Annotated in this window: 95 protein-coding genes, 2 tRNA genes and 1 pseudogene (2 of these 98 cut by a window edge); 55 read left to right on the top strand and 43 right to left on the bottom strand. The window is 42.1% G+C overall.

Features of this window, described 5'->3' with window-relative positions:
• Positions 1-99 carry the 3' portion of a DUF3332 domain-containing protein gene (locus HMPREF1532_RS16215; protein WP_005931878.1) on the top strand. 456 nt of this gene lie to the left of the window's left edge, so the window shows 99 of its 555 coding nt (coding positions 457-555); its start codon lies beyond the left edge, outside the window; it ends in the stop codon at positions 97-99.
• Between the two features lie 79 nt (positions 100-178).
• Positions 179-628, top strand: coding sequence for a nuclear transport factor 2 family protein (locus HMPREF1532_RS16220; protein ID WP_005931880.1), 450 nt, complete (start codon positions 179-181; stop codon positions 626-628).
• Here the strand turns inward: HMPREF1532_RS16220 and tamL are convergent.
• The 3 genes from tamL to HMPREF1532_RS16235 all read right to left on the bottom strand — a co-directional run bounded on the left by tamL (position 582) and on the right by HMPREF1532_RS16235 (position 4,717).
• The gene (gene tamL / locus HMPREF1532_RS16225) at positions 582-2,894 is read right to left on the bottom strand and encodes a translocation and assembly module lipoprotein TamL (protein WP_005931882.1); all 2,313 of its coding nucleotides are present in this window, start codon (positions 2,892-2,894) and stop codon (positions 582-584) included. The two genes, HMPREF1532_RS16220 and tamL, sit on opposite strands and share 47 nt — an antisense overlap.
• Before the next feature lie 153 nt (positions 2,895-3,047).
• Positions 3,048-4,340 (bottom strand): M56 family metallopeptidase, encoded by a 1,293-nt coding sequence (locus HMPREF1532_RS16230; protein WP_005931884.1) that lies wholly within the window; start codon positions 4,338-4,340, stop codon positions 3,048-3,050.
• A gap of 14 nt (positions 4,341-4,354) precedes the next feature.
• The gene (locus HMPREF1532_RS16235; RefSeq protein WP_005931886.1) at positions 4,355-4,717 is read right to left on the bottom strand and encodes a BlaI/MecI/CopY family transcriptional regulator; all 363 of its coding nucleotides are present in this window, start codon (positions 4,715-4,717) and stop codon (positions 4,355-4,357) included.
• 185 nt (positions 4,718-4,902) lie between these two features.
• On the opposite strand from HMPREF1532_RS16235, the gene HMPREF1532_RS16240 reads away from it, so the two are divergent.
• Entirely contained in the window at positions 4,903-5,673 is a 771-nt protein-coding gene (locus HMPREF1532_RS16240) for a TrmH family RNA methyltransferase (RefSeq protein ID WP_005931890.1), read from the top strand.
• On the opposite strand, the gene HMPREF1532_RS21025 is transcribed toward HMPREF1532_RS16240, so the two are convergent.
• From HMPREF1532_RS21025 to ileS, 5 genes are all read right to left on the bottom strand, one after another.
• Positions 5,618-5,869: a hypothetical protein gene (locus HMPREF1532_RS21025; RefSeq protein ID WP_005931893.1), complete on the bottom strand. Its 252-nt coding sequence runs from the start codon at positions 5,867-5,869 to the stop codon at positions 5,618-5,620. The two genes, HMPREF1532_RS16240 and HMPREF1532_RS21025, sit on opposite strands and share 56 nt — an antisense overlap.
• Complete coding sequence (locus HMPREF1532_RS16245) at positions 5,866-6,933, bottom strand: DUF4296 domain-containing protein (protein WP_005931896.1); 1,068 nt, start codon at positions 6,931-6,933, stop codon at positions 5,866-5,868. The genes HMPREF1532_RS21025 and HMPREF1532_RS16245 overlap by 4 nt, the downstream gene beginning before the upstream one ends.
• The gene (locus tag HMPREF1532_RS16250; RefSeq protein ID WP_005931899.1) at positions 6,930-7,574 is read right to left on the bottom strand and encodes a lipoprotein signal peptidase; all 645 of its coding nucleotides are present in this window, start codon (positions 7,572-7,574) and stop codon (positions 6,930-6,932) included. The genes HMPREF1532_RS16245 and HMPREF1532_RS16250 overlap by 4 nt, the downstream gene beginning before the upstream one ends.
• A 113-nt stretch (positions 7,575-7,687) precedes the next feature.
• Positions 7,688-8,068, bottom strand: coding sequence for a TraR/DksA family transcriptional regulator (locus HMPREF1532_RS16255; RefSeq protein WP_005931903.1), 381 nt, complete (start codon positions 8,066-8,068; stop codon positions 7,688-7,690).
• 33 nt (positions 8,069-8,101) lie between these two features.
• The gene (ileS, locus tag HMPREF1532_RS16260; RefSeq protein WP_005931905.1) at positions 8,102-11,527 is read right to left on the bottom strand and encodes an isoleucine--tRNA ligase; all 3,426 of its coding nucleotides are present in this window, start codon (positions 11,525-11,527) and stop codon (positions 8,102-8,104) included.
• A gap of 223 nt (positions 11,528-11,750) precedes the next feature.
• Here ileS and HMPREF1532_RS16265 point away from each other — a divergent pair, with 223 nt between their 5' ends.
• The gene (locus tag HMPREF1532_RS16265) at positions 11,751-12,800 is read left to right on the top strand and encodes a DUF2776 domain-containing protein (RefSeq protein WP_005931909.1); all 1,050 of its coding nucleotides are present in this window, start codon (positions 11,751-11,753) and stop codon (positions 12,798-12,800) included.
• Between the two features lie 89 nt (positions 12,801-12,889).
• Here HMPREF1532_RS16265 and HMPREF1532_RS16270 read toward each other — a convergent pair whose 3' ends face one another.
• The 9 genes from HMPREF1532_RS16270 to HMPREF1532_RS16310 all read right to left on the bottom strand — a co-directional run bounded on the left by HMPREF1532_RS16270 (position 12,890) and on the right by HMPREF1532_RS16310 (position 23,131).
• Positions 12,890-13,972: a linear amide C-N hydrolase gene (locus HMPREF1532_RS16270; protein ID WP_005931912.1), complete on the bottom strand. Its 1,083-nt coding sequence runs from the start codon at positions 13,970-13,972 to the stop codon at positions 12,890-12,892.
• Between the two features lie 165 nt (positions 13,973-14,137).
• Positions 14,138-14,383: an RNA recognition motif domain-containing protein gene (locus HMPREF1532_RS16275; protein ID WP_005931915.1), complete on the bottom strand. Its 246-nt coding sequence runs from the start codon at positions 14,381-14,383 to the stop codon at positions 14,138-14,140.
• 215 nt (positions 14,384-14,598) lie between these two features.
• Positions 14,599-15,231: a peroxiredoxin gene (locus HMPREF1532_RS16280; RefSeq protein ID WP_005931918.1), complete on the bottom strand. Its 633-nt coding sequence runs from the start codon at positions 15,229-15,231 to the stop codon at positions 14,599-14,601.
• 110 nt (positions 15,232-15,341) lie between these two features.
• Positions 15,342-16,874: a carbon-nitrogen hydrolase family protein gene (locus HMPREF1532_RS16285; RefSeq protein WP_005931921.1), complete on the bottom strand. Its 1,533-nt coding sequence runs from the start codon at positions 16,872-16,874 to the stop codon at positions 15,342-15,344.
• Positions 16,875-17,092: 218 nt separating this feature from the next.
• On the bottom strand, positions 17,093-18,547 hold the full coding sequence (gene xylE / locus HMPREF1532_RS16290; protein ID WP_005931924.1) for a D-xylose transporter XylE: 1,455 nt from the start codon (positions 18,545-18,547) through the stop codon (positions 17,093-17,095).
• Positions 18,548-18,749: 202 nt separating this feature from the next.
• Positions 18,750-20,066, bottom strand: coding sequence for a xylose isomerase (xylA, locus tag HMPREF1532_RS16295; RefSeq protein WP_005931926.1), 1,317 nt, complete (start codon positions 20,064-20,066; stop codon positions 18,750-18,752).
• A gap of 79 nt (positions 20,067-20,145) precedes the next feature.
• Positions 20,146-21,636 (bottom strand): xylulokinase, encoded by a 1,491-nt coding sequence (locus tag HMPREF1532_RS16300; RefSeq protein WP_005931929.1) that lies wholly within the window; start codon positions 21,634-21,636, stop codon positions 20,146-20,148.
• Between the two features lie 64 nt (positions 21,637-21,700).
• The gene (locus HMPREF1532_RS16305) at positions 21,701-22,432 is read right to left on the bottom strand and encodes an NUDIX hydrolase (protein ID WP_005931931.1); all 732 of its coding nucleotides are present in this window, start codon (positions 22,430-22,432) and stop codon (positions 21,701-21,703) included.
• Positions 22,433-22,885: 453 nt separating this feature from the next.
• A complete protein-coding gene (locus HMPREF1532_RS16310; RefSeq protein WP_005931932.1) occupies positions 22,886-23,131 on the bottom strand; it encodes a hypothetical protein in 246 nt (81 codons plus the stop codon).
• Positions 23,132-23,634: 503 nt separating this feature from the next.
• On the opposite strand from HMPREF1532_RS16310, the gene HMPREF1532_RS16315 reads away from it, so the two are divergent.
• From HMPREF1532_RS16315 to HMPREF1532_RS16325, 3 genes are all read left to right on the top strand, one after another.
• On the top strand, positions 23,635-24,198 hold the full coding sequence (locus tag HMPREF1532_RS16315; RefSeq protein ID WP_005931934.1) for a Crp/Fnr family transcriptional regulator: 564 nt from the start codon (positions 23,635-23,637) through the stop codon (positions 24,196-24,198).
• Positions 24,199-24,276: 78 nt separating this feature from the next.
• Entirely contained in the window at positions 24,277-25,317 is a 1,041-nt protein-coding gene (locus HMPREF1532_RS16320) for an acyltransferase family protein (protein WP_005931936.1), read from the top strand.
• A 1,370-nt stretch (positions 25,318-26,687) separates the two neighbouring features.
• On the top strand, positions 26,688-27,131 hold the full coding sequence (locus HMPREF1532_RS16325) for a hypothetical protein (protein WP_005931938.1): 444 nt from the start codon (positions 26,688-26,690) through the stop codon (positions 27,129-27,131).
• A 17-nt stretch (positions 27,132-27,148) separates the two neighbouring features.
• On the opposite strand, the gene HMPREF1532_RS16330 is transcribed toward HMPREF1532_RS16325, so the two are convergent.
• Complete coding sequence (locus tag HMPREF1532_RS16330) at positions 27,149-27,514, bottom strand: winged helix-turn-helix transcriptional regulator (RefSeq protein WP_025819053.1); 366 nt, start codon at positions 27,512-27,514, stop codon at positions 27,149-27,151.
• A 259-nt stretch (positions 27,515-27,773) separates the two neighbouring features.
• Here HMPREF1532_RS16330 and HMPREF1532_RS16335 point away from each other — a divergent pair, with 259 nt between their 5' ends.
• The gene (locus tag HMPREF1532_RS16335) at positions 27,774-28,646 is read left to right on the top strand and encodes an arginase family protein (RefSeq protein WP_025819052.1); all 873 of its coding nucleotides are present in this window, start codon (positions 27,774-27,776) and stop codon (positions 28,644-28,646) included.
• A 100-nt stretch (positions 28,647-28,746) separates the two neighbouring features.
• Here HMPREF1532_RS16335 and HMPREF1532_RS16340 read toward each other — a convergent pair whose 3' ends face one another.
• From HMPREF1532_RS16340 to HMPREF1532_RS16345, 3 genes and pseudogenes are all read right to left on the bottom strand, one after another.
• Positions 28,747-29,346, bottom strand: coding sequence for a DUF1062 domain-containing protein (locus tag HMPREF1532_RS16340; RefSeq protein WP_005931944.1), 600 nt, complete (start codon positions 29,344-29,346; stop codon positions 28,747-28,749).
• 200 nt (positions 29,347-29,546) lie between these two features.
• Positions 29,547-29,712: pseudogene (locus HMPREF1532_RS21970) on the bottom strand (GNAT family N-acetyltransferase); the annotation flags it as partial.
• A gap of 166 nt (positions 29,713-29,878) precedes the next feature.
• Positions 29,879-30,718: an RteC domain-containing protein gene (locus HMPREF1532_RS16345; protein ID WP_005931947.1), complete on the bottom strand. Its 840-nt coding sequence runs from the start codon at positions 30,716-30,718 to the stop codon at positions 29,879-29,881.
• 573 nt (positions 30,719-31,291) lie between these two features.
• Here HMPREF1532_RS16345 and thiD point away from each other — a divergent pair.
• The 5 genes from thiD (at position 31,292) to HMPREF1532_RS16370 (ending at position 37,387) form a co-directional block, all read left to right on the top strand.
• Positions 31,292-32,125, top strand: a complete 834-nt coding sequence (gene thiD, locus HMPREF1532_RS16350) for a bifunctional hydroxymethylpyrimidine kinase/phosphomethylpyrimidine kinase (protein WP_005931950.1) — start codon at positions 31,292-31,294, stop codon at positions 32,123-32,125.
• Positions 32,126-32,227: 102 nt separating this feature from the next.
• Entirely contained in the window at positions 32,228-33,115 is an 888-nt protein-coding gene (gene fabD / locus HMPREF1532_RS16355; RefSeq protein WP_005931953.1) for an ACP S-malonyltransferase, read from the top strand.
• Between the two features lie 271 nt (positions 33,116-33,386).
• Positions 33,387-33,845, top strand: a complete 459-nt coding sequence (locus HMPREF1532_RS16360; RefSeq protein WP_005931956.1) for a cold-shock protein — start codon at positions 33,387-33,389, stop codon at positions 33,843-33,845.
• A 363-nt stretch (positions 33,846-34,208) separates the two neighbouring features.
• Positions 34,209-36,923, top strand: coding sequence for an ATP-dependent DNA helicase (locus HMPREF1532_RS16365; protein WP_005931960.1), 2,715 nt, complete (start codon positions 34,209-34,211; stop codon positions 36,921-36,923).
• Positions 36,924-37,204: 281 nt separating this feature from the next.
• Complete coding sequence (locus tag HMPREF1532_RS16370) at positions 37,205-37,387, top strand: zinc ribbon domain-containing protein (RefSeq protein WP_224203064.1); 183 nt, start codon at positions 37,205-37,207, stop codon at positions 37,385-37,387.
• Here the strand turns inward: HMPREF1532_RS16370 and HMPREF1532_RS16375 are convergent.
• Positions 37,364-37,936: a phosphatase PAP2 family protein gene (locus HMPREF1532_RS16375; RefSeq protein ID WP_172680677.1), complete on the bottom strand. Its 573-nt coding sequence runs from the start codon at positions 37,934-37,936 to the stop codon at positions 37,364-37,366. The genes HMPREF1532_RS16370 and HMPREF1532_RS16375 overlap by 24 nt on opposite strands.
• 233 nt (positions 37,937-38,169) lie before the next feature.
• On the bottom strand, positions 38,170-39,672 hold the full coding sequence (locus tag HMPREF1532_RS16380; protein WP_005931967.1) for a glutamine synthetase family protein: 1,503 nt from the start codon (positions 39,670-39,672) through the stop codon (positions 38,170-38,172).
• Between the two features lie 247 nt (positions 39,673-39,919).
• Here HMPREF1532_RS16380 and HMPREF1532_RS16385 point away from each other — a divergent pair, with 247 nt between their 5' ends.
• From HMPREF1532_RS16385 to HMPREF1532_RS16465, 17 genes are all read left to right on the top strand, one after another.
• Positions 39,920-40,639: a DUF169 domain-containing protein gene (locus HMPREF1532_RS16385; protein ID WP_005931970.1), complete on the top strand. Its 720-nt coding sequence runs from the start codon at positions 39,920-39,922 to the stop codon at positions 40,637-40,639.
• A gap of 183 nt (positions 40,640-40,822) precedes the next feature.
• Positions 40,823-42,019 (top strand): MFS transporter, encoded by a 1,197-nt coding sequence (locus HMPREF1532_RS16390; protein WP_005931972.1) that lies wholly within the window; start codon positions 40,823-40,825, stop codon positions 42,017-42,019.
• Positions 42,020-42,030: 11 nt separating this feature from the next.
• Positions 42,031-42,693: a SanA/YdcF family protein gene (locus HMPREF1532_RS16395; protein ID WP_005931975.1), complete on the top strand. Its 663-nt coding sequence runs from the start codon at positions 42,031-42,033 to the stop codon at positions 42,691-42,693.
• Positions 42,694-42,868: 175 nt separating this feature from the next.
• Entirely contained in the window at positions 42,869-44,401 is a 1,533-nt protein-coding gene (locus HMPREF1532_RS16400; RefSeq protein WP_005931978.1) for a sensor histidine kinase, read from the top strand.
• Between the two features lie 183 nt (positions 44,402-44,584).
• Positions 44,585-45,001, top strand: coding sequence for a DUF3788 family protein (locus HMPREF1532_RS16405; RefSeq protein ID WP_025819051.1), 417 nt, complete (start codon positions 44,585-44,587; stop codon positions 44,999-45,001).
• 278 nt (positions 45,002-45,279) lie between these two features.
• Positions 45,280-45,789, top strand: coding sequence for a hypothetical protein (locus HMPREF1532_RS16410; protein ID WP_005931984.1), 510 nt, complete (start codon positions 45,280-45,282; stop codon positions 45,787-45,789).
• A 5-nt stretch (positions 45,790-45,794) separates the two neighbouring features.
• Positions 45,795-46,190 carry a phosphoribosyltransferase gene (locus HMPREF1532_RS16415; RefSeq protein ID WP_005931986.1) on the top strand — a complete coding sequence of 132 codons (396 nt, stop codon included), beginning with the start codon at positions 45,795-45,797 and terminating at the stop codon, positions 46,188-46,190.
• Positions 46,191-46,269: 79 nt separating this feature from the next.
• Positions 46,270-47,199: a DUF362 domain-containing protein gene (locus tag HMPREF1532_RS16420; RefSeq protein WP_005931989.1), complete on the top strand. Its 930-nt coding sequence runs from the start codon at positions 46,270-46,272 to the stop codon at positions 47,197-47,199.
• Positions 47,200-47,203: 4 nt separating this feature from the next.
• A complete protein-coding gene (locus tag HMPREF1532_RS16425; protein WP_005931992.1) occupies positions 47,204-48,721 on the top strand; it encodes a 4Fe-4S dicluster domain-containing protein in 1,518 nt (505 codons plus the stop codon).
• A 162-nt stretch (positions 48,722-48,883) separates the two neighbouring features.
• Positions 48,884-49,702 carry a patatin-like phospholipase family protein gene (locus HMPREF1532_RS16430; RefSeq protein ID WP_025819050.1) on the top strand — a complete coding sequence of 273 codons (819 nt, stop codon included), beginning with the start codon at positions 48,884-48,886 and terminating at the stop codon, positions 49,700-49,702.
• Entirely contained in the window at positions 49,684-50,742 is a 1,059-nt protein-coding gene (locus tag HMPREF1532_RS16435; protein ID WP_005931998.1) for a Gfo/Idh/MocA family oxidoreductase, read from the top strand. The genes HMPREF1532_RS16430 and HMPREF1532_RS16435 overlap by 19 nt, the downstream gene beginning before the upstream one ends.
• A 13-nt stretch (positions 50,743-50,755) precedes the next feature.
• Positions 50,756-52,453 (top strand): alpha-amylase family protein, encoded by a 1,698-nt coding sequence (locus HMPREF1532_RS16440; RefSeq protein ID WP_005932002.1) that lies wholly within the window; start codon positions 50,756-50,758, stop codon positions 52,451-52,453.
• Positions 52,454-52,520: 67 nt separating this feature from the next.
• On the top strand, positions 52,521-53,507 hold the full coding sequence (locus tag HMPREF1532_RS16445; RefSeq protein ID WP_005932004.1) for an aminodeoxychorismate synthase component I: 987 nt from the start codon (positions 52,521-52,523) through the stop codon (positions 53,505-53,507).
• A complete protein-coding gene (locus HMPREF1532_RS16450; protein WP_005932006.1) occupies positions 53,491-54,084 on the top strand; it encodes an aminotransferase class IV family protein in 594 nt (197 codons plus the stop codon). Before HMPREF1532_RS16445 ends, HMPREF1532_RS16450 begins: the two co-directional genes overlap by 17 nt.
• Before the next feature lie 285 nt (positions 54,085-54,369).
• A complete protein-coding gene (locus tag HMPREF1532_RS16455; RefSeq protein WP_025819049.1) occupies positions 54,370-55,035 on the top strand; it encodes a DUF2461 domain-containing protein in 666 nt (221 codons plus the stop codon).
• Positions 55,036-55,072: 37 nt separating this feature from the next.
• Positions 55,073-55,519: a NanQ anomerase/TabA/YiaL family protein gene (locus HMPREF1532_RS16460; RefSeq protein ID WP_005932010.1), complete on the top strand. Its 447-nt coding sequence runs from the start codon at positions 55,073-55,075 to the stop codon at positions 55,517-55,519.
• A 15-nt stretch (positions 55,520-55,534) separates the two neighbouring features.
• Positions 55,535-57,547 (top strand): alpha amylase C-terminal domain-containing protein, encoded by a 2,013-nt coding sequence (locus tag HMPREF1532_RS16465; RefSeq protein WP_005932012.1) that lies wholly within the window; start codon positions 55,535-55,537, stop codon positions 57,545-57,547.
• Between the two features lie 146 nt (positions 57,548-57,693).
• Here the strand turns inward: HMPREF1532_RS16465 and HMPREF1532_RS16470 are convergent, their stop codons facing one another.
• A complete protein-coding gene (locus HMPREF1532_RS16470; protein WP_005932016.1) occupies positions 57,694-58,428 on the bottom strand; it encodes a hypothetical protein in 735 nt (244 codons plus the stop codon).
• A 1,153-nt stretch (positions 58,429-59,581) separates the two neighbouring features.
• Here HMPREF1532_RS16470 and HMPREF1532_RS16475 point away from each other — a divergent pair.
• From HMPREF1532_RS16475 to HMPREF1532_RS16505, 7 genes are all read left to right on the top strand, one after another.
• A complete protein-coding gene (locus HMPREF1532_RS16475) occupies positions 59,582-60,154 on the top strand; it encodes a DUF3575 domain-containing protein (protein WP_005932020.1) in 573 nt (190 codons plus the stop codon).
• Between the two features lie 6 nt (positions 60,155-60,160).
• A complete protein-coding gene (locus tag HMPREF1532_RS16480) occupies positions 60,161-61,687 on the top strand; it encodes a DUF3868 domain-containing protein (RefSeq protein WP_025819048.1) in 1,527 nt (508 codons plus the stop codon).
• A 91-nt stretch (positions 61,688-61,778) separates the two neighbouring features.
• Positions 61,779-63,470 carry an Mfa1 family fimbria major subunit gene (locus tag HMPREF1532_RS16485; protein WP_005932026.1) on the top strand — a complete coding sequence of 564 codons (1,692 nt, stop codon included), beginning with the start codon at positions 61,779-61,781 and terminating at the stop codon, positions 63,468-63,470.
• 317 nt (positions 63,471-63,787) lie between these two features.
• Positions 63,788-64,771, top strand: a complete 984-nt coding sequence (locus HMPREF1532_RS16490) for a FimB/Mfa2 family fimbrial subunit (RefSeq protein ID WP_005932031.1) — start codon at positions 63,788-63,790, stop codon at positions 64,769-64,771.
• Between the two features lie 12 nt (positions 64,772-64,783).
• Positions 64,784-65,827 carry a hypothetical protein gene (locus tag HMPREF1532_RS16495; protein ID WP_005932034.1) on the top strand — a complete coding sequence of 348 codons (1,044 nt, stop codon included), beginning with the start codon at positions 64,784-64,786 and terminating at the stop codon, positions 65,825-65,827.
• Positions 65,828-65,875: 48 nt separating this feature from the next.
• On the top strand, positions 65,876-67,516 hold the full coding sequence (locus tag HMPREF1532_RS16500) for a fimbrillin family protein (protein ID WP_005932037.1): 1,641 nt from the start codon (positions 65,876-65,878) through the stop codon (positions 67,514-67,516).
• Between the two features lie 35 nt (positions 67,517-67,551).
• A complete protein-coding gene (locus HMPREF1532_RS16505; RefSeq protein ID WP_005932040.1) occupies positions 67,552-70,779 on the top strand; it encodes a hypothetical protein in 3,228 nt (1,075 codons plus the stop codon).
• Between the two features lie 139 nt (positions 70,780-70,918).
• Here HMPREF1532_RS16505 and HMPREF1532_RS16510 read toward each other — a convergent pair.
• The 4 genes from HMPREF1532_RS16510 to HMPREF1532_RS16525 form a co-directional block, all read right to left on the bottom strand.
• A tRNA-Arg gene (locus tag HMPREF1532_RS16510) sits at positions 70,919-70,992 on the bottom strand.
• A gap of 89 nt (positions 70,993-71,081) precedes the next feature.
• Entirely contained in the window at positions 71,082-72,539 is a 1,458-nt protein-coding gene (locus HMPREF1532_RS16515; RefSeq protein ID WP_025819046.1) for an AbgT family transporter, read from the bottom strand.
• Positions 72,529-73,257, bottom strand: coding sequence for a DUF5932 domain-containing protein (locus HMPREF1532_RS16520; RefSeq protein ID WP_025819045.1), 729 nt, complete (start codon positions 73,255-73,257; stop codon positions 72,529-72,531). Before HMPREF1532_RS16520 ends, HMPREF1532_RS16515 begins: the two co-directional genes overlap by 11 nt.
• 66 nt (positions 73,258-73,323) lie before the next feature.
• Positions 73,324-77,646, bottom strand: coding sequence for a DUF5113 domain-containing protein (locus HMPREF1532_RS16525; RefSeq protein WP_005932048.1), 4,323 nt, complete (start codon positions 77,644-77,646; stop codon positions 73,324-73,326).
• A 285-nt stretch (positions 77,647-77,931) separates the two neighbouring features.
• Between HMPREF1532_RS16525 and HMPREF1532_RS16530 the strand changes: the two genes are divergently transcribed.
• Positions 77,932-78,870 carry a ribose-phosphate pyrophosphokinase gene (locus HMPREF1532_RS16530; protein WP_005932052.1) on the top strand — a complete coding sequence of 313 codons (939 nt, stop codon included), beginning with the start codon at positions 77,932-77,934 and terminating at the stop codon, positions 78,868-78,870.
• 277 nt (positions 78,871-79,147) lie between these two features.
• Here HMPREF1532_RS16530 and HMPREF1532_RS16535 read toward each other — a convergent pair whose 3' ends face one another.
• From HMPREF1532_RS16535 to HMPREF1532_RS16555, 5 genes are all read right to left on the bottom strand, one after another.
• Positions 79,148-80,299 carry an MORN repeat-containing protein gene (locus HMPREF1532_RS16535; RefSeq protein WP_005932053.1) on the bottom strand — a complete coding sequence of 384 codons (1,152 nt, stop codon included), beginning with the start codon at positions 80,297-80,299 and terminating at the stop codon, positions 79,148-79,150.
• A gap of 88 nt (positions 80,300-80,387) precedes the next feature.
• A complete protein-coding gene (locus tag HMPREF1532_RS16540) occupies positions 80,388-81,671 on the bottom strand; it encodes a M16 family metallopeptidase (RefSeq protein ID WP_025819044.1) in 1,284 nt (427 codons plus the stop codon).
• A gap of 15 nt (positions 81,672-81,686) precedes the next feature.
• Positions 81,687-82,439 carry a 3-deoxy-manno-octulosonate cytidylyltransferase gene (kdsB, locus tag HMPREF1532_RS16545; RefSeq protein WP_005932055.1) on the bottom strand — a complete coding sequence of 251 codons (753 nt, stop codon included), beginning with the start codon at positions 82,437-82,439 and terminating at the stop codon, positions 81,687-81,689.
• Between the two features lie 232 nt (positions 82,440-82,671).
• Positions 82,672-83,133: a 2-amino-4-hydroxy-6-hydroxymethyldihydropteridine diphosphokinase gene (locus tag HMPREF1532_RS16550; RefSeq protein ID WP_005932057.1), complete on the bottom strand. Its 462-nt coding sequence runs from the start codon at positions 83,131-83,133 to the stop codon at positions 82,672-82,674.
• On the bottom strand, positions 83,090-85,426 hold the full coding sequence (locus HMPREF1532_RS16555; protein ID WP_005932059.1) for a transglycosylase domain-containing protein: 2,337 nt from the start codon (positions 85,424-85,426) through the stop codon (positions 83,090-83,092). Before HMPREF1532_RS16555 ends, HMPREF1532_RS16550 begins: the two co-directional genes overlap by 44 nt.
• A 559-nt stretch (positions 85,427-85,985) precedes the next feature.
• On the opposite strand from HMPREF1532_RS16555, the gene HMPREF1532_RS16565 reads away from it, so the two are divergent.
• From HMPREF1532_RS16565 to glyA, 6 genes are all read left to right on the top strand, one after another.
• Positions 85,986-86,180 carry a hypothetical protein gene (locus HMPREF1532_RS16565; protein WP_025819040.1) on the top strand — a complete coding sequence of 65 codons (195 nt, stop codon included), beginning with the start codon at positions 85,986-85,988 and terminating at the stop codon, positions 86,178-86,180.
• 88 nt (positions 86,181-86,268) lie between these two features.
• On the top strand, positions 86,269-87,207 hold the full coding sequence (gene pyrB, locus HMPREF1532_RS16570) for an aspartate carbamoyltransferase (protein ID WP_025819039.1): 939 nt from the start codon (positions 86,269-86,271) through the stop codon (positions 87,205-87,207).
• A 96-nt stretch (positions 87,208-87,303) separates the two neighbouring features.
• Positions 87,304-87,765, top strand: coding sequence for an aspartate carbamoyltransferase regulatory subunit (pyrI, locus tag HMPREF1532_RS16575; protein WP_005932063.1), 462 nt, complete (start codon positions 87,304-87,306; stop codon positions 87,763-87,765).
• Positions 87,766-87,918: 153 nt separating this feature from the next.
• Positions 87,919-88,485, top strand: a complete 567-nt coding sequence (locus tag HMPREF1532_RS16580; RefSeq protein WP_005932065.1) for a flavin reductase family protein — start codon at positions 87,919-87,921, stop codon at positions 88,483-88,485.
• Between the two features lie 119 nt (positions 88,486-88,604).
• Positions 88,605-89,369, top strand: a complete 765-nt coding sequence (locus HMPREF1532_RS16585) for a porin family protein (protein WP_187373838.1) — start codon at positions 88,605-88,607, stop codon at positions 89,367-89,369.
• 105 nt (positions 89,370-89,474) lie between these two features.
• Positions 89,475-90,755: a serine hydroxymethyltransferase gene (gene glyA / locus HMPREF1532_RS16590; RefSeq protein WP_005932069.1), complete on the top strand. Its 1,281-nt coding sequence runs from the start codon at positions 89,475-89,477 to the stop codon at positions 90,753-90,755.
• Positions 90,756-90,880: 125 nt separating this feature from the next.
• Here the strand turns inward: glyA and HMPREF1532_RS16595 are convergent, their stop codons facing one another.
• Positions 90,881-92,548 (bottom strand): formate--tetrahydrofolate ligase, encoded by a 1,668-nt coding sequence (locus HMPREF1532_RS16595; protein ID WP_005932071.1) that lies wholly within the window; start codon positions 92,546-92,548, stop codon positions 90,881-90,883.
• Between the two features lie 186 nt (positions 92,549-92,734).
• Between HMPREF1532_RS16595 and HMPREF1532_RS16600 the strand changes: the two genes are divergently transcribed.
• Complete coding sequence (locus HMPREF1532_RS16600; protein WP_005932072.1) at positions 92,735-93,262, top strand: hypothetical protein; 528 nt, start codon at positions 92,735-92,737, stop codon at positions 93,260-93,262.
• Between the two features lie 12 nt (positions 93,263-93,274).
• The gene (gene rfbD / locus HMPREF1532_RS16605; protein WP_005932073.1) at positions 93,275-94,162 is read left to right on the top strand and encodes a dTDP-4-dehydrorhamnose reductase; all 888 of its coding nucleotides are present in this window, start codon (positions 93,275-93,277) and stop codon (positions 94,160-94,162) included.
• A 15-nt stretch (positions 94,163-94,177) separates the two neighbouring features.
• Here rfbD and HMPREF1532_RS16610 read toward each other — a convergent pair whose 3' ends face one another.
• Together HMPREF1532_RS16610 and HMPREF1532_RS16615 are read right to left on the bottom strand one after the other, a co-directional pair.
• Positions 94,178-94,789 carry a TetR/AcrR family transcriptional regulator gene (locus HMPREF1532_RS16610; RefSeq protein WP_005932074.1) on the bottom strand — a complete coding sequence of 204 codons (612 nt, stop codon included), beginning with the start codon at positions 94,787-94,789 and terminating at the stop codon, positions 94,178-94,180.
• Positions 94,790-94,794: 5 nt separating this feature from the next.
• The gene (locus tag HMPREF1532_RS16615) at positions 94,795-98,994 is read right to left on the bottom strand and encodes an acyl-CoA dehydratase activase (RefSeq protein WP_005932075.1); all 4,200 of its coding nucleotides are present in this window, start codon (positions 98,992-98,994) and stop codon (positions 94,795-94,797) included.
• A gap of 255 nt (positions 98,995-99,249) precedes the next feature.
• On the opposite strand from HMPREF1532_RS16615, the gene HMPREF1532_RS16620 reads away from it, so the two are divergent.
• On the top strand, positions 99,250-99,792 hold the full coding sequence (locus tag HMPREF1532_RS16620; protein WP_005932076.1) for a flavodoxin family protein: 543 nt from the start codon (positions 99,250-99,252) through the stop codon (positions 99,790-99,792).
• 362 nt (positions 99,793-100,154) lie between these two features.
• On the opposite strand, the gene HMPREF1532_RS16625 is transcribed toward HMPREF1532_RS16620, so the two are convergent.
• Positions 100,155-101,069, bottom strand: coding sequence for a helix-turn-helix domain-containing protein (locus HMPREF1532_RS16625; RefSeq protein WP_005932077.1), 915 nt, complete (start codon positions 101,067-101,069; stop codon positions 100,155-100,157).
• A gap of 546 nt (positions 101,070-101,615) precedes the next feature.
• On the opposite strand from HMPREF1532_RS16625, the gene HMPREF1532_RS16630 reads away from it, so the two are divergent.
• Entirely contained in the window at positions 101,616-103,508 is a 1,893-nt protein-coding gene (locus HMPREF1532_RS16630) for a TonB-dependent receptor plug domain-containing protein (RefSeq protein WP_005932078.1), read from the top strand.
• 330 nt (positions 103,509-103,838) lie between these two features.
• Here HMPREF1532_RS16630 and HMPREF1532_RS16635 read toward each other — a convergent pair.
• Positions 103,839-103,912 (bottom strand) — tRNA-Asp (locus tag HMPREF1532_RS16635).
• 193 nt (positions 103,913-104,105) lie between these two features.
• On the opposite strand from HMPREF1532_RS16635, the gene HMPREF1532_RS16640 reads away from it, so the two are divergent.
• A complete protein-coding gene (locus tag HMPREF1532_RS16640) occupies positions 104,106-105,422 on the top strand; it encodes an aminotransferase class I/II-fold pyridoxal phosphate-dependent enzyme (RefSeq protein ID WP_005932080.1) in 1,317 nt (438 codons plus the stop codon).
• Positions 105,423-105,493: 71 nt separating this feature from the next.
• Entirely contained in the window at positions 105,494-106,087 is a 594-nt protein-coding gene (locus HMPREF1532_RS16645; protein ID WP_005932082.1) for a YqgE/AlgH family protein, read from the top strand.
• A gap of 26 nt (positions 106,088-106,113) precedes the next feature.
• On the opposite strand, the gene HMPREF1532_RS16650 is transcribed toward HMPREF1532_RS16645, so the two are convergent.
• Genes HMPREF1532_RS16650 through recR form a run of 4 tightly spaced genes read right to left on the bottom strand, consistent with a single transcriptional unit; the run spans position 106,114 to position 108,957 of the window.
• Positions 106,114-106,665, bottom strand: coding sequence for a GNAT family N-acetyltransferase (locus tag HMPREF1532_RS16650; protein WP_005932084.1), 552 nt, complete (start codon positions 106,663-106,665; stop codon positions 106,114-106,116).
• Between the two features lie 9 nt (positions 106,666-106,674).
• A complete protein-coding gene (locus HMPREF1532_RS16655; protein WP_005932086.1) occupies positions 106,675-107,868 on the bottom strand; it encodes a glycosyltransferase family 2 protein in 1,194 nt (397 codons plus the stop codon).
• The gene (locus HMPREF1532_RS16660; protein ID WP_005932088.1) at positions 107,865-108,317 is read right to left on the bottom strand and encodes a hypothetical protein; all 453 of its coding nucleotides are present in this window, start codon (positions 108,315-108,317) and stop codon (positions 107,865-107,867) included. The genes HMPREF1532_RS16655 and HMPREF1532_RS16660 overlap by 4 nt, the downstream gene beginning before the upstream one ends.
• 22 nt (positions 108,318-108,339) lie before the next feature.
• The gene (gene recR, locus HMPREF1532_RS16665; RefSeq protein ID WP_025819037.1) at positions 108,340-108,957 is read right to left on the bottom strand and encodes a recombination mediator RecR; all 618 of its coding nucleotides are present in this window, start codon (positions 108,955-108,957) and stop codon (positions 108,340-108,342) included.
• A 98-nt stretch (positions 108,958-109,055) separates the two neighbouring features.
• On the opposite strand from recR, the gene HMPREF1532_RS16670 reads away from it, so the two are divergent.
• From HMPREF1532_RS16670 to HMPREF1532_RS16680, 3 genes are read left to right on the top strand one after another with little or no spacing between them, the layout of a single operon-like run.
• The gene (locus HMPREF1532_RS16670) at positions 109,056-110,531 is read left to right on the top strand and encodes a sodium:solute symporter (RefSeq protein ID WP_005932092.1); all 1,476 of its coding nucleotides are present in this window, start codon (positions 109,056-109,058) and stop codon (positions 110,529-110,531) included.
• A complete protein-coding gene (gene yihA / locus HMPREF1532_RS16675) occupies positions 110,512-111,117 on the top strand; it encodes a ribosome biogenesis GTP-binding protein YihA/YsxC (RefSeq protein WP_005932094.1) in 606 nt (201 codons plus the stop codon). The genes HMPREF1532_RS16670 and yihA overlap by 20 nt, the downstream gene beginning before the upstream one ends.
• A gap of 14 nt (positions 111,118-111,131) precedes the next feature.
• Positions 111,132-111,728, top strand: coding sequence for a DUF4923 family protein (locus HMPREF1532_RS16680; RefSeq protein WP_005932096.1), 597 nt, complete (start codon positions 111,132-111,134; stop codon positions 111,726-111,728).
• Positions 111,729-111,951: 223 nt separating this feature from the next.
• Here HMPREF1532_RS16680 and HMPREF1532_RS16685 read toward each other — a convergent pair whose 3' ends face one another.
• Positions 111,952-113,085, bottom strand: coding sequence for an aldose epimerase family protein (locus tag HMPREF1532_RS16685; protein WP_025819036.1), 1,134 nt, complete (start codon positions 113,083-113,085; stop codon positions 111,952-111,954).
• A 105-nt stretch (positions 113,086-113,190) separates the two neighbouring features.
• Between HMPREF1532_RS16685 and HMPREF1532_RS16690 the strand changes: the two genes are divergently transcribed.
• Positions 113,191-113,583, top strand: a complete 393-nt coding sequence (locus HMPREF1532_RS16690) for a DUF1573 domain-containing protein (protein ID WP_025819035.1) — start codon at positions 113,191-113,193, stop codon at positions 113,581-113,583.
• A gap of 114 nt (positions 113,584-113,697) precedes the next feature.
• On the top strand, positions 113,698-115,343 hold the 5' portion of the coding sequence (locus HMPREF1532_RS16695; RefSeq protein ID WP_005932105.1) for an OPT family oligopeptide transporter. Its footprint extends 343 nt past the window's final position; 1,646 of the gene's 1,989 nt are visible here — the first part of the coding sequence; the start codon lies at positions 113,698-113,700; its stop codon lies off the right edge, out of view.

Genomic DNA, 115,343 nt, shown 5'->3' on the forward strand with positions numbered 1-115,343 from the left:
TTGCCTAACGGTGAAACGATGACTGTTACTCTGGATGCTCAAGGTACCCTTGCTGCACGTCAGATGACAATGAACGGCCTGCTGTTTGCTGCTCGTTAATCTATGTCATAAAGAAACATCCAAAGATGAAACATCCTTTTATACAAGTATGTTTCATCTTTTTTATTTATTATGGATTATGAAAAAAATACGTCTCTTTTACCTTTCTGTTCTTATAAGTTTGACTGCTTGTCAAGATACTCCTCCCCCCCATGAAGCTACCGTAAACGCTGTTTCATTCTGCGAAGCCGTCTATGATCTCGATTATATGGCTGCTAAAGATATGGCGACTGCCGCTTCCTTTCCGTATATCAGTTTTATTGCCACCAATACCACACAACAACACGTTGATAAAGTAAAGGCGAGAGGGCCGGTTGCAGTTAGTGTTGTCGATACACAGGTGAATAAAGAAAAAGGGGATGCCACTGTTGTCTGCTCCGTAAAAAACAGCTTGAGCATCAATTTCTTTAACGGTGCATCTGTTATTGTACCGGAAAAGCAGGATACTCTCCATTTGATAAAGGAAAGTGAACGGTGGCTGGTTAAAATGGATAACCCACTGCGAAATGGAATGCAAAGTCCCGACTGAATTTGGGATGAATGATGGGCCAATGGTCCTTTTGGGTTTCATACGCCGGATTGATTGCTTTCATACCTCCGTCGAAACGTAATACAAAGAAATCAAGATCCAGACGCAGGCCTATTCCGTAGGCTACGGCAATCTGCTTGTAGAACTCATTAAACTTAAAGACACCTCCGGGCTGGTTGGCATAGTCGCGAATGGTCCAGATATTACCGGCATCTACAAAGACTGCTCCTTGAAACTTCCAGAACAGTTTACTCCGGTATTCAATACTGGCATCCAGCTTGATATCTCCCGATTGATTCAGGAAGTTTCCATCTCCGGGGAATGAACCGGGCCCTAAATCGCGTACAGACCATCCGCGAACGCTGTTGGCACCTCCCGAGAAATATTGCTTCTCAAAAGGAATCGTTTTTGCATTGCCATACGGAACAGCTATACCGAATCCTGCATGAAATGCCAATGAATTACGATGGTCTATCCGGATATTCTTCGCAAAATCAAAATCTCCCTTCAGATATTGTGCATATGGAATGCCCAAAATGGCATATTCATTATCATCATTCTTCCGTATACCGGTTGCTTTCGAAAAAGCGTATAAAATATTTCCTGCCGATTCTATATTGGCACGGATAGAATATGAATTGGAGCTGATAGTATTGTTGACCAATGAATTTCCCGCGCTATTGAAATTATAACTATATCCCATACGGGCGATGAGACGATTCTTATAATTGTACTCAAAAATATGATTTTGTCCTTTGTTGATATAGTCTTCACGGAATTTATTCGAGATCCAAGGCAGGTAAAGATATCCGATGTCTATCAGGTCGATGCGGTGCTGTGCCCGTTGGCGCTGTGTCCATTTATAGCTCCAGGAAGCAGATGCAACGGTGCGTGAGAATTCCGGACGCAACTGATAACTGTATTGTAAACCGAATTCAGTCGTTGCCTTTATTTTACGCTTGAAGTCGGAATTCAGAAAAGGAAATAAGAAACTGGGGAAATTAATACTGGTCTCTACTCCGTATTCCGTATAATTATTGTTACGATAATCTCCTTGCAGACCGGTGATGGCTTCGTATGCACCACGGAATTTCATCATGAATGTTTCCGAGCCATGAAACAGATTCCGGTGTTGGAAAGATACCGAAGCGGCTGCTCCCAAGTCACCCGCCGAGTTGGTGCCTTCCAGCTCAAAGGATATCGACTTGTGTTTGCTCTTGGTAAGCATCACATAGCAATTCAGCATTGTGCTGTCTCCCGCCATTGTTTCAAAAAAACGGATATTGGTATACTTGAGTGCCGGCAGGCGGCCGAAATTAGAATACGTACGTTGCACGTTACGTTCGTTAAATAAATCCCCGGAAAAGAATTGCAGATTGTCAGCCAGTATTTTAGGGCGTAAGTAAAGTTTGTCTTTATAATAGATCGGGTAATTATTATAATGTATCGAGTCATTGATCTCGATACTGCTCAATGCGGAAGATTGAAGTACATCATAATCCGTAATGAAGTTTATTTTATTGATGTGATATTGATTGTGTGGTTTCGGAGTGTCATCCGCATGTGTCGTGTAGGGTTGCAAATGCAAGGTAAGGTCTACAAGATAAGTATTACGTACCGTATCCGCCGTATATGAAATGTAATCCTTGTTGAACTTGTAATATCCGTTTCTCAGCAGGTTGTCTGTAATCCGTTGTCTTTCCGCATCCAATATATTCACATCAAACAACATGCCTTCCTTCAATAAAGTATTGGCAGAGTCTTTCCGCATGTATTCGCCGACCTTTGCATCTTGAATGTCGTAGTTGAGTGAACGGACAGTATACGGTTTTCCGGTGGTCACTTCATAGTAAAGCTTTAGTTTCTTTTTCTTTGTTTTGGTCACTCGCTTTACGGAAGCTCCCATATAGCCTAAATTCTGGACAGCTTTGGTTATCTCTTCTTCTGAACGCCTTGCTTCATTTTCATTATAAATAACAGGAGCATCGCCTATTTTCCGGAGAAATTTATTGTACCATTTACTTGAATCGCGACCGGAAAGATCATATACATACAACTGCATTTTGATCAGGCTGAACCATTTGGCATTGGGATTCTGCCTTACGTACATTCGCAGGCCGGAGGGTTTTACTTCTTTGTTATCAGTGGATATCTTTACTTCGTCCAGCAGATAGGAACCTTCCGGTACAAATTTTGTAGCGGAACACGAAGCCAGCAGCACCAAGATAGCAAAAGACAGTAACGTGTAAAGATATCCTCTCCTCATAGGGTTTTATATAGTTGCCTCAAATAGTCTACAAATATAAACGAATTTTTCTGTATGGGGAAATAATAAATGCTAATTCGCCCTTGCGGAGTTGTTTACAACCTCACAAGGGCGAACTATTGGTAATTTCAATGTTTTATCTCTGTCTGCCGCTTATTTCAGGCGGAACATGATGGGTACGGTATACTTCACACGTACTGTCTTGCCGTCCTGCATTCCCGGTTTCCATTTCGGCATTGTGTTGATTACACGTATGGCTTCCTGGTCCAATAAAGGATCGACTGCACGGACTACTTTGGCATCTTCGATGCTGCCGTCTGTATTAACAACGAATTGTACGACAACACGTCCTTGCATACCTGCATTTTCTGCTTCTTTCGGGTATTCGATGTTTTTTGCCAGATAGCTCATCAATGCCTTAACTCCTCCTGGAAACTCCGGCATTACTTCTACCATATCCAAAACTTCATCTTGAGTGTCGATTGTATCCGATTTCACTTCTGTCGGTACAAATTTCACATCCACTTTTTCTTCTTCCTTCGTTGCTTCCTCGGCAGTATTCGTACAGTTACTGAATAAAACTAATAAAGCGGCTACGGGGATAAACATCAGGTACTTGCTTTTCATGATGTTACGGGTTCTTTTTCTGTTTAACATTTTAATTCGGTTCTTTAAGGGTAATACACTAAAGTTATTATATAAATTTGCTGCAGCCAGTTGAGTATGTTCCAGTCCCAAAAGATGATATTGATAAGTCTTCTTGTCATATCCGTTTGCTATCACCTTTCTGTCTGCCAGATATTCGTGATTGATGCGCATTTCGCTTCGGATAAGCCAGGCGAACGGATTGATCCAGCAAATGATAATGGCAATCTGTGCCAATAAGATATCTGCCGAGTGGAGTTCACGCACATGTGTCTGTTCATGTACCAATATTTCTTTTATCTCTTTCACACTGTGCCTGTCCGGATGGATGTAAATCCATTTGAAGAAAGAATAAGGTTCTTGTTTTGCATCCGCCAGACATACGCGAATACCGTCTATTTCCGTTTTCTTACTGCGATGAAGTGTGATGCTGGTTTTCCAGATTTCCATCAATGTGCGTGTCAATAAGAATATTACTCCCGTTAGGTAAGTACCCGCAAGAAGCATCATAGCCCACGAATAGACGGTAGGTTCGGTTGTTACATTGCTGAAGACCGTTATTTCCGGCAATACCTTTTTATATAAAGTACTTACGACTTGTCCCGTGACACTGCCACTATCCGTTATTATCCAGTTGGAAAAATTGAGCAATGGATAAGTGAATGCGGTGATGTAAATCAATATCAGCATCAGCCTGCGTAAACCAAAAAATGTATCTTTACTAAACAGCAGTTTATAAAAGAGGTATAATACGGCTAATGCCACATTTACTTTGATAAAGTATAAAATGAAAAGTGTCATATTGCTGGCTTTATTTAGGATTCTTCATCTTCGATTATGTCAATAAGATCTTCCAGTTCTTTTTTACTGATTTTACGGTCCCGTACGAAGAATGAAACCATTTCCTTGTATGAACCTGTGAAGTAATTGCTGACCACTCCGCTCAGGAAGTATCTTTTGTAATCACTTTCTTTAATAACGGGGTGATACTGGATCGAATTACCGAGTTTGAAAGGAGACAGATATTCTTTCTTCTCCAGATTACGTACTACCGAAGCCACACTGGTATATGGTGGTTTAGGTGTGGGCATCTGATTTAATACATCTCTGATGAAACTGGGGCCTAACTTCCAAAAGTAAAGCATTACTTCTTCTTCCTGTTGTGTAAGTCTTTCCATTGTTTTTTATTTACTATTGATAATCAATCTACTATTTTTAAACAAATCTACGAAATTTAAATAGATAGTATATATTTATCGTTATAAATATTGTTAATCATAAGAAAATAGTTATAGAAAAAGAAGTAAGAGTAAGAGGAATATTGCGAATATCTTTATAGCTTTGCCGTAAATAAGGAATGCATATGTTATCATTAAGCAAAAATAAGATCAAGTATATCCGTTCATTGGAACAGAAAAAGATTCGCAAGGAAGAGAAAGTTTTCTTGGCCGAGGGTCCTAAGCTGGTCGGTGATTTGTTAGGTTGCTTCTCTTGCCGTTTTTTGGCAGCTACCTCTTCCTGGCTGCGAGAGCATCCGTCGGTTGTGGCAAACGAGGTGGTAGAGGTCAGCCAGGACGATTTATCGCGTGCCAGCCTTTTGAAAACGCCGCAGCAAGTACTTGCCATATTTGAACAGCCCGAATACTCTATAGATAGAACTGTTTTTCAAAATTCCCTTTGTCTTGCTTTGGACGATGTTCAAGATCCGGGTAACTTAGGAACAATTATCCGTTTGGCCGATTGGTTTGGGATAGAGCATATATTCTGTTCGCCCAATACGGTGGATGTATACAATCCTAAGACCGTACAGGCTACTATGGGCGGGATAGCCCGTGTTAAAGTGTCTTATACTCCCCTGCCCGATCTGATTCGTTCACTTGCTGATCTTCCTGTTTATGGTACTTTTCTGGATGGAGAAAACATATATGAACAGCAATTATCCCGTAACGGACTGATTGTAATGGGAAACGAGGGAAATGGAATCAGCAAAGAAATAGAAACATTGATTAACCGGAAATTGTACATTCCTAACTATCCGCAAGAGCGTGAAACGTCCGAGTCACTTAATGTAGCGATTGCTACGGCAATCGTCTGCGCTGAGTTCCGGCGACAGGCTGCATCGTTTGGAAATTGAAAGGGGATAGAAGATAGGCACGAAGTTTTCCTTTTTCCGGAACTAATTCTATAACACCGGGCATCCACTCTACTGATTCTATTTCTTCTGTGAGGGGGAAGAAATTTACGACATATTCTTCTTCCACCTCTATTACGTGTTGTTTCAGAAATCCGGTATCCGGTACATATAAATAATGGGAAGCGAAACGTTTCATTGTTGTACTTGCTTCTGCAGGCGGCGGCGTTGGTTCATTTGCCGATCCTGCTTTAATTCTAACTTTTCTGTCTGTATATGTTTCTTTTCTACTTTGAGCTGCTCCGGTTTTACCTCCTCCCGTTGCTGATTACTACGACGGCGATTCATTTCCTCCGGACTAAGTCTCTGTGGATGTTGCAAATTTGTCTTTACTGCATCTGTGTTCTCTTCGGGAGCTTTTTCTTTTTCCTCTTTGGTGGTATCCGGTTTAGGAGTATCGCTGTTTTGCAATGAATCATTCAATGCTTTCAGGGTGTCGTTAGAGTGATAGCGCATCAATGTTATTTGATCGAGCACTAAAGTCTGAGGAGTTTTTTCTCTTGGGTAATATATGAACCCTTTCACCTCTTTGATAGCTCCTAAGGTATCCGATTGTAAACAGATACTTTGTATACCGGAATTTACTACTTTTTGAGTTCCACTGATAATACTGTCGTTTTCAAATAGGATTTGCATGGCCATCAAAGCGGCTAAAGTCGTGTCCGGTCCATTTTCAAGGAACTGATAACGCACTTTCCATATCAATGTGTCACGTTCTTTGAAATTACTGTCCGAAGGCAATACAAAGGTCAGTTTGTCGTCTGTAGGCATCCCCGTCAGTCGTTTCATACGCTGCCATGCCCATACGTCGATACTGTCTCCGGGAGCAGATGTCATCGGTTTTTTATCACGTATGGCAATCAACTGGTTTATTGCGTTTTGCTGTGTTTTCAGTCTTTTGCTTACTTTCTCATATATTTTAGCTAAAACTTCCATATTACGTGTATACCATACCATTGATGAATCGAAAACTGCTTTAGTCGTACCGTATTTATTGAATACGGCATCCGTATACAGCACTTTCTTGTAATTTTCATTATATGGCAAGTTGTCTCCCATTGCTTTGGCAATGTGATAATCATACAACAGATTTTCCATTGTTGATTCCGGAAGAACCTCACTGGGTCTTTTCACCTTACAACCTGTTGCAAATATTATCAGCAAGCATAGGATACACCATTGAAACCGGAAGTCTTTTTTCATTTTCTGTCTTCGTCTTTTTTTTCGTGTGAGTGGTAAGACTCGTTCAGATATTTGCTATAAAAAAGAAGCAGCGCAATGATACCACAACTGATGGCGGCATCGGCAAAGTTGAATATAGGGCTGAAGAATATGAAGTGCTCCCCACCTACAAACGGCATCCAAGTGGGCCAGGTGGTGTCGATTATCGGGAAATAGAACATGTCTACCACTTTACCATAAAACCAAGTGGAATATCCTCCTCCTTCGGGCATAAAGCTGGCAATTTGCGAATGGGTGCTTTCATTAAAGATTACCCCATAGAATACACTGTCGATAATGTTCCCTAATGCTCCGGTCAGAATTAATGAAACACAAATGATATAACCGGTTTTGAATCCTTTTTTTACTATTTTATAAAGATACCAGCCAATTAAAGCGACTGCAACAATACGGAAGGTGGTGAGGAATAGTTTCCCGAAGATTTCCATACCGAATGCCATGCCATTGTTTTCAGTGAAATAGATATAAAACCAATCGGTGATGCGGATGCTTTCGTGCCAATACATGTGGGTTTTAATCCAGATTTTGATAATCTGATCTATAATCAGCACTGAAAAGATGACGAGCAGGGCTATCTGTCCTTTCGTAAGTAGTTTTTTCATTTTTGTTGAGTACAAGTTATATAAGTAACGGGCTATAAGTCACAAGCTACAAGTACCCTATCGTTTTATTATATACGGCGACTTGTAGCTTGTAGCTCCTGACTCGTTGCTAATTATTTCTTTCCACTGTTTTTAGCTTCAATGCTCAGTGTAGCATGAGGCACAGCGCGGAGACGTTCTGCCGGAATTAGTTTACCCGTTTCACGGCAAATGCCGTAGGTCTTGTTTTCAATACGGACAAGTGCTGCCTGTAAACCTTGGATAAACTTCAACTGGCGTTGTGCCAAACGAGTTGTTTCTTCTTTTGATAATGTATTGGCTCCTTCTTCCAATACTTTATATGTGGGCGATGTATCGTCTGTATCGTTGCCATCAAGGCCCATAAGACTCATTTTCAACTGGTCATAGTCACGTTGCGCCAACTCCAGTTTCTCCATAATAATGGCACGGAATTCTTCAAGTTCCGCATCTGAATATCTTGTCTTTTCTGCCATAATCTTGTTTTTTTAAAGTTATTAGTATTAGAGTTATTCTTTCACTACATTGACAAGCAAAGAGAAGTCGTCGAAATTCAACTCCGTACCCTCTTTTACTTCGTCTGCCAAATCAAGGGATGTTCCCAAAACTTGGTTACAAATATAGTCTTTATATTCGTTTACTGCATCATCCGTTTGCAGATTTTTAGATATTGTTATTCTTATCTTATCGGTTATCTCAAAACCGTTTGACTTACGAATATTCTGTATACGGTTCACCAGTTCACGGGCAATGCCCTCACGACGAAGTTCTTCGGTTACGGTAACTTCCAAGGCAACAGTCAGTTTTCCTTCATTGGCAACCAACCATCCCGGAATGTCTTCACTGAAGATTTCTACATCCGACGCTTCGATGATGGCTTCCGCTCCATCCAGATTCAGCGTATATTTGCCGTTCTTTTCCAGTTCGGCGATGGCTTCCTGTGACATTTCCGCTACGGCTGCTGCTACGGCTTTCATCTGTTTTCCAAACTTAGGGCCGAGTTTTTTGAAGTCACATTTCACTTTCTTTATCAGTACACCGGCAGCACCGTCTACGAATTTGACATCTTTTACGTTTACTTCGTTCATGATCAATGCTTTCACGGCTTCTATGTGAGCTTTTTGTTCTTCATCTACTACCGGAATCATGATACATTGTAACGGTTGGCGTACTTTGATATTCACTTTCCGACGTAGTGCCAATACCATGGAGGTTACGTCTTGTGCCATTTGCATACGGGCTTCCAACGCCTTGTCTATCATTTCCTCTTTGTATTCGGGGAATTTGGCAAGATGAATGGAAACAACCGTGTCGCGCCCGGTTGCAGAGATCAGATCGCCATACAAACGGTCGGCATAGAACGGTGCGATAGGCGCCATCAGTTTGGCGACGGTTTCCAGACAGGTATATAATGTCTGATAAGCCGACAGCTTGTCTTGCGTAAACTCGCCGCCCCAGAAACGTTTGCGGTTCAGGCGGACATACCAGTTAGACAAATTGTCGTTTACAAAGTCGGAAATCAGGCGTCCTGCTTTTGTTGGCTCATATTCGTTGTAGCAAGTATCCACTTCTTTGATCAGCGTATTCAATACCGAAAGAATCCAACGGTCGATTTCCGGACGTGACTCCATCGGAACGTCTGCTTCTTTATATTCGAATCCGTCTACATTGGCATACAATGCAAAGAATGAATACGTGTTATACAATGTACCGAAGAACTTACGGCGCACCTCTTCAATGCCATCCATATCGAACTTCAGATTATCCCATGGAGAAGAATTCGTAATCATATACCAACGCAATGGGTCGGAACCATATTTCTCGATCGTAGAGAACGGATCGACGGCATTGCCCAAACGTTTGGACATTTTATTACCGTTCTTATCCAATACCAGACCGTTGGAAATAACAGCCTTATAAGATACACTGTCGAATACCATTGTCGCAATGGCGTGCAGAGTGAAGAACCACCCGCGTGTCTGATCCACTCCTTCCGCAATGAAATCGGCAGGATATACCTGATGGCTGTCCAGCAATTCTTTGTTTTCGAACGGATAATGAATTTGTGCATACGGCATTGCACCGGAGTCAAACCATACATCGATAAGGTCCGTCTCGCGTTTCATCGGCTTTCCGTCTTTTGACACGAGGATGATGTCGTCTACATAAGGACGGTGCAGGTCGATCTTATCGTAATTTTCATCTGTATAAAGCCCAGGTATGAATCCTTTGTCTTTATAAGGGTTCGATTTCATGAATCCGGCAGCTACCGACTTTTCTATTTCGTTATATAATTCTTCAACAGATTCGATACATATTTCATCACTGTTGTCTTCTGTACGCCAGATCGGAAGTGGAGTCCCCCAATAACGGGAACGACTCAAATTCCAGTCATTCAGATTCTCCAGCCATTTGCCAAAACGTCCGGTACCGGTTGATTCGGGTTTCCAGTTGATCGTTTTGTTCAGTTCTATCATACGCTCTTTGCAAGCGGTAGAACGAATAAACCAGCTATCCAACGGATAGTAAAGTACCGGTTTGTCTGTACGCCAGCAATGCGGATAATTGTGTACATGCTTCTCAATCTTAAATGCCAGATTATTGGCTTTCATCATCATGCAGATACTTATATCCAGAGTTTCGTCCTGATCAGTCAGATTCGGATCGTATGCGTTCTTCACGAAGCGTCCTGCATATTCTTTGTATAATTCTACGTTAACACGCTCTTTTACAAATGTTTCATCCAGTTCGTCTAAAGTATAGAATTTACCGGTAAGGTCCACCATCGGACGGAGTTCACCTTTCTTATTGATCAACTGCAAGGGAGGAACTCCGGCAGCTTTGGCTACTTGAGCATCGTCTGCACCGAATGTCGGGGCGATATGTACGATACCTGTACCGTCTTCAGTCGTTACGTAATCACCCGAGATGACACGGAATGCACCTTCACCCGGATTCACCCATGGGATAAGTTGTTCATATTCCATTCCTACGAGGTCGGGTCCTTTGTATTCGGCAATCACTTTGAATGGAACCAGTTTGTCTCCCTGCTTATAATCTTCCAGTTTCAGATCAGCAGCTTTGGGATTGAAATGGGTATTCAGTAACGCCTTTGCCAATACTACCGTGATGGGTTGCCCTGTATAGGCGTTGTAAGATTGTACGGCTACATAATCGATTTTCGGACCTACACACAATGCTGTGTTTGATGGTAAAGTCCATGGAGTGGTAGTCCATGCAAGGAAGTATGGAGTTCCCCATTCGGTCATTTCCGGCTTCGGGTTTTTCATTTTGAATTGTGCTACTACGGTCGTATCTTTTACGTCACGATAGCAACCCGGTTGGTTCAGCTCGTGCGAACTCAAGCCTGTTCCGGCAGCCGGAGAATAAGGTTGGATAGTATATCCTTTATATAGGAATCCTTTCTTATGCATTTGTTTCAGTAGCCACCACAATGTTTCGATGTAGCGATTATCGTATGTGATATACGGGTGTTTCATATCCACCCAATACCCCATTTGGTGAGTAAGGTCCTCCCACTCTTTCGTGAATTTCATCACGTCCTTGCGGCAGGCAGCATTGTATTCCGCTACAGAAATCTTTTTGCCGATATCCTCTTTGGTGATACCCATTGCTTTTTCCACACCTAACTCTACAGGCAGTCCGTGTGTATCCCATCCGGCTTTACGCTTTACCTGATAGCCTTTCATCGTTTTGTAGCGGCAGAAAATATCTTTTATAGAGCGAGCCATCACGTGGTGAATGCCCGGCATACCATTAGCTGATGGAGGACCTTCGTAGAAAACAAACGAAGGGCAGCCTTCACGTTCTGTCATACTCTTGGCGAAAACCTGGTTTTCGTCCCATTTTTTCAATACGTCCTTGTTTACCTGTGAAAGGTCGAACTGTGAATACTCGGCGAACTTCTTGCTCATGACTATATCTCGATTTTTACTATTTACAATTAAGACTGGAGGTACCCTCCTTATTTTAAGGGTGCAAATGTACAAAAACATTCGTTTTCATACAAGAAAAGGCTTTTTAATTTCAATCGGTAGAAAGGTGTCTCTTGTGAAAAGACCCAAAAAGGAAGAATAATTCAAAAACAAATAACGTTAAACCTTGTTTTACAGGGAAATTTAAAAACTATATAAGGATATGAATTATGGTATAAGTGTACTATTCAGAGCCATTCCGTTGATAATGGCTCTGTTCTGTTTCGGATACGGAACATTTATTTATGTATTGGGAGACGACCCTAACCGCTTGGTGGCAGGTCCTGTTGTATTCTCATTAGGTATGATTTGTATTGCACTTTTTGCAACGGCGGCCACTATCATACGCCAGATTATTCATACGTATGGACGAAACTCCAAATATGCTTTGCCAATTATCGGTTATCTGGCTGCTGTGGTTACCATTATTTCCGGTATAGTTATTTTTTCTTCAGCAAATAGCCCCTCCTCTTTCGTTGCCGGACATGTGGTGGCCGGAGTGGGATTAATCACTGTTTGTGTGGCAACTGCCGCTACTTCTTCTACCCGCTTTTCTTTAATTCCTGCCAACGCGAAAGATACCGGACATGATGTTCCGCAAAATGCATTTACTGCCGGACAAGAGCGGGTATTGAAAGGCATAGCGGTTATCGCGTCTGCTGCTGCCTGGATATGGGCATTTGTTTTATTGGGACAAAGTGAAATGCATGTTGCTTATTTTGTTGCCGGGCATGTAATGATAGGACTGGCGTGCATTTGTACCAGTCTTATTGCGTTGGTTGCCACCATTGCCCGCCAAGTACGAAATGTATATTCGGCAACGGAACGTAACAGATGGCCTAAACTGGTATTATTGATGGGGACGGTTTCTCTTGTTTGGGGAGTATTCGTTGTTTTTGCGGATTCCAGTTCAACGAATGGAGTTATCGGTTTCATTATGGTCGGCTTAGGCTTAGTCTGTTATAGTATTTCAAGTAAGGTCATTCTGCTGGCAAAAATATGGAGACATGAATTCAAGTTATCCAATCGTATTCCTATCATTCCCATACTGACTGCATTAACCTGTTTGTTCTTAGCCGCTTTTGCATTTGAACTCGGTACAATTCATGAAGACTATTTTATACCTGCGCGTGTGTTAACCGGTCTGGGAGCCATCTGTTTCACTCTGTTTTCAATAGTCAGTATCCTGGAGAGCGGAACATCGTCTAAATAATGTTGTAGTACAAAAAGAAAGGTACGGATGATCGCAAACAACTGAATTGTATTTGCGATCATCCGTGCTGTTACAAACAACTGAAATATTTATTTTATTTTTATTGTTTCTACAGGTTGTTGTTTTACGATGTCCATTGGCTTTGCCTGATAATGGACTTTGGTAAAATCGATTGTATTGAGATCGATACTACGGATTGCGCTATTATACATTGTGCGAAAATAGATTATCCGGTTTGTCATATCTGTGGCTGAAGTCCATTGCGTTGCGCTGGGTATGTCACAGGGAACTTCTCCCGGTTTAAACTCTATTCCTATGGGAATGTCGAAATTATTCAGAATTTGAAAACACTGGAGAACTGTTTTCAGAGGAGTGTCTTGTTGTGGAGCCGAAGTTTGATAGAAAGCGGCACGCACAAAACGTGACGGAGGAGTAACATCACCGGGAATACCTAAAAAGCCGCTTCCTGCACCAAAAGAGGATAATTCAATGTTTCCTAAATGTTGTACGGGAGCTGTACCCGGGAACAGGTTGACATAATTATTAAGATTGGTAAGTTGCCATTCGAAACCGGGAGAGTTTGTAAGTACACCTAACTTGTTCTCGTAAAACTCGGGAACTCTGTTAATGATTTCAAGTACTAATTGATGGCCTGAAGTATCGGTAAATCGCCAATGAACGGTTGATGCACGTGGGTCGATGTTGATAATGCGAACCTTTTTAACGGCTTCTTTTACTTCATCCACCGTCTTGCATTTTCCCAATATCCAGGAAACGAGTTGCAGGTCGGATATGCTTTTCTCTTTTTCTGTAAAATCGTAATCCTGATATTTGCCATAATTGGGAAAATAAAATAATCCGGCAGAAAGCCCCGCTTCATTTAGTCCTTCGGCAACAAAATCTTTTTGTTCGACAGCAAATCCTACGTATCCATAGCGGGATGTGAAAGTCATACCATTCATTCCGTCGGGAGTATATGACTGCTCGGTATGTCCTCGGGGTACGATGACGTACTGGCTGTTCAGATTACTTCCGCCCCATTCGATGGTACGGGCTACAATGGTGGTTTCCCCTTTGCTTTTTAGAGTTATGCCTGTACAGGCCTTTGTTGGAAGAGAATAAATGAATTGGCCGGCAATGGCCACTAATACAATTGATAGCTTTGTTTTCATGTTTACCTTTTTTTAAATAAACAAATGGGAAAAATATATGTTCGGTTGGATTTATAACTTTTAGTGGAAGACTGGAGAGGGAAAATTAAAGCAGATTCTAAAAAACAGCGAGGGGATGTATTTTCACAAATACATCCCCTCGGCAATTAATTTTATATAAATGGATTAGTTGCGAGGCAAAGCTTCTTTTACTACCATTGCGCGGCCTTCATATTCGGCACCATTCAGTTCTGAAATAACGTTCTTAGCTTCAGCGTCGTTCGGCATTTCAACAAATGCGAATCCTTTAGATTTACGAGTGTCGCGGTCGATAATCAGTTTTACTGAATCTACTGTTCCATACTCTTCCATTACTTGTCTCAGATCAGCTTCCTTAACACGATAGCTAAGGTTTCCAATGTACATGTTCATAAAATACAAAAAATAAAAATTGATAAATAAAATTAGAAACAAGAGAAGTTTGAAATTAGATCTGAAATTCGACTGATTAGGTAGAAAGAAAGAGTAAAATAAAACAATCCTTTGTTTTCGGTTACAAATAACGTTATAATATTTGGATTCTCAACTATAAAAGAGCATTTATTTTTCAATAAACGCCCTTTTTCTTACAATTTCTTTTTTATTGGTCAATGCTTGCTTAAATAATCGGCTACTCCGTCTTCGGTGGCTTTCATGGCATCTTTACCTTTTGACCAGTTGGCCGGGCAAACTTCACCATATTCTTCGAAGTGCTGTAAAGCGTCTACCATACGTAAAACTTCATCCACATTACGTCCTAACGGGAGGTCGTTGATGACGCAATGACGTATGACACCTTCTTTGTCGATGAGAAATAATCCACGGAAGGCAACCGGAGCTCCGTCGCATATCCAATTACCGTTTTCATCGGGAGCATAGCTTCCTGCCAATACTCCGTAGCTTTCGGAAATCGATTTGGAGAAATCAGATACGATAGGATATTTCACACCTTGAATGCCACCTTCATTTTTGGGCATTTGTAACCATGAGAAGTGCGAATATTCAGAGTCTACCGAGCAACCGACCAAAGCTACATTACGTTTTTCAAATTCAGCAAGTTTCTCTTGAAAGGCATGCAATTCTGTAGGACATACGAAAGTAAAGTCCATCGGATAAAAGAAAAATACTACATATTTTTTTCCTTTATACCGGTCCAATGAGAAATTCTGAACGATTTCATGCCCATTGATTACAGCCGTGGCATTAAATTTCGGCGCTTGTTTTCCAATTAATGATCTCATAATGATCTATTTTTAGATGTTATTTAATGATTTGTATTGAAAAACAAAGCATCGTCAATCTTTGTTCATCGGTCAAAGATTAACGATGCATAATATTTTCGTAATAGCTGTTATTTCTTGAACCGCACTTCGTACAAATCACTTCTCCGATCTTTCAAATTGCGTACACTGCCGTATGTATGCAATTCATTCAGTAAGTCGAGATCTACATCCGATACAAGAATCATTTCGGTGTTGGGAGTTGCTTCGGCCCTTTTGCCATCTGTCGGGAAAGCAAAGTCGCAAGGAGTGAAGACTCCTGATTGTGCATATTGGATATCCATGTTGTGGACCCTCGGCAGATTGCCCACACTACCGGCAATAACCACGAAGCATTCGTTTTCTATGGCACGGGCCTGTGCACAAACCCGGACGCGTGAATAGGCATTCTGTGTATCGGTAAGGAAAGGGACGAATAATATTTGCATTCCTTGATCTGCCATCAAGCGGGATAACTCCGGAAATTCAACATCATAACAGATTAATACGCCTATTTTAGCGCAATCCGTATCGAATGTCTGCAATATTTTGCCACCACTCAATCCCCAACTTTTCATTTCATCGGGAGTTACATGCAACTTTTCATACATCTCGTAGCTACCATCGCGGCGGCAGAGATATCCTACATTATAGAGTAAGCCGTCTTCTTTGATTATCGGCATACTACCGGTGATGATGTTAATGTTGTAACTGATTGCCAGTTTGATAAACCGTTCTCGTATTTCCTGAGTATATTCAGCCAATCCACGGATGGCTTGTGATTCTCCTTTGTCATTAAATCTTGCCATTAACGGTGCATTAAAATACTCCGGAAACAATACAAAGTCACTTTTGTAGTCGGATACGGAATCTACAAAAAATTCCACTTGCTCGAATAGGTCGTCCAAACTGTTGTAACTACGCATCTGCCATTGTACAAGCCCGACGCGAACGGTTGTTTTAGGTGATATATACTCTTGTGTAGGAGCTTGATAATAGATATTATCCCATTGTAGAAGGCAGGCAAAGTGTTTGGATTCCTCATCGTTTGGCAGGTAATTTTTCATGACTTTTCGTACGTGGAAGTCATTGGATAACTGAAATGTAAGTACAGGATCGTATATTTCTTTTTGCCGCACCTTATCAATGTATTCTTTCGGCCGTATTTTGTCGGCATATTTGTGATAGTTCGGAATACGTCCGCCGAACATGATGGCCTTCAGATTCAGTGTTTCGCATAGTTCCTTGCGGTATTCGTACATACGGCGTGCCAGTCGCAGTCCCCGGTAATCGGGGTGGATAAACACTTCAATGCCATAAAGGATATTACCATCGGGATTGTGCGTGTCGAAAGTTTCCTTTCCGGTCACTTGTGCATAGGTATGGTCGTTTTTCACTTTATCATAGTCAAGGATGATCGAAAGTGCACAGCCCACTATTTTTTCGTCAACCACTGTCACAATCTGGCCTTCCGGGAAAATTTTGATAAGTTTTTCAATTTGTTTATGTGTCCAGAATACATCACTTCCGTCAGAATATACACGTTTGAATGACTGGGAGAGTTGGGTATAATCTTCTATTTGCAGATTTCGAATTTGTACTTTATTAATTTTAAGAGACTCCATAATAATAAGATTATTTTAAAAAGATGTTGCAAAGGTAAAGTTTATCTATATAAGTTGTTTTAAAAGGATAGGGCTTTTAATTTTTTATGTTGTGTTTGCATATTGTTTATAAACGAAGCAGTCGCCTATCACTGTCAAAAAATACTTTGAACAGAGATAAGCGACCGTTTCATTTATATATTCCTATTTTAGCCGGCCTATGACGGCGTAAAGGATCTTTATTTCCTTTTTTTCCAGAGTTTACTCATGTCTTCCAGTGTTTTACCTTTCGTTTCCGGTACCCAACGCCATACAAAGATGGCAGCAATTACACAGATAACTCCGTAAAGGCTGTATGCGAACATCGGACTGAAATCGTAGAGCGCAGGGAAAGTAGAAGATATAATGTAATTGAATATCCACTGGAATGCTACGGCAATGGCAACCGCTTTGCCGCGAATCGTATTAGGGAATATTTCTGCAATAAGTACCCAGCAGATTGGTCCCCATGACATCATAAAGAATGCAGCATAAACAATTACCGACAATACGGGGAAGATGCCTTTAATGGCCATGCTGTCGCACAAAGCTACTGCAAAGGCACCGAAAGCCATACCGATAGAACCGACGATTAATAACGGTTTACGTCCGAATTTGTCAACTGTAAAGATGGCAACCAATGTAAAGACGATATTTACTATACCCATGATCACTGTCTGCATCATACCACCACCCTCAGCACCGGCATTTTCAAAGATACGCGGAGCATAATAAAGTACGGCATTGATACCAATAGCCTGCTGGAACACAGAGAGTAAGATACCGATTACAATAACCGCCACACCGTAAGTAAACAGTTTCTCTGTTTTTTCCTGGGAAGTAGCTTTGATTTCTGCCAGAATCTCTTTTGCTTTTGCTGCACCGTTTACTTTCTCTAATATAGAGTAGGCTTTTTGATCCTGATCGATCATCACCAGATAGCGGGGAGTCTTAGGAACAAAGAACAGCAGTAAACCGAACATGGCAGCCGGGAAAGCTTCGGAACCGAACATATAGCGCCAACCTTCATATACCGACCACATATCTGATGCGCCATTGACGGAGAGAACACCCGTGACGGCATCTTTGTCGATAATCGGATTCTGATGGTCGCCCAAAATCATGTAGTTCACAAAGTATACTACCAACATACCGAAGATAATGGCAAACTGGTTACACGAAACCAGCGTTCCGCGAATGTTGGAGGGTGCAATCTCTGCAATATACATCGGACAAACAGCCGAAGCAAGCCCTACTCCGATACCTCCGAGCACGCGATACAGATTGAATGCAATGAGCAGATTCATATCGGCTTTTCCATATTCGAAAAACAGGAATTCCGGATAATAAGAACCTAATGCGGAAAGAAAGAAAAGTACGGCAGCCAGTCGCAATGAATTGCGACGTCCCAAACGGGAAGCAAAGATGCCGGAAAGCGCGCCACCAAGAACGCAGCCTATCAGAGCACTTGAAGAAGTGATGCCGTGCATAACCTTGTCATACTGGAAATCGGTTGCCGTGAGGAAGAAGGCTTCGAGCCCTTTCTCTGCACCGGAGATTACTGCGGTGTCGTACCCGAACAGCAATCCACCCAGAATGGCTACTGATGTTATGGAATATAGGTAGAGTTTACTACCGTTGTCTGTATTTGTCATGATAATAAGATTATAATTTTAGTAGTCAAGCAGTAAGTAGATAAGTAGTAAGTAGTCGAGTAGTAAGTAGTTAAGTAGTAAGTAGATAAATGATCAAAGTAATCAAAAGAATAAAACGAAAATTTTACAGTTACAAATCTATCCTACTTAACTACTTACTACTTGACTACTTAACTACTAAAATCACTTACTACTAAAATCACTAACAATACATATTTACAATTGCTTCATACAATTCTTGTTTGCCACTGGTCTGTTTCGGTTCGCCGTTTGCTTTTGCATAAGCAACCAAGTCTTCTAAAGACAATTTGCCTTCTTCGAAATCCTTACCTTTACCGCCATCGAATGAAGCGTAGCGGTCGGCCAGCATCTTTTTGTATGGAGATTCGTTCAGCAGATTGGCTGCACTTTCAAGAGCACGGGCCATTGCATCCATACCGGCGATGTGGGCAATGAAGATGTCTTCCAGATCGGTAGAGTTGCGGCGGGTTTTGGCATCGAAGTTTGTACCGCCGTTACCCAATCCGTCGTTGCGGATAATCTGCATCATAGCCTGTGTCAGTTCATAGTTGTCGATGGGGAACTGGTCTGTATCCCAGCCATTCTGATAGTCACCACGATTGGCGTCGATAGAGCCCAGCATGCCGTTGTCTACAGCTACAGCTAATTCATGTTCGAAAGTATGGCCTGCCAATGTGGCGTGGTTTACTTCGATGTTCACTTTGAAATCTTTGTCCAGTCCGTGAGCTTTCAGGAAGCCGATAACGGTTTCTGTATCTGCATCATACTGGTGTTTGGTCGGTTCCATCGGTTTCGGTTCGATAAGGAATGTACCTTTGAAGCCACGGGCACGAGCATAATCGCGGGCGATAGTCAGCATTTGTGCCAAGTGTTCTTTTTCGCGTTTCTGATCTGTATTCAGCAATGACATATATCCTTCGCGTCCTCCCCAGAACACGTAGTTAGAACCACCTAATTCGATGGTTGCGTCGATTGCATTTTTTATTTGAACAGCAGCGCGTGCCACTACATCGAAATCGGGATTGGTTGCAGCACCGTTCATATAACGTGCATGACCGAATACGTTGGCTGTACCCCACAACAGTTTGATTCCTGTTTCTGCCTGTTTTTGTTTAGCGTAAGCAACGATTTCTTTCAGATTGGCTTCGTATTCTTCAATCGTATCGGCTTCTGTCACCAAGTCTACATCGTGGAAGCAGTAATATTCGATGCCCATTTTCTGCATGAATTCGAAACCGGCATCCATTTTGTTTTTTGCAGCCTGCACGGGGTTGTTGTCGCCATTCCAGGGGAATTGTTTAGTACCGCCTCCAAACTGATCGCCGCCTTCTGCACAGAGAGTGTGCCACCATGCCATAGCGAACTTCAGCCAGTCTTTCATCTTTTTACCATTGATCACCTTCTCAGCATCGTAGTAACGGAATGCCATCGGGTTCTTACTATCTTTACCTTCAAATTTAATCTTTCCTATTCCGGGAAAATACTCTTTTGTTGCCATAATTTAAATAATTGATTTATGTGGTGAGCTTGCTCTGACAAGTAACTCACACACGGGGTTTATACTTTGTTTCTTTAGATTATTTGTTCATTGATTGTTCAAGGCAGAATTTCCAACGTTCATAGGCGTCGGCATATTCCTGTTGTCTGGCGGCATCCGGTTCGATGACTTCCAGTTTCTCCAAAGTGGCAAATGCTTCATTGTTGTTTTTGTAGATACCTGCTCCGATACCTGCTCCTTTGGCAGCACCGACAGAACCGTCTGTGTCGTACAACTCGATAGTAGCTCCTGTCACTCCTGCCAGTGTGGTGCGGAAGATAGGGCTTAAAAACATGTTTGCTTGTCCGGCATGAATCTTTTGTACGGGGATTCCCATTTTTTCCATGATGTCGATGCCGTATTTAAAGGAGAATACGATTCCTTCTTGTGCCGCACGAATGATATGGTGTTTGCCGTGGGTATTAAAATCCAATCCGCGGATGCTACAACCGATTTCTTTATTGCACAACATACGTTCCGCGCCGTTACCAAAGGGCAGAATGCTAAGTCCGGCACTTCCGACGGGCGCTGTTGCTGCGAGCACGTTCATGTCATTGTAAGAGATACCTTCGGGGGCGACATTGCGTTTTACCCATGAATTCAGAATGCCGGTTCCGTTGATGCAGAGCAGTACTCCCAGGCGGGTTTGTTCGGTGCTATGGTTGACATGAGCAAAGGTATTGACGCGTGATTGCGGGTCATAGTTCACTTCACCGTTTACACCATATACTACTCCCGAAGTTCCGGCGGTCGATGCGATTTCTCCCGGATTGAACACATTCAGTGAGAGTGCATTGTTGGGTTGGTCACCTGCGCGGTAAGTGATAGGTGTACCTTCCTTCAATCCTAATTCTTTTGCCGCAGCGGCATTTACGCGTCCTTGCTCTGCGAAAGTCGGTTTGATGTCGGCAATCAGTGATTCATCGAAACCATAATATTTCATTAGAAAATCAGCAATCCGGTTGTTTTTGAAATCCCAGAATATGCCTTCCGAAAGCCCTTCTACGGTCGTGCAGATGTCTCCGCTCAGTTTCATGGCGATGTAATCGCCCGGAAGCATAATCTTGTATATCTGTTCGTAGATGGCCGGTTCGTTTTCTTTGATCCATGCTAATTTGGAGGCAGTGAAATTGCCCGGAGAGTTCAACAGGTGCGAAAGACATTGCTCCTCTCCTATGGTTTCGAATGCTTTTTGTCCGTAGGGAACGGCACGTGAGTCACACCAGATAATAGCCGGACGAAGCACTTTTTGATTCTTGTTTACGCATACCAATCCGTGCATCTGATAAGAGATACCGATTGCTTTGATCTCGGCAGCATCCACTCCCGATTCCGTCATAATAGCTTGGGTGGATAACTTGAGGTTCTCCCACCAATTTTCCGGTTCTTGTTCGGCCCAGCCCGGATGAACAGCAATAATATTTGCTTCGGTTTTCGGGAAGAATGCCGACGATACGCATTTGCCCGTTTCTGCATTTACCAGACTCGCTTTTACAGACGAGCTACCTATGTCATAACCTAATAGATACATGATGTTGATTTATGAATTATAATTTATGAACATGAAAAGAGGAATATGATTTATACAATCCTTTTCATCTTCTTGTTTTATTATATATTTTCTTATCGAATTTGTAATAGCGTGCTGCCCGGTGAGCTACTCCCTGTTGTTTTTCTTCCAAGGGGACGACGTATTCCATCATTGCTATTTTTTTGTGGAAGTTGCGTACGTCTACCGGTTTGTCGTATACCAGTTCAAATAATATACGCAGTTGGGATGCTGTAAATTTGCGTGGCAACAGGTCGAAGAGCATGGAGGGATTAAATTCCACAAACTGCCGGATGTAAGTCAGGGCCTCTTTGATAATCAGGTTATGATCGAAAGCAAGAACCTTTATATCTTTTAAAGCAACCCAACATGCCTGATGTTCGTCAAGGCTTTTATCCAGTGCCCGGTCTATTTTCACCATCGACAGGTAAGCGATGGTAACAATACGCTCCACTCTCGACTGCATGGCTCTTTCCAGCCAATGTACATCTTTCGGGTTACTGGTTCTGTTTTTGGAGCCGAAAGCTTTGAATTGCATCAGATTTACGTTCTTAAGCCCTGTCAACTCGCACAACACACGTTGGGCGGCTTCATCCAGATCTTCATCCATGTAGATCAGACTTCCGGGAAGTTTCATGTCATGATATACTTCGCCGTCTTCCTCTCCTATTCGTTTTACTAACAGTACTTTTAGCTGTTCTCCGTCAAAACCGATCACTACACAGTCTACTGATATGTGATTGTTTGCCAATGGGGGTTGCTTCTGTATGTTCTGCATAATACTTTAATTTTGAACGGTGCAAATATAGAAGTGTTTTTTGTATCTGCAAATAAAAAATAATATGTTCTAAAGCATTGTTTTTCATAGATATACATATCTTCTATTTTACAGTAACTACAATTCGTCTTATCGTATGCTTTACAATATGTATTTCACGCTTTTGTAAGGGGTACTAATTGTATAAAGTACGAAAACTCCGGGAGGCTTTATTATCAATTGGTTTCGTCGATTTATTTCTGTATTTGGCGGGAAGTACTTATTGTACTTTATATGATATATCATTTTGTATTTATGGCGGTACTGGAGAAGCGTTGTGTGAAGATTGTTAAAAAAACAAAAGAACCAAAATGGCTGTTGTTTCTTATTGTTTTAAAGTGAAGACGGGTAAACAGAGACTTTTCCGAAACCGATATGATTTCGGAAAAAATCAGAATTGAAATGATAATTTCTTTATGGTCTGGGATTATCTATTTTATCAAATAGTTCATGCAGACACATTGAATGGATGACGGCTTTCTCTGTCATTTGACGACATTCCATTTTTGATATCTTCATGCGGAGATTTCGAATGGTCTCATCTTGCCTTTCGATATGCATCCACATGGCAGCGATGATAAATAATAATACAATGTATAATAAGATAGCTATTATGCCTATTGTACGAAGTTCATCGGAAGAATAAAAATGGTGTCTCATATATTCATTATATTTAAATGATTATGATCGGGGACACAAAAAAGCGCACCCAATCCAATATAGACTACTTGAGGTGCTGCAAACAACCTGGATACCCTAATACTGAACGAGTGCGCATATCGTAGTTCGAGGACATACGAATGGCCATTCAGTTTAGTGGTATCCATTTAAAAATTGCAGCTTTCAAGTAGACACTAAACTGAATAATTAATGATACTCTCCGAGTATCGATACAAAGATAGTCAAAATAAAATATATTGTAAAAAAGAGATGTAGATATTGTTGCATTTTGTCTGTTTTATAAAATTGCGGAATGACATGATGATACAATATTTCTTATGTATTTAAGATATTCGCAGCGATTGCGGCCTATATATTGTCTTGAAATACAATAGAGTTAATACAAATTAGATTTGTTATATATCATATATGCGTATATCTTTGCAGAATAAAATCACGAGTTTACAAAAAACAGTTTGAGTAAACTCTATTGTAATAAAAATATGCAGAATATAATAGATGGTATTCGCAGATATTATCCTGTGTCCGATAATTCTTTAAATATACTATTCAGTAAAATGAAAAAGTTAGAACTCCCCAAGAAACATCTTCTTATAAAAGAGGGAGTTATTGACAGGCATGTGTATTTTATTGAAAAAGGATTTACACGATCCTACTGTCTCCATGATGGAAAAGAAATGACGATTTGGTTTTCTCGTGAGGGAGACATAACTTTTGCCATGAAAGATTTATATCATAATGAACCGGGGTATGAATATGTGGAGTTATTAGAGAACTGTACTTTGTATGCAATAGCTATAAATGACTTGAATAATCTGTATGAAACAAACATAGAAATCGCAAATTGGGGTAGAGTCATTCATCAAGAATGTTTGTTGTATATGGATCAACACCATAACGATCAATTATTTCTTTCGGCCAAAGAGCGTTATGCCCAACTATTAAAAGAGTTGCCGGATGTTATCCATCGGGCAAATCAGAACTATATATCTTCTTATTTAGGAATTACTCCACAACATTTAAGTCGGTTACGGGCAGTAAAGTAGTTTTTTTAATCTATGTGAATATTTTAGTCGGGCGAAACGTGTACCTTTGTATCTACATTTATTAATTAGCTATATTGTATGATTAATGCACTGACTTCTTTGCGCTTTATATTTGCCTTAATGGTATTTGGAGCCCATTGTTACATCATAGAAGATCTTTTTAATACTCATTTTTTTAAAGAAGGCTTTGTTGGAGTAAGTTTCTTTTTTGTATTGAGTGGCTTTATTATTTCTTATAACTACCAAAATCGTTTGGCAGAACATATCACGACAAAACGTTCTTTTTGGGTAGCACGTATAGCACGTATTTATCCGTTACATTGGTTCACTTTATTTCTTAGCATTGCATTGGGCGGATATGTTATATATGATGGTGGCTGGGATTGGTGTAAACATTTCTTAGCATCCCTTACGCTCACTCAAGCTTATATTCCCCATGCCGATTATTTCTTTTCATTCAATAGTCCGTCATGGAGCTTATGTTGTGAGCAATTGTTTTATTTTTGTTTCCCTTTTTTAGTTGTCTGTTTTAAAAAGAATCAAAAGCTATTGATGCTTTTCATACTGCTTCTTGTATTGACTGTTTGTGGGATGCATTTCACGCCGGAGGAAAATATCAAAGGATATTGGTATGTGAATCCGATAGCGAGGATTCCAGATTTTATAGTGGGCATGCTTCTGTTCAGGTTTTACACATATCTTATAGATAAAAAGATGACTTATAGGACCGGGACCTTACTCGAAATATCGTCCATAGTGATATTTTTATTTTTTTATTTATATGCTGCTGACGTTCCTAAAGTGTATCGATATACCTGTTACTATTGGTTTCCTGTGGCATTGCTTTTATTGAGCTTCTCTTTGCAAAAAGGTTTTGTTTCACGGCTGTTGTCTAATCGTTTCTTGATTATTGGTGGAGAAATTAGTTACAGCTTCTATCTGATTCACCTTTTTGTATTGTTGTCTTATGCAGAATGGCAAAAAGGAAGTGCTTCCCATATAGATTGGTACATTTCTATTCCGATTCTCTTCAGTGTCACTATTCTCCTTAGTCTGCTTTCTTACTATTATTTTGAGAAACCGATGAATAAACTCGTTAAAACATTGTTAAACAAATAACTCATGAAACTTAATTGATTTAACCGAGTGGGGATGAAATTGCATGTGGTAATCGTAATACATGGGTAGCGCAGAGAAGCGTATGGGTGTATACTAATTTATATATCACATTGTCAAAATGGTATTTCTACTTCGGTAAAATCATTTTTTTAAGGTTGATGGATACAAAAGACCGAAAATCTTCTCTATTTTCATATAGAAAATTTCAGAGAGTCATTTCTGTAGCCGATTAGCTGTTGTCCAGTTTGTTATTTTGTGTGTTTTATGTGCAATTTGTCTTGAAAATCTGTATATATCAAGCCTTATTCTATTATGAAATGATTTTATTTTTTCATCAGTTAGTCTAAAAGGACTACTTTTAAAAGGAAATAAATTTTTCTCGTAGAGTTTCTTATGGTTCCTCGTAGAGTTTTGAGTCGTTGCTCGTAGAGGAACCGGAATTATCTCCTAAGAAAAAGTAAGTTAACATCTTGGAATAAAATGCATATCTATCCTTTTTATATGGAGATATGCAGAAAAAAGCGTATTTTATTTATTTGTTTATACGCTTTTTTCTCTATTTGCTGCCTTTTGATTAAAGTATGTGTTATTAGAAATCGTGATATGAAAGCATTATGTCGGTTTATTCGTATTTCTTGTAGCTTTTGTGCAGATCAGATTTGGTAAAGTAGAAAGTTCTTCCCTACTCTACGTTGTCCGGTTAGTATTTTGGCTATGGATTTTCGTATAAAAGGTTTTATTTTTATCGGTATATCCTTTTCTTTTTATTAAGATTTTTGGGGGAAACTCATAATCTAAAAAAATTAATTATACTTCAAACTTTTCCGTATTTCACGGAAAGTTTTAATTATACTTTAATCATTAGAATACATTAAGCATGTTATTTTTTTGTGCTTTAAACCCAAAAATAGATGATAAAAGAGAGAGGTGGTAATTAACATTGTTAATCGCTTTTTTTATATACTGTTTCCTTCTTTGCAAAACATTAATCTTTTGCAGTTAAGAAATGCATTTCTTAGCTGCAAAGAATACGATTTAACATAGTATTAATATTAATTTCTTGTACGTAGGTATTAGACTATCTTTTTTTGTAAAACAAAACATTTATATTGTTGATATACAATGATTTGTGTGTTTGTAAATCGGTTATTCCAGACAAATGGACTTCATTCGAATAGAAACTGCGTTTTGCCTGAACTTGTCAATTTAGCAACTTCAATAGTTGTATTTTTCATTGCGCACAGTTTTCATACCCATCAGTGTATTCAAAAGTATGTAGATATGATTGAGTGACAAAAACAATCATTATCTTTACAGATATTTTTATGTAAATAGAAAACATGGATTTAATAAATTGAATATGAAAGATTATGCCATCTAAGAAAAAAACTCTTAACTACTTCGAACGTCAGCAGAAGAAATTGCATCCGAAGAAATATCGTTTTTATTTCTTCGATTACATGTATTATTGCGGTGAGAAATGGGGTGAAAAAAGTTTTAGAATAAGTGGAATGATTGTGTTCTTTTCATATTGGAGTTTTTGCTTTGTCCTGCCATTGAGCCTTTATCTTTCTTCAATTTCTGTATTGTCACATACGGATGGATGGCACATTGTCGGAGTAATGGCATTTGGAATTATTCCACCTGTTCTTTTCTGTATACTGCGCTATTGGAGTGGACGTCGCTCCGCCCTTATGCGACATTATCGTCAGAGCATATGGCACAAAGGAATTCCGGTATGGTTGATCTGTTCAGCGTGGTTTCCACTTCTTATAGTAGAGTTTTGGGTAATAAAAGAGATGGGATGGATTTAGACATTCCTCCGCCTGTGCTAACTTTGTATCTCGTCCTCCATATCGAGAAGTTTTTTCATGGTCGGTCGGAAGTGATCTCCCCATTCTTCAAGCTGTTCGATAATCGGGAGTAAACTTTTGCCGGTTTCGGTTATGGAATATTCGGAATGAGGGGGAAGTTCCGAGAATATCTTTTTCTTCACTATGCCGTGCATTTCCAATTCTTTGAGTTGTTGATTGATAACTCTCGGGCTGGCTTCTTCAAACAATCGGTGAAGTTCGCTGGGGCGTTTTGCACCTAAGCTTAACTCTTGGATAATGCAACTTTTCCATTTTCCACCCATTACCTCCATCGTAATTTTTATTCCACAGTCTATATCAAAGGGTATTTTCTTTTTGTACATAAGCATTTGTTTTGGAGACAAAAATAACATTAATTGCGGTATTGACAAAAAATAATCTCTGCTGTTGACGCTTCTCTCCGGTATATGGGTGAATTTATCAGTATATGAATAATTTAGCCGTACTTGTATCTTTGTCGGGATCACCCTATTTTTGCACTAAAAATCGGAAGAAATGAGAAATGTTTTGTTATCGACGGTGTTGTTTATGGGAATAATCTCTGTACATGCACAGAATAAAGTATCAATTAATAATCAGAATATGGAAAAGAAAACATCTGCAGTCCGCTTGATTTATCCTCAGTGGCAAGGTGGCATTGTTGCTCATTGGATGCCGGACATCCCTGCTGAAGATGCTTCGAGAGGATATTATCTGGGAGCACAATTGTTGAATATGTTAGCTCCGGAAAGTTCCCAGGAGGTAATTGAAGTTCCGGTATCATTGGATATCAATGACAGGGAGACGGAAAAAGGGATCAGTTCGCGGCGGGTCATCTTGAAACAAACGAAGGCGGCCCTCGAAAAGCTGCGTGAAAAAGCACCGGACAGGATAGTAACGCTGGGAGGTGACTGTTCTGTGAGTGTAGTTCCGTTCACTTATCTGGCCGAAAAATATCCTGGTGAGGTGGCTGTTGTCTGGATCGATGCACATCCTGATGTGAATCTGCCTTATGATGAGTATGAGGGGTATCATGCGATGGCGCTTACTGCTTGTCTGGGAATGGGCGATGAAGAGATAATGGGATTGTTGCCCGGTAAATTCGATGCTTCGAAAGCGCTGATTGTCGGGCTGCGTTCGTGGGATACGGGCATGAAGGAGCGACAGGAAAAGTTAGGTATTAAGGGATTGTCTCCCGAAAAAGTAGCCGGCGACAGTTCGGCCATTCTGGAATGGCTGAAAGAGACCGGAGCTTCGAAAGTGGTTATCCATTTTGATCTGGATGTATTGGATCCTGCTGAAATCATTGCCGGCGTAGGCGTCGAACCCGATGGCATGAGGATAGACGAAGTGGTTCGTGTAATAAATGATATTGCTTCCAAGTACGATTTAGTTGGTCTTACAGTGGCGGAACCGATGCCGCGTATTGCCATTAAAATCAAAAATATGCTTCACCAACTACCTCTGTTAAAGTAGTATGTGATTTTAAATGTAATCGGGTTGTGATGATTTTTACCGTATGCATGAAGATGTGCTTTCAAACAATCTTCATGCATACGAAAAAGTTAGAGGTACGTTACTTGTTCTCTAAGAAAAAAGATTTTTGTATCAGGATGATATCTCCGTTTTTTATCTTTTGTCTTTGCGGTAATTTATTGTCTGAAACGGAAATAATCTCTTGCTCAAAGATACGTTTTAACTGATTGGCTGACAGAGAAAAATAGCCTCGAAGGAATGAAGACAATCTCAGGTTGAATTCGAAATCGCATTTAATTTGTATTTTTAGTGTTTCTTCCATCGTGTTGGCAATATCCTTTTCGGAGATATTGCTGATCACTTCATACCCGACATTACTGTAATCTAATTTTATATTGTTTTTTCTTTCAAGTTCCGTAGAAAAAGCGTATCTCCAAGCTGTATTTCTGTCATTCATTGAAAAACCGTGGAATAGCGCTTTGTCGATCAAGTCCGGTTTACTTCGCGACAATATAGTAAGGTTACAGGTGTTATCACACTTTGTGCATCTATATATTAGCCATACATCGATATTTCTTTTTTGAGCATTCATTCTAAACTTGTCGCTACAATAAAAACGTTCATTGTTGCAATGAGTGCATCTCTTTATTAATAAAGGACTATTTTTTACCTTTATTTCCCATGTGAACATTGTATTCATACCAAAGCTGATTTTTTTCTTTGCGGATTCTTGATTTTTTTGCAAAGTTGTGTATTAGCTGGTTGTACAATTCACAAGATGTCACAAGATGCTATCAACTTTTTCCTGTTTTTACTTTAGCTTGTCAAGTTTATCATAAGAAATCGTCCCGCCGTTTTCTCTTATTATAAGAGGTATTGGCGGGACGCAAAAAGGTATTTTTCGACTACATAACTTACTGCAAGTAATGCTTTGCGATAGAACATTGACTCATTTAAAATAAAATCGTTCAAATCTGCATTGCCACAGTCGAACGATTTTATAATTTCTTTTATTTTCAAACGACGTACATTAGGTCTTTTGAAAAGCTTCTTCCGTTAGAATCATATTGAATTATTATTCTTTAAATACGTTCATAACGGCTTTGTACTGTTTCAGTCGTTTTTCCCTTTGTTCCGGAGTCTCTTTACGGACTTGCTTCATTCGTTCTTCAAATTTCCGGGCATCTTCTCCGAAAAGTATTGGGCTTTTAGTAGTTCAGTGTGAATATAGTTTATCCATCAAGTTCATCCATCATTTGAGTTATTTTTTCTTTTAGTTTATCCAAAAACTGTGTCCTGTTCTTCTTTCTGTTTCTGATTTCCAGAAATATCCGGTAGTAATCGCCTATTTCGATGTTGAAAAGCGTTTCGCAACAAAAAGCGATATCTTTCAGGCTAATGTCGCCTTTATTGAAACATTTACCGGCATATAGTGCATAGATGAATTCAACCAGCGCAACCTTGCTATCGGTCCATTGTAGTAAATTATTCTCGACAATTGAAATAAGTTTGAGATGCAGTTCATCTGATAACAATTCTATTTCGCCTGCCAGATAATGCATTAATTGGTTGTTTGCGAGAATCTCGGCAACACTCGAATCATGCAGGGTAGAAAAGGACAGATCCCTGTCTGCCGATAGGCAATGAACATCCGAAAGAATATCATAATACTCTCTTGTGAAAAACAAGTGATCCGATTCTGTCTTTCCGGATTGATAATAGTTGTAAAAAACTTCGTCAGGATGGCCTTTCTTCAAATGATCGTATTCGTTTTTTAAATATTTGCATTGGGCTGACGGTGATTTTCCGGTACGGTTGTTTTCTATCCGGTACAAACGTACATAATAAATCAGCAGACTGGAAATTTCCGGTTTCCAGACTTTGAAGAAATGAATCTCTTCTTGTAGGTTTTCAAATCGATATTTGGTAATAGCTGCATGCAGTGACGAGAGAGCGGCTTGTATGCAGCTGACTATCTGCTTTATCTTGTCAAGACGGTCAGTGCGTTGTTGCTCGATCCTGTCAATTTCTGCTTCTATCTTTTGCTTAATGTTCTTTACGAAATTTTTCATCTGTATCCGATGCTTTCATAACTTTCAGAGAGACAGTATAGATATTCTGCCTTGAAAAAGCTGAAAAACAAGTTACAATTGTCTCTGAAAAAGACATTGCTGTGAATAATAAAGTGGTATAATGAAAAACCTGCCTGAGTAGGCCTACTCAGACGAAAGAAATTAGCCTGCGGTTTATAAGGCTAATATTAAGCGATAACAAATTTAAGAATAGTACCCAAAATTATTGCTTTTAGAATTCGTTGGCGAAGATAGGATATCCAGTCCGCCCTTCCAAATAATTTGCTGCTTTTTCTTTTAAGGAGATTCTTTTTATTCTGTTTGGCCGCAAGGGCCTGTTCCTTATTAGTAAATTATCAAAAATAGCCCCTAATTTAAAGTTTTGTGTTACAATACAGGCATCTTTTTATTTCTTCTGAAAATAGCATAAATACAGTTCGTATTTAGAGTCTGTTTAAATTTCGCTCAAAATAAGCTGATAAAAACTTTTAAGAGGAAAATTTAGACGGACTCAAAGAATCAAGCGGGATTTTTATGCTAATTTTGTTTTCTGAAATTATAATAAAGAAGAATATGAAGCATTATCCGGTTATTCTTTCCATTGCAGGTTCCGATTGTTCGGGTGGAGCCGGCATACAGGCAGATATTAAAACCATATCTGCTTTAGGGGGGTATGCGGCATCTGTGATAACGGCGGTGACCGTACAAAATACGATGGGTGTACATGCCGTGCATGCTGTTCCCATCGAAATTATTCGCGGACAAATCGAAGCCGTAATGGAAGATTTGCATCCGGAAGTCGTTAAAATAGGTATGGTCGGTGATGCCGAAACAGTTAGAGCTATCGCCGGCTGTTTGCAAAAGTATCACCCGAAATACATTGTATACGATCCGGTAATGGTATCTACCAGTGGCCGAAAATTAATGAATGACGATGCCATCGAAATTGTAAAAAGGGAGCTTTTTCCATTAGTCAGCCTTATCACACCCAATCTGGACGAAGTGGAGGTGCTGACCGGCAAGACGATAACTGCTCCGGAGGAAATGCAACGGACAGCACAGGAGCTTTCTACTCTTTACCAAACTGCCGTATTGATAAAAGGAGGGCATTTGCAGGGAGAAGAGATGCAGGATATTTTATGCGTGGATGGCAATATTTTTATTTATAAAGGACGCAAAATAAAGAGCCATAACCTACATGGTACGGGGTGTACCCTCTCCTCTTCTATCGCCACTTATCTGGCTCTGGGATACATAATGGATAAAGCGGTAGGTAAAGCGAAAACGTATATTGGTGGAGCTATCAGTGCTGGTAAAGAGGTAGTTGCCGGCCATGGAAATGGGGCATTATGCCACTTTTGGAATCCGGTGAAGGCACAGATTATTGATGATAAGGTAGATAGATAGTGGGAAAAAGAGATTGCCATTGCACAAAATTGCTGATTTTGTGCTACTGTATTATAAAAATATGTAACTTTGCCCCGCAAATTTAAATTTTAGAACGAAAATATGAAAGCATTTGTATTTCCCGGTCAAGGTGCTCAGTTTGTGGGCATGGGTAAAGACCTGTATGACAACTCTGCATTAGCAAAAGAATTGTTTGAAAAAGCAAACGATATTCTCGGATATCGCATTACAGATATTATGTTCAACGGTACTGATGAAGATCTTCGTCAGACAAAGGTAACTCAGCCTGCCGTGTTTTTACACTCGGTAATTTCCGCTCTTTGTATGGGTGACGATTTCAAGCCGGAAATGACCGCCGGTCATTCGCTCGGTGAATTCTCTGCATTGGTAGCTGCCGGTGCTCTTTCATTCGAAGATGGTTTGAAGTTGGTTTATGCACGTGCTATGGCTATGCAGAAGGCTTGTGAGGTGACTCCTTCTACAATGGCTGCCATCATTGCATTGCCCGATGAAAAGGTGGAAGAAATTTGTGCGTCTGTTTCTGCCGGAGGTGAAGTTTGTGTTCCTGCCAATTACAACTGTCCCGGACAGATTGTTATTTCCGGTTCAGTGCCCGGTATCGAAAAGGCTTGCGAATTGATGAAAGCTGCCGGTGCCAAGCGTGCTCTTCCGTTGAAAGTAGGTGGTGCATTCCATTCTCCGTTGATGGATCCTGCAAAGGTAGAACTGGAAGCTGCTATCAATGCCACGGAATTTCATACTCCCAAATGTCCGGTATATCAGAATGTGGATGCTTTGCCTCATACCGATCCTGCTGAAATCAAAAAGAACCTGGTGGCTCAGTTGACTGCTTCCGTACGTTGGACTCAAACAGTAAAGAACATGGTTGCCGATGGTGCTACGGATTTTACAGAATGCGGACCGGGTGCTGTACTTCAAGGATTGATTAAGAAAATAGATTCTACCGTTTCTGCTCATGGAATAGCATAAGCATTTTTCTTATTAAATAAATGGAAATAAGACAGGCCGTCTCAATTGGATAAATTGGGACGGTCTATTCTTTTTTGCCATTGTTCTAAAACATTCTTTCCATATACCGTTCCGATTCTCACTTTTTTTCGTATCTTTGCTTTAGAGTGTGAGTTACGATACTGTTATCGCATAGTTTCTCCTTCTTTATAGATCAATTATTAAGAACAAGTTTCTTCCTTAGTTATCTCCTTCACTCTGAAATAAATAATTAGTAAAAATAAAAGTTTATATGGCAAAATCCGTAACAACAGACAAACGTGAAAATGAAAAAAAGAAGCTCGCCCGTCGTGCTGAAAAACAAAAAAGAAAAGAAGAAAAGAAATTAGCTCCGAAAGTGAACAGTTTGGATGACATGATTGCTTATGTCGATGAGAATGGTATGATTACCTCCACTCCACCGGAAGAAAGCGTAAAGAGAGAAGAAATCAAGCAGGAAGATATCATGATAGCGACTCCTAAGAAAGAGAAGGAAGCTCCAACTATAATGAGAGGCCGGATTGAGTTTTTCAATACTTCCAAAGGATTTGGTTTTATTAAAGACCTTTCGGGTACTGAAAAGTATTTTTTCCATATAAATAATGTAACGGGAGATATTTCCGAAAATGATATTGTAACGTTTGATCTGGAACGTGGCATGAAAGGTATGAATGCAGTAAACGTTCGCCTTGAAGAGACACCGGAAATTTAATTATAGGAAAATGGAATATCTTTGAATTATAATTATGTGTACAGAAAAAGGATTCTTTTCTACTCGTGTAGCGTAGTGCATTTTTTTAATTCTTATTATATAAAACCTTAAATATCCTATTGAAGATTCTTAATATTAATAGTTTTTTCTCAGTATGAGCTTTATTTAAGCCACATATTGATTAATGGTATGAAAATGAGATCGTGTAAATTAAAACAACTTATTCTGTTTACTTTGTATGTTTGTTGTGAAATTTCATAATTAGGTAAATAATATAGCTAAAGATAGAGATGATATTGATATAGAATGTGAGATTTTTACTATATTTGCATAATATCATATCTTCATTCCATATTTACAATTATGAATTTTGACCAGTATATCATCAATTGCGATATATATATATGTTCATGTATTGACCAACTTAAGGCAGACCATCGCGGATTGCTTTCACAAAGTATTTTAGGACATCTTAGAAACTTTGTAGAGCATGTCTCCGCCAAGATTTATTTGGCAGCCGGAGGAGTACCGGCTGCAACAGAATACGAGACATTGCGTAAAGCTAATAGTTATGTAATGAAGTGTGGTAATCTTAATTTTATAGCCAAATTTCATGACTTGTTACAAATATCGGCCTCTCATTATACTTTCGACCCAGAGAGTTCCGAACGGTTGATGTTAAAATATTATGAGTATTTGTTAAGGATTAAGCAATATATGAAAGGCCGGTTTGGTATGGAGTTGTTGCATAATCTCTATTTATTTCCCCTTAATCTTGATCCTGCATTCAAAATATATCATGAAGCAATTGCATATCGGATCGAAAATCAAGACTTAAAGAATGCAGTGACACATACCGGTAAATTCTATATCTACAAAACCAAGCCTATATTTGTAAATGATTCCATATATTATGAAGTTTCATTCAGCCGGGCTAACGAACATGCCAGTAAATTTGAGCGTCTTATTGCTTTTACTAAATATGAAATCACGTCTACCTATGCAGTTGATCTTCGTCTTGTTTCCACAGGAATTAGTGTGTTTGGGGTTAAAATGCCTATTTCAATCATAATTGACTGGGAGGTAGCTATACGTGCATGCGAACTGAAAAATTTTGCTAAAATTCTTAATATTTCTCTTCCTCCTAATAAAAATAAAGAGTACACGAATCTTATGGCATTTATTAAACAATCGGGCACATCGCTTCCGAAACTTTTAACACTCCCATTTGATGAGTTTACACAATTTATAGAATATGTCAAAGACGGTGCGGCTGTTCACAATCTCTCAGCTATGTTGACTGAATGTCGTAGCCGAATTGAAAAGGCTGGTGGCAATGTTTTACTTTATCTGCTGTATCGGCTGAATAATAAAATTATCAAAAAGCAATATCACAGTGATGCATGTGATTTGTTGTCAGAATTATATTTAAACATCAAATGTGTGCCATTTGACCGTATGCCTTATAAATTTTCGTTAGTTAGACATAATCCGTCGATAGATGATATCTTGGCATCCATTCCTATTGAAGGACATAAACATGAATTGTTGGCACGCCACATCACAGTCAATACTGAGCATAATGGAATACTTTACACTTCACAAGAAGAATTGATTGCTTACGGGGATATGCAACCATTGGTTGATGCTTATAATGCCAATCTTTATTATAAACACAAACTTGAGAACAACAATCTCCAATTGGAATGTTGGAATGGTTATTATTACATCCAGAAATACGAAGATAATGTGATGAAGATACTCCAACGATTAAAAGAGTTGAGTAGTAAAGGGATATTTAGTTATACTCATACGGTCAATTCTTGGCTTTCCAAGCCAGGAGTCGCCGTAGATTCAGATGAAAAACGAAAAGCACTGAAAGAATTATTCTCCAATTCGAGAGTTGCTTTGGTTTATGGTGCAGCAGGTACAGGAAAATCTACTTTTATTAATTATATCTCACGCATTTTTGGTGATAAAAATAAAATTTACTTAGCCAATACTAATCCAGCTGTTGAGAATCTACGTCGAAAAGTTGATTCATATGATGGAACATTCATGACCATCGCCAAGTTCTTGGCTGGAAAATCCATAAAGCAGGAATGGGATCTTCTGTTTATTGATGAATGCAGTACTGTAAGTAATCAAGACATGAATGATATACTAAAACAGGGGCAATTCAAATTGCTCATTCTTGTAGGAGATATGTATCAGATTGAATCAATTCTCTTCGGAAATTGGTTCAGTATAGCATATTATGCCATTAAAGGTAGCTGCCGTGTAGAATTGAAGCAAACCTATCGTACTTCCCAGAGTGGTTTGCTTGCTGTATGGAATAAAGTAAGAACTCTTTCCTCTGACATTCTTGAATACTTGACAAAACATGGTTATACAAAAAATCTTGACAACTCAATATTTACAAAATCACATGATGACGAGATCATTCTTTGTTTAAATTATGACGGTTTGTATGGAATAAATAATATTAATCGTTTTCTTCAAAGTAATAATCCTAACCCACCTGTCCAATGGGATATATTGACATATAAAGTTGATGATCCGATTTTGTTTAATGAAACCGAACGCTTTTCACCCTGGATATACAACAACTTAAAGGGAAAAATTCTTGGGATTACTAAACACGATGATTTGATTGAGTTTACGCTTGAGGTTAACACTATTCTTAATGAACTTGATCTTGAATATTCGGAATTGGAGTTATGCCCACCGGTGTCCGAAACGACGTCAGTGATAAAACTTACAGTGGAGAAAAACGATGACGGAGATGAAGATATAGAATCGGATTCTACGGTAGTGCCTTTTCAGGTGGCATATGCAGTTTCAATACATAAGGCTCAAGGTTTGGAATTCCAATCAGTAAAAGTTGTGATAACCCATGATGTTGAAGATATGATAACTCATAATATTTTTTATACAGCTATTACTCGGACATGTGACAGGCTCCAAATTTATTGGAGTCCTGAAACGGAAAAAAAGGTACTTTCGTCACTCTCTCTACAATTCAACTATAAAGATTATGGATTGCTCAAGGCCAAATATTCTAATATTTTGAAATAATAATATAGTTTATGCTAATATCTGTTCATGCTTTTGGAAAGTCTGAATAGGCTCTCCGCAGCCAGATAGATTGGTAAAGAATGCTCCGGAGATATATCAAAGGTGCTATCGGAGAGTTTTTTTATATGCATTTTGGTTGTTTGCTCTTTTTTCTTTAAATTGCCATTGTTTATCAATTGGATGGAATAAATTTCTATTCATAGAAGATTGTCAAAGATCGGGAAAGTAATTATTAATAAATGAACCGGGTCAATCAAAAACTAACTTCTTAACAATAAAAAATGATGAGTGAATCGATTTGCCAAAGTTGTGGAATGGATATGAAATCCGCAGAAGAATTCGGTACTAATGCCGATTTGTCACAAAACGCAGAATATTGCACCTACTGTTTTAAGGATGAGGTGTTCACCAGAAATGTGACGATGGAAGCAAGTGATGATCTATTTCCCTTTTTCTTTGAATAACAAACCGGATAAACAGTATCCCACTTCTACCATCAGAATTCCAATGACAGCGCCGCCTACCACATCACTCAACCAATGCCTGTTGTTCAATTGACGGCTAAGCCCTGTGATGAATGCAGGCAAAAAGGCTGCTACACCTATCCATGAACTCTTAGGACCATACTCTTTGTATAGAAGGCAGGCCGAGGTAAAAGCCGTTGCTGTGTGTCCGGAAGGAAAGGATAGGAAGTCGGAACCATCGGGTCTGAGTACACCTGCCAATGATTTGATAGAGCAGATAGTGATGCCCATAAGTGCAAATGAAAAAACGGTGGATATCAACATCGGCTTCCATTGGCTCCGGCTTTTTATTCCCGCCAATTTCATTCCGAACATGATCACTACCGGAATATAGGGCAAAAAATCATCATAGCGATAGGCAAAGGAGGGAAAATGTGTGTTACGCAAATTATAGATATATTGGTTGGCACATTCTAATATGCCATACCTTAATGCACACAATATTATTATACTAACTAATATCCAAAGAAGTAATTTACGTAAATTCATCATACTTTTATCGGGCATTATTACAACAACAGTTTTTAAAATGTGATAAAGGTATCAAAGATAACGGACATAATGCTGTATATTATTAAACAAAAACATATTCTATATGTTTTTAAGTTCGAAAAGTAGATGACAAATCCGGGACGAATATTTGTAATATGTATAGAATAATATAAAAATATCCCGGTATTGCAAAAGTAGTACCGGGGTATTAGAGTCTATAAATTCTATGACTATCCGCAATGGAAATATTCTTCAACCAACTCCATCATTTCGATGGGTTTATCTTGAATATCGCTGCGTAGAGTGGCATCGTTATAAGTACGTAGTTTGGTAATGATACCATCTATCATGGCCGGACTGAATACATTGTATTTTTCGAAGAACGAGCGCTGCTTTTCAAGGCAATCGGCGGATGCGGCACAGCTATCCGGCAATTGGGCCAAAGTTTTTAGTTTGCCGGCATTTTCCTCCTTGTGTATATTGACATTTACATAAGTTTTTTCGGCTATTGCCAGTGCATCCTGTATCTCAAAACCATGGCGGCAAGCTACGGCCAGTCCGGCTATTAACTGATAGATATCTGCCGAACCGTCCGGTGAGCGCATTTCTACGGTTTGTTTTTGTGTGGTGTCATAATTGGCTGGACTTTCCAGCGGATTGGCCAACATACACATATCGGTCTTTGCCGACCACCCTAACGGTACTCTTACTAATACCGAACGATTGCGGTCACCCCAACAAATATTGGTAGGTGCTTCCTGATGTGGCACTAACCGGAAATAAGAAGTCGGATTCGTATTTCCAAAAGCAGTAATGGAAGGTGCCAATTCCATCATACCGGCAATGGCCTTGCGGGCTGTTTCGGACAATACACCGTCCTTTAGCATTTGGTTTTGTCCGTCTTTCATGATGCGCATATGGATATGCAGTCCGGAACCGGCTTTTCCTGTAGTAATTTTCGGTGCGAACGTAATGTTGTATCCATAAGAAAAAGCCAGATTACGAATCACCCATTTGGCAATCATCAATTGGTCGGCTGCTTCTTCGGCACGTACCGGAAGGAATTCTATTTCATTCTGTTCGTAGATCATGCCGTCCAGTGTAAAATTACCTACTTCAGAATGACCGTATTTTATTTGACCGCCTGTTTGTGCGATGTATGCCATACATTCCGTACGGAAATCATTGAATTTGGCATAAGGAGTCGATTCGTGATAGCCGCGCTGGTCGGTTGCCGGAAACATGTCTTCATCCTCTGATATGACATAATATTCCAATTCGCCCATTGCTTGAAACTCCATGCCGGTCACCTCTTTAAATGCTTTACAGGCTTTACTCAAGGTATATTCGGGAGAACTTTCCAATGGTTCGCCATCTTTATTAAAGAAAGAGCAAAGCATGGTTACGGTGGGTAATTCGGCAAACGGATCGACAAAAGCTGTCCGGAAACGGGGGATTACATATAAATCACTGCTGCCGGCTTCGATAAACGGGAACAGGCTGGAACCATCCACACGCTCGCCGCAAGTCAGAATTGCATCCAGATAGGCGGCATTGTTGATTGCAAAATTGAGTGTTTTCAATCGTCCGTCCGCAGCGGGATACATGAAGTTAACCATACGGATGTCGTTTTTTTGAATATACGTGATGATGTCTGCTTTCGTAAATTCGGAAGCCGGTTTTTGGAGAAAAGCCACTAACAAATGCGGGCTCATTACTAATTCCTGATTCATAATACGTCGGTTGTTTTTTATTATTACACGGTTAACGAGTTTATTTTGTACCAAAGATAACAAAAAGTTAGTAAAACAAATGGAATGCCCGGATAATTAAATGTAATTACTATACAAATATTAGTAATATGGCACTTGATTTTCTTTTTTCTTCTATTTAACTCCTGTTTATAAGGAAGTGTCATTCTTTATTTTATCTTTGCAGGAAATGCTTTTCTTTAATGTGGAACTTTTTAAAACTCGACTCATGGAAATAAAGACGTTTATAGCAAATTACAAAGCGGCTTTCGGAGAAAACACGGAGCTTCCTATTGTATTCTGGTACTCTGATACGCTCGAAAATCAAACAGAAAAGATAAACGGTTGCTTTTTCAAAGACATGAGAAAAGTAAGGGAAGGACATACGGTCAGTTTGAATGCCGATGTTATCGGATGTGGCGGCGGTAAATTCTATACAGGTTTTACCGATATGCCGGAACGTGTACCGACTTTTGTTTCTTTAAAAGAAAAATATAAAGAAACGCCGGAAATGGTAATTGAGTATATCGACCGGTTAGGGGTAACAAAAACAGAGAATCGTTATCTGCATTTTGCACGTATGGATAAAGTGGATTCTTTGGATCCTATTGAAGGTGTCTTGTTTCTGGCAACTCCCGATATACTTTCGGGATTGGTGACATGGGCCTGTTATGATAATAATTCGGAAGATGCTGTTGTCACACAATTCGGTTCCGGTTGCAGCGTTACAGTGACACAGACTATTCTGGAGAATCACAGGGGAGGCAGAAGAACTTTTATCGGTTTCTTTGATCCGTCTGTACGTCCTCATTTTGAGCCGGATATTTTAAGTTATACAGTGCCGATGTCCCGATTTAAGGAAATGTATCACACGATACGTAGTAGTTGCCTGTTCGACACACATGCTTGGGGAAAGATAAAGGAACGGATACAATTATCTGATAAATAATGTTTTATATACTATATTCATTGGAGAGAATAAGCAGATGTTTTTAGGTATCCTGTTTAGTATGAACTATTATGCTTGATCGGAAGAGGAGAAAATAATAGCGTTTTTGTTCGCTTAGACTATCTGTGTTTTGTACATTTGCAGCCGATTTTGCAAAACTAAGAATAACAAAAGGTTGTCAATATGATACAGAATCCGCAACGTCCAGTCAGTTCCATCGCTTTTCCTATACTTGTAGCATTGAGTATCTCTCATTGCCTGAATGATTTATTGCAATCTGTAATAACGGCGGTATATCCTCTGTTTAAAGACGATTTGGGCCTTAGTTTTGCTCAGATCGGACTGATTACACTGGTTTATCAGATGTCAGCTTCTGTTTTTCAACCGATTTTCGGACTTTTTTTTGATAAACGTCCAGTGGCATGGACACTTCCGGCAGGAATGCTTTTTACGATGACCGGTATGCTGAATCTCGCTTTTGCTTCTAATTTGCATTGGGTGCTCTTTTCTGTGTTCCTGATAGGTATCGGTTCTTCTGTGCTTCACCCGGAAGCCTCACGTATCACTTCATTGGCTTCGGGTGGCAGACGGGGACTTGCCCAGTCTTTGTTTCAAGTGGGCGGAAATCTGGGAGGCTCATTAGGACCTTTGTTGGTTGCTTTGTTAGTTGCTCCTTACGGACGTAGCCATATCTCTTTATTTGCCATTCTGTCATTGATTGCTATTTTAGTAATGATTCCTGTGTGCAGATGGTATAAAGGTTACTTAACTCGGATAAAAAGTGCTCCTGCAGCGATGAAACCGCATTTGGCAATGCCGTTGCCTATGAATAAAACAGTACTTTCCATTAGTATCCTGCTTGTTCTGATTTTTTCTAAATATATTTACATGGCAAGTCTCAACAGTTATTATACGTTCTATTTGATTCATAAGTTTGGGGTGAGCGTGCAGCAATCCCAGCTTTTTCTTTTTGTGTTCTTGATTGCTACGGCTGTCGGGACATTAGTCGGTGGCCCCATCGGTGATCGGATCGGACGGAAATATGTAATTTGGGTATCCATTCTCGGGACAGCTCCTTTTAGCATGCTGATGCCGCATGTGGAGCTTGCAGGTACGGTGATACTCAGTTTTTGCGTCGGTCTGATGCTTTCTTCCGCTTTTCCCGCTATCTTGCTATATGCACAAGAGTTGCTTCCTAATAAATTGGGGCTTATATCCGGGTTATTCTTTGGCTTTGCTTTTGGAATAGCCGGCATTGCTTCTGCCGTATTGGGAAATATGGCGGATAGGTTCGGGATTGAAGCTGTTTACAATGTTTGTGCATTTATGCCATTGTTAGGATTGGTCACTTGGTTTCTTCCTGATCTGAAAAAAGTATAAAAGAAAATGATATGAGAAGTCCGATAAAATTACTTAAACGGCGGAGAATAATAGAATGGGGTATTCCGAGTGGAATCATCCTGATAGTTGCTATTACGATTATTGCCAATTATACGGTGGAACATAAAACGGATACATTGATATACAAAGATGCCGCTACTATCCCCTGCAATAAAACGGGGCTTTTATTGGGTACTTCCAAAACCCTCCGTTCGGGTGCTCCCAATCAGTACTTTCAAAACAGGATACAGGCTGCTGTTGCTCTTTTTAAAGCCGGAAAGATAGAAACCGTTGTTATCAGTGGCGACAATAGTAGTGAGGGATACAATGAACCCGAAGATATGAAAAATGAACTGGTAAAAAGAGGGGTGGCTGAAGATAAGATTTATCTGGATTATGCCGGATTCAGGACATTGGATTCCGTAGTACGCATGGAAAAGATATTCGGACAACATCGTTTTACGGTTATATCACAGGATTTTCATAACCGTCGGGCCATATACATTGCACAGGCAAAAGGTTTGCAGGCTATTGGTTATAATGCGCAGGATGTGGATGCATATAGCGGATTCAAGACCCAACTTCGGGAGAAGTTTGCAAGAGTTAAACTGTTTATGGATTTATATACGAATAAGAGCCCGAAATTCTTGGGTGATCCTGTTATTATTAAATAAATATCCGAAACTGTTTTTTGTTCCCTGTAATAAAATAATGGGCCGTTTAAGGCAAAATTATCTTCTTAAAAACTTTTTAATCAGAGTTTTGTTCTAATTAATGCTATGCGATAAATAGGCTTTGGCAGTCCTACTATTATCGAGAAGGATAATTGATACAAAAATAAGCAAGATAATGAATAATGTAATTTTTGCAGACGCACATGAACATGCGATAAAAACGGTTCCGGAGATGATTTTAGTGTATAATAAACAAGCCACACTTTTGAATATTGTCAATCCTGGCGGTAACTTACCTTTCAATCCGGAGGGAATGGTCGGTAAGAAAATAGATGCTTTTCTTGATTGGGAAACAGGACGGGTATATATGAAACATTTCCAGAAAACAGTTTCGTCCGGGAAATCCGAGATATTCGAACTTAATATGGAAGAGAACGGCAATCAGCATTGCTATGAAATACAGATGTCTCTGATAGACAACGACCGGGTAATCGTTACGGCACGTGATCTTCCGGAAGAAAATGCGTCTCAACTGGAATTAAAAAGGGCACAGCTTTCATTAAGACAGGCAAAGGAAGAACTCGAAACGAGTAATTCGGTGCTTTCATCCGCTCTGAATATTGCCGGCGTACTTCCATGGAGTGCCGATTTTATAACTCATACTTTTTCTACCGACTATAACTTTTATCATCATGAAGATTCGCCGGGTCCTGACGGGCATGGAAGGTATAACATTTCTATAGATGAATACCTGAAAAAAATTCATCCTGATTTTCGTGAACGTATAACAAAGGTGTTTAGTGAGTTACGGGAAGGCAAGCGGACTGAATTTCATGAAATATATCAGATACATTGGTATAATGACCGTGAATATGAATGGGTACACAAACAGGGAACCGTATCCAGATATGATGCGAAAGGGCGTCCGGTTAGTATAATCGGTTCGGGAATGGTGATTACGAAACAGAAAGAAATGGAGCATTTTCTGCGGTTAGCCAAAGAACAGGCGGAGCAAAGCAATATGTTGAAATCTGCTTTTCTGGCTAATATGAGTCATGAAATCCGTACACCGCTTAATGTCATTGTCGGCTTTTCTGAACTACTGACAGAAACGGATGATCCGGAAGAAAAAAAAGAATATGCAGATATTATACTGAATAATAATGCCTTGTTGTTACAGCTTATCAGTGATATTCTCGATTTGTCGAAAATTGAAGCAGGCACGTTAGAGTTTACTTATTCTGAGATCGACTTGAATAGTCTATTGACGGAAGTAGCTCAGACAGCTCATCTAAAAGCAAACAATTCAGAACTGGATATTGCATTTACAGATCGTATATTCGAATGTGTTGTGCACAGTGATCGTAACCGTCTTCTACAAGTAGTACACAACTTTGTGAATAATGCCATTAAATTTACTCCTAAGGGCCATATTCATATAGGTTATAAATTGAAGGATTCCGGTGATCTTTACTTTTATGTGGAAGATACAGGATATGGTATACCGGCCGATAAAGTATCGGATGTCTTTGACCGTTTTGTCAAATTGAACAGTTTCATACAAGGAACCGGACTCGGGCTTTCCATATGTAAAACAATCATATCCCATTTAGGTGGAGAGATAGGTGTCAGTTCTCAAGAGGGTAAAGGTTCTACTTTTTGGTTTACTCTGCCGGCAGGAGGTATTGTAAGAATGCATGAAGACTAAGAAAAATAGCTTCGTATTCTTGATCTCAAAACTTTTTATAATATAGATTACAGATATACATACCATTATTACTGATTTAAGAGTAGTAATGGTACAAACAAAGAAAAAACTGTTATTTTTGTATCGGCATGGGATTGTATGGGATGTTTGCAGAATAAATATAGGGATACAAAACTGACAGATATGGAAATTTTAGCATTAAAAGACAAGCATGTTCTTCCGACACCGGAAGTCTTGAACAGTGTACTTCACGATAGCTATCCGGCTTTTGAAGAATGGGATAATGTACTCTCCGGATTGGATATAAAGCCGGAATGGAATTATTACAAAGATGGTAATGCATGGTTGTGTAAAATGATGTTCAAAAAGAAGAACTTGGGGTGGATCGGTGTTTTTGATGGTTATTTCAAAGTATCGTTCTATTTCACGGAGAAACATTTGAATGCTATTGTTGATTCTGACATCTCTGATACTATAAAGGAGGATTTTTATAATGCAAAACCCAGTGGAAGACTGTTGCCAATGACGGTTGCCGTTACGGATAAGGAAAAGCTGAAAGAGGTTTTGCCGGTATTGTTGTTTAAGAAAAACCTGAAATGATAATGTTTGCCCTTTATTAGTAAATGAAAAGGTGATTTAATGATGAGCCTATCAATATCCTCTCGTTCTTTATAAAAAACGTATCAATCTTATTGACTGATATATATCGGTCGGATTATGAAAGTAAATAATTGATATCTTTGTAATAACTGATTTTATTTTGCTGTGATTTAATGATATATTTGCTACATGATTTAATTCATAATCCGATTAAACCATTCCGGTGGAATGCAATCTTATATTTTATAACGCTACTAACCAAAAAACAAAAAATAAAAATGGAAACAACTGCTAAGCTTTATTCACTGAATTACAGTAATGTGAAAACGTACCTGTTTGCTTTGCTATTTGTGGCAGGCAATATTGTATTACCCCAATTATGTCATTTGATTCCGGCCGGAGGTCCTACCCTATTGCCTATTTACTTTTTTACACTGATAGCTTCTTATAAATATGGTTTTCGGGTCGGTTTGCTGACTGCTGTATTATCTCCGGTTATTAATCATTTATTATTTGCAATGCCTTCTGCTGCTGTACTTCCGATTCTTCTTATTAAATCCGTATTATTTGCCGGATCGTCTGCGTTGGCGGCTCGTTATGCAAAGAAAATTTCATTGCCGGCCATTCTTGTGGCGATACTTGCTTATCAAGTTGTAGGTACAGCTTTTGAATGGGTGATTGAAAGAAATTTTTGGATAGCTATACAAGATTTCCGTATGGGAGTTCCGGGGATGTTGATTCAGTGGTTCGGTGGTTATGCCTTACTAAGAGGAATTGCTAAAATATAACTGATATGGCAAGAACTTTTAATGAAGTGATGGATCGTTTTCGTTCTATCACTTTTGAAGATGAATTCGATATCATAGTAGCTATAGCCAATGGTGGGATTGTGCCGGCAGGTATTATTAATCAACGTCTGCAAAAAGAGGTTCATTTATTGAAGATAAACTTGCGGGATGAGTATCAGCATCCCAAATATGACCGGCCGAAGCTTTTGGCACCTATTGATTTCGATTTTAGAAATAAACGTATTCTTTTGGTTGATGACCGTATAAAAACCGGTTCTACAATAATGCTGGCTAAAGAACTGATGCAAGATGCCCGGATGATAAAGACTTTTGCCGTTAATGGGAATGCGGATTATGCTCTTTTTGATGAAACTTGTTTTAAATTTCCGTGGATAATTTGAATTTGTAAATCTTGAACATACCTATGTGATGCGAGCTTGCATTATTGGTTGTGGGTAATAATCATAGAAAATAAATAAGATGGACAGGAGGGATTTTCTAAAAACTGTAGCAGTTTCCGGTGCGGCAATGACGATACAACGTTCTGAAGCGATGGAGATATTGACGCAAGCTGTAAATAGCACGGGCAAGCCTGATCTTGTGGCTGTGATGGGTGATGAACCGGAGCTTATGTTTCAACGTGCCATTGCCGAATTAGGAGGGATGAAACAGTTTGTGAAGTCCGGTCAAAAGGTAGTTGTGAAACCCAATATTGGATGGGATAAAGTACCGGAATTAGCAGGAAATACGAATCCGAAACTGGTTGCAGAAATTGTAAAACAATGTTTTGCTGCCGGTGCGAAAGAGGTTACCGTATTCGATCATACTTGTGACGATTGGCAGAAGTGCTATAAAAATAGTGGTATCGAATCTGCCGCCAAAGCTGCCGGAGCCAAAGTAATGCCTGCCCATCTGGAGTCATATTATCGTCCGGTAGATTTGCCTAAGGGCAAAAATATGAAAAAGGCCAAAATACACGAAGCGATTCTGAATTGCGATGTATGGATTAATGTGCCTATTCTGAAAAATCATGGCGGTGCTAATCTGACCATTGCAATGAAGAATCACATGGGAATTGTATGGGACCGCGGTTATTTTCATCAGAACGATTTACAGCAATGTATTGCTGATATCTGTACCATGCAGAAGAAAGCGGTTCTGAATGTAGTCGATGCTTACCGTATTATGAAAACTAATGGTCCGCGCGGACGATCGGCTTCGGATGTAGTATTGGCAAAAGGGCTTTTTGTATCGCCGGATATTGTAGCAGTGGATACTGCCGCCGCAAAATTTTTTAATCAAGTGCGCGAAATGCCGCTCGATACGGTAGGTCACCTTGCCAAGGGAGAAGCATTGAAGGTGGGAACAATGAATCTGGATAAACTGAATGTAAAGAGAATCAAGCTATAACACCATGTTGAGAAAGATACGTATAGGTATATCAGTGGTGCTGTTTTCACTGATTACATTCTTTTTTCTGGATTTCGCAGGCATATTGCCTAATAGTTTTCATCGGTTGGCTCACCTGCAATTTATACCGGCACTTCTTTCTTTTAGTGTCGGTATACTTATATTCTTAATTCTATTGACATTGCTTTTCGGACGTTTCTATTGTTCTACCATTTGTCCGATGGGAATTTTTCAGGATATAGTGGCACGTGTATCGAAATCTGTAGGAAAGAAAAGGAAAAGATATGGTTATAGTCCGGCAAAAAATATTCTTCGATGGGTAATTGTAGGCGTTACGGTCCTTACATTTGCATGTGGCTTTACATTAATACTCGGATTGTTGGATCCTTATAGCGCATATGGTCGGATTGCGGTCAATGTATTTAAACCTGTATACATGTCCGGGAATAATTTGCTGGAATCTGTTTTTTCACGATTTGAAAATTATACTTTTTATCAGACCGATGCCTCTATTCTGAGTATGACCTCTTTTATGATAGCATTGGTCACTCTTGCGATTATAGGAATTCTGGCCTGGAAACATGGGCGCACATGGTGTAATACTATTTGTCCGGTAGGCACTGTCTTAGGGCTTTTGAGCCGTTTTTCTCTCTTCAAGGTTCGTATCGACAAAAATAAGTGCAATGGATGTGGTCTGTGTGCTACCAAATGTAAAGCTGCTTGTATCGACAGTAAAAAACATACAATCGACTATAGCCGTTGTGTAGATTGTTTTGATTGTCTGGAGTCTTGCAGCAAGCATGCGTTGGTTTATTCTCCTATTGTTTCAAAGAAGAAACAAGATACGGATACAGCTAAACGGCGTTTCCTGATGACTGGCGTAATGACAGCTGTTGCCGCTCCTAAAATTTTGGCTCAGATAAAAGAAACGACCGCTACATTGGGTGGTAAAAAGGCATATAAGAAAGAGAATCCGATCACTCCTCCGGGATCTGTCAGTCTTGAACACTTTCAGGCGCATTGTACTTCTTGTCACCTTTGCGTCAGTAAGTGTCCTTCGCATGTACTTAAACCGGCGTTAATGGAATATGGTTTGGAGGGAATGATGCAACCTACGGTTAGTTTTGAAAAAGGATTTTGCAATTTTGATTGTACCGTGTGCGGAGATGTGTGTCCCAACGGGGCTATAAAACCTTTGACCGTAGACGAAAAACATCTGACGCAAATGGGCCATGTGATTTTTATCGAAGAAAATTGTATTGTACATACTGATGGTACGAGTTGCGGGGCTTGTTCGGAGCACTGTCCTACGCAGGCGGTGGCAATGGTTCCTTACAAAGACGGACTTACCATTCCACAGGTAAACACGGAAATCTGTGTAGGTTGCGGCGGTTGTGAATATGTATGTCCTGCACGTCCGTTCCGTGCTATTTATATTGAAGGCAATCCGGTACAAAAAGAAGCTAAACCCTTTAAAGAAACGGAAACGGAAAAAATAGAAGTGGACGACTTCGGATTCTGATCGTACGCATTATAACAGATCTTTTCGGTTAGCACAGGCTTTTCTTTAAAAGTAAAGATGATCTGTACTAATCTGTGTAATTTGGGGTGAGTTTTTTGTCTATATCCGGTTCATCTTTGCAGAATTTTACTAATTTCGTGGCGAACAAGTAAAATGAAGTAAATGGAAGATGTAATGACGAATAATTGGGATCATCAAAAGTACCAGATCGGGTATGCACTCAGTGGCGGATTTATTAAAGGTTTTGCGCATCTGGGAGTAATGCAGGCTCTTCTGGAACATGACATCCGGCCGGATATCATTTCCGGTGTCAGTGCAGGAGCACTGGCAGGTGTGTTTTATGCCGACGGTAACGAACCTCATCGGGTTCTGGACTATTTTTCGGGGCATAAATTTCAGGATCTTACAAAAATGGTAATCCCTAAAGTCGGGCTGTTCGAACTGGGAGAATTTATAGATTTTCTGAAAAGTAATCTAAAAGCTCAGAAATTGGAAGAGCTACAAACTCCTCTTATTATTACTGCGACGGATTTGGATCACGGGCGAAGCATGCATTTTCGTAAAGGTAGTATTGCCGAAAGGGTGGCTGCTTCCTGTTGCATGCCTGTCATGTTCACTCCCGTTAAAATAAATGGCGTTCATTATGTAGATGGCGGAATATTAATGAACCTTCCGGTATCTCCTCTGCGGAAAGAGTGTGAGAAGGTTGTTGCAATCAATGTGAGTCCTTTGGAAGCAGAAAAATACAAGATGAATATTGTAAGTATCGCTATGCGTTCTTATCATTTTATGTTCCGTGCGAACACATTTCCGGAACGTGAGATATGTGATTTACTGATAGAACCCTATAATCTGAACGGATATAGTAACCGGGAACTGGAAAAGGCGGAAGAGATATTCGACCAGGGATATAAAACGGCGAATGAAATACTGGATAATCTGTTGCAGGAAAAAGGAAACGTATGGAAAGAATTAAAGTAGGGTTGGCAGCATATGGCATGTCGGGGCAAGTATTTCATGCTCCGTTTATTCATACAAATCCTCATTTCGAATTATCAAAGATAGTGGAACGTAGCAAGGAGCTCTCAAAAGAGCGTTATCCGTATGCTATGATTGTGCGAAGCTTTGAAGAATTGATACAAGATCCTGCTATCGAACTTGTTGTAGTGAACACTCCGGATGCTACGCATTATGAGTACGCCCGCATGGCTCTTGAGGCCGGAAAGCATGTGATTGTGGAGAAACCGTTTACATCTACTACAGCACAAGGTGAAGAACTGATTGCATTGGCGGCCGCAAAAGGATTAATGCTCAGTGTATATCAGAATCGCCGTTGGGATGCAGATTTTCTGACAGTACGGGAAATAATCTCCAATGGGCTGTTGGGCAGGTTGGTGGAATATGAATCGACTTTTGCACGCTACCGTAATTTTATCAAGCCCGATACGTGGAAGGAAACGGGTAACTCCGGCGGAGGCCTGACTTATAATCTCGGCTCTCATCTGATAGATCAGGCTGTCCTGTTGTTCGGTATGCCGGAAGCTGTTTTTGCCGATATAGATATTTTGCGTACCGATGGAAAAGTGGATGACTATTTTATGATCCGCTTTATTCGTCCGTCATTGGCGCCGGATGTAAAGGTGACATTGAAAGCCAGTTACTTGATGCGGGAAGCCGAACCACGATTTGTGCTTCATGGTACTCTCGGTTCTTTTGTAAAATGCGGGACCGACAAGCAGGAAGCGGCTTTACTTCGCGGCGAGATGCCTGACCAACCCTGTTGGGGAGAAGAAACGGAGGCTGAATTAGGATGGATACATACGGAGATCGACAGACAGGAGATCAGCCGGAGATATCCCGGTATCCCCGGTAATTATGGTGGATTTTACCAAAATATTTATGAGCATCTTCGTCTTGGAAAGCCATTGCAGACCGGTGCACATGATATATTAAATGTGATTCGCGTGATTGAAGCCGCTTACCGGAGCCAGCAGGAAAGAAAAATAATAGAGTTGAAATAAATTTTATATACACATGAGCGACGAAAAGAAAATGATAATCTATCAGGTGCTCCCCCGCCTGTTTGGAAACAATAATAACCACTGTGTCTATAACGGTGATATCACTGTAAATGGCTGTGGGAAAATGGCTGATTTTACAGCCAAAACATTGGAAGAGATTAAAAAACTGGGGACTACTCATATTTGGTATACCGGTATCATCGAGCATGCTACGCAAACTGATTATCGCCGGTATAACATCAGTCCGGATCATCCGGCTATCGTAAAGGGGAAAGCCGGATCACCTTATGCCATTAAAGATTATTATGATGTGGATCCCGATCTTGCTACGGATGTCCCCGGGCGAATGAAGGAATTTGAGAATCTGGTGAGCCGGACACATCGTGCCGGGCTAAAGGTCATTATCGATTTTGTCCCGAATCACGTAGCCCGTCAGTATCATTCGGACATGCAGCCGGACGGTACTGTGGAATTGGGAGCGAATGATGATCCCAACTACGCTTTCAGTCCATACAATAACTTCTACTATATTCCGCAATCGGAACTTCACGGCCAGTTCGACATGAAAGGAAGTGCTGCAGAGCCTTATCGGGAATCACCGGCCAAAGCTACCGGGAATAATCGTTTTGATGCCTATCCCAATATAAACGATTGGTATGAAACGATAAAGTTAAATTATGGAGTGGACTATCAGAATGGTGGTACTTGTTGTTTCTCTCCCATCCCGGATACTTGGATGAAGATGCTCGACATCCTTCTTTTCTGGGCTTCAAAACGTATAGACGGATTTCGCTGTGATATGGCAGAAATGGTGCCGGTGGAATTTTGGGAATGGGTGATTCCGCAGGTAAAGGAAAAATATCCCGACTTGTTGTTTATAGCGGAAGTTTATAATCCGGCCGAATATCAGAATTACCTGTTCCGTGGGAAATTCGATTATTTATATGATAAAGTGGGATTATATGATACCTTGCGTAATGTAGCGTGCGGTTATGATTCGGCTACTGCCATAACCCGCAGTTGGCAGCGATTGGGGGGTATTGAGAAGCGCATGCTTAATTTCCTTGAAAATCACGACGAACAACGTATCGCTTCGGATTTCTTTGCAAGTAACCCGCGCAAAGGTATTCCTGCTTTGATCGTATCTGCCTGCATGAATACGAATCCGATGATGATCTATTTCGGGCAGGAGTTTGGAGAACTGGGTATGGATACCGAGGGCTTTAGCGGCCGCGACGGACGTACTACCATTTTTGACTACTGGAGTGTTGACACTATACGGCGTTGGCGGAATGGTGGGAAATTTGACGGCAAAATGTTGACGGAAGAACAGAAACAATTGTATGCCGTTTACCGGAAAGTGCTCACTTTATGCAATGAAGAACAGGCTATAGCTCAAGGAGCCTTTTTTGATTTGATGTATGCTAATGAAAACGGATGGCGTTTCAATGAACACAAGCAATACACTTTCTTACGCAAACATGAGAAAGAACTGCTTTTTATAATTGTCAATTTCGACAATCAACCGGTAGATATTGCAATCAATGTACCGTCACATGCATTCGACTTTCTGCAAATCCCTCAGATGGATGTTTATGAGGCTACGGATATACTGACCGGAAAGAAAGAAAATATTTGTTTGCTTCCTTATAAAGCTACTGAAGTGTCATTAAGTGCGCATAGTGGAAAGATTCTGAAAATAACTTTATAAAATCAAGTGTTCAAAGAGTACGTATTTGGCGCCATCGTTAAATACGTACTTTTGTTTTTGATATCTTATGTTACAATCATATAATAAGGAACAAGCCATTCTACGAATAAACCGATTATCGGAACAAGGCAAAGAGTTTGTCTTTATCATTGATTATTTACAAGATTGTTCGTACATAGAAGAAACAAACCGATTGGATTCTTCGTTTGTCTTGTATAATCTGAATGGATTTACCAATCAGGATTCTATTTTCCCTCTTCGTAAAACTGCCGTGCAATGGAATATCGATTTCCCACCTTTCGACCAATATAAGCCATCTTTCGATTATGTTCTGGAAAATATCCGGGGTGGCAACAGCTTTCTCACTAATCTGACTTACCGGACTCCGGTCACGACCAATCTAAGTTTGAAGGAGATTTTTTATCACTCAAAAGCGATGTATAAGCTATGGTTGAAAGATGCTTTTGTGGTATTTTCTCCGGAAATTTTTGTGCGGATAAAAGGGCGGAAAATCTATTCTTATCCGATGAAAGGCACTATAGATGCTTCTCTTCCGTCTGCATACAATCAATTGATGAACGATCCGAAAGAAACGGCGGAACACGCTACGATTGTAGATCTGATACGAAATGATCTGAGCATGGTGGCGGAACAAGTTTCCGTGACGCGTTATCGTTATGCTGATATCCTGCAAACCAACTCCGGTTCTATTTTGCAGACCAGTTCGGAAATCTGCGGTATCCTTCCCGATGATTATCGGACGCGGTTAGGGGATATCATCTTTAAATTGTTGCCGGCCGGTTCTATCACAGGTGCTCCTAAGTTGAAAACAATGGATATTATAGCTCATGCTGAGAACTATAAAAGAGGTTTTTATACAGGAATTTCCGGATATTTTGATGGTAATAATCTTGACAGTGCTGTAATGATACGCTTTATCGAACAGCAAGGAGACAAACTTTATTTTAAAAGTGGTGGAGGAATAACTTGTAGAAGTAATCCGGAAAGTGAATATAATGAAATGAAACAGAAAATTTATGTGCCCATTTATTGAAAGTATACGGATAGAGAACGGAGTAATATATAATCTGCCTTATCACAATGAAAGGCTAAACCGTACCAGAAATGTCTTTTGGAAAGATTGTGCACCGATAAATCTTATTGATTACATCCGGATGCCGCATGAGAAAGGGATAGTGAAGTGCAGAATCGTATACGAGAAAGAGATTAAGGAAATTGTGTATGCCCCCTACTCTATGCGTGAGATTGATACACTCCGTATTGTTTACTCTGATGGGATAAACTATACTTATAAAAGTACTGATCGTGAAGAACTGAATCGGCTATATGTGGGAAGAGGAGATGCCGATGACGTTCTGATTGTCAGAAACGAACTCATTACCGATACTTCCATCGCTAATGTCGCTTTTTATGATGGGTGTGAGTGGCATACTCCTCAGACACCATTGCTCAAAGGGACTCAAAGAGCTTTTTTATTGGACAGACAAATTATAAAGGAAAAAGAGATAACATTGAAACAACTTTTTACCTATTCGAGAATTACCCTGTTCAATGCTATGATTGAGTTTGGGCAGATTGAATTTCCTGTGAAGAAGCACATTATTGTATAACTATTATTAACAACAAAATAGATTCCGTACCCGAACAAAAGTCTCGGAAGGCGTGTTATATAGATGTGTTTTTCATAGTATTAGATATAAGATTAATTAAAAGAGATTGTACCGGCTTGTGATAAGTAAGTACGTCAGAAACAGAAGAGTCTGTTTTTTTGATAAATGTGTAAAAGCATCGACTTTGAGAAGTCGGTGCTTTTTTGCTGTGTTTTTGTTGCATTCTTTAGTTAGTTACAAATAAAATTCGTACGTTTGTAGAATAAAAAATAGAAAAGAATGACAATGAATATACCTGTTATCTTTCAATTTTTAAAAGATCTCGCTGCTAACAACAACCGGGAGTGGTTTAATGAGCACCGTGATGAGTATGAAACCGCCCGTTTGGAGTTCGACAAACTTTTGGCTGCTGTAATTTCCCGTATTGCCCTTTTTGATGAAAGTATCAGAGGTATACAACCCAAAGATTGTACCTACCGCATTTATAGGGATACCCGTTTTTCATTGGATAAAACTCCGTACAAAGTTCATTTTGGCGGATATATCAATGCCAAGGGGAAAAAGTCTGATCATTGTGGATATTATGTGCACATTCAGAACGATGCATGTATGTTGGCAGGTGGAAGCCTTTGCCTGCCTTCCAATATCTTGAAAGCAGTACGTCAGTCTATTTATGACAATGTAGATGAGTACGTTTCTATTGTGGAAGATCCTGAATTTAAAAAATATTTTCCTGTTGTGGGAGAAGACTTTTTGAAAACCGCTCCCAAAGGTTTTCCAAAAGATTTTAAGTATATCGATTACCTGAAGTGTAAAGAATATACCTGCTCTTATAACGTTTCTGATGATTTCTTTCTGGAGCCTGATTTTTTGGATAAGACAGAAGATGTATTTCGACAGTTCAAACGTTTTGCTGATTTTATTAACTACACAATAGACGATTTCGAATAGTACTTAATCATAAATAATAACTAAAACTTTTTCAATTATGGTAGTAGATACATTAGAAAACTTAGAAAAATACGCGTCACTGAATCCTTTGTTTGCACAAGCTATCGAGTTTTTAAAATCTCATGATCTTCATGCAATGGAGGTAGGTAAAACGGAATTGAATGGTAAAGATCTGGTTATTAATATAGCCCAGACTACTCCGAAAACAAAGGAACAAGCCAAATTGGAAACTCATAATGAATTTATCGATATTCAGGTTCCTCTTTCAGGAACAGAGATAATGGGATATACACCGGGTAAAGATTGTGTGCCGGCTGATGCTCCCTATAGTGCCGAGAAAGATATTACTTTCTTTGAAGGGCTGGCCGAAACATACATTGCTGTCAAACCGGGTATGTTTGCCATCTTCTTTCCGCAGGACGGACATGCTCCGGGTATCAGTCCCGACGGTGTAAAGAAAGTGATTGTTAAAGTGAAAGCATAATCAAATGATCCTGATATGGAAAAGACACTGAATCTTATTAAAAATGACCCTTGGCTGGAACCTTATACAGAGGCCATCACAGGAAGGCATGAATATGCCATGTATAAAGAGGCCGAACTGACAAATGGTGGAAAACAGACTTTATCGGACTTTGCTTCGGGATATTTGTATTTCGGTTTGCATCGTACAGATAAAGGATGGACTTTCCGCGAATGGGCACCCAATGCAACCCATATTTATATGGTTGGTACATTTAATAATTGGGAAGAAAAAGAGAAGTATAGCCTGAAACGTCTGGAAAATGGCAATTGGGAAATCAATTTGCCTGCAGATGCCATTCAGCACGGTGATCTTTATAAATTGGTTGTATATTGGGAAGGCGGACAAGGAGAACGTATTCCTGCTTGGGCTACGCGAGTGGTTCAAGATGAAAACACAAAGATCTTCAGTGCACAGGTTTGGAATCCGGAAAAGCCTTTTAAGTTTAAGAAAAAAACATTTAAACCTTCTACTAATCCTTTGTTGATTTACGAATGTCATATCGGCATGGCCCAGCAAGAAGAGAAGGTTGGTACTTACAATGAGTTTCGTGAAAAGATACTTCCCCGTATAGCCAAAGCCGGTTATAACTGTATTCAGATCATGGCTATCCAAGAGCATCCGTACTATGGAAGTTTCGGTTATCATGTTTCCAGCTTTTTTGCCGCTTCTTCCCGTTTCGGTACACCCGACGAGCTTAAGCAACTTATCGATACAGCTCATGGTTTGGGGATTGCCGTTATCATGGATATTGTCCATTCTCACGCAGTGAAAAATGAGGTAGAGGGTTTAGGGAATTTTGCCGGTGATCCTAATCAATATTTCTATCCAGGAGCACGCCGGGAACATCCGGCTTGGGATTCTTTATGCTTTGATTATGGCAAGAATGAAGTGATACATTTTTTGTTATCCAACTGTAAGTATTGGCTGGAAGAATATCAGTTTGACGGTTTCCGTTTCGACGGCGTAACTTCCATGTTGTATTATAGCCATGGGCTGGGTGAAGCTTTTATGAATTACGGTGACTATTTCAATGGTCATGAGGATGATAATGCCATTTGTTATCTGACGTTGGCTAACGATCTGATTCATCAGGTGAATCCCAAAGCAATTACCATTGCGGAAGAGGTATCCGGGATGCCGGGATTGGCTGCAAAGGTAGAAGATGGCGGTTATGGCTTTGATTATCGTATGGCCATGAACATTCCAGACTATTGGATTAAGACGATAAAGGAGAAAATTGACGAAGATTGGAAACCATCCAGTATGTTCTGGGAAGTAACAAATCGTCGTCGGGATGAGAAAACGATCTCTTATGCCGAGAGTCACGATCAGGCATTGGTCGGAGATAAGACGATCATTTTCCGTTTGATTGATGCCGACATGTATTGGCATATGCAGAAAGGAGATGAGAATTATACGGTAAATCGCGGTATTGCTCTTCATAAAATGATTCGTATGCTTACTGCTACCACTATCAATGGCGGTTATCTGAACTTTATGGGAAATGAATTCGGGCATCCCGAATGGATTGACTTCCCGCGTGAAGGTAATGGCTGGTCATGTAAATATGCCCGTCGTCAGTGGGATTTGGTAGATAATAAGAATCTGACTTATCATTATATGGCTGACTTCGACGAAAGTATGTTGAAAGTTATCAAAACTGTAAAAGATTTCCAAGCTACCCCGATACAGGAAATTTGGCACAACGATGGTGACCAGATATTAGCATATCAGCGTAAAGACCTTATTTTTGTGTTCAATTTCAATCCTAAACAATCATTTACGGATTACGGTTTTTTGGTTGCACCGGGGGCATATGAGGTTATTTTGAATACAGATGACGTTTTATATGGCGGTAACGGACTTACAGACGATACAATCACTCATTTTACTATATCGGATCCTTTGTATGAGAAAGAGAAGAAAGAGTGGTTGAAACTTTATATTCCGGCACGTACAGCAATGGTGTTGCGGAAGAAGAAATAAAAAAAACATAGTTGGTAACAATTAGGAAGTATGGCAGTAGGAGATTTTTCTATTGCCATATTTTTTATCTTAATGTAAGTGCTATAGTATAAAAAAACCGCCTTCCATTAAAGAAAGCGGTTTCCGTATTTCGATTAATGCTATTTTTAATTCAAGCTCTCCTGAACTTGCGTCAACATTTTTTTGATTTCTGCTCTTTCCGGAGACAAGGTTGCGGCTTCTTGAAGATAATCGGCTGCCTTTTTAAAATCAGCATCGGCAGCAGCTTTTTCTGTTGCGTATTTATCTGCATCCGAGTTGGCTAAAGGAGCAGCTTTTTTTAATACAGTAGCACCATTATTATAAAATAATACACCTAAACTGTAAAGAGCATCCGTCTTCCATTTTTTTCCGCTTAATGTAGTCACCTTCTTATAACTTTCTTCGGCTTTTGCGATATCATTCGCTTTCTGGAATTTTTGTCCTTCTTTCAGATAATGGATTGCATATAATTTTTCCATAGTCTTATTACCCGGAGCTATTTTTAATCCAGCTTCCAGTGTTTCTACCATTTCTGCATTTTTTTTTAAATCCTTCAAGGCACCGGCTTTGCGTGCATACGCATTGGCTACATTATAGTTTTTCTGAATGGCAACATCAAAGTACTTCACAGCATCGGCATATTTCTTTATTTGATCTGCACATACACCACAGTTGTATGCCATTACGGAGTCCGAATTGTTCGTCTGTTTCAGATACGCATCATACTTAGTGAAAGCAACTTGATAATTCTTTGCATTTAAAGCATCATTTCCTTCTTTTTTCAATTGGTTAGGATCGGTTTGAGCAAAAATACTGCCAGTGGCACAGCACATGGCAACTAATAAAATAAATTTTCTCATGGTTTTTATGTGTCTTTTTAATTGTTTATCGTTCAAATGTAACAAGAAATGAAATAAACAGCAAAGCTATTTAATTTTTTATAGGCTCTTTCACACTACGAAACATACAATTTACCGTATATTCAATATGACATTGTTTATTTTATCTTCCAATGAGATAACCTTTTCCATAAATTGAAAACTTTCTCATGGAATTTCAAATGAAATTTCATCCAGCTTTTTATACAGATAGATACATGGGTAATAAAGAGGTTGGATTTTACCTGAATGGAGGTATTGGTAAATGGTAAACAGGTGATGTAGGGTTTTGCCGTTTCTAAAATACTTTTTGAATATCTGAAAATCTCTTTTATAATTGGGGCAGATTAAGAAACAGATATCGGTCTTTTTCACTGTTTTCGTAATGCTTTTTGAAATGAATACAAAATTGCATTAGGTGCTTTATGATAAATTGAATTATATTCTGATGTAATTTGTATGAAGTAGAAAGTCTTTTTGCCTTATATGTATTATAATGTGATATTCTGTCATGGAATTATTTCGGGATGAATACTGGAATGTCGAGCGTAATGGGTAAGAAAATGATACGGATAAAAGAATGGTTGTGTTATTACGTTATTTGACGGTTAATTTTAGATTTTCTGTTTGAGTATTTTCGATTATTGAAAATATCCCCTACTGATTTGTTTGAATATTGTAAAGTGCGATTTGATATACTGTTTCTTTTGTGTATAAAGTAATGTTTATTTTGTGTAGCCCCGTTATTAGTTGCTTCATTATTTTTTTATTATCCATTTCAGAAATTGATATGTTTTATCTTATCTTTTAATACTCCGATCTTTGTAATGTCGAATTAGTGTAATTTTAGATGTCATGTCAAAGGGAAAAAACGAGTATAAATAGTGCATATAACTTTTTGTTAGAGATTGCAGTTTTATGTTCGATGATTGGACAAGTTTGAATACACTACACTAACATTTACTTAGATGTATATCTCGGCAAAGGTAGTGAAAATTTGTAATATTTATCTAATTAAGAAATTTAGTTTATTTCAATGATAATAGAAGATGCTTATAGCAATAGAGTTACAGTTATGTTTGATGGGAAAGGATCTGATCACGGACATAACTTCATAAATATAAAAGCGGTATAGATGAAAAAAGTATTGATGCTTATACTTATTATAGTCGGATGTTCTGTTTCCGAAACGAAAGCCCAGAAGGTGGCACTTAAAAGTAATCTTCTGTATGATGCTACTGCTACCATGAATCTTGGTTTGGAGTTTGGATTGGCACGTAAATGGACATTGGACATTCCGGTGAATTATCATCCATGGAAACCGGCGGATGGTAAACGTTTACGCCACTGGGGAGTACAACCGGAAGTTCGCTATTGGTTTTGTGAGCGTTTTAACCGTACCTTCATGGGATTGCACGGACATTATGCCGAATTCAATGTAGGAGGATGGCCGGACTGGTCGTTTATCAGTAAAAATATGCAGAATAACCGTTATCAGGGACATCTATATGGTGGTGGTGTTTCTATTGGACATTCGTGGATATTGAAGAAACGCTGGAGCCTTGAAGCATCTGTCGGAGTGGGTTATGCACGTATTGTTTATGATAAATATCCATGTACGCAATGTGGGACAAAGGAGAAAGAAGATAATAAGAACTATTTTGGCCCTACAAAAGCAAGTGTATCACTTATTTACGTAATTAAATAAAATAGAATGATGAAAAGAAATATACAATTCATCGTATTGGTACTGGCTGCTTTATGCCTGAATACAGAGGAGGCATTTGCTCAAAACCGCTCTTATAGTGGAGATATTGGGATTGAACCTGTACGGTTGGAGCAAAGTGGAGACTTTCTTTATATAGATATGAATTTTATTCTGAAAGATGTGAAAGTAAGGACGGCACATGGGGTAGATTTTATTCCTCAATTGGTTGCTCCGGCGAATACATATAATCTTCCAAAAGTATCGGTTAAAGGAAAAGATGAATATCTGGCTTATGAACGCCGGCTTTCATTGATGAGCGCGAAAGAGAAGAGAAAGCATGTAGCACCTTATCTGGTTAAGAAGAGTAATAAGCGGACAAATGATACGATACGTTACCGGTATGTATTACCGTACGAATCCTGGATGGCCGATGCGAAACTTAATGTGCAGCGTGATGAATGTGGCTGTGGGGAAAGTACATTGATGAGCGTGCAGCCTGTGATTGACCAAGTGACACTCGAACGTATTTTATCTCCTTACATTGTGAATCCTCATTTTGCTTATGTTGAGCCGAAGATAGAGGTAGTGAAGAGCCGTGAGATACAGGCTGAATGCTTTTTGGATTTTGAGGTGAATAAAATCAATATTCGTCCGGAATATATGAACAATCCCCGGGAATTAGCAAAAATCCGTGTAATGATCGATGATTTGAAATTGGATCCCAGCATAAAAGTAAATAGACTGGATATCATCGGGTATGCCTCTCCGGAAGGAACTTTGGCTACAAATAAACGTCTTTCTGAAGGACGTGCTATGGCTCTTCGCGATTATCTGGCATCTCGTTATGATTTTCCGCGTAACCAATATCATATCATATTTGGTGGTGAAAACTGGGATGGCCTGATAGACGCTCTTGAGACACTCGATATGGACTATAAGAATGAAATGCTTGACATTATTCAGGATATTCCCATTGAGAAAGGACGGGAAACAAAACTGATGCAGCTTCGTGGAGGAGTGCCATACAGATATTTGCTGAAAAATGTTTTCCCGAGTCTTCGTGTTGCTATTTGTAAAGTGAACTATGATATTAAGAATTTTAATGTGGACGAAGCGAAGGAGGTGATAAAAAGACGTCCGCAAAATCTGAGTTTGAATGAGATGTTTTTGGTGGCTAATACTTATCCGAAAGGTTCGCAAGAATTTATCGATGTGTTTGAAACGGCTGTCCGGATGTATCCCGACAGTGAAATAGCCAATATGAATGCCGCTACTGCTGCACTTTCGCGTAATGATCTGATTTCTGCAGAACGATATTTGAAAAAGATGGAATCTCAAGAGTATTGGCCGGAATATAATAATGCGATGGGAATATTGACCTTGTTGAAGGGAGATTATGAATTAGCAGAAGAATACTTGAATAAAGCCCGGGAGTTGGGGCTGGATGTAGCTACGGATAATCTGGAAGAGTTAGCGAAGAAAAAAGCGAATATGAACGAAATAGAGAAAGCGAATAGAATGAGAATTAAATAAAATGACAACGTATAGAAGAACTTTTTCAGATAAAAGATTCTATGAAAGTGAATGACTAATCTATATTAATTACTAATAATTATTTTGTGTTATGTTGAAAATTAAATCAATTTTAATGTCATTGTTAGCTGTGGCGGCATTGGCGAGTTGCTCGAACGAGAATGACGACATCACTGATGGCGGCGAAAAAAGAGACTACGATGTGGCTTACATGTCGGTTAGCGTAGCCGTTCCTCAGGGAACGAGAACACGTGCTGCCGGTTCATCTGGTGAAACAGACGCACTGGACTCTGAAACTAAGATCAAGGAGCTTTATTTGGTTCTGTTTGATGACCAAAAAAAGGTGGTAAAGGCTGATGGTGCAACTGCGTATTATACTATATTGGGCGAATCGCAGCTTTCACAAGTTGATAATGCTCCTGTTAGTCCTTTAGAACCAATTAAGGTATCTACGGAGTCTGCATACTTACTTACTATTGCTAATCCGGGCGCTAAGTTGAAAGCTCTTTTAAATGGTATAGTAGCAGGTAATGGATATGCGGATATTAACAAAGAATTTTCTGTAGCAGAAGATCTTGCTGAAGATGATAACTCTTACCTCATTGCGGAGGTTGCAGACCTTGCTGATAAAGGACATGGCTGCACAATGATTAATGCCGGTGCATTTGATGATCTTATTTCTGATGAATGGAATGCCGATTGTTTAGTTGATGTTGCAGCTTCTGTAGTTAAAGCGAGTGATTATAAAACTGATACCGAGGCAAAAGAAGCAGCAAAAGGAAAGAAGGCAACGATTCAGATAGAACGTCTTGCATCCAAACTGGCAGTTACACTTAAAGGTGATGGTCTTACCATAGAAATAGTACCTTCTACTGCCAAATTTGAATTCAAAGAATGGACAATTGATTATGTGAACTCCAGATTCTTCCCATTTGCTACGAAAACAAAGCTGACAGCGACTCATACTGGTGCTGCGTATAAGTCTAATTTCTATACCGAAGATCCAAACTTTGATGCTGATGGTACTGGTAAACATCTTGTTGGTATTATCAGTAACAAAATTGTGGACTATAACCCTAAGGCGAAATGGTATAAGCACAACCTGTTAACTGTAGCAAAAGAAGAGGACAAGAATGTTGCTTATTGTACGGAGAATACAATGGCGGCGGCTGACCAGGATTTTGGTGCTGCTACCCGTTTGGTTCTTAAAGCTGTGTACACACCTTACACTGATTTTGATGACGATTGGTATCAGACTTTTTTCAATGGTACTTATATCAATTACAAAAATCTTGGTGAATTGCAAACTGCTTATAATGATGCTACTGGTATCGATGAAGCGGATAGAGATGCTGTAGAAAAGTTATTGGTGGAATCCTGTGACAAATTTATTAATAAGTTAAATAGTGCGTTCCCGACAGCTGGACTTGCTGCTGATTTTAAAGATCTTACCCAACAATCGCTTGACGATCTTACTATTACCAATGGTGGTGAAGTTGCTAAAGAAACAGGTATTCGCTGGTTCCAGAAAAGCTTGAACTACTATTACTATCAAATTCGTCATGATAACACTACTGACATCGGACATATGGCATATGGAAAGTATGGAGTCGTACGTAATAACTATTACACACTCAACTTGACAAAAGTTAATGGTGCAGGTACACCGTGGTATCCCGATGTAGAGGAGCCGGAGGAAGAAATCGATAAAAAAGGTGCGTACCTTCACTTTGAAATTGAGGTGGCTCCGTGGATCTCTTGGGGTACTGATTTCGAAATCTAATAAACAATTTGTTTGACTAAAAAGTCAGTTTTGGGAGCTGACTAAAAAGCAAGTATAAAATGCTTTTTGATCAGCTCCTTCAACTTTTTATTTATGTAAGATGTTCTGGTCGATATCGACCACTCAAAGTAAACCAAGCCGTGTGACAGGCTTTTCAAAAACAGTACGAAGATACACTGGCGCACCTTTTCGAGAAAGAAATGAGTGATAAAGCAGCGCCCCTAAAACTGAAATAACCGGAGACCGCTCAATACAGAGAGGCTCTGACTATATAACCGGTAATCCGGCAATAAGGATACCCCTAAAACAAAAGAGAGATGTTCGGAAAAACCAAAATGCAGTTCCTTGTCGTTGTTTCGATGTTCTTTATGGCCTCGTGCGACAGTATATACGAAGATTTGCCCCGTTGCGAACTTTGGTTGGAATTTACTTTCGACCACAACATGGAATATGCAGATGCATTTGATCCACAGGTTAATTCAGTGGACGTATTTGTGTTTGGTGATGACGATAAGCTACTTTTGACTAAAAGAGCCGAACCGACTGCATTGGTGGGTGGAAACCGTATGTCATTGGCTGATGAGCTTTCTTTTGGAAGCTACAAAATACTTACCGTGGGCAGTCTGTCCGATAGCCACCGGGTGGCGACTCATACCGGACAATCGCCGATTGTGGGAACTACCACTCTTCAAGAGATGGTTGCCGCTCTTTATCGTGAAGTAGACATGATAGATTTTCAATTTCCACATTTCTACTTTGCTCCGGTAGTGCAATTAGACCATTTCGGCACTAACGATGCCGTATGTCGTGTGAATCTGATGCGTTATACGAACCGGTTCAATATCGCTTTGATGCGTACCAATGGAACTGGGGATACGCGATACTCTTTTGAAATAGAAACACCGGACGATGCCGTTTATTCTTGGATGCAGGATGCGCCTATGGGAGAAGGCCCTGTTACGTACAGAGCCTACCATACTGATTGGACAAGATCCACTGATGTGGAGATGGTCTCGCGTCTGAATACCATGCGTCTGTTTAATATGGCGGGTTATCGGTTTATTATAAAAAATGAAGAAACAGGTGTCGAAGTTTGGGACTACAATCTGATGAGTTTACTGAACATCGCCCGTCCTACTCTCCGCCCTGACAATACGTCACTTCCTTTTCAGGAATACCTTGACAGGCAGAGTGATTGGAATCTGGTGTTTACTGTGACCGAAAAGCCCGAAGGAGGATTCCTCCAGATAGGGCTTGTAGTCGGTCCTTGGATATACTGGCTTCATGACATGGAAATATAAGGAATGGTGATAATGAGATGTAAACCATTGTATAGTATTATTTGTCTGTTGTTGGTAGCTTTCTTGTTTTCGTGTAGCAAAAATGCAGTTGAGTTTGATGAGCAGTTGTCCAATACCCGGGCTTTGCTTAGCATCGACTTGACACAGAATGCAGGCGAAGAACAGGTTGCTATTAAGACTGTACGGTTTGTCATATTCGGCAATGCGTCGAGTAGTATCCCGTATTTGGATGTCAATGAGTTTCACGAAGAAGCCACTCCACTCGAGACTACGGATATTAAAGCCGTTATCGAAGTGAAAGGCAACAGTGATATCATGGCAATTGTTATTGTGAACGAACCGGCCGGGCTTAAAAGCGATCTTGATAATATTGGCAGTTTATCTGATCTGAAAAATATAGAGTTTACTATTGCTCAATTACTGAACAATAGTAAAGAAGAAATTGCTTTAATGCCTATGACGGGAATAAAACAAGGTATATATGTAAAGCCTGGCGAGGCGGTTAATCCGGTAAGCATGACCGTGGAACGTGCCGTATCACGAGTGGATGTCTATCTTCAAGTCACGGATGGCGGAGCGCAGACGGGATATATTAATGGCAGTACTACAGTCACTATGCACAACCTTTCTCATGAGAGTGTTTTGGTGAATGGATTCGGAAATATGAAAGCAAATGCACTTCCGTTGGATAAGACATGGACAGCAGGTTCGAGCGATACATGGATATACTCATCTGCTGCTGATGCGAAAAACCGGAGATTGCTTTGTTCATTCTATACCTCCGAGCGTGCTTTCACCGACTCCAATAAACCTACTATCAGCATGACGAATATCCGGAAAGGTGCACAGCCTACAGATGTCATCGGAGTGACCCGGCAGGAGTTGGGACAGATTACACCTACCGGTGGTGGGCAGTCACAAGATTTTGAGGGATTTCAACGGAACAATGTATACCAGATAACGGCTAAGGTAGGTAAACTGGGCATACAAATAGTGAGAGTATCGGTGGAGCCATGGGGTGATCCGAAAAATATAGACGTGGATGTGGAACTGTAACATACTGGCTGCTGATAGGTAAAGTTTTCATTCGGAAAAAGAAAAAAGATGATAAAGTTAAGAAATGATAGTATCAAAACGATGATGATGGTAATCCTCTTTCCGGTTATTTTCTTTTCGTGCATCGAAGAGGAAATGACGTGTGAAAGGGTGCCAATGGCAGTGCATTATGTGGGCGCTGGCGGAAGTGTCGTGACCAGAGGTACGGAAATTTCTTCGGCAGACGATCTGAAAGGGACTAAATTCGGTTTGTTTGCTTCTTTGACACCGGCTTCTCTCGTTACGGAAACATACTTCAACGCGAGTGCCACAGTAAATGATAATTTGACGGCTACGATATCGCCGGGACAGTTTTGGCCAACCGTGCAGAGCTCCATGAAATTCTTTTCGTGGTATCCTTTTGATGGCGGCAACCACCCGATTGCCAACTTCGACAATCCTGCAGAGATGGTGTTGACATATAGTGCTTCTACTGATGCTGCTGCCCACAAGGATGTGATGGCAGGTGTGACACAGACATCTCAATGGGGTGCCGGTATAAATGTACATTTCTATCATACACTGACTAAAGTCTCCTTTACGTTCAAAAAGAAAGATCCGGCACCCGAAGAGTTAATAATCGAAAAGATCCAGTTCCAAGGTGTGGGAGCAGAAGGGAAACTGACCGTACCCAGCATACCGACTGCAACAACAGAGAGTGGCAAACCTGCTTTTGTCTGGAACAATATCACTACGGGGACTGTAACTTCCGATCTGGCTTCTACCCCTACGGCTCAAAAAACGGTGGGTACAGTTGCTACTCAAATAGGTGACACGTTCTTTATGTTGCCTGCCGTTACCTTTTCGGATGCTGCTAAAATGATAGTCACCACCAATCATGGTATTCGGGAATTTCTGCTTAAGGATATTGCCGAAGCTGTTGGCAGCAAACATTCCTGGCAGTCGGGCGAGCACATTAACTATAATATGACAATGTCTAATGAAGAATATACGATAACCGCTACCCCCTTACCATGGGAATGGGATGAAAACTCGGTAAATGTGATTTTCGACGGGCAGTATTACCTTAAGCTCTCACAAGGAAAAGTACGGTTGGGAGCCAATGGAGCCACAGTAAATATAACTGCTGAAACAAATTATGATGCGGATCCGAATACCGGATATCCGGTAGGTGCATTACTCAATAAGACGGGGATGGCTACGTGGGCTACGGTAACGATGGGTACTCCTACACTCTCGGGGACAGTGCGTACTTATGACATTACGGTTGTAATTCCTTCATACACAGCAGTTGCTACGGAAAAACGGGAGACACAATTTTATATTGATGCAGGTAATCTACACCACAAGATACTGCTGGAACAGTGGGGTGGCACCGGGGTATGGCTCACTTCAAGTGAAACTTTGGATACCAATGATTTGGGAATCGGACTGACGAAACGGCGTGTACTTACCTTTACTTCGGGCAATCCGGGAAATTGGACTTGGGAAGTAACCGGCGTACAAGATCCTGATAAGATTCTGCTCAATTGGGATACGATGTTCGGATCAAAAGGTGGAAATGGCGGAGTAATCTATTTTTATTACAATGCCGGTACCAAGGAAGGCACAACTGCTACGCTGACAGTGAGTAATACGAATGGCGATAATCCGGATATAACGGTGACATTGGCCGTTCCGCAGTGGTAAATGATAGGTTACGCTTTAAGAAAAGGAGACGAATTATGATGAAATATATATCTTTAGTACTCAATAGAAGTTTTCTTCTATACACTTTGGTAGCAGCAATTTGGCTCACCGGTTGTGTAGAAGAAGAGTATACGAATTCTCCTAAAGGGACCGGCGTCAATATCCCGTTTGCTCTAACGATTCCCGACGTAGATATCCCCTCTCCCATTTCCCGTTCAATGACGGGAGCGGCCGGAGGATACAGAGAAGACGAGATAAAGAATGTAGACGTTCTGGTGTTCGAAGAGTCGGAAAACACCCCCGGACAGTATTTGTTTATGGAATGGAAGCCCGTCAGCACTAATATTACACAAACATTGGATGGTGGTACCTCTGCGGCAGAATTTTCTGTTGCGCTTACTCCTACTTCCAGGCCCACTTACGTTGTGCTACTTGCTAACAGACCACTCGGCACTGCAGCATATGAAAATATCTTGAAAGGTTTTGTGAAAGGATCAACAACGAAAGCTGCTGCAATGGCGCAGATGATTCATAGCGGTGATCCTACGCAATGGCCGGCCGACGGGCCGAATGACAACGGTAAATATCTGCCGATTCCCATGTATGGAGAGGTAAAGGTGTCGAAACTTGCCTATGCTGTCTCTATACCCGATATCAATATGAAACGGATGTTGGCACGTATTGACATTGCCAATTCCGTATCGAATTTCACAGTGGAAGAAGTATATCTTGTCAATTATAATAATGCCGGATATTTGTCTCCGGTATGGGATGCAAACGGAGTGGTAGATGTTGCAGCAGATGATCTTAATATTCCTGTTGCCAATGATAAGAAAGTGGGCATCGATCCTGCCAATTATCATCTTGTAGCAGGCAATACGCCCTATGTCGGAAACATCTATACTTTCGAAGCCTCTGCCGCCGTAGATGATGCCGGTGGCAATGACGGAGCTGCGAGCCGTAAAGACGCTGTGTGTCTGATTGTAGGAGGACGGCGTACCGGAGAAACGTCTACAACTTATTATCGGGTGGATTTCACCCAAACAGGAAAGACGGGAGAAGATGTAGAATACCTGCCTTTGTTGCGAAATCATAAATATATCATCAATATTACAGAAGTGTCGGGTCCCGGTTATGATGATAAACAGAAAGCACTGGAATCTTATACGGTAATGTCCAATCTTAAGATGAGACTGATCACCTATGATCGTGATAAGATAAAAGACGTGGTATACGACGGGCAGTATATGCTCGGAGTGAGTGAATCTGATGTACAACTGACTCAATACCAGATTGACAAATATGTGATAGATGTTTTTACCGATGTTCCTTCGGGATGGAAAGCTACCGTCGCTTCTGATGGCGATTGGCTTAAATTTAATGGTGGTGGGAATACCAGTACCGATGTCATTACAACGACAGGTGGAGCGAATGGCGATACCAGTTTTGCACTGCGTATACCCTATTGGTATCATGGAATAACCGGAGATTCGCGCACGGCCACTATTACGTTGCAGGCAGGGAGACTGACTCATGTTATCACTTTGACACAGACAATGATAGAGCCGGGAGTAATTCGTTTTGTAGACGGCTACGGGAATGAAATAGTGGATGGATATGTTTTTCCACTCAGGAGTGACAACCCCAATAATCCGGAAGAAGCTCTTGAACCGCAGGTTTTGTACGCCGTGTTCTCTACACCCAAGATTGCCGTACGTCGTGGGGGTGGCACTATTTTTTATCCTAACGGAGGTTTAATCCCGGCTTTGAATACCTCGACTTCCCAGTTTTTTGTAGACAGGGTACAAGCATTCAGTATCCAGCCGGATCCGTTGAGGGCCGGTGATGGAGGAAATCTGTATTGGCGTACGGATGCATTGAATTTTGACCTGTATGATGAAGCGGACAAATACCTCGGTAACAGACCTTTGCCAATTATTCAGCAGGAACGGACTTTTTCATTCCGTTTTCTTGCAAATACGGCAACCCGTACATTTGACGTTGATTTGGGTGCAGAACAATATCTGCAGTTATTTGTGAATCATAATTGGAAGATTGCAGGTATAGAAGAAGTGAGTGGGACCGAGTTGATACGTTCTACTGCTGATACAAATGACAATGATATATTTGTAGGTAGAAGTAATGCAGATTCTAAGATGTATCAGTCATCCGTTGTCGGTTCGGATGAAGATGACGGCAAAGGAAATGCTGTGAATGGCCGTGGATACGACTTTAGATTAAAGATTATCCCCGGAAAATGGGCAGAGGGAAAAACAGGAATGATCAAGATTGATTTCGATAACGTATTCTATGCAGGATCGGGTGTTTTAAGTAAGTATCCGTTCCGTCTCATTATGTACCTGAATATGGTGAGCAGGAAATTGTCTTATACGGATGCTTCTTCACAACCTCAATTTTATCTTTATCCGCTTCGGTTTGAGGAACGGAAGTCGTCTGAAACTAATAAAGGACTTCAGTTGAGTGCTGCCAATGCGGCCGCTACGTGCGCAGAGGTTGGTGATGGATGGCGGTTGCCTAATGCCAATGAGTTGATATTATCGTATATTTATCGCGATGTCTTAGGAGGAGTTGCTGCCGGTGAGGACAGCTATACGAGTCAAAATATAGAAGGATGGTATATCAGTGAAACTCCGGCGAGTTACGATTACTATTGGTCTGCATCGACTTATTCAGATGGTTCGGGTTTTCCTTTAAATTTAGCAAGTGCTGCTTCTGGGAAAAAGAGCACCGGTGATAAGGCTAATTTTCGTTGTGTCCGAAACGGACCTGCCAGTGGAACGAAGTATCCTTATCTGAGTGGAAAAACGATTATATCTCGTGATGCGGCAGGGGGAGTTCAGTCTTCAGTATTGTTAGGCTCAGAAAGTCCGTCGCAAAGTAATAAAGTTGCCCCTAAATTGGAAGTAGATCTTACCAGTAGTGTTGGTAATTGGACGACGGCTAATAGCGTTTGTACAGCAAAAGGCTGGCGTCTGCCCACTCAACGGGAAATGTTGCTCATTCTCAGTATGGGCGGTGGAACGATTCCTCTTACACAAGGGACTGGATTTAGTAATACGACAGCTTGGTCAAGTGGATTTCAGGCAATTGCCGGATTTCATTGGACGCAAACTCTCCACAGTGGTAGCAATTATTATGCAATTAATCCCAGTAATGGTACTAATGGATATGAACAAAACGCTTGGGATGTAGCAACGGGTCCGGACTGGATGAATTATAGATGTGTCAGAACAGTGAACTGACCTAAGGTTGTGCAAATGTGTTACGTAAATCCTGTTTTATAGTGATTTTAAATCTCAACTGAGCCGACCTTAATGTTGTGTAATCATAAAAAATAAAACCGCAAGAGCTTTATAATTAGCTGTTTGCGGTTTTATTTCGTGATTCCGAAGCGATTCGAACGCTTGACCCACGCCTTAGAAGGGCGTTGCTCTATCCAGCTGAGCTACGGAACCATCCTTAATTGCGGTGCAAAGGTAATGCTTTTTGTGAAATATCAAAAACATTTCTATACTTTTTTTGTATCCATTTGTCCGGGAAAAGGCTATAAACCTAATGGTAAGCCTGTTAAATACCACAGAATAAACAACAAAGTCCAGCTTATCAATATGTAGACAGAATACCGCCATGTATACCTCAAAAGAGAGAGATAAGAGGATTGCTTATCGTATTGCTGCATATAAGTCAACACTAAGGGCATATAAAATAAAAAGGGAGTAATGGCGTTGGTGGCACTGTCTCCGATGCGGAAAGCACATTGCACCACATCGGGCGTAACTCCCATTTTGGCAAATATAGGAACAAAGATGAAAGCCATAAATGTCCATTTGGAGGTGGCGGATACCATGATGAGGTTTATCATGGCACTGAACAGGATAAACAGAACAAGGGTAGGCAAATTGCCAAACTCGACAGAAGAGAGCAGATTGGCCCCCATAATGGCGAGGCATTTGTCTAAGTGCGAATATTCGAAACAGGCGAACATTTGTGCCGCAAAGAAGGCGATGACGAAATAAACGCCTAACAATTTCATCGGCTGGGCCAGTCCGTCTATGACATCGGCATCCGTGCGATAACGACCGGAGCTGAAACCGTAAACCGTACCCATCAACCCGGCTCCCAATGACAGGAGGAATAGAATACCCATAATGAAAGGAGATCGCATCAAGTTACCGCTTACTCCGCGTAAAATGCCATAAGAAGAAAAGGTGGACCACAGTACGATAGCCACATAAATCACCCCCACGATCACCGCCATCGTCAAAGCACGGCGTTCTTTGCGGGAGAGTGGCTTATAACCGTCGAAGTGCGTGCTACCTTCATAAGTGCCCATTGCCGGAAGCAGCTTCCGGCGGGTCACCCAATAGGCTACGGCCGTTATGAGAAAGGTAGAAGCAAACATAAAATAATAGTTGCACAACGGCCCTGTATCACCGTGTTCTATCCCGCCGGCCACGGCAGCTTCTTCCGTAGTCCGGGCAAGTAGCGGATCCATGGTGCTCAATACGATATTGGCACTGTATCCACAGGCTACAGAGGCATAAGCCGTTATGATTCCGGCTACCGGATGCAAACCGACGGAATGAAACAAGGTGGCGGCAATGGGAAGCAAAATAATATAACCGGCATCACCCACTACATTCGAAAGCAATCCGAGGAGGATCACCCAGAGAATAATCTTGTCTTTATCCTGCTTGCCACGAATTCCATGACGAATGCATGCATTTATAAATCCGGAATGCTGTGCCACACCGATTCCGAACATGGCTACAATCACCATCCCCAAAGGGGCAAAACCGGTGAAGTTGGTGACCATGTGCCGTAACAGCCAGCGAATCCCTTCCGGACTGAGCAGGCTCTGCACACGGATCTCTTCTCCTGTCTGTGGCAGCATCACACTCAATCCATAGATTTCGAATATCCATGAAAGAAGTACGACCACCATCGTGAGCACAAAAAACATAGTGGCCGGATGGGGCATGCGCCATTTGCTACTCTTCATCGGCTTCGAGGTTGTCAAGATCGAGAATTCGAAGTTCGAGCGCACGCACTACTAGACGGGTGGCATTCACCCCTACCCGCTCGCCGTTCGGAAACAGCCGGCCTACCAAGTCGTTCTGTCGCTTTTCGAGTGATTTTACTCCAAAAGGCATGCCTTTGAGGTTGGCGATCATCTCTTTGGTGTATCCCAGTGCCAGATGGCGCAGGAAACGTTCGTCGTATTCGTCTATATCATAATTGATAACTGCTTCCTGACGCTTTGCATCGTTGGCAACAGACGCTTTGAAGCGGTCCACAATCTTTTCCAGTATGGGATAATTGAACACCAGCTTTTTGCCATCCATTACGGCCTGCACGTCTGTTTTGGTCAATAGCTCACCTGTTTTGAGGATAATGCCGTCGGCACCGGCATCCAACACATCGACCCAGAGTTTTTCGTTCAATATTTCGCCGGTAAAGATAAGTACACGAACTCCTTTGTATCGTTTGAATATATTGCGGCAGATATCGACTCCGATTGTTGTCGAGCCTCCCAAACCGAGATCGAGCAGTACCAGATCCGGTAGCCGGGCTTCTATCAACGGCCAGAATTCGGCTTCGGTCATGGCGGTTCCGATTACTTCCGCATTGGGTATTTCGTGGCGGAATATCTCCTCCGTGCCTTTCAATTCGAGTTTTACATCTTCTACGATAATTACTTTAAATTTCTTATCTTCCATCGTTTCGTTACATATATTGTTATGACTCATTAGATATATTGTTATGTGGCTTTACATCGGTTGTCATTACCGTTTCGGTAGAGTGAAGTAAACGGTAAAGCCTCCTTCCTGTGCCGGTTCGGCATTGATACGGCATCCGCGGCGTCCGGCAAATTCATCATGGTCCCGGATGATCTGTTTGCATATCAGGTATTCCGTTCCCCTCAGTTCCCCTTTCTCACCGGAGGTCATTCGTGCCAGATTGGGATAGAATAACTTATTGAGTTCGTCCACACTCTTTTCGCGACGCGTATCGGTAAAGAGGAAACGGATGTAATTCCCGTCTTCTGCAGCATGCAATTTTAATATCCCGTCTTCATGGACGGTGAGCGCTTCGTCGATCAGATTTTCAAGAAGAAAACGAAGCTGGTTGATGTCTCCGATGATTCTTTTTTCTGTCGGCTCCGTCAGAAATTCGATCCGGCTTGTTTTCCCTTTGCTTGCTTTCCGGAAATATTTCACGGCATATTCGCACAGGTCGGCTACGGAAATCGTGCTGCGGCGGAAGGTTACCTCTTCCAATTGCCGGGCAGCGCACGAACTCAGTATGGTAAAAATGCCTTTGTAATATTCTATCAATTCGCTGATGGCTTCTACATTTTCCCGTTCTTCCTCTTCCGAAAGGTTTTGTGTATTCAGGCGTCCTACGATCTGTTTGATTTTGTTGGGGTAGTATATCGTTTCGTGCTTGATCGTCGAAAGGCAATTGTCGAGCACCATATTTTGCACATGCAGCATGCTGTCTTCCCACGAGGCACGTTGCGCTTCTTCGTGTGCCGATTCGATGTCACGGTACTTTATTGCCAGTTTGACTACTGCATTAAACACCACGATGGCCACATAGCGGGCCACCAACTCGAACAGCAGACGGTCTGTTTCCTGCGTTGTCCCTTCCCGGCGTTCTAGATAGAGTACGCCTACACATTGATGTTCTCCACCGGCATCCACCACCAGCGGAATGGCTTGTGAAAGCCCGTCGGACAGATATTGCTGTCCGTTGAAACATTGCTGCATAAGTTCCGGCATCCTTTCAAGTCCGGGATTGGAGGCAAATTCGAGCCGGTGTGTCGTTTCATTGTATACGGCAAGGCTGAGCCGGTCGATTGTAAGCAACTCGTTGATGGAGTCGAAAGCCTCATTGACCAGCCGTTGGGGGATTTCTTTCAAGGTATCCTCTTCGCGTTGCAAGGCTTCGGCGGGTTCCTGCGCACGGATCAGGGAAGAAGCAAATACTTTTTTATTGATTTCGAGAATCTGTTCCAGATTGAGCCTGTTGAGCAAACGCTTGCGTATATAGATGAGATAGTAACCGGCCAGCGAGATGACGAATAGCAGAATACAGAGGATAACTCCTACAATCTTATTGGTAGTGGAACGCTCCAGTTCGCGGCAATATCCTTCCAATGACTGGTCTTCGCTCTGCAATTTGTAGAGTGCCGTGAAAGCTGCATTGTTATAGTTGTATCCTTTCAACTGTTTCAGTGCCAGAAAAGCGACGGCTGCTTCATTCCGCACATCCAGGATGGCATGGAAGTCCGAATCGAACATTTCGTTCCACCAAGTCAGTTCGGCGGGTATTTCTTCGCCGACCAGTTTCATATATTTCTGCGGATGGCGGGCATATTTTTCATAATGCCTGTTCAATATCATGATGGCCGAATCGGCATATACCAGCGCATCTTCGTAATACCCGTCTACGTTGGCAAAATAGGCGGCATTGGCATAGTCGGATGCTTCATTGAGCAGAGTTTCATAATCCGGATCCGTTACCGTTGCGATAGAATCGCCTGTCACCGGACCGGTAGCCTGTCCTGTCCCTCCGGTGCAGGAAGAAAACAGGCAAGCAGGCAGTAGGATGCACAATAGTATACCTATGGCCTTACGTATTCCCAATGGCAGCCGGAAGTAAAACCGGCTGCCATGTCCCGGTTCGCTTTCCACGTTGAACATGCACACCCGGAACAGGTTGTTTGTTTTACGGTATTTCTCAATAATCCCTTTGCAATTCATCAGTCCGAAGCCGCTCCCCTTGCTCAACCGCAGGGCTTCCGCGTCTTCGGCGGTTTTCGTGACGTTCATGCCGATGGCGCGCGAATCGTATACTTTCTCGCCGATGATGCAGGATACGTCTTCGGCCGAAAGGCCGCGTCCGTTATCTTCTACCGATATTTCCACGTATTCCTCTGTCTGACGGGCATAGATTCGCACGACTCCTCCTTCGGGAGTATATTTCCGGGCATTTTCGGCCAGTGTATTTATCATGAAAAGAGTCAGGGCCTTGTCGGCTTTCACTAAAATTGGAGCCGGCTCTATATCGAGTGTCTGTCTTTTCATTTCGAATGCCCTCCGGCCTTTTGACAGGAGTTCGAAAAGCTCGTTCAGGCTGAAAGTCTCGATGTTCAGGCTCAGTGTACCTTGTTTCATTTTGATCCACAAGGCGAGGATGTCATTGTATTCGTTGATGGTGGTTACCAGTTCGTCGATGTACTGGTATTTTTCTTTTTTGATAAGCGGATCATTGATAAATCCTTTGTCCGTCAGTTTGCGTACCTCGTTGAGTATGCGGTCGATATAGGGATTGATGCCGTTGACAATGGCAAGGCATGCCTTTTTTATCAGGTTCTGGCGTTTGTTGGCAGCAATGTGTTGTTCGTAGACATACCGTTGCTTTTCCAATTGGTTGCGTTCGTCGCTCAGCGAAGCGATGGTCTGTTCGTTGTCCATAGCCCAATCCACATAGGGAGTCAGTACATGTATCAGGGCCTGTTCGTCGCGGTTTAACCGGTGTTTGGGGATGAAACTTGCTTTGCCCTCTTCATTGACTTCAAGAATTATCCTGTTCGGCCCGAACAGGCGGTCGATCCCTTCCTGAACAAGGGGAAGATTCATTGGGATGGAAGCCGTTATATCCCGGCATAATGCCAGGGTTTGTTGTAACCGCTCCGTATAGATACGGTTTTTTACTTTAGAACGCTTATTGAAGATCCAGAATAAAATGACAACCAACAGCAATCCCACCGCAACAAAGAAAAGTACGATATTCAGTTGCTTCGATTCCGCTTCCAGATAAGCGTAGCGGCTTTCCAGTTCTTTGTCCTGACGGGTATCGTTCAGGATATCCAGATAGATATTCCGGTTATAATCGGATTCCGGCTTCATACCCAAACCGGCGTAAGAGACGCTGAGTTGTTCGCGGATACGGGATATCCATTCGGGCACGGTCTTCACCCGTTCCTGCCCTATCCACGTCATCTCGGTGAAAATCGTATCTGTGTTTACGAAAGGCTGTAACTTGTCCAGCGTATCCGTAGCGTGGTGGTAATATAAAAGATGATGCTGATTGACACATTTCAGGGCTTTGCTCAGCGAATCGAGGGCTTCGGAATAGCGGCCGTGGGCATTCAGATATTTTCCGATGGAGACGTATGCACCGGCTATCTGATACAGATCGTCATATTCTCTGAATATTTCCAGCGCTTTCTCTGCCAATCTCAACGGCAGTAGGGAATCGACGGGCATACCCAACTGTTTCAGGGCGTGCGGACGTCTGGAAAGAAACAGTTCGAAATTATCTTTTGGGGTCAGCCGGTCGGCCAATCCCTGCATACCGTTTCCGGCAAAATAGAGATACCCTTTCCGGGAAGCCAACCGCCAAGTGGTGTAGAGCTCGTCGAATTCACCGAGTTTACGTTCGTCCGGCGTATCTCCGTCGCACAGAGAAGCCGATCCTTTGATGTAATGAAAATACAGGTATTGGCTGGTATCTGCCCGTAAGGATTCGTCCTGAGGGATTTTATCGAGCGAAGCCATTGCTTCGGGGCGTTGCTGGAGATAATAGTAATAGACGGCGGAAACGATGAAAAACTCCGTAAAAGCGAAATTCACACGCAGCATTTCATATTTGTCGGTGAACACGGTGCTGTCTTCACGGATACGTTTCATTCGCCGGACGGCGCTGTTACGGTAGTCATAATATTCTTTATTCATGCCTGTGCGCTGATAGATTTTCATCAGCCCTATATCGGCAATGAGCAGTTCCAGCTCGTTTTTGGTAAGACCATACACCTCCTTATATATTTTTTCGGCACGTTCGAAGTCCATTTGCATAAAAGCACAAAAACCCAGATTGTTGCATGCCTCCGCTTTCCCCTGTTGGTAAAGGCGTGCCTGTCCGTATGCCTGTTCTGCCGGAAGATAAGACGAATCAAGGTTTTTATAACGGTAAGCATATGCCCGCCGGTTTAAAGAATCGATAAAGCGCACCTCTTTGGTCGGTGCTGTACCGACGCATGAGAAAAATGCCGTCAACAACAGCACGCATAAGATATACAAAGGAGTACGATGATTCATTATCAATAATTATTCAATGTGCCAATAAAATAATGTGCCAATATGCCAATGTGATCAATGTGCCAATTGGCTGCGCCGTGGCAACATACCGCACGGCATTGGCATATTGATCACATTGGCATATTGGCACATTATTCACCGGCCCATTATTCTTTTCGCAAATCTACAAATATTTCCTGTGAAATAAGAATGAATATATATTTTTTCTACAATAAGTCTTTTAGATTGTCGGGAGATTTCATACCTTTGCACGCAAATTAACAAATAGGTAACAACTATTATAAAATGAGCGAAAAAGCACCCTTTATGGTATTCTCGGGAACCAATTCGAGATACCTGGCAGAGAAAATCTGCGCCAGCCTCAATTGTCCTTTAGGAAACATGAACATCACCCATTTTGCAGATGGCGAGTTTGCTGTTTCTTATGAAGAATCAATCCGTGGTTCACATGTATTCCTGGTTCAATCCACATTCCCTAACTCAGACAATTTAATGGAACTGCTCTTGATGATAGATGCGGCAAAAAGAGCATCGGCAAAGAGCGTAATTGCGGTTATTCCTTATTTTGGTTGGGCACGTCAAGACAGAAAAGACAAACCTCGTGTCTCTATCGGCGCTAAACTGGTGGCCGATCTGCTTTCGGTGGCCGGTATCGACCGTTTGATAACAATGGACCTTCATGCCGATCAGATTCAGGGATTCTTTAACATACCGGTAGACCACCTGTATGCGTCGGCTGTATTCCTGCCTTATATACAGTCATTACACCTTGAAGATCTGGTTATTGCCACACCGGACGTGGGTGGTTCCAAACGTGCAAGTACATTCTCTAAATATCTGGGTGTGCCTTTGGTGCTTTGCAATAAATCGCGTGAAAAAGCCAATGAAGTAGCTTCCATGCAGATCATCGGTGATGTGAAGGGTAAGAATGTAGTATTGATTGACGATATTGTAGATACGGCCGGCACCATTACGAAAGCTGCCAACATTATGCTGGAAGCCGGAGCCGCATCTGTCCGTGCTATTGCCAGCCACTGTGTAATGTCAGATCCGGCATCTTTCCGTGTGCAGGAATCCGGCCTTACTGAAATGGTATTTACCGACAGTATCCCCTATGCTAAAAAATGCGCTAAAGTGAAACAGTTAAGTATTGCCGATATGTTTGCCGAAACAATCAAACGTGTGGTAAATAACGAATCAATCAGTTCACAGTATATTATTTAGTAGTTAAGTAGTCAAGTAGTAAGTAGTTAAGTAGAATGGATTCATTCTGTGACTATTTATTACTTGATTCTTTTTGAGATATATTTGATCTTAGGATATGAGAAAGCCAACTGATCCATTGCGGAATTAGTTGGCTTTCATTTTATTTGTAAATTATTGATTGATCTATCTGATCCATTGACTGTTTCTTCTGTACTGCTACCCCATTTACGGAGTATCCCCTACTTACTACTTAACTACTCTACTACTTGACTACTTTCTTGACTACTTTCTTGACTCATTCCAGCCTTCCGAATTTGTATGTTCCTTTCCGGGTTACTTCTCCTTTGCTGTTCTTTTCTACAAACGGGCCGTGTTTTTTACCTTGTTTGAAAAAGCCTTCATAGCGATTTCCGTCTTTATCTTCCTGGATACCTTTTCCTTCTTCCAGGCCGTTTACAAAGCCGCCTTTGTATTTCATTCCGTTGGTGAGGATTAATATTCCTTCTCCGTTGGGCTGGTTGTTTTCCCATTCCCCCTCATAGCTGTCGCCGTTGCTCCAGGTGTATTTCCCGTGCCCGCTACGTTTGTTTTCTTTCCAGTGACCTTTGTATACAGCTCCGGTAGCCCAAGTGAATGTACCTTCGCCATCCTGCATGCCGTTTCTGAAATTGCCTACGTATTTGTCGCCGTTGGCATGGTAGTAAACACCGGCTCCGGTACGTTCGCCTTGGATATACGCACCTTCGTAGCGGTCGCCTCCTAAATAGAATACGCCCTTGCCATGTTGTAGATCGTCTACCCAGTCGCCTACATATTTTTCTCCGTTGGTATATTCGAATGTACCTTTGCCTTCGCGGACATCATTCTTCCATTCTCCGTCGTATTTGCAGCCGTTGCTCCAAGCCAGCACCCCTTTACCGTCTTTCTTGTCGTTTTTCCAGGTTCCTACATATTTGGAGCCGTCTTTCCAGGTATATGTCCCTTCGCCTTCGCGCTTGTCATTCACCCAGTCGCCTTCATAAACATCCCCGTTGTGATAATACATGATACCCTTTCCGTGCTGGTAGTCTTGAAACCACATACCATCGTAGCGGTTGTTGTTCATGAAGTAGAAAATACCCTTTCCGTGCTGTTGGTCCTGAAACCACTGGCCTTCATATTTCTCTCCGTCCGGGAAGATATAGGTGCCGAAGCCCTCTCTTTTCCCTTTTACGTATTCGCCTTCGTAGACATCGCCATTCTTGAAAACGGTTTTCCCTTTACCGTTAGGCTTTCTGCCTTTCATCTCTCCGGTGTATACGGAACCGTCTTTGAACGTATAGTTTCCGATTTTGATTTCTGTGGAGAAGGTGTCTTTAATTTTACCAAAGAAGCCCCCCTTGCTTTGCGCCACAGCGCCTTCTTGAGAGAGAAAAACCAATATGAGTGCAGTATATAGATATTTCATTGATTTATACAAATTACTGTTTACAGATTACATGTGTTGTGTACAAAGATACGATTTATCAACCAAAACATGCGACTTTGCTACCTTTTTATGATAACTTTTTACCAGCTATGACCTCTTTTAATGTCTCTTTGCACAAATAGCGATTGGCCAGTTCTCTGATCTCTTCGGGTGTGACCTCCTTGACGGCCTGCAGCGAACGGGTGAAATAAGCATCGTCCAGTCCGGAGGTATGGATAAACATCCAGGCATCTGCCAATGAGAAAGGCGATTCGTAGTTGCGGCACATTTCCCCCAACATATAATTGCGGACCATGGACAGCTCGGCTTCCGATACCGTTCCGGTATGCAACTTGTCTATTTCATGGTAGATTTCACGAATCAGAGGTTCGACGTATTCATTGTCCGTTTCCGTGCTGATAAGCAGAATGCCGCTATCGGGATAGAACATGGTACCGGCCGAGATGCCGTAGGTGTATCCCTTGTCTTCCCGGATATTAGACATCAGGCGGCTGCCGAAATATCCGCCGAAGAGAGTCATCAATACCCGTAGTTTCAAGTAATCGGGGTGTTGCCGGGGGATGGTGACGGTTCCTAATTTGACGGCACTTTGCAGGGCATCGTCCTGTTCCGTGAATATCCGTTTTTCTGTAGAAGTGGAGATCGTGTACTCTTTCTTAATAAAAGAATGCTGCCGGTTGCCGAAAGGAGCATCGAAAGCGGATTCTACCCGGCGGATGATTTCATCCGTGATTTTTCCGGATAAGAAAACGGCGCAATTGTCCGAATGGTAATATTCATTATAAAATTCGCGGAGCATGTCGGGGGTTACCAGCCGGTAATCCGTCTCTTCAATCAGCCGCCCGCAAGGATGCCCGGGGCCATACAATGTCTTCAGCAGGCTTCTCTGGGCAAGGAAATCCACTTTGGACGAATTGACGAGGAATTGCTGGATATTGGCATCCAGCACGGTATTCAGCTCTTTTTCCGGGAAAGTAGGTTCCTTGAGGATCGATTCTATTATTTCGAGTGTTTCTGCAAAATATTTGTTCAGGGAATACAGGGTGATATAGGCATACTCGGAAGAACTCGACAACTCCAGCCATGCTCCATAATAATCCAGTTTTTCCGCAATATCGGCGGCGGTGTATTTCCGTGATCCTTCGCGAAGCATCCGGTTGGTGAAAAGGGCTTGCAGCTTGTGTGCCTGTTGCCATCTGCCACCGGCAAAAAGAATATCCATACGAACCACGTCCTGCTCTCCGGCATCGATTATGGCAAGAGGTATGCCGTTGGAGAGTGTGGTCCGTCGGGGAAGCGGGACAGTCAGATTGTCCAGGTCCTGTATCTCGGGTTGCAGTGATCTGTTTATCATTGGTTTGTCAGATTATTTTCCGGTTTTCAGGAATGCTTCCGCGCGTGCGAGGTCTTCGGGGGTGTCGATACCGATCGTTTCCACTTCGCTGATGCCTACCTTGATCGTATAGCCATTCTCCAGCCAACGGAGTTGTTCCAAAGATTCCGCCAGTTCCAAAGAGGATTGCGGAAGAGAAGTGATCTCTTTCAATACTTCCGCACGGTAAGCGTAAAGTCCGATATGCTTGTAGAAAGTATGGCGGCGAAGCCATTCCGATTTATCCACGCCACGCAGGTAGGGTATGACGGAACGGCTGAAATACAAGGCATTCCAATTGGCGCTGACCACTACTTTCGGGGAGTTGGCATTTTCCAGAGCCTCCAACGGGGCATCCGCACTGAATGGTTTTACCAATGTGGCGATCTGTGTGGCGGCATCGTCAAAACAGGCTTTTATGGCATGCAGTTGCGACGGCTGGATAAAAGGTTCGTCTCCTTGTATGTTGACTATTACATCGAACCCCTGTCCTATCTTTACCATTGCTTCGTAGCAACGGTCTGTTCCGCTTTTGTGGTGCACGGATGTCATCACTACTTTTCCGCCGAATGCTTTTACGGCAGCTTCGATACGTTCATCGTCTGTGGCCACGTATGCGTCGTCAAGCACACCGGCCACCTGCTCGTACACACGTTGTATCACGGTTTTCCCTCCAAGCATGGCCAATGGCTTTGCCGGAAACCGCGTAGAGGCATAACGGGCAGGAATGATTCCTAAAAATTTCATATCTTTATGTTGTTTAGTAGTCAAGTAGTTAAGTAGTCAAGTAGTTAAGTAGGATAGATTCATTCTATGAGATATCTATTTAACGGCTTGAATTATTTCAACCATTTGTCTACTTTCTACCGGATTATTTGACTACTGGTCATCTGCTTGACTACTTATTACTATTCATCTACTTACTACTTAACTACTTGACTACTTAACTACTCTCTTGACTACTTGACTACTCTACTGACTACTCTCTTGGCCACTCTCCTACTTCCTCTCTTGCCAAGAGAGTGCCTAATTCTTCCACTCCTTTCTGGATATACTCCCGTCTCAGATCTTTCGGCTTCAGTATTTCATTGCCATACACCAACAAGTCTATATCCAGAGGAATTTTTTCTGCCGTCTTATCTTCGGGGCGGCGTCCGGCTTTTATTTCAATTTCTTTCAGTGCATTCACGACGGCTTCTTTTTCCATTGCAGTGACAAACAAGGCCACTTGATTGGAGAAGCGCGCGGTATTCTTTAAATATAGCGGCTCTGTCTCCATTTCTGTTGCAAAGTAGATGGAAGGAAACAGAGCATACAAATTTTGACGTGCCAGAAGAAGGTTCTCCTTCCGGTGATCATTACTGCCGATACATATGAGACAAGCACTCAAAGCAGAATCAATTAAAAAGATCGTCAAGTCCCGTATCACCGGAATCGTCATATCCTACTTCCGAACCGGCACAAGGATCAAAACCCTCGGGCAGTTGGAATTCCTCTGCCGGGTCGTATCCCAAAGTAGGGTCGGCAAATACCTTGTTCATGTATTTGGCCCAAATCGGCAATGCCAAAGAAGCACCCTGTCCGTAGGTCATGGTGTCGAAATGGATATCACGTTCCTCACCTCCTACCCAGCAGCCGGACACCAGAGAGGGAATGAATCCCATAAACCAACCGTCGGAATTGGAATTGGTAGTTCCCGTCTTACCGCCCATATCGGCTGTGATGCCGTAGCGGCTGCGTACACGTCCACCGGTTCCTTCGTTGATAACGGCACGAAGCATCACCAGCATTTTGTATGCGCTCGATGCACTGATGACCTCTTCCATTTGCGGAGAGAAAGTAGCAAGCACATTACCCTCGCTGTCTTCGATGCGGGTAACGAACAGAGGGGCTACACGGATACCCTTGTTGGCAAATGCGGTGTATGCACTCACCATCTCCCCTACTGAAATTTCGCATGGGCCGAGAGCAAGCGACACGGTCGGCATAATCTCTTTGTTGCGGACACCGAAACTGTGGATCAGACGGACCATTGCATACGGATTCAGTTTACTCATCAGATATGCAGATACCCAGTTGCTGGAATTAGCCAATCCCCATTTCAGTGTGACGAGCTCGCCGTAACGTTTCTTGGTACTGTTGCGCGGCGTCCAGGGAATACCGTTTTCATCCAGTAAGGTCTGTTCCACATGACGGGTTTCGTCGCAGGGTGAGAAACCGTTTTCCATGGCATATGCGTAGAGATACGGCTTGATCGTAGAACCCACCTGGCGACGGCCTACCATGGCCATGTCATATTGGAAATAAGTATAGTTGGGGCCACCGACGTAGGCTTTCACATGCCCGTTGAACGGATTCATCGACATGAAGCCGGCACGTAGGAAATGTTTGTAATATTTAATGGAATCCATCGGAGTCATCAGGGTATCCTTTTCGCCGGTCCAACTGAATACGGACATCTCTTCGGGCGTATCGAATGCCTTTTTGATCTCCGCTTCCGAAGCTCCCGCCTTTTTCATCAAGCGGTAACGGTCTGTTTGCTTTAAGGTCCTTTGCAGGATTTCGTCTACCTGCGCCTGTGTCAGATTGTTGCTATACGGGGCTTTTGAGCGTCCTTTTTTCTCTTTGAAGAATTGTGCCTGCAACTCTTTCAAGTGCTCCTCCACCGCATCCTCCGCATACTTTTGCATGCGCGAATCGATGGTTGTATAAATCTTCAGTCCGTCTGTGTAGATATTGTAGTTCGAACCGTCTTTTTTCCGGTTTTTGGCACACCATCCATACAGAGGGTTGGTTTCCCAATCAAGCGAATCTTCATAGAATTTCTGCATCTGCCATCCCCGGTAGTTGCTCTTGTCCGGTTTGTTGGCGGTCATCACTCCACGCAGGTATTCGCGGAAGTAAGTGGCAAGGCCCTCTTTGTGATCCACCCGGTTGTAAGTCAGTTTTAATGGCAATGCCTGCAATGAATCACGTTCTGCGGCAGTGATGAATCCGGCTTTTTCTATTTGGCCGAGTACTACGTTTCGGCGTCCCAAGGCATTTTTGCGTATCTTTTCGTTCCGGGATACCGGATTGTATAGAGACGGATTCTGGCACATGCCTACCAGCATGGCGGCTTCTTCGATTTTCAGGTCTTTCGGTTCGCAGCCAAAGTAGGTCTGGGAAGCCGTCTTGATGCCGACCGCATTATTCAGAAAGTCGAACTTGTTGAGATACATGGTCAGGATTTCCTCTTTGGTGTAGTAACGTTCCAGCTTTACGGCAATCACCCATTCGATCGGTTTTTGAAGCAGGCGCTGGAGGGTGTTGCTCGCCACTTTTTCCGTGAAGAGCTGTTTGGCAAGCTGCTGCGAGAGCGTGCTGCCGCCACCGGCGCTTTTCTGCAACAAGATGCCGCGTTTCACCAGCGCGCGGAAAAGTGCTTTGGCATCGATGCCCGAATGCTCGGTGAAGCGCACGTCTTCGGTAGCGATCAGCGCATGGATGATGGCAGGTGACAGATCGGCATAACTGCTGTAAACGCGATTGTTCTTTTGCAATGAGAATGTGCCGAGCACCTTCCCGTCTTCCGAAAATATCTCGGCGGCAAATTTATAATCCGGATTCTCAAGTTCTTCCACGGGAGGCATATAGCCGATCCAGCCGTTGGAGATAGAGGTGAAAATACCCACACAGAGCAAAACTATTATTACAAGAAAAATCCAGAGGAATTTTATTATTTTTTTTATCATTATGTCTGATTACGAATTATCTGGTTATTGAATGTGCAAAGTTAGTCATAATTTAGCGAATGCGCAAAAAAAAGTGATGCTTCCGCACGGAGAAATATACAGGATGGCGGGATACTTTTCGGACGGGAAAACGCAAGGACGGTGCATACTGCTTTCAAGGGTGGTGCATTGAAGCTCCAAGTACAGTGCATATCGGTCTTAAGGACGGTGCATGATTACTTTGAGCACCGTGTCCGGAAGGTGCGGAAAATAGGTTTATGAGAATACGGCAGATTGCCAGACCGGGTGTTAAAGTATGCAAATTCGAGAAGAGGAAAACGATAAATTCTCTACGGTTATCAGGCCGGATCCCGGTCGTTTTGATAGCAGTTTTCGAGCAAGTCCGAAGCATTCGCGAGAAAAAAACGCGATCAACGAGGGGGGAGTCTCTAAGGATTTGCCGCCGAGCTTTCGGGCTATCTTTCTGATACACAACACTGTTCGGCTCAATAGCGCGCTCACGCGAAGCGCGCGTAAAGAAGAGTAGAGAAGAATATAAATAACTCTCTCTCAAAAAAGAGTGCGTGCGAGCCGCTTTTATCTGTTACCGGAATCAGTAACAACATTGATAAAAAAGCGTCCTGTATTTGCCGCATCAATCAACACGGCCAAAAACAGGAAGAGCTATGAAAAGAAGCACGTCGGTCCGGTATGGATTATTATCAATTCCTTGTGGCACGGGCAAGAGACCGTCGCCGGCAGAAAAAAAGCATAACTTTGCGTTTTATTTTGTTGTGGATGCCGCATTTTATCTCTATCTTTACAGTCTGAAAACAAGTCCTATCAATATTAAAGATAACAGAATGGAAAACAGAAGTTTAGTAACCATTGCCGAACATTCGAAAGAAAAAATTCTCTATATGCTCGAAATGGCGAAGCAATTTGAACAACATCCCAACCGCCGGCTGCTCGAAGGCAAAGTAGTGGCAACCCTGTTCTTCGAACCCTCCACCCGCACCCGTCTGAGTTTTGAAACAGCTGCCAACCGGCTCGGTGCACGTGTTATCGGTTTCACTGACCCCAAAGCCACCAGCTCGTCTAAAGGGGAAACGCTGAAAGATACCATCAAAATGGTAAGTAATTATGCCGATATCATCGTGATGCGACACTATCTGGAAGGGGCGGCGCGATATGCCAGCGAGGTGACGGCGATTCCGATCGTAAATGCCGGTGACGGTGCCAACCAGCACCCCTCGCAAACGATGCTCGACCTCTACTCCATCTACAAAACGCAGGGAACGCTCGAGAATCTGAATATTTATCTGGTGGGCGACCTCAAGTACGGACGTACCGTTCATTCACTGCTGATGGCCATGCGCCACTTCAATCCGACTTTCCATTTTATCGCTCCCGATGAACTGAAAATGCCGGAAGAATACAAGATTTATTGCAAAGAGCACGATATAAAATATGTGGAGCATACCGACTTTACGGAAGAGACGATTGCCGAAGCGGATATCTTGTATATGACCCGTGTGCAACGCGAACGTTTCACCGATCTTATGGAATACGAACGGGTGAAAAATGTGTATATCCTTCGCGCCCGGATGCTCGAAAACACACGGCCGAACCTCCGCATCCTGCATCCGTTGCCCCGTGTCAACGAGATTGCCTATGATGTGGACGAAAGCCCCAAAGCCTATTATTTCCAGCAGGCACAAAACGGGCTGTATGCCCGTGAGGCCATTCTCTGCGATGTACTGGGCATCACGCTGGAAGAGGTAATGAACAGTGACAAGTGAATTAGTGACAAGCGATTAGCGACAAGAGAATTAGTGAAAGGTGACTGGCAACGAAGGAGGCTTGCTGCCATGAATCAAAAAAAGAAGATATAAGTTATGAACGAGAATAAACAGGCCCTGCAAGTGGCTGCCCTCAGAGACGGGACAGTTATCGACCATATCCCCAGTGAAAAGCTGTTTACGATAGTGCGATTGCTCGGATTGGAACATATGACGAACAATATCACAATCGGCTTTAATCTTGAAAGCAAGAAACTGGGAAGAAAGGGGATCATAAAGATTGCCGGTAAGTTTTTCTGTGACGAAGAGATCAACCGTATCTCGGTAGTGGCTCCGCATGTGAAACTGAACATTATCCGCGACTATGAAGTCGTGGAAAAGAAAGAGGTGCAAATGCCGGATGAACTGAAGGCGATCATCAAATGTGCAAATCCGAAATGCATTACCAACAACGAGCCGATGGCTACCCTTTTTCATGTGGTGGACAAGGACAATTGCATCGTGAAATGCCATTATTGCGAGAAAGAACAGAAAAGAGAAGAGTTTACGATCATTTAAGAGACCTAAGAGATTTACGATTAGACGATTTACGATTTACGATTGATGGATCATGCTTCTGTCAGTTGGAGCAAATGACAAAAAGAGTAATCCCAATCGTAAATCGTAAATCGTCTAATCGTAAATCTCTTGAATTGTAATCCCATTTAATGTATGCGTGTCGACTGGAAACCGGGAACAATGATTTATCCGTTGCCTGCCGTTATGGTGAGTTGCGGAAACGATGAGAGTGAATACAACATTATTACAGTGGCATGGACGGGAACGATTTGTACGAACCCGCCCATGTGTTATATATCCGTACGCCCGGAACGCCACTCTCATTCTATTATAAAGAAGAATATGGAATTTGTCATTAACCTGACAACGGCGGATATGGCCTTTCCCACCGACTGGTGCGGGGTACGTTCCGGACGCGATTACCATAAGTTTGAAGAGATGGGGCTGACACCGGGCAAATCGACCGTGGTGGGTGCGCCGCTTATTGAAGAATCGCCGCTTTGTATCGAATGCCGGGTGAAAGAAATCCTGTCTTTAGGGTCGCATGATATGTTTATAGCCGATGTGGTGAACGTGCGTGCAGACGAACGGCACCTGAATGCCGAAACCGGCAAGCTCGAACTGGCAGAGGCCAACCCGTTGGTGTATGTCCATGGCGGCTATTACGAACTGGGCAATAAAATAGGAAAGTTCGGCTGGAGTGTAGAGAAAAAGAGATGATTGAATCAAAAAACGGATCATTTAAACTGAATAACCAAACCGGGCAATCAACCGGATTAATTAACTGAATAACCAATACCGATATGCCAATCAGAAAAAAAGAAAACCGTAAAGGCGGCATGCATCTGAAGCGACGCCCGGCTTTGTATCTCTGCAGAGCGGTGGCGATATGGATATGCGGTATTGCCGGCGTGTGGCCTGCCTTTGCACAAAGAAACATGCAGGATATCATCGAGCGTCCCAATAACAGTAAATTCAATATCGGGGTGAAAGCCGGCTTCAATGCCTCTATGTTTCTGGTGTCGGATTTTAAGATTCAAGACGTCACGATCGACGAAATTCAGAACAATTACAGAGTCGGCTATTTCGGCGCGCTTTTCATGCGCATCAATATGAAGAAGCACTTCATACAGCCCGAAGTATCCTACAACGTCAGTAAATGCGAAATAACGTTTGATAAATTAGGGTCGCACCACCCGGATATAGAACCCGACTATGCATCAGTTATTTCGATGATACACAGCGTCGATTTCCCGGTGCTATACGGTTATAATGTGGTGAAGAACGGGCCGTACGGCATGTCCATTTTTGCCGGCCCCAAACTGCGCTACATCTGGGGAAAGAAGAACGAAATCACTTTTGAGAACTTTGACCAGAAGGGTATCGACGAACGGCTTTATCCTTTTAACATAAGCGCGGTGATCGGTGTGGGAGTCAACATCTCGCGTATCTTTTTTGATTTCCGATATGAACAAGGGTTGCACAACATTTCCAAATCGGTGACCTACGACAATATCAATTCCGATGGAAGTACAGGAGTAAGCAATATCACCTTCCGGCGGCGCGATCAGGTACTCAGTTTCTCGCTCGGGGTGATATTTTAATAGATAAATCTGGATATTTTTGTCGGATTATCATTCTTTTTCCATAAATTTGTGCGCTTAATAAAGAATCTCGCATTAAGAAACTTATTTTTATTATAAACCAGAATGAAAAGAGACGATTTAATTTTCGATATTATCGAAAAAGAGCATCAACGTCAGCTCAAAGGCATCGAGCTGATCGCATCAGAAAACTTTGTGAGTGACCAGGTAATGGAGGCAATGGGCTCCTGCCTTACCAATAAATATGCCGAAGGCTATCCCGGCAAGCGTTACTACGGCGGTTGCGAGGTGGTAGACCAGAGCGAACAGATCGCTATCGACCGGTTGAAGCAGATTTTTGGCGCCGAATGGGCCAATGTACAGCCACACTCCGGCGCACAGGCCAATGCAGCCGTGTTCCTTGCCGTTTTGAATCCGGGAGATAAATTTATGGGATTGAACCTGGCACACGGCGGACACCTTTCTCACGGTTCGCTGGTAAATACTTCCGGTATCATCTATACTCCATGCGAGTATAATCTTAATCAGGAAACCGGCCGTGTAGACTACGATCAGATGGAGGAAGTTGCCCTGCGCGAACGTCCGAAAATGATTATCGGCGGCGGTTCGGCATACTCTCGCGAATGGGATTACAAACGCATGCGTGAAATTGCAGATAAAGTGGGCGCCATCCTTATGATCGACATGGCGCATCCGGCCGGGCTGATTGCCGCCGGGCTCCTCGACAATCCGGTAAAATATGCGCACATCGTCACTTCAACTACACATAAAACACTTCGCGGTCCTCGTGGCGGCGTTATCATGATGGGAAAAGACTTCCCCAACCCATGGGGAAAGACAACTCCGAAAGGAGAGGTCAAAATGATGTCTCAATTGCTTGATTCTGCCGTATTCCCCGGCATCCAGGGTGGTCCGTTGGAACACGTTATCGCTGCAAAAGCCGTGGCTTTCGGCGAATGCCTGCAACCGGAATACAAGGAGTATCAGAAACAAGTACAGAAAAATGCCGCCGTATTGGCACAGGCCCTGATTGATCGCGGCTTTACAATCGTTTCCGGTGGTACGGACAATCACTCCATGCTGGTAGACCTGCGCTCCAAATACCCGGACCTGACAGGTAAAGTAGCGGAAAAAGCATTGGTATCTGCCGATATTACAGTGAACAAGAACATGGTTCCGTTCGACAGCCGTTCGGCATTCCAGACTTCGGGTATCCGTCTGGGTACTCCTGCCATCACAACCCGTGGTGCGAAAGAAGATCTGATGCTCGACATTGCCGAGATGATCGAAACAGTGCTTTCCAATGTGGATAATGAAGAAGTGATTGCACAGGTGCGTGCACGTGTCAATAAGACCATGGAGAAATATCCGATTTTCGCATACTAAGAAATCAGACGAATAGCAAGGAGGTATCTTGCAAATGTCCCGCGTATCCTTTCCGGTTACGCGGGATTTTTTTATCCGTTTGTGAACCTTAGCTCCCTCTCCCACGGAGAGGGCTGGGGAGAGGCTTAGCTCAGTCCGTCTATCTGTCCGTCGACAATATCGATATGTTTGGCTTGCGGCTCTTTAGGAAGCCCCGGCATACGCATGATTTCTCCTGCAATGGCCACGATCATTTCGGCCCCGTTGTTCAGTACGATGTCTTTTATGTGGAACTCGAAATTATTGACCGCACCGTAGATTTTCGGGTCAGCAGAGAAAGAGTATTGTGTTTTTGCTATGCAGACCGGATAACGGGTGATTCCCATCTCTGCGGCCAACTTGATTTTCTTACGGGCTATCGTGCTGTAAGTGATGACACTGGCGCCATAAATGTTGGTAGCCACTTTCTCTATTTTCTGTTCGATGCTGTCATCATCCTTATAGGTGAACGACAAAGGAGCGGACGGCTTTTTCTCGATGGTTTCTACCACAAGGTTGGCCAGATCTATAGCCCCCTCTCCCCCTTCGTTGAAGGCGTTGTTGATGGCAAATCCTACTCCCAATTCTTCGCAATGTTGCCGTAGAAGTTCCATTTCTTCATCCGTGTCACTGGCAAACTTGTTGAATGCCACGATTACCGTCTGCCCGAAGGAATGCAGGTTGCGCACGTGTTTGTCGAGGTTGCGCAGTCCCTCTTTCAGCCCCTCCATATTAGGCTCCTTGATACGGTCGAGACTGACTCCTCCGTGCATTTTCAATCCTTGTGCAGTAGCCACAATCACAGTCAGACGTGGCTGGATGCCGCTTTTACGGCATTTGATGTTATAGAATTTCTCTGCTCCGAGATCAGCACCGAAACCGGCTTCCGTCACTACATAATCTCCGAAGGTCATTGCCATTTTTGTAGCAAGTATGGAATTGCATCCGTGTGCGATATTCGCAAACGGGCCGCCATGCACGAAGGCTGCCGTATTTTCCGTTGTCTGCACCAGATTGGGATGGATGGCATCTTTCAGCAACACGGTTATGGCACCGGCCACACCGAGGTCTTTTACCGTAAACGGCTTACCGTCATAAGTGAATCCGAGGAGGATGTTTTCGATGCGTCGGCGGAGGTCTTCCACGTCACTGGCCAGGCAAAGGATAGCCATGATTTCCGAAGCGGGAGTGATGTCGAATCCCGACTGCATGGTGATGCCGTCCGTCTTGGCTCCCAGTCCGGTGACAATGTTACGCAACGAACGGTCGTTCACATCGAGAACCCGGCGCCAAAGAATTTCTTTCAATCCGAAACCGTTTGCCTGATTCTGATACAGATAATTGTCGAGCAACGCGGAAATCATGTTGTGTGCCGAGGTGATCGCATGAAAATCACCCGTAAAATGGAGGTTGATCTTATCCATAGGAAGCACCTGTGCATATCCTCCTCCGGCAGCTCCCCCCTTCATCCCGAAGCAAGGGCCTAAAGAGGGCTCGCGCAAGGCCACAATCGCCTTCTTGCCAATCCTGTTGAGCCCCAAGGCAAGGCCGATGGAAACGGTAGTCTTGCCGATTCCGGCTTTTGTGGCGGTGATAGCGGTGACGAGTATCAGATTGCTTTGTTTCACTTTCTCCTCATCAATCAGCTGTTCGGGGATTTTGGCGATGTAGCGGCCGTAGTTCTCCACCTCTTCACGAGGGATGCTGATGCTTTCTGCAACTTGTTTTATTTTCTTAAGCTCCGTACTGCGGGCTATTTCTATGTCTGATTTCATACGGGGTTGTTATTAGTTACTTTTAAAGGCTGCAAAATTAACAATTAACTTTGGATAAAAGTTGCATAGGTATAAAAAATGAAACAGGCTTTCATTTTTCTTCGGGTTTGCCGGGAAAGGAAATTTCTTCCATGAATGGATTATCGGCAAATATTTTCTATCTTTGCGTTTATAAAACCTACGGATATGAAAAAGCTGATATTGTCTCTTTCCCTGCTGCTGGCAACGGTTGCAGTGTCCGCACAATCGGAACTGCCGTCGGACAGCATACCGCGCTCTCCCAGTGAAAACTACAAGGAGTTCGGTGGCTTTTTGCTTGATATGGGCTTGATGAGTGTCATGCCCCCTCAATTGCCAAAAATGAATTTCGATATATCCGATGCCGGTAAAGACTACAACCGATTGTTCCGGCTTCATCCGGATGTAACTTATTCTCAGGGATTGTCGGACGTGTTTTCACCTTCTTATTCCGGATTCGGATGGTCGGGTTTCGGTTCGTCACAAAACCTGCAAATGGGCTCGTTCAAGTTGAAAAACGGTATGCGTATCAATACATACGGAGAATACAATGCAAACGGATACAAAGTGCCTGACCGCAGCGCGCTGCCGTGGGAGAAAAACACGTTTAAAGGCGCTTTCGAACTGAAATCGGCCAACGGTGCCTTTGGCATCCGCATTGAAGTGCAACAGGGAAAAAATCCCTATTATCCTTAAAAACAAGAAGTAATGAATATATTGATTATCGGTGCCAATGGCTTTACAGGACGCCGGATGCTGGATGACTTGGTATCGTGTGGAAAATACAACATGACCGCCAGCTCACTGCGCGACGACATAGCACCGGGAGACGGTTATCGGTTTATTCGTGCGGATATACGCCGTGCGGCAGAAGTGCAGGCTCTTTTTAAGGAAGTTTGCCCGGATGTGGTTATCAATACCTCCGCCTTGTCTGTGCCCGATTTTTGTGAAACGCATCACAGTGAGGCCCGTGCAACCAATGTCATAGCCGTAGAGCATCTGGCGCATGCCTGCGAGCAATACGGCAGCCGGTTCATCCATCTTTCTACCGATTTTGTTTTTGACGGTAGAAGCGAATGTCTGTATACCGAAGAGGACGCCCCTAATCCGGTCAATTATTATGGTGTCACCAAGCTGGAAGGTGAGCAACGCGTGAGTGAATATTGCAGTAACTATGCCATCGTCCGCGTAGTAGTGGTGTATGGGAAAGCGTTGCCCGGACAGCACGGTAACATCCTGCAATTGGTGGCCGATAAACTCCGCAACGGTGAAACGGTTCGTGTTGTTTCCGACCAGTGGCGTACTCCTACTTTTGTCGGTGACATATCCGAAGGAGTGGAACGTCTGATGCACCATCCCCGCAACGGCATATATCACATTTGCGGAAGCGATTGCGTTTCCATTGCCGAAATCGCTTATCGGGTGGCGGATGTATTAGGACTGGACAGGTCTCTTATTCAGCCTGTCACCACGGAGGAAATGCAAGAGGCCACTCCCCGGCCCCGTTTCAGCGGATTGGACATAGCAAAAGCCAAACGTGAAATAAACTACCTCCCGCATACTTTGGAAGAGGGAATCAAGGAGATGTTCTCATAAACGGCCATTGTAAGCTCAAGGGCAGAGCAGATGTTCCATTTGTCCGATGATATGTGATTTCCAGGTTTGAAGCATTTCATGGAAGTCTTCATCGCCATTGAGAAAGACCGAAGTGCTTAGTTTTTTTGCCAGGAAAGGAAATACCAGAAGCCCGTAGAAGGTATAAAATACAAAATGTATGGGAACCTGTTTCAGTTTTCCGGAATCCATTTCTTTTTGCAGCTTGACACCTATCTCATGAAAATAGCGTTCCAGTTCCAATGCACGAGCCGTACTGATCAAATGTGGCATATCCCGTTCTATTTCCCTTACTATGAATATCGGGAGGGAAGGATTATCGGTAAATATTTTGAAATAGGCATCGACTACCCTGCCTATCCGTTCGGATATGGGTTTGTCCTGCACCATAATCCCTTGAATTTCGGGAGCCAAAGAAAGTATGATGTTTCCAAAAACGGCTTGGAACATTTTATCTTTTGTCCGGAAATAATAATGCAATGTAGGGCGGTTTATACCTACGGCTGCTGCAATATCACTCATGTTGGTGTCTGTAAACCCGTTTTTCACAAATAATTGCTGGGCTGTTTCTATTATCTTGTTTTCTATGTTATTGTCATTTGTAGCCATATCCATTATTTTTTTAGATTATCCATAAACAGGAGCATTCGGTTCACTATATTGACTTCGCTGACTCCACTGTCAAAGTCCAAAGATAAGAAATTAATATCCGGATAAAAATTTCTAACACGTTTTTCTATTCCTTTTGCAACAATATGGTTTGCAATACAGCCAAATGGCTGAAGGCTGACCACATTATTTACTCCTTCACGGGCAAATGCAACAATTTCGGCAGGAAGAAGCCAGCCTTCTCCAAATTGTGCATGCAGTGAAACCAGCTTCTTTGTTTCTTCAGCTTCTTCGAATATATCACCGAACGGAACGAAATAACGGAATCGGGCTGCTATCGCATTGATCTTGTTTATCTGCTTTCTTGCTATCCTGTATCCCCCATTCAGAACCAGATCCGATAGCTGCCTGTTCTCCACATGTGCCTCTACATTGACCTTGCGATTGACAAAACTCTGCATGAAGAAGTTTGATAAAATCGGAGGAACCACTTCTACGCCTTTTTCTATCAGCCAATCGATCAGGTTCTTTTGGGCGAAAGGATTAAACTTCAAAAAGATTTCTCCTACCACTCCTATTTTGGGTGCGTCGCAGTCCATGCATGCGGCATTGAATTCATCGGCAGCAGACTGCAACAGCAGAAGCAGTTGCTTCGTGTCCCTTCTGCCGATAGCTTCGGCTGCAAGCTCCAGATATTGATCCCGCAATCTGGCTGAAATGCCTTTTTCTTTTTCACGGACTACCGATCCGTAATAGAATTTGGCGATGCAGTCGCTATACAAGATTGAATAGAAAGCCACCGGAAGTATTTTCAGCCAGTTAACACTAAATCCCGGTTGATTGTTCTCTATCCCACCGCCGAAAGAGATGGAGATGACCGGTACATCTGTATATCCGGAATCAATCAATGCTTTCTTTATCAGAGAAATATAATTGCTGGCACGACATTGCCCGCCTGTTTGAGTGATGGCGACAGCCGTCTTTGCCGGATCGTATTTCTTACTCTTGAATGCCTTTATAATATCACCGACTATTAATGTAGCCGGATAACAGACTTCATTATTGGCGTATTTCAATCCCCACTCGCATGATTCACTGTTACTCAAAGGCAGGTTTTCTACATCATATCCGGCCACTTTCAGAATGGAAGGAATCAAAGGCGACATAAAGGGTGTAAAGAATGGTACCAGTATCTTACGGTTGCGATAAGTCTGATCGTATATCGGGACAGTCACAAAGTCTTTGATATCCGGCGTTTCGGCAGGGTGTTCGTCTATCAGCTTCAAGCTTTCGATCATAGACCTTACCCGCAATTTCATGGAACCGATGTTGCTTATATCGTCCAGCTTCAGTAAAGTCAGTGATTTATTGTGCCGCATCAACACTTCACGCACTTCGTCGACAAGGAAAGCATCCGGCCCGCAACCGAACGAAGTCATTTCAATGAATTGTATCTCTTTGCCTTGGGTAGCACACCATTTGGCGGCTTTCAAAATACGATTGGTATATGCCCATTGCGCAACGAAATGGATGTCGTCGATCCCGACCTCTTTGTCTCTTACCAGATCATCGGTTATGACATGGACTCCCATCTCCGCGATCATGTCGGATATTTTGTGCTGTATCAGTGGGTCGCTGTGATAAGGGCGACCGGCAAGCATCACGGTCAATGTTTTATTTTTCCCGATGTCTTGCAATACTTTTTCGTTATAGGAAACGACTTCCTTCTCAAAAGCGGCTTGTTCGTATTCTGCTTTCTTGAAAGCCGTCCGGATGGTATTTATATCTACGTTCAGGCCGATAAGGAAATCTCTGCATTGCTTGAAGAGCAACTTTCTGTCCTTGAAAGTGATAACCGGAGAGTCTATCGGCACACATCCGGAATCCACGCTTTTGATTACTTCGGAATATCCCGATACGATGGGGCAATTATAGCTGTTCTGTTCTTTATCTTTCTTCTCGAACACGACAAAAGGCATGAATATCCTGTCCACTTTCTTCTGCAGCAAGTTATTGATGTGGCTATGTACCAACTTGGCAGGAAAGCAGATGTTATCCGACATGACCATGCGTGCACTGTTTTCATAACTTAAAAAGTTAGAAACATCAGATAAACAGACTTGGATATCACAGGCGGTAAAAAGGGTGTGCCAGAATGGATATTCTTCATACATATTCAGGCATCGGGGAATACCGATGGTCATTCGGGGATGGATGATCTCCGTATTGCGGTTAAACAGAAGTTCATTTTTCTGATGGTACACGTTTTCACCTTTGCAGCCATTGTTTTCACCATTGGTAAATACCTTCTCACACCTGTTTCCGGAGTAATACTTCTTTCCGTTGCCAAACTGATAACAGGTGACAAGACATTGATTATCACAACCCTTGCAACGCAGAAAACGCGACGTGTATTGCGCTTTCGCTATAATCTCATCCAGACGGATTGAAACACCCTGATGCTGCATGGCGTGCAATGCGCACCCGAAGGCGCCCATCAATTCCGGTTTGTCGCATCTCGACACTTCTGCACCGGTGAGTATTTCCAGGGCGCGGACAATGGCATCGTTGCGCATGGTTCCTCCCTGTACTACGATATTTTTACCTAAAGTAGATATATCCTTTAGTTTTAATACCTTGTAAAGACAGTTCTTGACTACCGAATAGGCCAATCCGGCAGCTATATCATTGACGGTAGCTCCATCGCGCAACTCCTGTTTTACCTTCGAGTTCATGAACACTGTACATCTCGTCCCTAAATTGGAGGGCACGGATGAACGGCAGGCAGCCAAAGAGAAATCACTTACCGTATATCCTAATGACCTGGCAAAGGTCTCGATAAATGATCCGCAACCGGACGAGCATGCTTCATTGATTTCTATCCGGTCGATAACTCCCTTATTCACGAAAATAGCTTTCATATCCTGTCCGCCGATGTCGAGAATAAAAGAGACTTGCTTATCCAGATACTGCGCCGCCATATAATGTGCAATGGTTTCAATAATCCCCGAATGGAGTTGGAAGGCGGATTTTATTAAATCTTCACCATAACCGGTAGAGCAACTTCCCTTTATATGGAGTATTGCACCGCGTTTCCGGCATGTTTCATACAATTCGTTCAATCCCTCCTCGACTGTTTTAATCGCATTGCCGCCGTTATTATTATAATATGAATACAGAAGCCGTGAATCGGTATCTATCACAACGATCTTGGTAGTGGTAGATCCGGAGTCGATGCCTATAAACACGTCTTGTTCGCCGGCTTTCATTTCTGCCTTTTTTATCTTGTTGCCTGCCATTCTGTTTTTCCAGGCAGTATATTCCGTTTCATTCTCGAAAATTGCTTTCAGATCGGTGGATGCATGAGAGGAGGTGCCCAGGCTCTTATCGATTTTCTCCAGTAAATGAGACAATTTATAGCATTCGTCTTGATCCGTATTGGACAGCGCCGTGCCTAAGGCCGGTAACAAAGTTCCATGATCCGGCAGAATCACATCCTTCTCATCCAAAGACAGATAATTGATAAAGGCCTTACGTAACGCAGGGATAAAAGTCAAGGGGCCGCCACAGAACAAAACCGGTACTTTTATGTCATAGCCATGAGCCAATGTTATTACCGTCTGCACCGCCACGGCATGGAATATAGAAGCTGCAATGTTCTCACGGCTCACGTTCTTGGCAATGAGATTCTGAATATCCGTTTTGCAGAAAACCCCGCAACGCGATGCGATCGGATATACCTGATCTGCATGCATCGCCAGAGCATTCAGCTCATTGACATCCACTCCTAAGATGATTGCCATCTGATCGATGAAAGCTCCCGTCCCTCCAGCGCAATTCCCGTTCATTCTTAAATCGGTGGGCTCACCGTCTTTAAAAAAGACGACCTTAGCATCTTCACCGCCAATATCTATCATGGAAGCCATGGCAGGATGATCCTTCTGTATTGCTTTTGCTGCTGCTACCACCTCTTGTACAAAAGAGATAGCACATTTTTCAGAAACTCCCATACCGATAGAACCGGTGATTCTTATGGATATTTCTTCGTCCCCAACCTGAGACAATAATTCCTTTAAGAAGGAAATGACTGTTTCTTTTACTTTTGCATTATGTCTTTCATATTTTGAGAAAACAATATTACCGTTCTCATCGAGTACAACCATCTTTGCAGTTGTAGAGCCAATATCAAAGCCAATTCTAAACATTTTATTCAAATATAATGTAATCAGACATCTAAGTTTGACATAGTAGTCAGACGCAAATCTATGAATAAAAAATGGAATATTCCTCTCTATATACCCGTTTATTTAACCAACTTTCACGCTAAATAAAGGGCCTTAAGGAAGGAGAACTCACCGGAATATGAATTTCTGTAATTCAGGTTGCTTTTTCTGTAATTCATCTACGGCAAATTAGCATATAACAAGCTATTTTTGTACCGTAAATAGATAAAAAGAGTTATGGCAAAAAGAATTCTGATAATATCGTCCAGTCCGCGTCGGAAAGGAAACTCCGATACACTGTGTGATGAGTTTATGCGTGGTGCTATTGAAGCAGGCCACGAAGTGGAAAAGATTTTTTTACGCGACAAAAGAATTGAGTATTGCACCGGTTGCGGCACATGCAGTGTTCATAACAAGCCTTGTCCGCAGAAAGATGATGCTACTGGAGTAATAGACAAAATGGTGGCTGCAGATGCCATTGTTATGGCCACTCCGGTTTATTTCTACACGATGAGTGCACAGATGAAGACACTGATAGACCGCTGTTGTAGTCTTTACACGAAGATGAGCAATAAAGATTTCTATTTTATAGCCACTGCTGCCGAAGAAGACAAAAAACTGATGGAACGTACGATCGATACATTCCAGGGATTTCTTGATTGTTTGGAAAATCCGACGATAAAAGGAGTAGTATTATGTGCGGGGGCATGGCATGTAGGTGAAGTAAAAGACAATCCGGCCATGTCAGAAGCCTATGAGATGGGAAAAGGTATACGGTAGTTGGGTATAAAGGTATGCGGCAGTTGGATATAAAGGTATAAGGTAATTGGATATAAATGAGTTATTAAGGGCAAAGCCATCGATGGATACTTTGATTTTAATAACTCATTATTTTTCTTTGAAGGTGTGTCGAAACTCCCATAAACTAAAAAACACCTTCGCTACAGTCTGAACTGTACCCCAAAAGTTGGACATAAAACTTTAGGAGTGCAGTTCAGTCAGTTGTAGCGAGGGTGATTTCGATAAAAGGGGAGTTTTGACACGTCCCCGTACAGTTTCTACGTTAATCTATTTTTCTCCATAAACGTAATAATGCCCAAAAGGGGTTGATGACGAACTCTTTACGTTCAATATGTCTTTCTTCATAAACCGGTTTCACTGTTTTGTCGCCGGTATTCGTTCGGTGTACACCCTACCCTTTTTTTAAACAACCGGCTGAGATGCTGCGGATACTGGAATCCCAACGCGTATGAAATTTCACTCACTGTATTATCGGTTCCGATTATACGTTCCTTAGCCAATTCTATGATTTTTTCCTGGATATGTTCTTGCGGTGTTTTGCCGGTATCCTTTTTAATCATATCGCCAAAGTAATTGGGAGAAAGATGAATCTTGTCTGCAAAATATTTCACAGACGGCAAACCGTCTTGCATAGGTAGCTGACTTTCAAAGTAATCGTCCAATAGCTGTTCGAATTTTGTGAGAGCATCTTTATTTACGTTGTTGCGGGTAATGAACTGGCGTTCATAAAAGCGCATGCAGTAGTTGAGCAATAGCTCGATATTCATTGCGATCAGTTCTTTGCTATGTTTATCGATGGCATGTTCCAATTCTATCTGTATCTTTTTCAAACAGTCCATTACAATCTCTTTTTCCTGTTCGGACAGGTGCAACGCCTCACTAACGGCATAAGAAAAATACGTATATTTTTTTATACTCTTTCCCAAGGAAGTGCCACGAATCAGATCGGGATGGAAAACAATACCGAATACTTGTGGTTGGATTTCGTCTTCGAGCATTTCTACGCTGGCGGATTGACCGGGAGCAAAGCAGACAATCGTTCCTTCCTGATAATCATAATACTGACGCCCATATTTGATATCACAACTTTTTGTTTCTTTCAAAAAGAGTGCGTAAAGGCCATAATTCATTTGAATGTGATTGATCGACTTTGTTGCTTTTGTCAAGTCTACAACACTTACCAACGGGTGCAGGGTTTCAAGTCCGTACAGACTGTTGTATTGATCGACACCTTCCAGTTTGATTATCTTATTCATAAGCAGTGTTTTTTATTAAAACCGTACCAAAGATACAAATTAAAAATATACTTTGTGCAGGGTGATGAAGTGAATCGGTAATCCGGGTTATCATATCCGTAATTTGTATACAAAAGACGTCTCCTTCCCTCTTGCAATTTTGTGGTATGGCAAAATGATAAAAGCAGGAGAAGTATGAATAAAGAACTACCCTGTTTTTATTCATGCGGTCAAAATCAGTAATTTGGGTAGTAATAATAGTAATTTGTCTACAAGTGGAAAGAAAAAAAGTCTCTATTTTTGCGAAGTGGAAGGTTCGGATTGAAAAACCGAATAGTAATCTTCCGGAATTTTATTCTTTTAGAGCCTGTTTAAATCGTGCTCAGTATTATTTTGAGAGTTATTTTGAGGATATTTCTTCATTTTTATGGGGAGGATAACGGTAAGCCTGACGAATGAAAATGGGAAAATAGACCGAAAACAAGCTCAAAATAAGCTGATGAAAACCTCAGAAAGGAAAATTTAGACAGATTCTTAATATTACCAGAAACACCAGAACTATTTACAATGAAAAGAAAGAAAAAGGAATCAGTCACCTTATTGGCCTGCATGTTTTTAGGTTCGTCCCTGTCTGTTTATTCACAAAATGACACCATCCATACAACTAAAAATTATAGAATAGACGAGGTGGTTGTGACGGGAACACGCAGCGAGACGGATATTCGTCATTTACCGATGACAGTTTCTGTTGTTGGCCGTAAACAGATAGAAGACAGCTATCAACCCTCTTTATTGCCGACATTGGTTCAACAAGTACCGGGATTATTCATTACCGGCAGAGGTGTAATGGGATACGGTGTATCAGACGGTGCGGCCGGAAGCATGAACTTGCGTGGAATCGGAGGAGCGGCAGGTATGCTGATTCTTATCGACGGACATCCGCAATACATGGGATTAATGGGGCATCCGATCGCTGATGCTTACCAGTCGATGCTGGCCGAACGGGTGGAAGTATTACGTGGCCCGGCTTCTGTCCTTTATGGTTCAAATGCGATGGGTGGTGTTGTCAACATTGTTACCCGAAAGATACAACAGGACGGAGTGAAAACCGGTGCCCGGATAGGTTACGGCTCTTACAACACGCTTCAGAGTGAATTTTCGAATTTTGTGAAAAAAGGGCGTTTCAGCAGCGTGGTCACAGGATCGTATAACCGGACAGACGGGCATCGGGATAATATGGAATTCGAGCAATATGGCGGTTATGCCAAATTAGGTTATGAATTCAATGATTTCTGGAATATATATGGCGATGTAAACATCACCCATTTCAATGCCTCCAATCCGGGGAAAACAAACGAACCGATGTTTGATAATGATTCCCGCATTACACGAGGAATGACTTCGTTTGCTTTACAAAACAAATATGAAAATACATCCGGAGCATTGAGTTTCTTCTACAACTGGGGACGGCATAAAATAAACGATGGATATGGTACGGGAGAAGAGCCGATCGATGACCGTTTTAATTCTAAGGACCGGATGATGGGGCTGTCATGGTATCAAAGTGCTACCCTCTTCACAGGAAACCGATTGACTCTCGGTTTTGACTATCTTCATTTTGGCGGTCATGCATGGAGTCATTATTTGAGCGATGGCCACAATGAAGACATTGCCAATAAAAATATGAATGAACTGGCCGGCTATATTGACTTTCGCCAAGCTATTGGTAATTGGTTGACCCTGGATGCCGGTATACGTGTGGATCATCATACACAAGTAGGTACAGAATGGGTACCACAAGGCGGTTTGTCTTTTCATCTGCCCGAAAATGCAGTATTGAAAGCAATGGTCGGTAAAGGTTATCGTAATCCTACTATACGCGAAATGTTTATATTTCCTCCCCAAAATCCGGACTTAAAGTCGGAAAAGTTGGTAAACTACGAATTATCATATTCACAGCATTTATGGAACGGTGCATTGGTTTACGGTGCAAACTTCTATTATATTAATGGGGATAATGTGATTATTACCGACCGCTCCACCCGTCCACCCCGTAACATCAACTCTGGCGAAATAGAGAATTGGGGGATAGAAGCGAATATTGCTTACCGGATAAACTCTTTGTGGAGCGTTTCTGCCAATTATAGCTGGCTGCATATGGAGCATCCGGTACTTGCCGCTCCTGAGCATAAACTTTATGCCGGCATCAGTTTCTCAAAAGGCAGATGGGGAATTTCTACTGATTTACAGTACATAAAAGGACTCTATACCTCAGTCGATACCGGAAGTGAGAAACAGGAGAATTTTGTATTGTGGAATCTGACCTGCAGTTACAAACTTTGTAAATTTGCCAGTCTGTTCGCTAAGGGAGAAAACCTGCTGGCACAGCGATACCAGATAAATGACGGATTCCCTATGCCGAAAGCGACTTTTATGGGTGGTGTGAATATTAATTTCTAAAAATGTCACCATAAATGCGGAAAAGGGAAAAAAGAGACCGTTTGAATGGGGAAAATTATCAACAGTTAAGCCTGTTTGTAAATTATTGATTATCAAAATATTGTGTAAGCAGTTATTTTGCCGTAGAGAATCGAGCCGTTGCTCTACGAGGAACGACTCAGAACTCTACGACAAATGGGGCGAAACTCTACGAGAAACGAATTGAATATTCATAAGATATGACAATTGGCATAAATACAAACAGAAATATTTATTCATTGTAGCAATAAAGAAAAAGCTCTGTAATTCATGAATTACAGAGCTTTTTCTTTATTTCGCTTTCTTCGAAAGCGGTCCGGACGGGACTCGAACCCGCGACCCCATGCGTGACAGGCATGTATTCTAACCAACTGAACTACCGAACCAATATCTATTTTAATTAGTCATCTCTCTCGATTGCGGATGCAAAGGTAGATATTTTTTTTATATTTGCAATAGTTTGAAAGAAAAAAAGAGAATAATTTTGTTCGGGATAACTCTCGAAAGAAAAAGATTCTACAGATAAATTAATTCTTTATCTTTGTACCACAGAAACATATTATATATAAAAGGAAAGGCATGAAAAATACACCTATCGAACGACATTTGATCGATGAAACGATTGAAGAATTTCAAATTGCGGATTTCTCTAAAGCTACCATTCGCGAAGTTAAGGCTATTGCCGTTAAAGCGGAAGCAGAATCCGGAGTCGAATTTATTAAAATGGAAATGGGAGTACCCGGTCTCCCCCCCTCGACTGTCGGTGTAAAGGCAGAAGTAGAAGCGCTACAAAAAGGAATAGCAAGTTTGTATCCGGATATCAATGGACTTCCGGAACTAAAACAGGAAGCTTCACGCTTTATCAAAGCATTTATTAATGTAGACCTGAAGCCGGAAGGATGTGTCCCCGTGACGGGTTCCATGCAGGGCACTTTTGCTTCATTCCTTACTTGCAGCCAGTGTAATGAAGAAAAAGATACGATACTCTTCATCGATCCGGGATTTCCGGTACAAAAACAGCAGCTTGTGGTGATGGGACAAAAATATGAAACATTCGATGTATATGATTTCCGTGGAGACAAGCTAAAAGAGAAACTGGAAAGTTACTTGGAAAAAGGAAATATATCTGCCATCATTTATTCTAACCCTAACAATCCAAGCTGGATTTGCCTAAGCGATAAAGAACTCAGAATTATAGGCGAGCTGGCAACCCGGTATGACGTCATTGTTTTAGAAGATCTGGCATATTTCGCAATGGATTTCCGTAAAGATCTCAGCACTCCGTTCCAAGCACCTTATCAGCCGTCTGTAGCTCACTATACCGATAATTATATATTGTTGATTTCCGGTTCCAAGGCATTCAGTTATGCAGGACAGCGTATTGGCGTCAGTTGTATTTCTGATAAATTATATCACCGCAGTTATCCCGGATTGACGAAGCGTTACGGTGGCGGTACATTCGGTACGGTATTTATTCATCGTGTTCTTTATGCCTTGTCTTCCGGTACCAGCCATTCGGCACAGTTTGCTATGGCTGCAATGCTGAAAGCGGCTAATGAAGGAAAATATAATTTCCTTGATGAAGTAAAGATATACGGAGAACGGGCGCGAAAGCTGAAAGAGATTTTCCTGCGTCATGGTTTTCATCTTGTCTATGATAAAGATTTAGGTGAACCTATTGCCGACGGTTTCTATTTTACGATTGGCTATCCGGGCATGACAAGTGGCGAGTTGGCAAAAGAATTGATGTATTATGGGGTAAGCGCGATTTCGCTTGTCACTACGGGAAGCCATCAGCAAGGATTACGGGCATGCACTTCTTTCATAAAAGATCATCAATATGTACAATTGGATGAAAGAATGAAAATTTTTAAGGAAAACCATCCCATATCATAAAAAGTACACGGAAAAGTAAAAAAAAAGAGAAGATAGTTTGTTCCTGTGAAAAAAATATTTATATTTATCGCATGAACAATATCAATGCCGACATATTCAAGATACAATCGAATAATGTATTGCCGTCACGGGGAAAGATTCTGATCTCGGAACCCTTTCTCTGTGATGCTACATTCGGTCGTTCGGTAGTACTGCTTGTCGATCATACCAGCGAAGGCAGCATGGGTCTGATAATGAACAAACAACTCCCGTTGTTAGTTAATGATGTCGTTAAAGAATTTAAGTATCTGGAAGACATCCCTTTATATAAAGGCGGGCCGATAGGAACCGATACCCTGTTCTATCTGCACACTTTATCCCAACTTCCCGGAGCGCTTCCGGTAAGTAACGGATTATATCTGAATGGAGATTTTGATGCACTGAAAAAGCACATTTTACAAGGTAATGAGATCAACGGGAAAGTAAGATTCTTTTTGGGATATTCCGGTTGGGAATGTGAACAGTTGATACAGGAGATCAAAGAAAACACTTGGATTATAGCTAAGGAAGATCCTTCTTATTTGCTTGATGGAGAAGTAAAAGATATGTGGAAAAACGCATTGGGCAAGTTAGGCAGTAAATATGAAACCTGGTCACGTTTTCCACAAGTACCTTCACTAAATTAATTCAACACTTATTTGGATAACAGCAGTTATTTGCCGCTTTCATTCAGCGTTATTTTTATGCGTTGCATCAGAGCGGCATCTTTATATCCTTCCGATGTCGAAAGCCAATCTTTCAGCAGTCCGCATTGCGCAAAACCACAGGATGCAAATAATTTCATACTGGCTTCATTCTCCGTGGCTACATGGGCATAAAGCTGATGGATTTGTAAAAAATCAAAAGCATAATCGCATAACAGGTTTAGTGCATCGGAAGCGTATCCGGCACCACGACAATCTGCATGTAAGGCTATTCCTACAGCGCCACGCGAATGTAAAGGAACAAAATCGGTTATATCGATCGTGCCGATCGTCCGGTTGTCCTCCCGGCGGATAATCATAAGGCGCAACTGCTTATCGGCGAACATATCGCTTTGAGAGCCCTCAATGTACTGGCGCAGCACATAACGGGAATACGGTACGGTGAAACTACTGATATCCCACATGGACGGATCGTTTTCCATTTCATACATTACGTCAATATCTTCCGGTTCGACTGCGCGAAGGTAAATACGGTCGTTTATTAAATAAGATTGTTTCATGTTGTCTACTTATACATAGTTTCTTTCAGGAGTTACCAATACGCGGCTTTTCGGATTATAAATACCTAACAAAAGCTTTTCCTCCTGACTTTGGGATAGTAAAGAGAGTATTGCAGAATAAGAAAAGACGCTGCTATCATACACCACATGTGTGAAACCGTCAAAATTCTCTTTCTGCAAAAGATTATGGCCTGCAACAGTCGATCTTTCATTTGAAATCACATAATGATGGGATTCGTTTAATTGATTCGATTGACAAATAGCGCGGATGCTGTACATATTTTTTTCACTGGAAAATATAAGAAAGCGGGGTTCACATTTTCCTCTATCGACGTATAAAGCCGGTACATGCTTTTTTATGAAAACGATGCTTAGCTTCAGCCAAGTTTGCAGTTTAATACCTGCCCGTACCATCCAACGGTATAATAATGGATAATGTGTACCATGTTTGCAGAAGAATATATCCATCGCTCCGTAGAATACGCGTACATACCGATAAGACTCTTTCGATGTACTCTCTCCCTTGTAATGTAAAATAGGATACGGCAGATAATAGTTTTTGTATCCAGCTTCGGTTATGCGACAGGATAAATCAATGTCTTCACCGTACATGAAGAAATCTTCATCGAGTAAACCGGAACTGTTTAGAGCTTTTCTGCGAAGCATCATATAGGCTCCGGCCAATACGGGGACCGAATGAACGGCGTTCTCGTCCAGACGGGAAAGATAATACCCGTCAAAACGAGGGTTATCAGGAAATATGCGATGCATGCCCGTAAGTTTCCAAAAAGAAGTTGCCGGAGACGGATATCCCCTTTTTGATTCCGGCAAGAAATGTCCATCCGGTGCAAGCATTTTCACGCCACAGGCACCTGCGTCGGGGTGGGTATCCATAAACTCAAGCACTTCAGTGATATTTGTTTCCGGAAGCAGCGTATCGGGATTTAATAACAGTACATATTCTCCCCGGGCTTTCTCCATAGCTTGGTTATTGGCACAGGCAAAGCCTACATTCCTTTTATTGTAGATATAGGTCAGCTGGGGAAAACGTTCGGCGATGTATTCCGGAGAACCGTCGGTAGAAGCGTTGTCTACCACTATTACTTCTGTCGGGATGTTTTCTACGGCCCGGTAAAGAGATAGAAGACATTGCTCCAGATAATACTTTACGTTATAATTAACAATGACAACTGTGAGCTTCATTCTTCTTTATTTATATGGAGTTCATTACGGAGTCGTTTTTCACTGGGCAGACAAAAAAACGAAGCGGTCAGAGCGCATAAAGCGCAAAGGGCACCGGTACTGTTTAGTGTCATATAATAACACAGAAGATTATAGACAACTACGATAGCAAGCAGTCCCAAACGTATGTGACTCCACACTGCATAACGACTGAGAGCCACCGGAAAAGTAAGATTGTCAATCTTGCGTGTCAATACGAGAGAAAATAATTTCATGGAAAAGGGAATATTGATCGCAGTAAGCAAAATCCCTATCGTCTCAAGATAATAGGAGGTTCGCGCATCATCGGCAAAAAGGCCGACAGGCAAGAGTTCTGTTTCACCGCCAACTACCAGTAATATGGCAACTGCCCAGAAAATGACATAAACGATTCTCTGGCTTTTCGCAATGTGTTTTATTTGTTCTTCCATCTAAATGATTTTCTTAGCTTAATTATACGGTTCCGGTAAATACCGTCCGGTTAACAATACTCCTGCCCAATGTCACCTCGTCGGTGTACTCCAATTCATCGCCTATGGAGACACCACGGGCCAAGACACTGAGTTTGACACCCATCTTCTCCAGCTTGCGATAAATGTAAAAGTTGGTCGTATCTCCTTCCATCGTGGTACTCAAAGCCAATATCACCTCTTTTATTCCACCTTCCGCTACCCGTTGCACCAGACTGTCTATCTGCAGGTCGCTCGGCCCTACCCCATCCATCGGAGAAATGACGCCGCCCAACACATGATACAGTCCGCGAAATTGCTGGGTGCCTTCTACTGCCATTACATCGCGGATGTTTTCTACTACGCAAACCGTGGAAGCGTCACGGGCGGGATTCGCACAGATCTGACAGGTGTCGGTATCGGATATATTATGACATACGCGGCAATATTTCACTTCGTGTTTCAGGGTGATAATGGAATTTCCAAAAGCTTCGACCGTGGCATTATCTTGCCGTAACAGATGCAGTACCAGCCGCATAGCGGTTTTTCGTCCGATTCCGGGAAGTTTGGAGAATTCTCCGACAGCCTTTTCAAGCAGGACGGATGGATATTGTTGGTTCATATATATTTCTAACTCGGTTCTATAATTCTGCGCAAATATACTCATTGATTTACAGATAGAAAATAAATTGCAAAATAAATCGTACCTTTGCGCCCGTTATGAGGATACTGGTCACTATTATCTGCTATTTTGCAGTACTGCTTTTGATTGCCCGGCTCACCGGAAAAGGAAAGAAAAGCAGTTCGGATGCTGCATTCTTCCGGGGAGAGAACCGGTCGCCGTGGTACATCGTTTCCTTCGGAATGATTGGCGCCAGCATATCGGGAGTGACATTTGTTTCCGTGCCGGGGATGGTGCGAAGTATGGATATGACATATATGCAAACTGTCTTCGGATTCTTTTTCGGTTATCTGGTGGTGGCGCACGTGCTGCTTCCGATGTACTACCGGCTCAATCTGACAAGTATTTACAGTTATCTCGGCACTCGGATCGGTGTGCAGACTTACCGTACAGGCGCTTTCTTTTTTCTGCTTTCGCGAATGCTCGGTACGGCTGCCAAACTCTATTTGGTTTGCCTTATTCTCCACACGTATGTATTCGGGCATATGGGCATACCTTTCTGGGCTATTGCTGCCGGTTCGGTGGCGCTGGTATGGGTTTATACACACAAGAGTGGTATCAAAACCATTGTCTGGACAGACACGTTGCAGACATTCTGCCTGATAGCGGCATTGATTTCCATTATTTATTTTACGATACAGAAGCTGGATACGGGAGATGGAGGAATAATGACGATGATCGGTAATAGCCCGCACAGCCGCGTATTCGTTTTTGATGACTGGATGTCGCGGCAGAATTTCTTCAAGCAATTTCTAAGCGGTATTTTCATCGTGATCGTGATGACGGGGCTGGATCAGGATATGATGCAGAAGAATCTCTCTTGCAAGAATCTACGCGAAGCACAGAAGAACATGTATTGCTACGGATTCTCTTTCATCCCGCTAAATCTTCTGTTTCTATGTTTGGGCATACTGTTGCTGACACTGGCCGGACAAATGAATTTAGCGCTTCCCGAGGTGAACGATGATATCCTTCCCTTGTTCGCCACTCAAGGCTATTTAGGGCAAACCGTACTTGTATTATTTACCATCGGCATCATTGCGGCGGCATTCAGTAATTCCGATTCTGCACTGACGGCTATGACCACCAGCGTATGTGTGGATTTACTCAGAACGGATAGGGATGTCGAAGAGGTCGCGCTCCGCCGTCGCGGGAAAGTACATATCACCTTATCCGTCATACTCGTTTTTTTCATCTGTCTGGTAGAAGCACTGAACAGTAAAAGTGTGATCGATGCTATCTATATAATTGCTTCCTACACTTACGGCCCGTTGTTGGGTATGTTTGCTTTCGGGCTGTTCACCCGGCGTAGGACGCGGGATCGCTGGGTGCCTCTTATTGCGGTGGCTTCTCCGATACTATGTTATGCGCTCGACCGCTTCGTAATGCAGAGTTATGGATATAAGTTCGGCTATGAGTTGCTTATGCTAAACGGAATGCTTACTTTTGCAGGGATGTACGCTTTATCTTCAAAAGAATTAAAAAACAAAGAACATGGAAATATCAAATGCTGAATTTATCATCAGTAACACGGATGTGAAGAAATGTCCGGCCGGACGCCTTCCCGAATATGCTTTTATCGGCCGTTCGAATGTGGGCAAATCCAGCCTTATCAATATGTTGACCGGCCGTAAGGGGCTTGCCATGACATCGGCTACTCCCGGGAAAACGATGCTTATCAATCATTTTCTTATCAACAACGGCTGGTACATCGTCGACCTTCCGGGTTACGGCTATGCCCGTCGCGGCATGAAAGGTCAGGATCAGATACGTACCATCATCGAAGATTATATTCTGGAACGGGAACAGATGACTAATCTTTTCCTTTTGATAGACTCCCGGCTGGAACCGCAAAAGATCGACTTGGAGTTTATGGAATGGCTGGGTGAAAACGGAATACCTTTCTCTATCATATTCACAAAGGCCGACAAACTGAAAGGCGGACGATTGAAAATGAACATCAATGCCTATCTGCGGGAACTGCACAAGCAGTGGGAAGAACTCCCCCCCTATTTTGTTTCGTCGTCGGAAGACCGGACGGGGCGTGAGGAAATATTAGATTATATCGAAAGCATTAATAAGGATATTAATTCAAAATAAATTAATAAGAAACAATGAAGAAGTATGTTTTATCATTAGCAATCGTGTCGGCTTTATTGTTTGTAACAACAAACATCCAGGCGCAATCATGGGCCGATTTATTTAAAAAAGAAAACATCGAGAAAGTAGTGAATGCCGTAACCGGTAACAACGCGATAGATATGACCGGTACATGGACTTACTCGGGTTCGGCCATAGAGTTTGAATCGGACAATCTCCTGCAAAAAGCCGGTGGTGCGGCTGCCGCTTCTCTTGCCGAGAACAAATTGAACGAGCAACTTGCCAAAGTCGGCATTAAAGACGGACAGGTAAGTTTTACTTTCAATGCGGACAGCACTTTTACAAGCACCGTAGGAAAACGCACGATGAACGGAACGTATTCCTATGATACTTCCGACAAGACGGTACACCTGAAGTATTTCAGATTGTTGAACCTGAACGCTAAAGTAAACTGTACGAGTAGCAGCATGGAGTTATTGTTCAATTCGGATAAATTACTGAAATTGATATCTTTCATATCCAGTAAAAGTAGTAATACGACTCTGAATGCCATCAGCTCATTGGCTGATAGTTACGATGGAATGATGTTAGGCTTTGAATTGAAAAAATAGAAAAATGGGCAATAATGGAAAATGCCGGTTGCATCCGAATGAAATGCAACCGGCATTTTTTTTAAGTCTTCCGGTATATCGGGATCGATTTCTCTTACATTAATTATATGGAACCGGTTTTCACAAGCACCGGGATCAGTGTCCGTAAGCACCGGTAACAACGCTCTTAAGCACCCTGCTTATATTATCTCCTTCCGGTGCTTACCCCCGGCAAGGACGCTTGTTATTTTTCGATGCCGAAACGATAGGTACAACGGCTCTTATAATTTTCGCCCGGCCGAAGTACGGTCGACGGGAACTGCGGCTTGTTAGGGCTATCCGCAAAATGCTGCGTTTCCATGCATATAGCACTTCTTTTTTGATAGGCAATGCCTTTTTTCCCCACCATTGCGCCGCGCAATCCATTAGCTGTATATATTTGTAATCCAGGCTCGTTTGTATATATTTCCATTGTACGCCCACTTTTAAAATCAATCAGGCGGGCTGCCAATTTCGTGTCATCCCCATCCGTATTCAGCACCCAATTGTGGTCATAACCTTTCACGATATTGAGTTGCATGACATCTTCATCGATCCGTTCGCCAATCACATGCGGTGTGGTAAAATCAAACGGGGTTCCGGCTACCGGTAAGATCTCTCCGGTCACACATTTCAGCGAATCATAGGGTGTATACATATCCGCATTGATATAAAGCGACTGGTCCTCTACTGTCGTATTGAAGTCACCGGAAATATTAAAGAAGGAATGATGAGACAAATTGATGACAGTCGGCTTATCCGTTTCAGCTTCATAATGAATATCCAGTTCATTGTCTTTTGTCAATACAAAAATAACGTGTACTCTCAGGTTTCCGGGGAAGCCGTTTTCTCCATCGGGAGAGAAAAGGGACAATTTCAATGCATTTTCATCCAATTGTTCCGCCTGCCATATTTTGGAAGCAAACCCCGGATCCCCACCGTGGGCACAATGTATATCCGTATTCGGCACCAGATGATAAGTAACCGAATCCAGCGTAAACGTTGAATTCACTATCCTGCCGATATACCTCCCGATAGTCGCCCCGAAATTCTGTTTTGTTGCCAGATAATCGGCAATCGTAGGATAACCACACACGATATCCTCCATTTTCCCATTTCTGTCCGGAACCATCAGTGAGACCACACGCCCACCGTAGTTCGTAATACAGGCTTCCATCCCGTTCTCATTTCTAAGTACATACAAGTCTGTCAATTGCCCGTCCACTTCTGTCTGAAAATCGCGTATGTTCAGTCCGGAAAGTGTCATTTCTTTTTCCTTTTTACAGGAAACGCATACCAATAATGCGAAAGCCGTTAAAATGATATCCCTTACGTTCATTGTTATTGTTTGTCTCTTTTTTAATACTATTTCGCAAAGATACAGTATTATTTCTAAAAAAAAGCTTTACCTTTGTCTTTCGTAAACAATAAAAAGGAAATAAGTATGAAAAAGATATTATTTTTCGCAGTAATGTTAGTGATGGGGATAAGCTATGCGTCTGCGCAGTCGGCCCAAATCAAGTTTGACAAAACGACCCATGACTTCGGGACATTCTCTGAAAACAGTCCGGTGGTAACTTGTGTATTTACTTTCACTAATATCGGTGACGCTCCTTTGGTGATTCATCAGGCAGTAGCATCCTGCGGATGTACGGTGCCCGATTATACAAAAGAACCGATTCTTCCCGGAAAGACAGGTACTATTAAGGTAACTTACAACGGGACAGGTAAATATCCGGGACACTTCAAAAAATCAATAACCCTTCGCACGAATGCCAAAACGGAAATGATGCGTTTGTATATCGAAGGCAATATGACAGCCAAAGATGCCAAATAATAAGAAATAGATAACAAGAGTTAAGGAGAATCTTTCGATTCTCCTTTTTTTTTGCTTTCTTTGATGCTTATTTACAAAGAACACAATAACACATTAAAATTTTATATGTAAGGTATGAAACAAGAAGAAGACAAATTCACCGGCTTGCCCGAAAACGCGTTCAGGGAATTGAAGCCGGGCGAAGTGTACAATCCACTGATGAGTCCCGGAAAGAATTATCCGGAAGTAAACGTATGGTCGGTAACCTGGGGTATCGCCATGGCCATCCTCTTTTCGGCGGCGGCCGCCTATTTGGGATTGAAAGTCGGCCAGGTATTCGAAGCCGCCATTCCTATTGCCATTATAGCGGTAGGTGTTTCGGGAGCGGCCAAACGCAAGAATGCATTGGGAGAAAATGTGATCATCCAGTCCATCGGGGCCTGTTCGGGAGTAATCGTGGCCGGAGCTATCTTTACCCTTCCTGCCCTGTACATCCTGCAGGCGAAATATCCGGAGATGACCGTTACCTTTATGCAAGTATTCATCAGTTCTCTTTTAGGAGGTGTCTTGGGTATTCTGTTTCTTATACCTTTCCGTAAATATTTCGTAAGCGATATGCACGGTAAATATCCCTTTCCGGAGGCTACGGCAACAACACAGGTGCTTATATCCGGAGAGAAAGGCGGCAGTCAGGCAAAGCCGTTGCTTATGGCCGGCATTATCGGTGGTTTGTATGACTTTGTCGTTGCCACTTTCGGTTGGTGGAACGAGAACTTTACCACCCGTGTGTGCAGTGCCGGCGAGATGCTGGCAGAAAAAGCCAAATTGGTATTTAAAGTAAATACAGGGGCTGCCGTACTGGGTTTGGGGTATATTGTCGGATTGAAATATGCTTCCATCATTTGTGCCGGTTCGTTGGCGGTATGGTGGATTATCGTTCCGGGGATGTCTATGTTCTGGGGAGACAGCGTGCTGAATGCATGGAATCCCGAAATCACGAGTACTGTGGGGATGATGAGTCCTGAAGAGATCTTCAAATATTATGCGAAAAGTATCGGCATCGGTGGTATCGCGATGGCCGGTGTGATCGGGATTATCAAGTCATGGAGCATCATCAAGAGTGCCGTAGGATTGGCTGCCAAAGAGATGGGCGGCAAAGGAAACGTAGAGAAAAATATGCTCCGCACGCAGCGTGACTTATCCATGAAAATTATCGCTATCGGTTCCATCATCACGCTGGTTCTGATATTCTTATTCTTCTATTTTGATGTAATGCAGGGCAACCTGATACATACATTGGTAGCTATCGTTCTGGTGGCGGGCATTTCGTTCCTCTTTACTACAGTGGCTGCCAATGCCATCGCTATTGTCGGTACCAATCCGGTATCGGGCATGACGCTGATGACGTTGATTTTAGCTTCTGTCGTGATGGTAGCTGTCGGGCTGAAAGGCCCTTCGGGCATGGTAGCGGCTTTGGTTATGGGTGGCGTGGTCTGTACGGCATTATCCATGGCCGGCGGTTTTATCACCGACTTGAAAATTGGTTACTGGTTAGGTAGTACTCCTGCCAAACAGGAAACGTGGAAATTCCTCGGAACAATCGTTTCTGCCGCTACCGTAGGCGGAGTAATGATTATCCTCAACAAAACATATGGCTTCACCAGTGGAGCACTGGCTGCACCGCAGGCAAATGCAATGGCAGCCGTTATCGAACCGTTGATGAGCGGTGTAGGTGCGCCGTGGCTGCTTTATGGTATCGGCGCTATACTGGCCATTATACT

Source organism: Bacteroides salyersiae WAL 10018 = DSM 18765 = JCM 12988 (assembly GCF_000381365.1).
GTDB lineage: Bacteria > Bacteroidota > Bacteroidia > Bacteroidales > Bacteroidaceae > Bacteroides > Bacteroides salyersiae.

What these genes read in the sequence shown, in the direction of transcription:
- HMPREF1532_RS16220 (WP_005931880.1), top strand. Translation starts at nt 179, where the DNA reads ATGAAAAAAATACGTCTCTTTTACCTTTCTGTTCTTATAAGTTTGACT.
- tamL (WP_005931882.1), bottom strand. Translation starts at nt 2,894, where the DNA reads ATGAGGAGAGGATATCTTTACACGTTACTGTCTTTTGCTATCTTGGTG.
- HMPREF1532_RS16230 (WP_005931884.1), bottom strand. Translation starts at nt 4,340, where the DNA reads ATGACACTTTTCATTTTATACTTTATCAAAGTAAATGTGGCATTAGCC.
- HMPREF1532_RS16235 (WP_005931886.1), bottom strand. Translation starts at nt 4,717, where the DNA reads ATGGAAAGACTTACACAACAGGAAGAAGAAGTAATGCTTTACTTTTGG.
- HMPREF1532_RS16240 (WP_005931890.1), top strand. Translation starts at nt 4,903, where the DNA reads ATGTTATCATTAAGCAAAAATAAGATCAAGTATATCCGTTCATTGGAA.
- HMPREF1532_RS21025 (WP_005931893.1), bottom strand. Translation starts at nt 5,869, where the DNA reads ATGAAACGTTTCGCTTCCCATTATTTATATGTACCGGATACCGGATTT.
- HMPREF1532_RS16245 (WP_005931896.1), bottom strand. Translation starts at nt 6,933, where the DNA reads ATGAAAAAAGACTTCCGGTTTCAATGGTGTATCCTATGCTTGCTGATA.
- HMPREF1532_RS16250 (WP_005931899.1), bottom strand. Translation starts at nt 7,574, where the DNA reads ATGAAAAAACTACTTACGAAAGGACAGATAGCCCTGCTCGTCATCTTT.
- HMPREF1532_RS16255 (WP_005931903.1), bottom strand. Translation starts at nt 8,068, where the DNA reads ATGGCAGAAAAGACAAGATATTCAGATGCGGAACTTGAAGAATTCCGT.
- ileS (WP_005931905.1), bottom strand. Translation starts at nt 11,527, where the DNA reads ATGAGCAAGAAGTTCGCCGAGTATTCACAGTTCGACCTTTCACAGGTA.
- HMPREF1532_RS16265 (WP_005931909.1), top strand. Translation starts at nt 11,751, where the DNA reads ATGAATTATGGTATAAGTGTACTATTCAGAGCCATTCCGTTGATAATG.
- HMPREF1532_RS16270 (WP_005931912.1), bottom strand. Translation starts at nt 13,972, where the DNA reads ATGAAAACAAAGCTATCAATTGTATTAGTGGCCATTGCCGGCCAATTC.
- HMPREF1532_RS16275 (WP_005931915.1), bottom strand. Translation starts at nt 14,383, where the DNA reads ATGAACATGTACATTGGAAACCTTAGCTATCGTGTTAAGGAAGCTGAT.
- HMPREF1532_RS16280 (WP_005931918.1), bottom strand. Translation starts at nt 15,231, where the DNA reads ATGAGATCATTAATTGGAAAACAAGCGCCGAAATTTAATGCCACGGCT.
- HMPREF1532_RS16285 (WP_005931921.1), bottom strand. Translation starts at nt 16,874, where the DNA reads ATGGAGTCTCTTAAAATTAATAAAGTACAAATTCGAAATCTGCAAATA.
- xylE (WP_005931924.1), bottom strand. Translation starts at nt 18,547, where the DNA reads ATGACAAATACAGACAACGGTAGTAAACTCTACCTATATTCCATAACA.
- xylA (WP_005931926.1), bottom strand. Translation starts at nt 20,066, where the DNA reads ATGGCAACAAAAGAGTATTTTCCCGGAATAGGAAAGATTAAATTTGAA.
- HMPREF1532_RS16300 (WP_005931929.1), bottom strand. Translation starts at nt 21,636, where the DNA reads ATGTATCTATTAGGTTATGACATAGGTAGCTCGTCTGTAAAAGCGAGT.
- HMPREF1532_RS16305 (WP_005931931.1), bottom strand. Translation starts at nt 22,432, where the DNA reads ATGCAGAACATACAGAAGCAACCCCCATTGGCAAACAATCACATATCA.
- HMPREF1532_RS16310 (WP_005931932.1), bottom strand. Translation starts at nt 23,131, where the DNA reads ATGAGACACCATTTTTATTCTTCCGATGAACTTCGTACAATAGGCATA.
- HMPREF1532_RS16315 (WP_005931934.1), top strand. Translation starts at nt 23,635, where the DNA reads ATGCAGAATATAATAGATGGTATTCGCAGATATTATCCTGTGTCCGAT.
- HMPREF1532_RS16320 (WP_005931936.1), top strand. Translation starts at nt 24,277, where the DNA reads ATGATTAATGCACTGACTTCTTTGCGCTTTATATTTGCCTTAATGGTA.
- HMPREF1532_RS16325 (WP_005931938.1), top strand. Translation starts at nt 26,688, where the DNA reads ATGCCATCTAAGAAAAAAACTCTTAACTACTTCGAACGTCAGCAGAAG.
- HMPREF1532_RS16330 (WP_025819053.1), bottom strand. Translation starts at nt 27,514, where the DNA reads ATGTACAAAAAGAAAATACCCTTTGATATAGACTGTGGAATAAAAATT.
- HMPREF1532_RS16335 (WP_025819052.1), top strand. Translation starts at nt 27,774, where the DNA reads ATGGAAAAGAAAACATCTGCAGTCCGCTTGATTTATCCTCAGTGGCAA.
- HMPREF1532_RS16340 (WP_005931944.1), bottom strand. Translation starts at nt 29,346, where the DNA reads ATGAATACAATGTTCACATGGGAAATAAAGGTAAAAAATAGTCCTTTA.
- HMPREF1532_RS16345 (WP_005931947.1), bottom strand. Translation starts at nt 30,718, where the DNA reads ATGAAAAATTTCGTAAAGAACATTAAGCAAAAGATAGAAGCAGAAATT.
- thiD (WP_005931950.1), top strand. Translation starts at nt 31,292, where the DNA reads ATGAAGCATTATCCGGTTATTCTTTCCATTGCAGGTTCCGATTGTTCG.
- fabD (WP_005931953.1), top strand. Translation starts at nt 32,228, where the DNA reads ATGAAAGCATTTGTATTTCCCGGTCAAGGTGCTCAGTTTGTGGGCATG.
- HMPREF1532_RS16360 (WP_005931956.1), top strand. Translation starts at nt 33,387, where the DNA reads ATGGCAAAATCCGTAACAACAGACAAACGTGAAAATGAAAAAAAGAAG.
- HMPREF1532_RS16365 (WP_005931960.1), top strand. Translation starts at nt 34,209, where the DNA reads ATGAATTTTGACCAGTATATCATCAATTGCGATATATATATATGTTCA.
- HMPREF1532_RS16370 (WP_224203064.1), top strand. Translation starts at nt 37,205, where the DNA reads ATGATGAGTGAATCGATTTGCCAAAGTTGTGGAATGGATATGAAATCC.
- HMPREF1532_RS16375 (WP_172680677.1), bottom strand. Translation starts at nt 37,936, where the DNA reads ATGAATTTACGTAAATTACTTCTTTGGATATTAGTTAGTATAATAATA.
- HMPREF1532_RS16380 (WP_005931967.1), bottom strand. Translation starts at nt 39,672, where the DNA reads ATGAATCAGGAATTAGTAATGAGCCCGCATTTGTTAGTGGCTTTTCTC.
- HMPREF1532_RS16385 (WP_005931970.1), top strand. Translation starts at nt 39,920, where the DNA reads ATGGAAATAAAGACGTTTATAGCAAATTACAAAGCGGCTTTCGGAGAA.
- HMPREF1532_RS16390 (WP_005931972.1), top strand. Translation starts at nt 40,823, where the DNA reads ATGATACAGAATCCGCAACGTCCAGTCAGTTCCATCGCTTTTCCTATA.
- HMPREF1532_RS16395 (WP_005931975.1), top strand. Translation starts at nt 42,031, where the DNA reads ATGAGAAGTCCGATAAAATTACTTAAACGGCGGAGAATAATAGAATGG.
- HMPREF1532_RS16400 (WP_005931978.1), top strand. Translation starts at nt 42,869, where the DNA reads ATGAATAATGTAATTTTTGCAGACGCACATGAACATGCGATAAAAACG.
- HMPREF1532_RS16405 (WP_025819051.1), top strand. Translation starts at nt 44,585, where the DNA reads ATGGAAATTTTAGCATTAAAAGACAAGCATGTTCTTCCGACACCGGAA.
- HMPREF1532_RS16410 (WP_005931984.1), top strand. Translation starts at nt 45,280, where the DNA reads ATGGAAACAACTGCTAAGCTTTATTCACTGAATTACAGTAATGTGAAA.
- HMPREF1532_RS16415 (WP_005931986.1), top strand. Translation starts at nt 45,795, where the DNA reads ATGGCAAGAACTTTTAATGAAGTGATGGATCGTTTTCGTTCTATCACT.
- HMPREF1532_RS16420 (WP_005931989.1), top strand. Translation starts at nt 46,270, where the DNA reads ATGGACAGGAGGGATTTTCTAAAAACTGTAGCAGTTTCCGGTGCGGCA.
- HMPREF1532_RS16425 (WP_005931992.1), top strand. Translation starts at nt 47,204, where the DNA reads ATGTTGAGAAAGATACGTATAGGTATATCAGTGGTGCTGTTTTCACTG.
- HMPREF1532_RS16430 (WP_025819050.1), top strand. Translation starts at nt 48,884, where the DNA reads ATGGAAGATGTAATGACGAATAATTGGGATCATCAAAAGTACCAGATC.
- HMPREF1532_RS16435 (WP_005931998.1), top strand. Translation starts at nt 49,684, where the DNA reads ATGGAAAGAATTAAAGTAGGGTTGGCAGCATATGGCATGTCGGGGCAA.
- HMPREF1532_RS16440 (WP_005932002.1), top strand. Translation starts at nt 50,756, where the DNA reads ATGAGCGACGAAAAGAAAATGATAATCTATCAGGTGCTCCCCCGCCTG.
- HMPREF1532_RS16445 (WP_005932004.1), top strand. Translation starts at nt 52,521, where the DNA reads ATGTTACAATCATATAATAAGGAACAAGCCATTCTACGAATAAACCGA.
- HMPREF1532_RS16450 (WP_005932006.1), top strand. Translation starts at nt 53,491, where the DNA reads ATGTGCCCATTTATTGAAAGTATACGGATAGAGAACGGAGTAATATAT.
- HMPREF1532_RS16455 (WP_025819049.1), top strand. Translation starts at nt 54,370, where the DNA reads ATGAATATACCTGTTATCTTTCAATTTTTAAAAGATCTCGCTGCTAAC.
- HMPREF1532_RS16460 (WP_005932010.1), top strand. Translation starts at nt 55,073, where the DNA reads ATGGTAGTAGATACATTAGAAAACTTAGAAAAATACGCGTCACTGAAT.
- HMPREF1532_RS16465 (WP_005932012.1), top strand. Translation starts at nt 55,535, where the DNA reads ATGGAAAAGACACTGAATCTTATTAAAAATGACCCTTGGCTGGAACCT.
- HMPREF1532_RS16470 (WP_005932016.1), bottom strand. Translation starts at nt 58,428, where the DNA reads ATGAGAAAATTTATTTTATTAGTTGCCATGTGCTGTGCCACTGGCAGT.
- HMPREF1532_RS16475 (WP_005932020.1), top strand. Translation starts at nt 59,582, where the DNA reads ATGAAAAAAGTATTGATGCTTATACTTATTATAGTCGGATGTTCTGTT.
- HMPREF1532_RS16480 (WP_025819048.1), top strand. Translation starts at nt 60,161, where the DNA reads ATGATGAAAAGAAATATACAATTCATCGTATTGGTACTGGCTGCTTTA.
- HMPREF1532_RS16485 (WP_005932026.1), top strand. Translation starts at nt 61,779, where the DNA reads ATGTTGAAAATTAAATCAATTTTAATGTCATTGTTAGCTGTGGCGGCA.
- HMPREF1532_RS16490 (WP_005932031.1), top strand. Translation starts at nt 63,788, where the DNA reads ATGTTCGGAAAAACCAAAATGCAGTTCCTTGTCGTTGTTTCGATGTTC.
- HMPREF1532_RS16495 (WP_005932034.1), top strand. Translation starts at nt 64,784, where the DNA reads ATGAGATGTAAACCATTGTATAGTATTATTTGTCTGTTGTTGGTAGCT.
- HMPREF1532_RS16500 (WP_005932037.1), top strand. Translation starts at nt 65,876, where the DNA reads ATGATAAAGTTAAGAAATGATAGTATCAAAACGATGATGATGGTAATC.
- HMPREF1532_RS16505 (WP_005932040.1), top strand. Translation starts at nt 67,552, where the DNA reads ATGATGAAATATATATCTTTAGTACTCAATAGAAGTTTTCTTCTATAC.
- HMPREF1532_RS16515 (WP_025819046.1), bottom strand. Translation starts at nt 72,539, where the DNA reads ATGAAGAGTAGCAAATGGCGCATGCCCCATCCGGCCACTATGTTTTTT.
- HMPREF1532_RS16520 (WP_025819045.1), bottom strand. Translation starts at nt 73,257, where the DNA reads ATGGAAGATAAGAAATTTAAAGTAATTATCGTAGAAGATGTAAAACTC.
- HMPREF1532_RS16525 (WP_005932048.1), bottom strand. Translation starts at nt 77,646, where the DNA reads ATGAATCATCGTACTCCTTTGTATATCTTATGCGTGCTGTTGTTGACG.
- HMPREF1532_RS16530 (WP_005932052.1), top strand. Translation starts at nt 77,932, where the DNA reads ATGAGCGAAAAAGCACCCTTTATGGTATTCTCGGGAACCAATTCGAGA.
- HMPREF1532_RS16535 (WP_005932053.1), bottom strand. Translation starts at nt 80,299, where the DNA reads ATGAAATATCTATATACTGCACTCATATTGGTTTTTCTCTCTCAAGAA.
- kdsB (WP_005932055.1), bottom strand. Translation starts at nt 82,439, where the DNA reads ATGAAATTTTTAGGAATCATTCCTGCCCGTTATGCCTCTACGCGGTTT.
- HMPREF1532_RS16550 (WP_005932057.1), bottom strand. Translation starts at nt 83,133, where the DNA reads ATGACGATTCCGGTGATACGGGACTTGACGATCTTTTTAATTGATTCT.
- HMPREF1532_RS16555 (WP_005932059.1), bottom strand. Translation starts at nt 85,426, where the DNA reads ATGATAAAAAAAATAATAAAATTCCTCTGGATTTTTCTTGTAATAATA.
- pyrB (WP_025819039.1), top strand. Translation starts at nt 86,269, where the DNA reads ATGGAAAACAGAAGTTTAGTAACCATTGCCGAACATTCGAAAGAAAAA.
- pyrI (WP_005932063.1), top strand. Translation starts at nt 87,304, where the DNA reads ATGAACGAGAATAAACAGGCCCTGCAAGTGGCTGCCCTCAGAGACGGG.
- HMPREF1532_RS16580 (WP_005932065.1), top strand. Translation starts at nt 87,919, where the DNA reads ATGCGTGTCGACTGGAAACCGGGAACAATGATTTATCCGTTGCCTGCC.
- HMPREF1532_RS16585 (WP_187373838.1), top strand. Translation starts at nt 88,605, where the DNA reads ATGCATCTGAAGCGACGCCCGGCTTTGTATCTCTGCAGAGCGGTGGCG.
- glyA (WP_005932069.1), top strand. Translation starts at nt 89,475, where the DNA reads ATGAAAAGAGACGATTTAATTTTCGATATTATCGAAAAAGAGCATCAA.
- HMPREF1532_RS16595 (WP_005932071.1), bottom strand. Translation starts at nt 92,548, where the DNA reads ATGAAATCAGACATAGAAATAGCCCGCAGTACGGAGCTTAAGAAAATA.
- HMPREF1532_RS16600 (WP_005932072.1), top strand. Translation starts at nt 92,735, where the DNA reads ATGAAAAAGCTGATATTGTCTCTTTCCCTGCTGCTGGCAACGGTTGCA.
- rfbD (WP_005932073.1), top strand. Translation starts at nt 93,275, where the DNA reads ATGAATATATTGATTATCGGTGCCAATGGCTTTACAGGACGCCGGATG.
- HMPREF1532_RS16610 (WP_005932074.1), bottom strand. Translation starts at nt 94,789, where the DNA reads ATGGCTACAAATGACAATAACATAGAAAACAAGATAATAGAAACAGCC.
- HMPREF1532_RS16615 (WP_005932075.1), bottom strand. Translation starts at nt 98,994, where the DNA reads ATGTTTAGAATTGGCTTTGATATTGGCTCTACAACTGCAAAGATGGTT.
- HMPREF1532_RS16620 (WP_005932076.1), top strand. Translation starts at nt 99,250, where the DNA reads ATGGCAAAAAGAATTCTGATAATATCGTCCAGTCCGCGTCGGAAAGGA.
- HMPREF1532_RS16625 (WP_005932077.1), bottom strand. Translation starts at nt 101,069, where the DNA reads ATGAATAAGATAATCAAACTGGAAGGTGTCGATCAATACAACAGTCTG.
- HMPREF1532_RS16630 (WP_005932078.1), top strand. Translation starts at nt 101,616, where the DNA reads ATGAAAAGAAAGAAAAAGGAATCAGTCACCTTATTGGCCTGCATGTTT.
- HMPREF1532_RS16640 (WP_005932080.1), top strand. Translation starts at nt 104,106, where the DNA reads ATGAAAAATACACCTATCGAACGACATTTGATCGATGAAACGATTGAA.
- HMPREF1532_RS16645 (WP_005932082.1), top strand. Translation starts at nt 105,494, where the DNA reads ATGAACAATATCAATGCCGACATATTCAAGATACAATCGAATAATGTA.
- HMPREF1532_RS16650 (WP_005932084.1), bottom strand. Translation starts at nt 106,665, where the DNA reads ATGAAACAATCTTATTTAATAAACGACCGTATTTACCTTCGCGCAGTC.
- HMPREF1532_RS16655 (WP_005932086.1), bottom strand. Translation starts at nt 107,868, where the DNA reads ATGAAGCTCACAGTTGTCATTGTTAATTATAACGTAAAGTATTATCTG.
- HMPREF1532_RS16660 (WP_005932088.1), bottom strand. Translation starts at nt 108,317, where the DNA reads ATGGAAGAACAAATAAAACACATTGCGAAAAGCCAGAGAATCGTTTAT.
- recR (WP_025819037.1), bottom strand. Translation starts at nt 108,957, where the DNA reads ATGAACCAACAATATCCATCCGTCCTGCTTGAAAAGGCTGTCGGAGAA.
- HMPREF1532_RS16670 (WP_005932092.1), top strand. Translation starts at nt 109,056, where the DNA reads ATGAGGATACTGGTCACTATTATCTGCTATTTTGCAGTACTGCTTTTG.
- yihA (WP_005932094.1), top strand. Translation starts at nt 110,512, where the DNA reads ATGGAAATATCAAATGCTGAATTTATCATCAGTAACACGGATGTGAAG.
- HMPREF1532_RS16680 (WP_005932096.1), top strand. Translation starts at nt 111,132, where the DNA reads ATGAAGAAGTATGTTTTATCATTAGCAATCGTGTCGGCTTTATTGTTT.
- HMPREF1532_RS16685 (WP_025819036.1), bottom strand. Translation starts at nt 113,085, where the DNA reads ATGAACGTAAGGGATATCATTTTAACGGCTTTCGCATTATTGGTATGC.
- HMPREF1532_RS16690 (WP_025819035.1), top strand. Translation starts at nt 113,191, where the DNA reads ATGAAAAAGATATTATTTTTCGCAGTAATGTTAGTGATGGGGATAAGC.